Origin of the sequence: Spongorhabdus nitratireducens (assembly GCA_947387575.1) — a bacterium.
Lineage (GTDB): Bacteria > Pseudomonadota > Gammaproteobacteria > Pseudomonadales > Endozoicomonadaceae > CANDOC01.
The window spans coordinates 230,687-317,597 of sequence record CANDOC010000007.1 but is presented as its reverse complement, the minus strand read 5'-3'; the positions used below and the strand labels follow the sequence as shown (position 1 = coordinate 317,597).

The window sequence follows — 86,911 nt, the reverse complement described above, 5'->3', positions numbered from 1 at the left end:
ATTGAATTGATCGAGTGATTATCCAAAGACGAATCTTTAAACAACACTTGCTTCGATGAAAATCTTTTATTCATCCATTACAAGCAAGTGCCCACACGAATTACTTGATTATCTTGTTAAAGAACAGCTTCCGAAGAAGTTTTCGCTGATGCTTCAGAGTGCGTCACCCCGTTCAGCGAGGCCGCTATCTTACCGCGACCGTTTTTGTTGTCAAGCACTGTGTTTGGCAGCGCCTGAATCAACATCCGGTCACTCAATGATTCGTTTCGAATCAATCAACGTGGCCGGTCAATGGAGGGCGCATTCTACAGCGTTTCGATGCTCTGTCAACCGGAACTGAAATCAATTCAATTCGAAGTGGTTAACCACCGGGTCGCTGCGAAGCGGCCTCACAAAGAGCGGCGAATTATAGGGCGTTATGCTCAGGATGCAAGGGGTATTTATACAAATACCGGAACATTCTATTAAAAGTCGGTGACCGCCTATTAAGAGGGGTGCGGCCAGAAGGAAAGGTGCTGCTCACTAGCTACTTCTTCCTTTAAAGGGCCAATCACTTCCGGCCCCTTGTGGCTACGCTCAAACAGTTCACGACAATGCACTTCCATTCCGGGGCCAGCAATATCCTGCAGCGTTGCAGCTGGACAAGCATAGACAACCCGGGATATGCCCGCCCAATAGATAGCACCCGAGCACATGGGACAGGGTTCAGTACTGGTATACAGTGTTGACTGTTTTAGTTCTGTCAGCGAGAACCTGCTACTGGCATTACTCACCAGGTTCAGTTCTGCATGACGAGTCACATCTCTATCTGTATGGACGGTGTTTTCTGCTTCCAGAACGATCTGACCATCACGCACCAGTACAGCACCAAAAGGATGGTTTCCTTTTTCTACTGCCTGACCGGCCAATTCGATTGCCCGCATAATAAAAGGAGTATGCTCACTCACAATTCTGCTCCCCACTGAGAATTTCTCCACCAGTATATGAGAGCCCTATATAGACAGCTGCTTTTTTATATTAATGAAGCAACTGGTTTTCGCGACGCAATGCGGCTACATCACCAGCTTCATTGCTTTCATCACCATTAAACAGGTAATGCAGTTCCTTACATTCAGCAATAATTTGCTGCTTGGCGTATAAGGCAGATTCAAGGTAGTTGGCAAACTGGCTATAGGTAACACCCTGAGCTGTCAGTAACGACTGGGACATAACAAACAATGGTGTGCCGTCATCAACAACATCCAGAAACAGCTTCATTGTGGGGAAGGTCATATTCAAGCGACCCAGGTCAGCCGCAACGGCCAACACTGTTGAGTTGCGAATATCCAGTTCGGTAGAAAAGATAATGCCGAACGGTTCCAGAAACAGCCGGCTGTCGACCACGCCTTCCAGTTCCTGCAAGGCATCAATATGCAACCCGTTGCACTGGTCGCACTGCCAGGATCCATACCCTGCCTGCTTCACCCACGCTTCCAGTGAAGCCATATCCGGTACAACAAGCTCATTCATGGCTTTCACCCTGTGATACTGAAATTCCTGAAGGCGGCACGATACGCTATCTGAAACAAACTGGCGAGTGGCGTTAGCCAGCTTGCAGCACTCCTGTTCTGAACCATACTGCTTAGGGATCATTTATGCCCTGTCAGCGTCATTAAAGGTATATCACCATGCAAGCAGCTATAGATCGTTTTAATGCCAAGCTTATCCGCTGTATGAACACACGGGATACCGCAGGCATCAAAGCCCTGAATATGCAGGACGACATTACGGGCTGGGGGTTATATCCAAACGATATTCATGAGCATATCGATACCATCGATATGAAGTTCGACTCTTATAAAGCCCAGATAGAATCTACCAAGGCTGAGTCGACACCTGTTTTAGCTCTCTGGAATGACAAGGCTGTCTGCCTGGTATGTGACTACAGCATGACTCACACACTGCAGTCCGGCCAAACCCTGTCACAACCGGATTTACGCCTGAGCTGGTTTCTGTGTATAGAAGGTGGCGAGCTTAAGATTCGTCACGGTCATCTCAGTCAGGGTGTACCCCGTTCTTTTAATTGGACAGGAGAAGACATCCCGGCCCGGTTTACCCCTGATACAGGTTCTCCTGACCGGCTAAGCGGTAATGATCTGGTTCCGTTTCAGGAGCAACTCGATAAACGGACTCAGGGATTTGCGACTAAGGACATCGATCTGCTGTTATCTCTGAACAGTTATGACAGTGCACTGTACTGGGGACCGCTGGATCAGCCTGTAATTACATCAAAAGAGGAACACCTGAATCGAATTCAGGACGTTGTAAAACAGACTGATAGTGTCATTTTCTCCCAGCCTGTTGTTTTTCAGCGTGGTACTTTGGCTTGTATGACAGCTTACGCCACTATCACCTGTAAAGAAGCAGGCCCGGTATCGCCTGTGAGAACCACTTTCTTTTTACAGCAAGAACCGGGTGGCCAATGGCTGACACACCATGGACACTTGTCGGTTCCGATTCCTCAACCTGTTTAACCCTGAAGTTTGCACGACGGTTTGATTCGATTGCATGATAAGCACCAGGGTTACATATGAGTCTGCAACAATGACAACAACAGAGAGATGCCCCTGGTGCAGTAACGATGAACTGTACCAACGTTATCACGATAAAGAGTGGGGTGTTCCCACCACTGATGACGGCAAACTGTTTGAGTTCCTGATACTTGAAGGAGCCCAGGCCGGGCTGAACTGGCTTACTATTCTTAAAAGAAGAGAGGGTTATCGTCAGGCTTTTGCTCAATTTGATCCTGTACAGATAGCCAAATTTGATGAATCAAAACAGGCCGAGCTACTGCAAAACCCGGGGATTATTCGCAACCGGCTGAAAGTAGCCAGTGCAATAAATAATGCCAAAGCCTTTCTTGAGATCCAGCAAGAGCATGGCCGTTTTGCCCACTATCTATGGCAGTTTGTTGATGGACAGCCGATACAGAACCAGTGGAAGACGTTAAAAGAAGTACCTGCACATACTTCTATATCAGATGCACTAAGCAAGGATCTGAAAAAACGGGGTATGTCATTTGTTGGTAGCACCATTATGTATGCTTACATGCAGGCAATGGGGCTGGTCAATGATCATCTGGTCAGCTGCCCCCAGCACGACACTTGCCGTAAGCTTGGGGACAGCTTCAAGCTATAACTTTACTGTTGCTGGAACTGACAGACAGGCACACACATGGTGATGCAAGCCATGCCGGGCTGATGCCGGCACGGGGAGGCACAGCCGTTAAACTTGCCACCCAGTGCTTCACAGGTCTGGAGCGACATAAACTCACATTCCTTATAGTCCTCTCTCCAGACACCCTGAGAACTTTTGAGACACTGAATAACACGTTGCGGGCCAGTAACCCTATATAAAGGAGGATCAGTCTCCTTTATATCGACCTGACTCAAAACACCCTCAGCCCCCAGTCGCTCAAGCTGAACCCTGAGCTCATCAGGAGATACGGTTGAGCCAACCAGCTCCTCTGTGACCTGCTGGCTGATTGAGGGTTGTGTATTTGCACAACCGACCAGGCTCATAAACACACCAGCCAATAGGGCAGTACAGTAGAACTTCATTCGACTGCTTATACAGCTATTCATCGGTCCATTAGTCCTTAATTAGGAAAACTGCAGATACATTGGCCTGACAGGTTAAATCACCGGACTGGTATGAAGGGGCACCACCCGCATCAGCAGCCATGGCCAAACCTTCCATTCGGGAATAAGCAACAGGATACCCTCCGCCAAGGCTGGCAGAATAAATCCGGTCAATCTTGACCTCATAAGCTTTGGCCATTTGCTGTGCTTTCTGACGTGAATTCTGGATGGCAGCATCAAGTGCCTGCTGCTGACAAAGCGCACCACCATCGCTGAAGCCATAATTTACGTTGTTAATCGTAGTCGCTTTTTGTCTGGCTACGGCCTCGAGAATGTTGTCCATTACTTCAAGGTTGGATACTTCGAGCTCGACAATTCTTGTGGCGCGATAGCCTTCCTGATGGCGCTCATTGTTCTTATATTCATAATGGGGCTGCAGTTGCAGAGAGCCCGCATCAATACGGCTCAGTCCGGAGCGATGCGCTTCCAGTTCGGTTAACAGCATATCAACCGTCTGATCGACCTGACGCTTGGCATCAGCACCGGTCTCTTCAGTCCGGCGTACTTCAACATGAACCGTTGCCTGATCGGGTGGAAGGCTGGCTTCTCCCTTACCACTGACATTGAAATGAGCACCCGGCACGGCTTCCTGTGCCATAACACCTGTCGTCAGCGCTGACGCTAACAAAAACATTGTCGCCTTTTTCATTGCATACCTTCCGCATCATTTTCTTCGCATGATCTGCACCTGATTGTATCTCAGGCCAGGACCGGAAAACTTGACCAAGCGGTCTAAAAGTCGTGATTATGGGCCATAAATTTTATATCGATCTTGCAAGCTGGCTCAGGGAGTTCTTCATGCTGCATATCTGGGTAGATGCAGATGCCTGTCCGAATGTTATCAAAGACATTCTGTTTCGTGCGGCCGAGCGCACTCGTACTCCGTTAACGCTGGTTGCCAACCAGTATATTCGTACACCACCTTCCAAGCTTATTAAAGCAGTTCAGGTTGCCTCCGGGTTTGATGTTGCTGACAACCATATTGTTCAGCAGGCTCAAGAGGGTGATCTGGTTATTACTGCCGATATTCCGCTGGCTGCCGAGGTGATTGAGAAAAAAGCGCATGCCCTTAACCCGAGGGGGGAGTTTTACACTCCGGAGAATATTCGCCAACGGCTGAATATGCGGGACTTTATGGAACAGCTTCGCAGTTCCGGTGTGCAAACCGGAGGGCCTGCACCACTGGGTAAAAACGATCTTAAAGTCTTTGCAGATGCACTGGATCGTTTTCTGACCCGTCATAAAAAGAAATAACGCTCTCAGATCAGGAGAAAAACATTGTCATCTTAAAAGCTGTATTCAGTACCCCATAACAATAAAAACCTGAACCCAACAAGAAATACAAAAATCAGGACTTACAATGCGCTTAACTCAGGCAATTGAGCATAATGCTCAGGTTCGTGCCAATGAAACATCGACGCTGTGCAACGGCCGCAGCCACACATGGTCAGAAACCCGCAACAGAGTAGCCCGGCTGGCCAGCGGGCTACAGCAGGCAGGACTAGAGAAGGATGATCGTGTCGCTATCTTGTCTTTGAACTCTGATTATTATTACGAGTCATTTTTTGCTATCCCCTGGGCCGACGGCATTATTGTTCCGCTGAATATCCGCTGGTCTGTTCCTGAGAACATCTATGCATTGGAAGATTCGGGTAGTCGCTTTCTGATTATTGACGACACTTTTCTTTCAATAGCAGAACAGATTCTGGAGCGTACAGAGCAAGATATCACCCTGATTTATGCCGGAGAAAAAGAAACACCTGAGGGCATGTTATCGCTGAACCAATTAATTTCAGATAACGAGCCTGTTACCTGCTCCGGTCGGTCTGATGAAACACTCTGCGGAATTTTCTATACCGGTGGAACAACCGGCTTTCCCAAAGGCGTGATGCTGTCTCATCAGGCACTTTGGAGTAGCAGTGCAACCAGTATCACTAATTTTGATCTGGCCGGTGGCAACAACGAACTTTACCTGCATGCAGCCCCGATGTTTCATCTGGCCGATATCTGCATGTCTTACACCTCAACCCTGAGTGGTGTAGCTCAGGCTTTTATTCCTGCATTTACACCGGAAGGTACCATTCGGGCCATTGAAAAATATAAAGCGACCTACGCCCTGCTGGTACCCACCATGATATCCATGGTGATTGCTGAGCCGGCACTGGACAGTGCTGATCTGTCTTCTCTGAAAACGGTTATCTATGGTGCATCGCCGATTACAGAGTCAACGCTTAAAGTCGCCATGAGCAAGCTTCCCGGCGTTGGTTTTTATCAGGCCTACGGGCAAACAGAAATGGCTCCGATTGTTTCAGTACTACGGCCCGAGCATCACATACTGGAAGGAGAAGGCTCTAAATACCTGCGGTCTGCCGGTCGTCCATCATTCAGTGTGGATGTCAGAATTCTGGATGAAAATCATAATGAAGTGCCACAGGGCTCCGTAGGCCAGATCGTGGCCCGGGGGCCCAATAATATGCTCGGTTACTGGAACAAACCGAAGCAGACAGCCGAGGCCTTGGTTGATGGCTGGGTTCATACCGGTGATGCCGGCTATATGGATGAGGAAGGCTTCATCTATCTGGTTGATCGGGTCAAGGACATGATTGTGTCCGGTGGCGAGAATATTTTCTCGGTCGAGGTCGAAAATGCTGTTGCCAAGCATGATGCCGTACACGAAGTGGTGGTTGTCGGTATTCCTTCAGAGGAATGGGGCGAACAGGTTCATGCCATTGTACGACTGATGCCAGGTGAAACGGCTTCGGAAGATCAGCTAAAAGAACACTGCAAGGAGTGGATTGCAGGGTATAAATGTCCGCGCAGTATTGAGTTTCGCGATGAACCCTTCCCAATGACCGGGGCGGGTAAAATACGAAAAGTCGACCTCAGGGCTACTTACTGGAAGGATCAGGAGCGACAGGTTAATTAACTTCTGGTCAGCCACACACTATAAAAAAGCCGTGCATACGCACGGCTTTTTCAATCATCAGCAGTTTACTGCCGTTTTCTGTTGTCCCAGCACAGTGTCACGAATAACCAGATGCTGTTCGCACTTCAGGCGAGGACCATACCCGGATACCACCGCACCCGCAGCAGCACTGGCCAGATCACCCGCCTGTTGGAAGCTGTAGCCTGCAGTAATACCGTAAAGGAAAGCACCTGCGAACATATCGCCGGCACCATTAGTATCAATAGCTTTGACTTTAGCTGCTTCTACCTTCAGAACTTCAGTACCGTCATATACCAACGCACCTCTGGCACCCAGAGTAATAGTGAAGGTTTTGGCTATCTTTTTCAGTGACTCGATCGCTTCATTCAGGTCACGGGTTTCACCCCAGTGCAGCGCCTCTTCTTCATTGGCAAAAATCAGATCAACACCATCGCCAATCATTTCTTCCATTCCCGGGCGGAAGAATTTCACCATGGAGGGATCAGAAAGGCTCAACGCTGTTTTAACACCATGAGCTTCAGCATGCTTGCGAGCTTCTACTGCAGCAGCACGGCCACAGTCAGAAGTCACCTGATAGCCTTCGATATAAAGGTATTGGGAGTTTTGCAGTGCTTCTTTATCGAGGTCGACAACACTGACCGTTTCGCTGGCTCCAAGAAAGGTATTCATGGAACGTTCAGCATCAGGGGTGATCAGTACAAGACATTTGCCGGTTATCCCTTCGTCGCGCAGACCGCGGGTCTCAACACCGGCATTGTTCATATCTTCAAGGAAGAAGTCGCCATTATTATCTGTAGCGACACGGCAGGAATAAAAAACGTTACCACCAAAACAGCTGGCAGCAATGGCTGTATTTGCACCGGATCCACCACATGCTCTGTTATATGCAGAACAGTCGCCCCCAATTGCAGCTACCAGTTCATCGCGTCGGGACTGATCTACCAGTGTCATCAATCCTTTTTCGACATTGTTGGCTTGGAGAAAGGCGTCACTAACCTGTATCTCGGTATCCACCAACGCGGCGCCAAGTCCGTAGACGTGATATTTTTTCATGTATCCGGGAATATGTGCGTTTTTAAAAAGCAATTTTGCCCGAGATGGGGGTAGGATGCCAAGGTTAGCACCCACATTAATGGCAGTATAAAGGCGGATCCGAAATCGGTTTTTCAGGTGCCGGTAACATAGCCTTCTTCGGTGTCAGCCAGCTTTCATTATTTCGCAGAGAAGATAAATAGAGAATTTCGAAATTATCCACAACAGATTTTCGTACCGCCGGTAATGCGAGAACTCTGCTTTGCCACTTCTTTATCTGTTCAAAATTATCAATCAGATCAATACCTTGAGATCTTGAAATAATATCTACCCGCATAAGAAAGGGTGCCCATGCGGCATCAACCAGGGACATTTCGCCCTCGAAAGGCGGGAGCTGGCTCATTCTCGATTCTATCTTGTGCAACCAGTCACTGAGTTCATAAATTGATTCCCGTGCTTCGTCTCTTGAGCTGGCGCGGCTGATTCGGTAGAGGTAACTGTTTGCAGTTGAAGCCTTACCTGCCATAACCCGATACAGTGCTTTCAGGGAAGGGTCATCAGGATACATGGAAGGTTTTGGATACTGTTCATCCAGAAATTCATTAATAACCTGGGATTCTGTCAGTACCTGATCTCCTGCAATTAAAACCGGCACCTGGCCGTCAGGGTTGATATCCAGAAACCAGTCCGGTTTATTGCGCAGATCAATCCACTCCACTGTATGTGGAACATGCTTGTGATTCAGCACCACCATAACCCGCTGGGCAAAAGGGCACAGGTTATAACTGACAAAGCGAAGGCTCTGCTCTTCATTCTTGTTTTCTTCTGCCTGAGCTGCTGATAGAAACAGTCCTGATAACAATAAAGTCAGTGCAATCTGCAATAAGCGGTTGGGCTTCATCAATCCCTTCACCTCACCAAAGTGTTAACTTCAGCTTAGCAGCAGAGACTAAATACAACCTTTACACTGCTGAGTATGCATCTATAAATCGAAACAGCCTTATTTAAAGCTAACATCTCTCCCAGCCTGAGTGCAGCAGATATGAAAGTTATCTTTATTCACGGGAACGGTGGCTGTACCGCCGAAATGCACTGGTATCCCTCCGTTGCTCAGCAACTGGAAGCCGCCGGGCTTGATGTCGTTCTAACAACCTTTCCAGATAACAAAGTCGCTCATATGAGTGTCTGGATACCTTTTCTTCGGGATGAGCTGGAAGCAGGAGACGATAGTATTCTGGTGGGCCACTCATCAGGTGCCGTAGCCTCTATGCGCTTTGCCGAGCAATACCTAATTGTTGGCAGTGTACTGGTGGCAGCCTGTTATACCGATCTGGACGATGAAAATGAAAAAGCCGGTGGCTGGTATGACAAACCCTGGGACTGGCAGCAGATAAAACAGAACCAGCAGTGGATTCTTCAGTTTGCTTCAACCAACGACCACTGTATTCCAATCTCTGAAGCACGTTTTGTTGCCAAAGCATTGAGTACTGAATACTTCGAATTTAACGACAGAGGACACTTTTCAGGCAGGGAAGGACATAACTTTGAATTTCCGGAATTAACCCAGGCATTACTGGAAAAGATACAGCCATAAAAAAACCCGCCAATAAGACGGGTTTTTTACTGCAAAGCAATACAAAGACAGTAGCTGTCTTATCGCTTGCCAAGCTTCTTGCGAACAGCCTGCAAGGTTCTGAGCTGGGCAGCAGCTTCAGCCAGACGTGCAGCAGCACGGCTGTAGTCAAACTCGCCATTCTGGTTGGCCAGTTCCTGTTCAGCACGCTTCTTGGCTTCTTCGGCAGCCGCTTCACTCATGTCCTCTGCACGCAGAGCTGTATCAGCCAGTACCTTCACACTGTTAGGCTGTACTTCAAGGAAGCCACCAGAGAGATAGAAAATCTCGTCTTCCTTATCATTCTGACAGATCAGGCGAATCGGACCTGGCTTCAATTCGGTCAGCAGCGGTGCGTGGCCCGGGCAGATACCCAGATCACCTGAAGCACCGGTGGCGACAACCATCTCAACCAGCCCGGAGAAGATTTCCTCCTCGGCACTTACAATATCGCAACGGACTGTAATCGCCATATTTTACCCCTGTATATCAGGCGTCATGGCGGGTGAACGCTTCACCCGCCATCCGCAATTACATGTCTTTGGCCTTTTCTACAGCTTCGTCGATGCTGCCGACCATGTAGAACGCCTGTTCCGGCAGACTGTCGTACTCACCGCTCAGGATGCCCTGGAAACCACGGATGGTTTCTTTCAGGGAAACGTACTTACCTGGAGAACCGGTGAAGACTTCCGCTACGAAGAACGGCTGGGACAGGAAACGCTCGATCTTACGTGCACGGGATACGGTCTGCTTGTCTTCTTCAGACAGTTCGTCCATACCCAGAATCGCGATGATGTCTTTCAGTTCCTTGTAGCGCTGCAGTACAGTCTGTACGCCACGAGCAACATCATAGTGCTCCTGACCGATTACCAGCGGATCCAGCTGACGAGAGGTGGAGTCCAGCGGGTCGATCGCCGGGTAGATACCCTTGGAAGCGATGTCACGGCTCAGTACTACAGTCGCATCCAGGTGCGAGAAGGTAGTCGCAGGAGACGGGTCAGTCAGGTCGTCCGCAGGTACGTATACAGCCTGGATGGAAGTGATAGAGCCAACCTTGGTAGAGGTAATACGCTCCTGCAGAACACCCATCTCTTCCGCCAGAGTAGGCTGGTAACCTACCGCAGAAGGCATACGACCCAGCAGCGCGGATACTTCGGTACCGGCCAGAGTGTAACGGTAGATGTTGTCTACGAAGAACAGTACGTCACGACCTTCGTCACGGAACTTCTCAGCCATGGTCAGACCGGTCAGCGCTACACGCAGACGGTTTCCTGGCGGCTCGTTCATCTGACCGTAAACCAGGGCAACTTTGTCCAGTACGTCGGATTCCATCATCTCGTGATAGAAGTCGTTACCTTCACGAGTACGCTCACCCACACCGGCAAACACAGAGAAACCACTGTGCTCGATCGCGATGTTACGGATCAGCTCCATCATGTTTACGGTTTTACCTACACCGGCACCACCGAACAGACCAACCTTACCACCCTTGGCAAACGGGCAGACCAGGTCGATTACCTTGATACCGGTTTCCAGCAGGTCGTTGGACGCTGCCAGTTCGGAGTAGCTAGGCGGCTCACGGTGAATAGAAGCACGCTCTTCTTCACCAATCGGGCCTTTCTCATCAATCGGAGTACCCAGAACGTCCATGATACGTCCCAGGGTTTTAGTACCTACCGGCACCTGAATCGGGGAACCGGTGTTGGTTACGCTCACACCACGGGAAACACCTTCGGTACCACCCAGTGCGATAGAACGCACGACACCATCACCCAGCTGCTGCTGGACTTCCAGTGTCAGATCCTTGCCGTCTACTGTAAGTGCGTCATACACTTCAGGCACGGACTCGCGCGGAAATTCTACATCGACAACAGCGCCGATGATTTGAACGATACGACCGCTACTCATGCTGTTTCCTCACCCTTATCTGAATATTTTTAGACGGCCGCCGCGCCGCTTACGATCTCGGAGATTTCCTGGGTAATCGCCGCCTGACGCGCCTTGTTATACACCAGCTGCAAATCATCGATCAGGTTGCCGGCGTTGTCTGTGGCGCTCTTCATGGAGACCATTCGCGCAGCCTGCTCACAGGCATTGTTTTCAACTACCGCCTGATACACCTGGGATTCGATATAACGAACCAGCAGACCGTCCAGCAGATGCTTGGCGTCCGGCTCATACAGGTAATCCCAGCCTTTTTTCAGTGACTCATCTTCATCCGGTACCAGCGGTAACAGCTGCAGCACCTGGGGAGTCTGGGTCATGGTGTTAACGAATTCGTTGTGAACAACGAACAGACGGTCGATATTGCCTTGTTCATAGCTGTCCAGCATGACTTTTACACCGCCGATCAGGTCAGCAATATTAGGCTCATCGCCAATATGTGTCAGTGCTGCAACAACATTGCCGCCGTAACTGCGGAAGAAGGAAACGGCCTTGCTGCCGATCAGGCAAAGATCAATCTCTGCACCCTGATCACTCCATTCCTTCATATTCTCTACAGTCTGCTTGAACAGGTTGGTGTTCAGGCCACCACACAGACCGCGGTCACTGGATACGATGATATATCCGACCTTTTTAACTTCACGTTCTTCCATGAAGCTGTGCTTGTACTCAGCACGGGCATGAGCCACATGGCCCACAACCTGGCGGATACGTTCGGCATAGGGACGGCTGGTCTGCATCCGGTCCTGAGCCTTACGCATTTTGCTCGCCGCCACCATTTCCATGGCGCTGGTGATTTTCTGCGTACTTTTAATGGACGTTATCTGCGTCCGTATCTCTTTTGCGCCTGCCATTTCGTTATCCTCAGCTGCAAGCTGTAAGGTTCGTTGCAGGTTGTCGTTTTCTATATAGAAGACACTGAACCTGCAACGAATGACTTACGGCTTATTACCAGGTCTGGGTGGCTTTGAACGCTTCAATTGCTGCCTTGAGGCCTGCTTCAATTTCACCGTTGTAATCGCCGGCTTCATTGATACGAGCCATCAGTTCGCTGTGCTCGGAGTTGGCATAGCTCAGCAGTGAGGCTTCGAAGTCGCCAACTTTCTTCAGTTCAACGTCTTCCAGATAGCCTTTTTCAGCTGCAAAGATAACCAGACCCATTTCAGCAACAGACAGAGGCGCATACTGCTTCTGCTTCATCAGCTCGGTAACGCGCTGACCGTGCTCCAGCTGTTTACGGGTCGCTTCATCCAGGTCAGATGCAAACTGGGCAAATGCCTGCAGTTCACGATACTGAGCCAGAGCCAGACGAATACCACCGCCCAGCTTCTTGATGATCTTGGTCTGGGCTGCACCACCTACACGGGATACAGAGACACCGGCGTTCATAGCAGGACGGATACCCGCGTTGAACAGGTCGGTTTCCAGGAAGATCTGACCGTCGGTAATGGAGATTACGTTGGTCGGTACGAACGCAGATACGTCACCGGCCTGGGTTTCGATGATCGGCAGTGCGGTCAGGGAGCCGGTCTTGCCTTTCACTTCACCGTTGGTGAACTTCTCAACGTATTCAGCGTTTACACGCGCTGCACGCTCCAGCAGACGGGAGTGGAGGTAGAATACGTCACCCGGGTAAGCTTCACGGCCCGGCGGACGCTTCAGCAGCAGGGATACCTGACGGTATGCCCAAGCCTGCTTGGTCAGGTCATCATAGATGATCAGGGCGTCTTCACCGCGGTCACGGAAGTATTCACCCATGGAGCAACCGGCAAACGGAGCCAGGTACTGCATTGCAGCAGGGTCAGCAGCGCCGGCCGCTACGATGATGGTGTTTTCCAGTGCACCGTGCTCTTCCAGCTTGCGTACTACGTTGGCGATAGAAGACTGCTTCTGGCCAATCGCAACGTATACACAGGTAATGCCGGAATCTTTCTGGTTGATGATGGCGTCAACAGCCAGAGCGGTTTTACCGGTCTGACGGTCACCGATGATCAGCTCACGCTGGCCACGACCAACCGGTACCATGGAGTCAACCGCCTTGTAACCGGTTTGTACCGGCTCATCAACGGACTGACGGGCGATTACGCCCGGTGCTACTTTTTCAATCGGAGAGGTCAGTTTGGTTTCAACCGGACCTTTACCGTCAATCGGGTTACCCAGTGCGTCAATTACGCGGCCCTTCAGTTCAGGACCAACCGGTACTTCCAGAATTCGACCGGTACATTTAACGCTCTGGCCTTCCTGCAGGCCCTTGTAGGAACCCAGTACTACTGCACCAACGGAGTCTTGCTCCAGGTTCAGCGCCATACCAAAAACGCCGCCAGGGAATTCAATCATTTCCCCGTACATAACGTCGTTGAGGCCGTGGATACGTACGATACCGTCAGAAACGCTGACGATAGTGCCCTCGTTACGGGCTTCGGATGACACTTCAAGGCTCTCGATTCGGCTCTTGATGATGTCACTGATTTCAGAAGGATTCAGTTGCTGCATGGCGGTTCTCTATTTTTTGCCGTGGCAGAAACGTTCACGGCTCAGGGCAGTGAATGGTTTCTGCACATAGCTGTAAGCGCTCAAGACCTTTTGCCTGCCCCCGAGATTATGACTGTCTCGAGGTGGCGGTGTATTACACACGCTCTCAGCGGCTTGTATTCCAGGGATTAACAGTTATTTGGTCAGTGTCTTTTGGTGCACTGACAGCGACGCCTCAGGCGTCGACTGCTTCTGCCAGCTTATGCAGCTTGCCCCGGATACTGCCATCAATCACCAGATCTCCGGCCTTGATGACGAGGCCTCCGATCAGGTCGCGATCCTGCTCGAACTGCAGGTTCACTTTGCGTCCCAGGCGCTTGCCCAGTTTTTCCGCCAACTTGTCCTGACTGGCAGAGTCAACCGGATAGGCCGCTGTCACGTTTACGTCTACGCTCTGCTCATGCTTGGTTTTCAGCAGCTCGAACTGTTCTGAAATATAAGGCAGGAGCGGCAGACGGCCATTTTCAGACAGGGTATGAATAAAATTCTGTCCCTGCTGGTTCAGGCTATCGCCACAGATTTCGATAAAAGCGCCAGCACGCTGACTGCTGGTCAGTGCCGGATTACCCAACACCTGTTGCACGGTTTCGTTCCGCCCCACCGCTGCGCTGACCGACAGCATGTCGGCCCACTCAGCAAGGACACCGGCCTCAAGTGCATATTCAAACGCCGCCCGGGCATAAGGTCTGGCAACGGTGGTCTGTTCCATTGGTACGCCCCGTTACAGTTCTGCGGCAAGCTGGTCAATCAGCTTGCTGTTAGCGGCCTGGTCAATTTGCTGACCCAGAATTTTTTCTGCACCAGTGACTGCAAGTACTGCAACCTGGGCGCGAAGTGCTTCACGGGCACGGTTGGCTTCCAGCTCAATATCAGCCTGGGCAGCTGCCTTGAGTCGTTCGCCTTCTTCTCGAGCCTGGTTTTTTGCTTCTTCTACAATCTGAACAGAGCGACGGTTCGCTTGTTCGATGATTGCCTGAGCCTGCTCTTTGGCTTCGCGCAGTTCACCGGCAGCTTTTTGCTGTGCCAGTTCCAGATCAGTACTGGCGCGGTCAGCTGCGGCCAGACCGTCAGCAATTTTTTTCTGTCGATCGTTCAGCGCCTGCATCATTGGTGGCCATACATATTTCATGCAGAACCACACAAAGACGGCGAAGGCTATCGTCTGACCAATCAGGGTTGCATTGATGTTCACGCCAACACCTCGTGTTTCAGTTAATGTCGTTTACTCTCAAAGCAGAGTTCTGGCAGTGACTTGATCGATTATTTCTCTGTAAACAGGATTCACAGTTTTTAATGGACTTCACTGCCAGACATTAACGTCTACTTATTTCACCAGATCAATGAACGGGTTAGCGAAGGTGAAGAACAGAGCGATACCTACTGCGATCATCGGTACGGCGTCAAGCAGACCAGCAACGATGAACATTTTGGTTTGCAGCATTGGCGAGATTTCTGGCTGACGTGCAACGCCTTCCAGGAATTTTCCACCCAGCATGCCGAAGCCGATAGCTGTTGCCAGAGCAGCCAGACCAAGCATTACTGCTACGCCAATTACAGTCAGACCAACTACAAATTCCATATTTCCTCCCGACTTTTATATGTCGTGTGATGGTGTCAGATAAAAAAGTTTATTTACGGGTTATCAGAGACTTAATGATCTTCATGCGCCATGCTTAGATAAACAATGGTCAGTGTCATAAAGATATAAGCCTGCAGGGTAATGACCAGAATATGGAACACCGCCCAGCCAAAATGCAGGGGAAGCTGTAAATAACCGATCAGGGCAATCAGAATAAACAGCAGTTCACCAGCATACATGTTGCCAAACAGACGCAGTCCGAGAGAGATCGGCTTGGCAACCAGGGTTACAAATTCCAGCAGGAAGTTGAACGGCACCAGAATCGCCTGAACCACTTTGTTCGGGCTGTTAAACGGGTGCAGTGTCAGCTCGCCTACAAATCCACCAATTCCTTTGATCTTGATGGAATAGAAAATAACCAGTAAAAACACGCTCAACGACATCCCCAGAGTGATATTGGGGTCGGTTGAAGGTACGACCTTCATATAAGGAATGCCAAGCAGTGCCGACAGGCCAGGGATCCAGTCCACAGGAACCAGGTCCATCAGGTTCATCAGGAATACCCAGACGAAAATAGTCAGAGCCAGTGGTGCAATCAGCCCACTCTTGCCATGAAAGGTATCCTTAACACTGCCGTCTACCATTTCGATAACGGTTTCAATGGCATTCTGCAGTCCACCGGGAACGCCACTGGTAGCTTTCTTGGCAACACTGCGGAACAGGATGACAAAAATGGCACCCAGCAGAATAGACCAGAACATGCTGTCCAGATGAATTGCCCAGAACCCCATCGCTTTAGCTTCAGCTGCACCATGGGCAATGGTCCAGGTGGGCTCGGTTACGATCGAGCCGTCATACCGCTCAAAACCTTCAGGCAATTTGCCATACGTCAGGTTTTGCAAGTGGTGCACTATATATTCGGTTGCTGTCGGATTTTCACTTGCCATGCTTATTCCAGCTTCAGTTTTTTAATCGCTCATAACCGATCACGAAGACCGTTGCGTCGTTATCGGAGGGCTACCCGCTGCTGTGGTCGTCTTACCTTTAATAAAAAAGGCGCTACCCAGTAAACGGCCTGTCCAAGCATGAACATGCCAAACAACACCGGAGTATTGAGTGGTTTGACCTGAGTAAAAACCAGAATAAAAGCAGCGATTGTCAGCAGAAACTTGCCTGCTCCGCCTTTATAAAAAGAATTGATAATCTCTTTGGCAGCACGTGCACCAGTGTAGCGGAACGTTTGTCTCACCATCCATATGTTCGGAACAACACATATCATTCCACCTAGCAGGGCAGAGTATGCGGCAACATGGCCTGCGGGAAGCAGAATAGCCGCAATAATCACTGTCATCACCGCCTGCACGAATACCACTCTGTATACAGGTGGCTTCTGCAAATGAGGCATCTGCATAATTCCTGAGCTACCTCCCTGATTGCCACTCTCCTGGGGGCATATCAGTTGTGTGTTCTCTCTAAGCTTCTTATTGCTTTACTCTGCCATTCTTTATTTGACGGCGTTGCGGCCGGCATTATATGAGTATTACTGCTTATATTCAATACCGGCAATACTAAACCTGTCTGTATAAATGCAAATTTCTGCGCGATACAGTTACGAATCAAACAAAAACACAGCATGCTGCCACAGCTATGCTACCTTGTTTTACTGACTATCAAACAAACCCCAACCGGCGCCGGCCGCGGTATCCCCGACAATTAATCACCACAAACACAATTGAGGATGCTACTGCTGTGGATGTAGGCACTCGACTGAAAGCCCTGCGAATAAAGCACAATTTATCCCAAAGGGAACTGGCAAAACGTGCAGGTGTAACCAACAGCACCATTTCCATGATTGAAAAAAATAATGTCAGTCCATCGGTCAGTTCATTAAAAAAAGTGTTGGACGGTATTCCCATTTCAATGGTGGATTTCTTTTCCATGGAAGTAGAAGAGACCAGTCAGGTAATTTATTCCCGTGAAGATATGATTGATGTGGGTGCCAGTGGAATAACCATGAATCTTGTAGGGAAATCATTTCCCAATCGAGCCATGTCATTTCTTGAAGAAATCTATGAACCGGGTGCTGGTACCGGAGAAGAATTGTTAAAGCATGATGGAGAAGAAGCCGGGATTGTGCTGGAAGGGCAGATTGAAATAACCATTAATGGTGAGGTGTACCGGCTTTCTGCAGGGGAAAGCTATTATTTTGAAAGCACTAGGCCCCATCGTTTTCATAATGCATCATCTGAGTCTTGTCGTTTGATTAGTTGCACCACACCTGCTGGTTTTTAGACTAACCTGTCTATCTTTCACTTCTGTATTTCTTTTTTGTATTGGACTGGGCTGTCAGCTCAGTCTTTCTATCATTTTGAGTACAAAGCACTAACACGAGGTTACTAATGAGTAAGTCAAACGTGTTATCAGTTTTTTTCAGGAATTTTCTCCAGCCAGTTTCAATAACTCTTTCTCTTTTCCTGCTATTCCTTTCCAGCAATACTTTCGCAGTCATAACAGCAGCCAAAATAACAGAGCTGTCAGCTCCGTCTATGGATAAAGCCTCCTTGTCTCTTACAAAAACAGACGAGCCCGTATCAGGTATTGTTTCTCAGCAATATTCCTTTCTCTACAACCATTCAGTTCTTGCAGAATCCGGATTCCAAGCTTCAGGTACAGAAGGCACTTTAGAAAGTTTTTGTCGAGACGTAACACTTCTTAAGCACTCTCAATGGGCTGGAGATACGCTTATTCTTGTCCTGAATTCGTCGGATGGTTGTGCCGGACACCTGCAACCGGAAAAAGTGTACACAGCTTTACTCGAGCTTCTCGGCCATGAAGTGCTGGGAAAAACCTTCGCTTTAGCCACAATTTCCAATCTGCTACCGGAGGTAGCTATGTGCGGCTCCGAGGCTATCACAAAAGCTTTGGCTAAAATGCAAAACGCTTGGTCTCTCATTCAAAGAAGAGACGATGACGAAAACGCAAAAAAAATGCCTGAAATGCAAATAATTGCAGCCTTAAGAGCACTGATCGACCTGCTAGCTTCCCAACACAGTATTTCTCCCAAACATATCTGGATAGCGGGTTATCAGCCCTTTGGAAGAGTTGCACTGCTGGCCAGAGCAATTCCTAGTGTAGATAGAGTGATTCCCATAGCATACGAGCGAAGTGGTCTTACAAACGGACTTAAGCGTGTTATCGGCTCAGGTCAAGTGAAAGAAGGGCTAAGAGCAGTAGCAAAAGCAGTGATTAACAATACTCAAGAAGAAGGAAGTTCTTTCTGGGATAATATCCCTGGAGTCAAGCAAGTCAGAGCCGGAGCCAAGCGGCTTTTAAGTTCCAGTGAAAAGCCTGTACTGCTAGCCCTCCTTGAGCAACTAGAAGATGAGGAGAGAGCTCAGTTCATTCTTGAGGTCACACAACCTTATCACTGGCATGCTCCTGATGTTGTTGAGTTTTCAATGTTATGTACTCACTTCCTCGAGAATTTAGAAGAGCCAGCAGGAGTTGATGGAGAGCACCGTGCAGACTTTCGCATTTATGTACAAAAGCAGGAAGGTGATCTCGATGAACGGGATGTTATTGAAGCGCTCAGGTGCTCTATGTTGCAAAAGCTTACGGAATTAAAAGCACCTTATGATCTTAAGCAAACCTCATCATGGGGTTTTACAAGGACAGCAAGAGTTAAAATACCCAAACAAGACCCTACCTTCGCCAGAATTAGTTTGATGGGCAAAACTAAAGGGGCTACTCCTCTTCCCGATCCAGTAAATAATTCAATTTTCAAGGAAGAAAGCTCTGATGGCTCCTGTCGGGTTTATCAAAGTGAATTCGATAAAGGTATCTATCCCATATACGTGGATGGGCACTATGAATACGAAGGTGTTCAAGGCCGCTTGTCCAGCCAGCTCTTACCTATCGACTCATACTGAATCATGAGAGATGTGGTTTAATGCAGCTTTAACCTGGGTTGTGTCGAACGCTCAAGCAAATCCCTGAGCAACAAAAAAGCCGTACGACGCTTTCCATATAAAGTAAGCTGGTGCATGCGATAAAGAGAGATATAAAACATTCGCGCCAGCTTACCCTCAATATTGATATTTCCGGTCAGACTGCCCATCAGGTTACCCACTGCTGAACGGTTACTAAGAGAAACCAGTGAACCGTAATCCCGATAACAATAGGCTTTGGGTTCTTTTCCTTTTAATACCAGGTTTGCAAGCGATTTTGTCAATAGCGATGCCTGCTGGTGTGCAGCCTGAGCTCTGGGGGGCACGGTAAAGTCATTGCCTTTTTTGTCCTTTATCGTGCAAGAGGCGCAGTCACCAAAGGCATAAATATTATCATCCATCGTCGTTTGTAATGTTGGCTTCACCAGCAGCTGATTCAAACGATTAGTTTCCAACCCGCCAAAGCCAGCCAGGAAAGAAGGTGCCCTGATACCGGCAGCCCAGACTTTAAGGTCTGCTTCAATCACTTCTCCACCATGAGTTTCCAGCCCTTCAGCTGTTACCTGACTAACCAGAGTGTTCAGATGAAGACGGATATTCATCTTTTGCAGTTCCTGCTGAACCCCGTTACTGATGCGCTCAGATAACACCGGTAAAACCCGGTTGGCACCTTCAATCAGGTTAATTTCAACATTATCTGCGGTGATGGCATCCAGCCCCCACTCGGTTAACTCTTCCGAGGCATGACGCAGCTCTGCAGCCAGCTCTACACCGGTAGCACCGGCACCGATAATGGCAATTCTCAGTTTTTGTTGTTCTGCTGACTCACTTTGAGCCCGAAAATACCGGCTCAGCAATCTGGCATGAAACTGTTCGGCCTGCTCACGGCTATCCAGAAACTGACAGTGCTCAGCTGCACCTTTGGTTCCAAAGTCGTTGGTTTTGCTGCCTATCGAGATCACCAGCGTGTCGTAAGCTAGGTCACGGGCAGTACCGATTGGATTACCTTTCTTATCTTGAGAGGGCTCTATCTGGATAGTTTTGGTATCACGGTTAATACCAGCCAAACGGCCAGGAACAAAGGAGAAATTATTCCAGCGCGCCTGAGCCATATAGCTCAGCTCATCATCAAAGGAATTCAGAGCACCGGAAGCGACTTCATGCAGCAGCGGCTTCCAGATATGGGTCATATTGGCATCAACCAGCGTCACCCGGCATTTATTCCGGTGATGTTTCATTTTACGCCCCAGCCGGGTTACAAGTTCCAGGCCACCGGCTCCACCTCCAACAACAATAATATGATGTGGCCGGTTCTGTTCTTCACTGACGGTTTTGTCCTGCACCTCGAACTCCTTTAAAAGAAGCTGATCCTGATAATTGTATTTATTAGGTTGCCGCCGAAAGTCAGTCGGGCGGTTACAAAGCAAAAACTACAGTCCAAAAAGATAGACTAAAAAACAGATACAGAATGGTATTTAGCAGGGCAGGAGAGAAATATCACCAGCTTCTGCCCCTCACTTTTCAGCTTAGGGCAGAACGACTACTGATGTAAAAGGAAGGAAATCACCAGACGCTTAGTTGATATGCTCCAATACACCATCCAGCTCATCCAAGCTGTTGTAGCTGATGACCAGCTTGCCTTTGCCTTTAGCGGTATGCTGAATGGATACCTGAGCGCCGACCCGGTCTGACAGGTCATCCTGCAATTTGCGGATATTCGGATCAACACGCTGTTTGGTGCCTTTCTTTTTGTTTTCCTTTTCCTGCAACAGGCGTCTGACCAATGCTTCGGTCTGACGTACAGACAGCGCCTTGGCAACCACCATTCGGGCCGCTTCCAGCTGAGTGCCGGCATCCAGTGACAGCAGGGCACGGGCATGGCCCATTTCCAGATCACCATGTTCCAGCAGTTTCTGGACTTCCTGTTTCAGGTTGGTCAGGCGCATCAGGTTGGCAACCGTTGCCCGGGACTTGCCCACAGCTTCTGCTACCTGCTGCTGAGTCAGTTCAAACTCCTTTTGTAATCTGACCAGCGCCAGCGCTTCTTCCATCGGGTTAAGGTCTTCCCGCTGGATATTTTCAATCAGCGCCAGTGCAATTGCGGTTTCATCCGGCACATCACGAATGACCGCCGGAATAGAGTCCAGCCCGGCGAGCTGGGTTGCACGCCAGCGCCGTTCACCGGCAATAATTTCATAACGGTCTGCAGAAACTGGACGAACAACAATGGGCTGCATCACGCCCTGGCGACGGATCGAGTCAGCCAGCTCTTCCAGTGCTTCCGGTCGCATATCCCGACGCGGCTGATACTGGCCGCGTTGAATAAACTCTACCGGCAGGTGCTGCAGTTCATTATCTGAAACCGGTTTATCTGCCGTTGCAGACTTTTCTGCAACAACTTTCGCCTGCTCGGTCGAAACCAGTGCCACAGCTTCATCAACTGATGCTGCCAGTTTGGCACTTCCAACCAGAGATCCGAGTCCTTTGCCTAAGCGTTTTTTTACCATGATGTCAGTTATCAGCTTGCGTTCGCAGTTGCAGGCTTAGCCTGTTTTTTCTCTGCCTTTTCCTGTCGCCGGATCAATTCACCAGCCAGCGCCAGATAGGCGATCGCACCGCGGGAATGTCGGTCATGCTTCAAAACCGGCCGGCCAAAACTCGGGGCTTCTGCCAATCGTACATTACGGGGAATCACCGTGCGATAAACCTTGTCACCAAAGTGGTGAATCAGTTCACGGGATACTTCGGTGGTCAGGCTGTTACGTGGGTCGTACATCGTTCGCAGCAGACCTTCAATATGCAGCTTGGGGTTTACGGATGAAGCGATACCATTAATGGTTTCCATCAATGCTGTCAGACCTTCCAGTGCATAATATTCACACTGCATGGGAATAATTACGCCTTCGGCTGCAACCATGGCATTGACGGTCAGCATATTGAGTGAAGGCGGGCAGTCGATCAGCACATAATCATAGATGCGCCCGACCTTTTTTAAAGCCTTCTGCAGCTGATGTTCGCGATCATCGATTTCCATCAGCTCGACTTCAGCCGCCGTCAGGTCAGCATTTGATGGTAAGACATCAAATCCGGCTTCCGGGGTTGGATAAATAGCATCTTTGATGGTGCACTGGTTGGTCAGCACATCATAAACCGAGCGTTCCAGCGCATGCTTGTCGATGCCGCTCCCCATAGTGGCATTGCCCTGGGGATCCATATCAACCAGCAATACACGACGCTTGGTCGCGACCAGTGAAGCTGCCAGATTGACGCAGGTTGTTGTTTTACCCACGCCCCCTTTCTGGTTGGTTACTGCAAGGATTTTTGCCACGTTTGTTCTGTAACCTGATCAGAATGATGGATGTGCCATGAGCCTGCCTGTTGGATATTTCTCGACAGGTTTTTTTGTCCTCTCATGGCTGCTTACAGAGGCAACTCTGCGCTGCTCTCAATGATTAATCAGCGGCGAAGAATGACCAGATGGCGTTCTCCATCACAATCCGGAACCCTCAACTCATCACAGGTTTCCAGTTTGATGTCAGGCCAGCGCTGATGCACTTTGGCCAGCTCATCCTGTGGATAAACACCTTTCATCGCCAACCAGCATCCATTTTCGTCCAGCAGATGCTCGGTCCACTCAATCATATCCTCCAGTGCACTGAATGCGCGGGAGGTAATACAGTCGTAGCGCTCGGACGCAGGTCTTGCCTCAACCCGGTCATTTAACACGGTAACATTATCCAGCCCAAGGGTCAGCTTGACCTGAGTAAGAAAGCGGGTTTTCTTGCCATTACAGTCAAGCAGGGTGAAATTCAGATCGGGCCGCACAATCGCCAGAATCATTCCGGGCAGTCCCGGACCAGTACCTACATCCAGAACACGTCCTTCCTTTATATACCCGGTAATACTCAGGCTATCCAGCAGATGCTTGGTCACCATCTCTTCCGGATCACGAATGGCCGTCAGGTTATAAGCCTTGTTCCACTTCTGTAACAGCTCCAGATACTGCATCAGTCCGGCAATAGCCTGTTCTGATAAATCCAGTTTCATTGCTGCAATACCGGCACGCAGCCGCTGCTCCAGTACTGGCTGGCTCTGCAGATTATTCACGCAAGGTTACCCAAATATTGGTTTGAGGAAGGAAAAACTGGCCTCGAGTTTAAGGGATGCACAGTGAGTTATCTACTTTGTCGACTCAAACAAAAAGACCACGGCAAGACCAATAAAACCATAAATACAAATATGGTTTTATTGGTTTTAAAAATATTAAATTGTATAAATAATGATCAGGTGGTGATCAAAAAACGATCAGTAGAGCCTTAAAATAGAAAGCTTGGCAGTCATACGAAATACGATATTGGTACTTTTGTTTTATCGACTAAAACACCCCAAATTGGAGCAAAAAGCGAAAAATACCCGGAAAGACAAAAAACTCTGGAAATACACTGCAAAAAAGTCAGCAAAACACGCTCAGAAAGCCCAGTAAAAAAAGGACAGATAATTCAGTTTTCTCGAAAAGGGCTAACAGCAAAAATTAAATCACCACTTAAAATGTGTTTTTGTATTTATCTCTGAAAGTTCTGTGACTTGCTGTAGCTGCTTTTAAAATTATTTCTGGATCTGCTCTCTATAAATGCTATCTATAGATACTTTTTGTAGCAGTACGAGCAAACACAAATATCATTAAATGCAACGTTGGTTCTAAATATAAGAGTAGACAAAAATTCGCGATCTAAATTTTATTTTTGAAATTTTTCTAATAATAAAAAGATAACTTTATTGCTCTTTGCCTTAATAATTTTTCTTGTAAGGTAGAAAGCTATTTATACAGATTAAAAACAATACAGCTTTATTTTTTACATAAAAAAAGCGTGATAGTTAGAACTATCACGCTTTCACAATTTTATTTAAACGACTTACGCCCACTTTTTCAAATGAATCAAAAGCAGTGATATGGCAGCCGGTGTTACACCAGGAATACGGGATGCTCTACCCAGTGTTTCCGGTTGTGCTTCAATCAGCTTTTGTCTGACTTCATTAGACAGGCTGGTAATGGCAGCATAATCGAAGTTTGTCGGCAGTTTGGTTGCTTCATGACGGCGCAGTTTTTCAATTTCGTCCGCCTGACGGTCGATATAGCCCTGATATTTGGCCTTGATTTCAACCTGCTCTGCGACCTGACGGCCCACCAAAGTCGAGTTATCCAGAACTTCACCTGTTGCATCACAAATATCGGCATAACCCAGCTCGGGACGCTTCATCAGTTCCATCAGGCTGTATTCACGCTGCAACTTGTTATCCAGTTTTGGCTGCAGCTTGTCTGCCTGTTCAGTGCCCGGGTGCACAAAAGTAGTACTTAGACGTTTGACTTCCTGCTCGATACCTTCCTGTTTGGCACAGAAAACTGACCATCTTTCGTCGTCTACAAGGCCCAGTTCACGGCCCTTTTCAGTCAGGCGCAGGTCGGCATTATCTTCCCGCAGAATCAGGCGGTATTCTGCCCGGCTGGTGAACATTCGGTAGGGTTCCTGGGTACCGTTGGTGATCAGATCATCCGCCAGAACACCAATATAAGCTTCATCACGGCGAGGACACCATGCGTCCTTGTCCAGTGCTTGCAGAGCAGCGTTCATACCCGCCAGCAGACCCTGTGCACCAGCTTCTTCATAACCGGTGGTACCGTTGATCTGACCGGCAAAGAACAGGCCGTTAACAAAGCGGGTTTCCAGAGAATATTTCAGGTCGCGCGGGTCAAAGAAGTCATACTCAATAGCATAACCCGGTCGTGTGATATGCGCGTTTTCAAAGCCCTTGATAGAACGAACCAGCTCAATCTGCACATCAAACGGCAAGCTGGTAGAGATGCCGTTGGGATACAGTTCATGTGTCGTCAGACCTTCCGGCTCGACAAAAATCTGGTGTGAATTCTTGTCGGCGAAACGCATGATTTTGTCTTCGATGGAAGGACAGTAGCGGGGGCCCACACCTTCAATCACACCGGTGTACATCGGTGAACGGTCCAGTCCACCACGAATAATATCGTGGGTACGTTCGTTGGTATGAGTAATAAAACAGCTTACCTGCTGCGGATGTTCATCCTGACTGCCCAGATAGGACATCACCGGTGTCGGGGTATCACCCGGCTGCTGTTCCATCACGGAGAAATCGACACTGCGGGCATCAATACGTGCCGGAGTACCGGTTTTCAGGCGTTCAACCCGGAAAGGCATTTCGCGCAGTCGGTGTGCCAGAGCAATCGCAGGCTGGTCTCCGGCACGGCCGCCAGGATAGTTTTGCAGACCAATATGAATATGACCGCCAAGGAAGGTTCCTGCGGTCAAAACCACACTGTTGGCGTGGAACTTGAGCCCCATAGCAGTGACCACACCACGAACCTGCTCACCTTCGACGATCAGGTCATCCACAGCCTGTTGGAATATCCACAGGTTAGGCTGGTTTTCCAGTGTTTCACGCACATAGGCTTTATACAGCGCACGGTCAGTCTGGGCCCGGGTCGCTCGTACAGCAGGTCCCTTGCGGGCATTGAGAGTGCGAAACTGGATACCGGCATGATCGGTTGCCCGGGCCATAACACCACCCAGCGCATCAATCTCTTTTACCAGATGGCTTTTGCCAATCCCGCCAATGGCCGGATTGCATGACATTTGTCCCAGAGTATCAATATTGTGGGTCAGCAACAGGGTTTTGACGCCCATGCGGGCTGCGGCCAGTGCAGCCTCGGTACCGGCATGACCACCACCAATAACAATTACGTCAAATCGTCCAGGATAATCCACAGCGACTCTTTACCTCTGGCTTTCAATAGCTTATTCGAAGAATTCGGGCGCGTAGTATACCGGCAGTGGATTCGACTGGCTAAAAATTCACCACTCGGTTTTTCACACAGTTTCTTCCACAGTCCACAACTGACCTGCGTTTGCGCCCTGATTTTTCTGGTACTTGTTGACAGTTTGTGTGGGTAAGCACTTTTTTTTCTTATAAATCATATAGGTAGATATTGAATAACCCTGTCACTAAACCGTGAGGAAACGGTGCTTATCCTGTTGCCAGAAGTGGATAAGTTATTTCATCCACAAACCTATGCACAAATGCTTATCCCCCCGTTTTCCACCGCCTTACCCACACCCATTTTCTGTACACCGGCTTCACACAAGGGATCAACAAGGTTCACACAAGTTGATAACAACTTGGTGTGAATGTTCCATATAGTGTGAATGTCCTAGTGGATAACAGGTGAATAAGGCGTGAATAGTGTGTAATAACGTGGGTATGCTGTGTATAAGCTGTTCCAAACAGGTGAAAAAAAGCCCGCAGTCATGCTGCAGGCCTTGATGGTAAAGGCTATCCACAAGGGATAACTTTTTTCCTTAAGTTAGCGGTATTTAGACTTAATCCACATTCAATACTGGAAAAGCTGTGGATTACTTGCCAATACAGAATGAAGTGAAAATTCTGCCCAGCAAATCATCACTGCTGAACTCACCGGTAATTTCACCCAGAGACTGTTGTGCCAGTCGTAAATCTTCAGCTAACAGTTCTCCAGCACTGGAACCCAGCAACTGCTCCTGTCCGGTCAGAAGATACTTTCTGGCCTGTTCCAGTGCTTCGATATGACGTCTGCGGGCACTGAAGGAGCCCTCCACGGTACTGCTGAAACCCATGCAGGACTTGAGATGCTGGCGCAGCAAATCAACGCCGGCACCACTGTCAGCTGAAAGCCTGATCACAGCCAGATCATCGTTTTCAGCAATGGCTGCAGTTTCATCATTCAGGTCAATCTTGTTGCGAATAACAGTGATTTTTTCACCGGCTGGCAGTTTATCGACAAACTCCGGCCAGATGGTGTGAGGGTCTTCAGAATCCGTTGTAGTCGCATCGACCATAAGCAATACCCGGTCAGCCTGGCTTATTTCGTCAAATGCGCGGGAAACACCAATTTGCTCTACATAGTCATCACTGTCCCGCAGGCCTGCCGTATCGATGATATGCAGCGGCATGCCGTCAATGTGAATATGTTCGCGCAGTACATCCCGGGTGGTACCGGCAATATCAGTCACAATCGCAGTATCCCGTCCGGCCAGCGCATTAAGCAGGCTGGATTTGCCAGCATTGGGGCGGCCGGCAATTACCACGGTCATACCATCACGCATAATCGCGCCCTGATGTGCTTCCTGAAAAACCTGCTCCAGATTGTCGATAACCTGCTGCAGATCGCGCTCAACCTGCCCATCAGCCAGGAAATCAATTTCTTCCTCAGGGAAGTCGATAGCGGATTCAACGTAGATTCGCAGCCGGATCAGCGCTTCAGTCAATTCATGTACCCGCTTCGAGAATGCACCCTGCAGCGTCCGCACTGCATTGCGCGCAGCCTGTTCTGAAGTACTTTCGATAAGATCCGAAATAGCTTCCGCCTGAGCCAGATCGAGTTTGTCATTAAGAAAAGCCCGCTCACTGAATTCGCCCGGGCGCGCCAGACGTGCTCCAAGGCCCGTGACGCGTTTTAGCAGCCGATCCATGATAACCGGGCCACCATGTCCCTGAAGCTCCAGTACGTCTTCACCTGTGAACGAGTGAGGGCCTTTGAAGAACAACGCCAGCCCTTCATCGATTATTTCACCGTCCTCGCCCATAAACGGCCCGTGATGCGCATATCGGGGTTTGAGGGGTGTCGCAATAATGGCGTCCGCTATTTGCGCTACAGCAGGCCCTGAGACCCGCACAATACCGACTCCACCCCGGCCTGGCGGAGTAGCAACAGCAGTAATGGTGTCTTTGGAGAGGGCTGACAGCTCAGACATATGCAAGTACTTACTATCGTTAAATTTATTAAAAAACCTGATTCAAAAAATATCTGACAGTCAATCACACGACTTATCAGCATGATCAGGCTTCAGCAGAATCAAAAAGTGAGGGGAAGGATACCAGATACAGAAAAGGCGTGACTTTCGCCACGCCTTTTCTGTGATATTCGGGTTCAGGAACAAACCCTACAGGTCAGCTTCAAGCGTTCGGATCGGCTTCAATCTGACGGGTAATAATCCACTGCTGCAGAATGGACAGCAGATTGTTAACTACCCAGTACAGTACCAGACCAGCCGGGAACCACAGGAAGAATACAGTGAAGATAACCGGCATCAGTTTCATCACCTTGGCCTGGGTCGGATCCGGAGGTGTCGGGTTCAGCAGCTGCTGAACGAACATGGAAGCACCCATGATCAGCGGCAGGATGAAGTACGGGTCCATCTGGGACAGATCGGTAATCCAGCCCATCCACGGTGCCTGACGCAGTTCAACAGACTCCAGCAGTACCCAGTAAAGTGCGATGAATACCGGCATCTGTACCAGAATCGGCAGACAGCCACCCATCGGGTTCACTTTCTCTTTCTTGTACAGCTCCATCATCGCCTGAGACATCTTCTGGCGGTCGTCGCCGTACTGCTCTTTCAGGTTCTGAATCTTCGGAGTCAGCTTGCGCATCTTGGCCATGGAACGGTAGCTGGCAGCAGACAGCGGGAAGAAGGCACCCTTCACCAGTACGGTCAGCAGGATGATACTCCAGCCCCAGTTACCGATCAGCGCGTGGATGGTCTGCAGCAGCCAGAACAGCGGCTGGGAAATAAACCACAACCAGCCGTAGTCTACTGTCAGCTCCAGACCTTCGGCCAGTTGTCCCAGATCTTTCTGAGCCTTCGGACCAACGTACAATACAGCCCCGGTTTCAACAGACTGGTCAGGCTGAACCCGTACCGCGCTGTCGTAGAAGCCGACGATGTGGTTACCATCAGAGGCATTGCGGGTTGTATAGGTATGCTGTTCGTTCTGGGTCGGTACCCAGGCAGTCACGAAGTAGTGCTGCAGCACTGCAGCATAACCGCCTTCCACAGTGTCCTTGAACTGGGATTTGCTGAACTCGTCAAACGGCAGCTTCAGGTATGGCTTTTCGCTGCTGCGAACCGCAGCACCCAGGTAAGTGCTGACGCCACCCATGCTGGAACCCTGCTGCTTGCTTGGGTCTTCGCTGTTGTCGCGCTTCAGCTGGGCATAGAAGTTAGCCTGCCAGGTTTTGTCAGTGGTGTTGTTGATCACATAATCAACTCGCACTTCGTAGGAACCGCGCTGCAGAGTGTAGCGCTTGATAATATCAACGCCGTTATCGTTCAGCTTCAGGTCAACAACCAGCTGCTGCTGGCCTTCGGCCAGTTCAAAGCTGGTTTTGTCCACAGCGTATACCGGACGGCCACGGCTATCCGGGCCATTGGCTCCGGCCAGACCACTCTGGGCGATAAAGTTGCGCTGGGCATTATCCTGCAGAATCACGAAAGGTTCAGGGCTGCCCTTCACCTGTGGATACTTTGGCAGGGCTGCAAATACGATATCACCACCGCGGGTATCGATTTGCAGTTGCAGGGCATCGGTAGTGATGTTTACCAGCTGCTCCCGCACGGCGGCAGAACTGTCATCAATAATACCGGTGCTGCTTTGCACGGAGGGAGCATCGGTAGCATTACCGACTTCAATGACCGGATCAGCCTGACGAAGTGTCTGGGATACGGGTACAGGTTCACGCTGGTGATAGTCTTCCTGCCATTGCTGGAGCGTGAGAACTCCAACAAGCACCAGCGCGCCAATCAAGAGCGTTCTTTGCAAATCCATGATTAACGGGCCGTTGTACAATCTTTACTGAGTGAAGTTTTTTCCTGGCCGGCTACACACGCTGAAGGGTGCTTGTTATTGCTACCGGGAACAGGGTCGAAGCCACCGGGGTGCCAAGGGTGACAACGCATTATACGCAAAAACGCGAGCTTGCCACCTTTCAGAAGTCCATATTCTTCAAGGGCCTGGTGAGCATAAGAGGAACAGCTTGGGTAAAAACGGCAATTTTTGCCCAGCAGCGGGCTGATTGCGTAGCTGTAAAAGCGGATCAGAAGCAGGAGCAGCCTTTTCATGGCATGTCACCCGTTCGTTTGAGGTGAGTTAGGAAACTCAACGTTTTATTAGACGAAAACCGGGTGGCCACGAGGGGCTGAATACAGATTTTCGTTGAACTATTTTTCGTTGAGCGATGGCTGCTTTGTGGATTGTTTGATAATCCGGCGCCACTGCTTTTCCAGCAATTGCTGAATAGCTGTGTTATCCAGCTCGTCGAGTCCACGTCGGGCCAGTACCACAAAATCTATCGCCCCCAGTTCATGTTGCCTGTGACGAAAGCTTTCCCTGATCAAACGTTTGACCCGGTTGCGATCGACAGCCAGACGAATATTTTTCTTGGCGATTACCAGCCCCAGCCTGGGGTGATCCCCTACTGCCGGCCTGGCCAGCACCAGAATCTGGCGGTGAGAAGACTTATAAGTCGCCCGCTGAAAGACGCGCTGAAAATCAGCCGCTTTCAGTAGTCGCAGACGACGACCGAACCCATATCCGGACATTACAGCGAAACAGCCCTGAATCCACTACGCGCTACCCATATCAGGCCACATGGGCCTGCAGGTAACGACAACATTCCACAGTAACCGAACAGGTGCACTGTGAACGTAATACCTGAAAACATCGGCAAGCTATCGGGGAAGGTAGGGATTAGCTAAGCCTTCAGTTGCTTGCGTATCGAATTGCTGAACCCGGGTAATATCCGGACGGGTCGGCAGAACCTGACAGCTATTAAGCAGTCAGGCGCTTGCGACCCTTGGCACGACGACGCTTGATCAGGTCACGGCCACTCTTGGTTGCCATACGGGCACGGAAACCGTGGTCACGCTTACGCTTTAGTACGCTTGGTTGAAAAGTTCTTTTCATGTTTCAGATACCTGAAATTTCTAGCTTGCCAAAAAGGCGGTAATTCTAAGGAATTGTATTTCGAGCGTCAATTTGATTGGTGATTTTATAACCACTTTTCGCTCTCAGCCCTTATTATTCGGGGTTATCAGGGTAGCTCTGTTTGCACTTCCAGGCTGGCTTTGGGCGCTTTTTATGAGGGTCGCTTTCAAGTTGGACAGGCTTCTGGTGGGGGAGAGCAGCAATATCATAGCTGTTATTCACAGGTAAACAGGTATAAGCATTGCTTTGGAGTATCCGGTTGTTGATAACCGATAGCTGTGTATAGATACAGTTTGAGATCAATGTCTGACCAGATTAGGTGATTAGGCCAATGTGAATAACGGTCTGAATATTCTCTGTTGTCATCTGCCCATATTCCCTTTGTACAGTATTCACTTTTGATTCTGTCATCAGAGTGTGTCGAATGCTTGGCGCTGTTGATCAAAGTGTCAATATATCCACACCTGTCTGAATTCATTCTCTGGTGATTGCCTGAATTTTGATCCCTGCACTTCTTTCCTGCCTGTGTTTTATTTCAACAACCAGTACAAATGAGTTTGTTAATTCACAATTTCTTCATTTTCAGGTTTTAGATTTTTTGCTTTCCAATTATTCAAAACTTTCGTCCTGCTTTGTTGTTAATAAAGTAGAGAAAAAATATACACATATCTTTTTATATATCTTTTCTTATTGAAGTTATTTTTATTAGTAAGCCCCCTTTCTGTGGATAACAGCCTTCCAGCCGCTCTGCTATTCGTCTGCAGGATTGAATAACCTTGTCTATATTTACCTTATTAACTGTTGGAAAGTTGTTATTTCAGCAGTGGATAAGTGGGGATAAAAATAAGAATAAAAATTTTCTTGGATTTATTGACATTTCATACACTGCTACCCGAACAGTTTTTCCACGACGTTATCCACAGTGGCTATTCTTTTCCACTGGTTGTCTTCGGATATGTGTATAACACAATAAAAAACATAACTATCTGAAACATAAGTAATTATACCCAGAGAGTCTGCCTGTGGATTGTTTTTAAAGGTGTGGATAACTTCCGTCCGTACCGGTAGAATCTGCTGCATACCTCTCTTTTGATTACTTATCCACAGCGAACAGCGGAGTGCTCCTGTGCCACTGGATATCTGGCATAAATGTACGGAACTACTTCAGGATGAACTGCCTTCACAACAGTTCAACACCTGGGTACGTCCTCTCAAGGTTATGGGTGACGATCAGGACCTGTGCCTGCTTGCACCTAACCGTTTCGTTCTGGACTGGGTCAAGGAGAAGTACCTGCCTCGTATTGAAGAGTTGCTGGATGAGTTGTCCGGCGGTGAGCCTCCAGCACTGGCGCTGGCGGTCAGCTCCCGCCGTCCGAAATTTGGCCGCAAAAAGACCAGCCGTTCATCAACAACGAACCGTCGTCGTGAATCACGGTTTACCAAACCTGCTGCTGATCTGTTTGGCAGTAAACCGGATACTGGTGCAATCGCAGATACCAGTGAAGTTGCAGCCGCCGTAAAACCGGCAGCAACATTAACCAACCCCTTTAACCAGCCTAAAGTTGCTGAAGCGCCAAGAGAGCAGGTTGTTGCAGCTCATCAACCTGCAGCAGCGGCAGAACTGACCGCACCGGGTACAGCTACTGCGGCAAGAATGCAGTCCCGGTTTGAGTTTGACGATCAAACAGAAGCCGGTGGTGCTGCAGAAAGTGTTCATGGCAGTGGAATGCCTGTAATGGGTGGACCCGAACAGGCTGGATCTTCTGCGGGTGGTATTCGGTTACAAAATCCACTGGCTCAAACTGCGAGACAGGAGCCGAAACCGCAGACTCTGCAGCAACCTGAGGTATCACTGGCGGTACAGGGTAATACTGCGAGTCTGCTTTCTCCTGCAGAAACCCGCCCGGCAGAAAAGCAACAAGTGTCTGATAGGTTGCTGACTGATGATATGCTGAACCCTGCAGAGGCTCAGTTACCAGCATTGCATCAACCGAATCCGAAGACATCGGCTCATGATCTGATGCCGGAAGATATTTCCGCTGTAATTCAGGCCCATACTGCAGATCAGGGTGGGACCACTCAGGCTAAAGCGGCACCACTGAAAAATCCGTTCAAAAAGAACACTCCGGAAAGTAGTTCTCCCATTATCCAGCCAGCACGTCAGATTGATGTGGAAGGCGGGATCAAACACAACAGTGCACTGAATGATGGTTTTACCTTTGAATCATTTGTAGAAGGTAAGTCAAACCAGCTTGCTGTCGCAGCTGCACGACAGATTGCAGAGAACCCCGGGGCTGCTTATAACCCATTATTTTTATACGGCGGTGTTGGTCTAGGTAAGACGCACTTGATGCATGCAGTAGGCAACTATCTGGTGAAGCAGAATAAAAATGCACGTGTCGTGTATCTGCATTCGGAACGTTTTGTTGCAGATATGGTCAAGGCGCTGCAGTTGAATGCGATCAATGATTTCAAACGTTACTACCGTTCTGTTGATGCCCTGTTAATAGACGACATTCAGTTCTTTGCAGGCAAGGAACGCTCTCAGGAAGAGTTCTTTCATACTTTTAACGCCTTGCTTGAAGGTGGTCAGCAGATGATTTTGACCTGCGACCGCTATCCGAAAGAGATCAAGGGGCTGGAAGAGCGACTGAAATCCCGTTTCGGCTGGGGTCTGACGGTTGCGGTAGAACCGCCGGAGCTGGAAACCCGGGTGGCGATTCTGATGAAGAAAGCAGAGCAGGTAAAAATTGATCTGCCCCACGATGCAGCCTTCTTTATTGCCCAGCGTATTCGCTCCAATGTGCGTGAATTGGAAGGTGCCCTGAAACGAGTAATCGCCAGTGCCCGCTTTATGGGTCGACCGATTGATATCGGACTGATTCGTGAGTCGTTGAAAGACCTGTTGGCGCTGCAGGACAAGCAGGTCAGCATCGACAATATCCAGCGTACGGTAGCGGAATATTATAAGATCAAAATTTCTGATATTTTATCAAAACGCCGGAGTCGTTCTGTTGCACGTCCCCGGCAGGTTGCGATGGCCCTGTCAAAAGAACTGACCAGTCATAGCTTGCCGGAGATTGGCGATGCTTATGGGGGCCGGGACCATACCACCGTATTGCATGCCTGTCGGAAAGTTAAGGAATTGATTGAATCCGACAGTGAGATTCGTGAAGATTACAGTAATCTGCAAAGGTTGCTCACCAGCTGAGTCAGGCCGGGATCGACTGCCCTGATGTATGCCTATATAAAGGAAGCAGTATTCCAGGTAAGAAGTTGGGTGCTGGTTTTGACGACTTGAATTACATTTGGCGAGAGAAAGGAAAATCATGAAATTCACCATAAACCGCGAAGCCTTGCTGAAACCATTACAGCTGGTGGCAGGTGTTGTGGAACGTCGGCAAACCTTGCCAGTCCTGTCCAATGTTTTGATGGTGGTTGATGGTGATCAGCTGTCCATGACCGGTACCGATCTCGAGGTCGAGCTGGTAGGTACTGTTAAACTGGACGAGGTTCATGAAAGCGGCGAGATTACCGTTCCTGCTCGCAAGCTGATGGACATCTGTAAATCCCTGCCGGAAGAAGCCACACTGGAATTTACCGCTGAGGATCAGCGTGCGGTGCTGCGTTCCGGAAAATCCCGGTTTACCCTGTCTACCCTGCCCGCTTCCGAGTTTCCGAATATTGAAGAAGAAGCCGGTTCCATTACTTTCGCCGTGGAACAGTCTCGCCTGCGCCGCCTGATTGATCGTACCGGCTTTGCCATGGCTCAGCAGGACGTTCGATACTACCTGAACGGTATGCTGCTGGAAGTCTCCAGCAATGCTCTGCGCGCTGTAGCTACTGATGGCCACCGTCTGGCAATGTGTACCGTTGAAGCCGATATCAGCCAGCAGGAACGTCACCAGGTGATTGTTCCACGTAAAGGTATTCTTGAGCTGGCTCGTCTGCTGACCGAAGGTGGCGAGATGGCCAATATCACTCTTGGCGCGCACCATATCCGTGCCCGCACCGGTGATTTCCTGTTTACTTCCAAGCTGGTGGACGGCAAGTTCCCTGACTACGAGCGCGTATTCCCGCGTGGTGGTGACAAGATCCTGATCGGTGATCGTAACCTGCTGCGCCAGGCCTTCCAGCGTGCATCCATCCTGTCGAATGAAAAGTATCGCGGTATTCGCATGATGCTGACGGATGGCACTCTGCAGGTTATTGCCAATAACCCGGAGCAGGAAGAAGCAGAAGAAGAACTGAGCATTGATTACGCCGGTAGCAGTCTGGAGATTGGCTTTAACGTCAATTACCTGATGGATGTACTGTCTGTTCTGTCCGGTGATGCTATCAAGATGACCCTGTCTGATCCCAACAGCAGTGCGCTGGTTGAGGAAGCGGATGACAAGGGCGACTCTGTCTACGTCATTATGCCGATGCGTCTCTGATTGCAAGCATGTCCTGCTTAATACCTCTATATGCCTGTCCCTGCTGACAGGCATATTTTTTTCAGGGCTGAATGCACCACCATACCCGCTGGTCAGCCCCTGGCCAGGATTAAAAAGAAAACATGACCATCCAAACCCTTAAAATAACTTCGCTCAGAAATCTCGGGGCCGTTGAACTGCAGCCGGTTAAGGGGATCAATTTACTATTTGGTGAGAACGGCAGTGGCAAAAGCAGTGTGCTGGAAGCGATTCACCTGATGGGGTTGGCCCGCTCTTTTCGCAGTCACCGGATCAAGCCGGTGATCCAGCATGACCACTCTCAGTGCACAGTTTTTGCAAAGGTTGATAATCGTAGCGGTCTATACTCTGTGGGTGTTTCACGTGGAACAGAGGCTGAACTGCGGGTTCATATCAATGGTTCAACGCCCTCAGGGTTACATGAGCTGGCCGAGCTAGTGCCTTTGCAGTTGATTACACCTTCTACGTTTTCATTACTGGACGGTGCTCCGAAGCTGCGGCGACAGTTTCTCGACTGGGGTGTGTTCCACGTGGAACAAGGCTTTCATATTGCCTGGAAGCGCATGCAAAGGGCGCTGAAACAGCGGAATACGTTGCTGCGCCGTGGTAATATAGACAGATCGCAACTTTCTGTCTGGGACGCTGAATTTATTTCTGCCTCCCATCTTGTCGATAACTATCGCGCCGACTATATCGCACGCTTTATTCCCGTGTGGGAATCCGTTTTAGCCAAGATACTCGATGTACCTGATATCAGCCTGTCATATTACCGGGGCTGGGATAGATCCGCCGACTTCAGCGAAGTACTGGCTGCCAGCGTGGATCGCGATATAGCGCAGGGGTTCACCCAATATGGACCGCAAAGAGCCGATCTGCGGGTCAAAATAGGACGGGCTAATGCGGCAGACTATCTGTCGCGAGGGCAGCAGAAGCTTGTGGTATCGGCACTAAAAATTGCTCAGGGGGCTTTTTTCACTGAAGAAAGCAAACGCCCCTGTATTTACCTGATTGATGACTTGCCGTCAGAGTTGGATAAAACCCACCGTCGGCTGGTCTGTGAATTACTGAGAGATCTGGACTTCCAGGTTTTCATTACCTGTGTTGAGCGTGAATCACTGGCTGATTTTGTTGGCGCCGGTCCCGCCAAACTGTTTCACGTGGAACACGGGAATGTCATGGAATATGACGAAATCCAAACACTGGCTAACTGCCAGGTTTGATGTAACAGGATAATTACCGGGCATCAGACCCTGATGACAGCTAGCCGGTCTAACGGAGATTTAATGATGAGTGAGCAGAGTTACGACGCATCGAATATCAAGGTGCTTAAAGGTCTGGATGCCGTGCGCAAGCGCCCCGGCATGTATATAGGTGATACGGACGACGGCACCGGCCTGCATCACATGGTGTTTGAGATCGTTGATAACTCAATCGATGAGGCGCTGGCGGGATTCTGTTCCGAGATTCAGGTGATTATCCATCCGGATGAATCTGTTTCCGTACGTGATAACGGACGGGGTATTCCGGTTGATATTCATGAAGAAGAAGGCGTCTCTGCTGCTGAAGTTATCATGACCGTACTGCATGCAGGCGGTAAGTTCGATGATAACACCTACAAGGTATCCGGCGGTTTGCACGGTGTGGGTGTCTCTGTAGTAAACGCACTGTCCAGCGAACTGAAGCTGACTGTACGTCGTGCCGGTAAAGTACACCAACAGATTTACCTCCACGGTGTACCGAAAGAGCCGCTGAAAGTGATCGGTGAAACCGAATCCAGCGGTACAGAAATCCACTTCATCCCGTCTGAAGAAACCTTCAGCAATATCCAGTTCAGCTTTGATCTGCTGGCCAAGCGCCTGCGTGAACTGGCCTTCCTGAACTCCGGTGTCTGCATTGTGCTGAAAGATGAGCGCAGTGGCAAAGAGGAGCGTTTCGAGTATGAAGGTGGCTTGCAGGCTTTTATCGAGTACCTGAACCAGAACAAGAACCCTGTGAACAATGTGTTCCACTTCAATACCAATAGCCGTGAAGACGGCGTCGGTGTTGAGGTTTCCCTGCAGTGGAATGACAGTTTCCAGGAAAATATCTTCTGCTTTACCAACAATATTCCCCAGCGTGATGGTGGTACTCACCTGGCGGGCTTCCGTGCAGCACTGACCCGTGGTCTGAATGCTTATATCGAGCGCGAAGGTCTGGGTAAAAAGCAGAAGGTTTCCACTACCGGCGACGATGCCCGTGAAGGTCTGACGGCGATTATTTCGGTTAAGGTGCCGGATCCAAAATTCTCCTCCCAGACCAAGGACAAACTGGTTTCTTCCGAGGTAAAAACCGCGGTAGAACAGGAGATGGCCAAGTATCTGACTGACTACCTGCTGGAACGCCCACAGGAAGCCAAGGCGATTGTTGGCAAGATGCTGGATGCAGCACGGGCTCGTGAAGCAGCTCGTAAGGCACGGGAAATGACCCGTCGTAAAGGTGCTCTGGATATCGCTGGTCTGCCGGGCAAGCTGGCGGACTGTCAGGAAAAAGATCCTGCCCTGTCCGAACTGTATATTGTGGAGGGTGACTCTGCGGGTGGTTCTGCCAAGCAGGGACGTAACCGAAAGACTCAGGCCATTCTGCCACTGAAAGGTAAAATCCTGAACGTGGAAAAGGCACGCTTTGACAAGATGCTGTCCTCAGCAGAAGTCGGCACCCTGATTACGGCTCTGGGCTGTGGTATTGGCCGTGAAGAGTTTAATATTGAAAAGCTGCGTTACCACAACATCATCATCATGACTGATGCGGATGTGGACGGTTCCCATATTCGTACTCTGCTGTTGACGTTTTTCTTCCGTCAAATGCCTGAAATTATAGAGCGTGGCCATGTTTATATTGCTCAGCCGCCGTTGTATAAAATCAAAAAGGGCAAGCATGAGCAGTACCTCAAAGATGATCCTGCCCTGCAGGAATATCTGACCTCTGCGGCACTGGAAAATGCCAGTCTGCATACCGGCCCTGACGCACCGGGTATTTCCGGGGAAGGTCTGGAAAAACTGGTGAAGGGCTTCCGCAAGGTTGAATCCATTGTTGACCGGATGTCCCGTCTCTACTCTACCGAAGCCCTGAAGAGCATGGTTTATCTGCCCGCAGTCAATGCTGATATGCTGAAAGATGAAAGTGCCATGGCCGAGTGGGCAGGCAAGCTGCAGCAGGCAGTGATGTCCAAGCTACCGTCCGGTGCCAGAGCAGAAGTCGTTGCAAAGGAAGATCGTGAGCATCAGGTATGGGTTCCGAAAATGACTGTAGTCCAGCACGGTGTTCCGACTGACTACCTGATTGGTTCTGATTTCTTCGAGTCTTCTGACTATCAGCATATTGCTGCTCTGGGTGGACAGCTGCAGGGGCTGGTTGAAGAAGGTGCCTGGATTCAGAAAGGTGAGCGCCAGCAGTCGGTTGATTCATTTGAGCAGGGACTGGAATGGCTGATGCGCGAGTCCACCAAGCGTCATTACATCCAGCGCTATAAGGGACTGGGTGAGATGAACCCGGAGCAGCTCTGGGAAACGACTATGGATCCTGATGGTCGCCGCATGCTCAAGGTCCGGGTTGAAGATGCAATTGCTGCTGACCAGATCTTCAACACTCTGATGGGTGACCACGTTGAACCTCGTCGAGCCTTTATTGAAGATAATGCCCTGAACGTGGCGAATCTGGATGTATAATAAACGTCCGTGATCGCGTAATAAAAAGGCCAGCAATTTGCTGGCCTTTTTATTTTTACTTTGTCGTTTATATGTGGCGTTTACATCTGACTCAGGCGGTCAAGAATCCACTGACTACTTTCCTGCTGCACTTCACTGTGGCTTTTTCCCTCGGTAGAAATAGGCTTTCCGATCTCTACCCGAATGGTGCCGGGACGTTTCAGCCATTCACCATGTACCCAGCAAGTACCGGCATTATGAGCCACCGGAATCACATCAGCACCACTGTTACAGGCCATAACCGCCCCACTCCGGGAAAATTTACCAGGCTTGCCATGAGGACAGCGGGTACCTTCCGGAAAGATCAAAACCCATAACCCCTGTTTGATCCGGTCTCCGCCATCCTTGATGACCTGCTGCAGTGCAGCCCGCTTGTTGGAACGATCAATAGCAATGGGTTTGGTCAGTGCCAATGCCCAACCAAAGAAAGGAATGGAAAGCAGGGATTTTTTCAGCACCTGACTCTGTGGAGAAAACAGAGTCTGCAGGACAAAGGTTTCCCAAGTGCTCTGGTGATTGCTGACAATCACACAGGGTTTTTGCGGAATATTCTCTTTCCCGATCACTTCCCAGCGAATACCGCAGATGATTTTACACAGCCAGAGCGCCATCCGGTTCCAGGTTCTGACGGCAAAGCCATGACGCAGCCGCAACGGCAGAAAGCCAATTACCAGAGTGCTGAACCCGGCCCAGAGAATAGTCCACAAGATCAGCGTTAAATAAAAAGCTATCGTCCTGATAAAAGGTAATGCCGTTGCCATTTTAAACTCTTGGAAACCTTTACTCTGAAATTTCGGTTTGAAGTAGCTGGTCAACGAATTGGGCCAGATCATCAAATACCGGCGCGTTAAGAGATTCGCTGTTTTTTTCCAGCATTCGCAGCCCTTTTCCGGTTTTCACCAGAACGGGTTTACAGCCGGCTGCAATGCCGGCTTCCAAATCACGCAGGGAATCCCCGACAATCCATGCATTTTTGGCGGACAGGCCAAGGTGTTGCTCTATCTGGTAGATCAGTCCCGGGGCGGGCTTGCGACAGTCGCACTGGTCGTCCGGGGTATGGGGGCACCAGACCAGCGCATCGATTCTACCACCGGCCTTTGTAACAAGGGTTTTCATCTTGTTGTGCATTTCTGTCAGTGCTGTAGCCGGGAACAGTCCCCTGCCCAACCCGGACTGGTTGGTGGCAATAGCTACCTGATAACCTGCCCGGCTCAGGCGGGCCATGGCTTCAATGCTGCCGGGAAGAGGAATCCATTCGGCAGCAGACTTAACGTAATTATCAGAGTCCTGATTGATCACACCGTCACGATCGAGAATGACCAGCTTCATAAAGTCTCTTTGCATCTCTATTAATTCTGGTAAGCCCGGGCAGGTTTACCGCAAAAGTAAAACTACCGTACTTGTTTGGTTTTGGATAGGTTTCTGTGCCTGAAGGCTATCCACCTGCTTGATTCTGTACCTGTAAACTACGAACAGCATAAACAGCTTTGGTTCAATTGCTGTTATACAGGCAAAAAAAAGGAGAGCATGAGCTCTCCTTTTTACGATGCTACTCTACTACCTATCAGGCTTTCTGCAGCAGAGAGATATCCGCTACTTGCAGGAACAGGTTTCGCAGCTGTTGCAGCAATGCCAGACGGTTGGCACGAACGGCCAGGTCGTCAGCATTCACCATAACGTCGTCAAAGAAGGTATCCACAGGCTCTTTCAGCGCTGTCAGAGACTCAAGCACCTGACGGTAGTCATGAGTGGCTAGCAGAGGCTGAACTTCCGCTACGCGGACAGAAATGGCTTCTGCCAGTGCCTTCTCGGCAGCTTCCTGCAGCAAACCGGTGTTAACTTCAGCGTCAGCTGGCTTGTCGCTCTTCGCCAGAATATTGGCAACCCGCTTGTTGGCAGCAGCAAGAGCATCGGCTTCGGCCAGAGTGCGGAAGTTATCCACAGCATTAACCCGGGCGTCAAAATCCAGTGCGCTGGTCGGACGCAGAGCACGTACCGCCAGGAACACTTCAGCCGGAATACCCTGATCCTGATAACTGGCACGGAAACGGTCGAGCATGAAGTCTACAACCTGCTGTACCAGTTCTTCTTCTGCTGCCGGCAGCTCTACACCGCTGTCGATGTAGCCCTTGTAGGCGATGCGAACCAGCTGTTCCAGATCCAGGTTCAGCTTCTTTTCAACCAGAATACGCAGAATACCCAGAGTGGCACGACGCAGGGCAAACGGATCCTTGCTGCCACTTGGCGGCTGCTTGATACCGAAAATACCCACCAGGGTATCCAGCTTGTCGGCCAGAGCTACAGCGCAACCGGTCATGGTTGTCGGCAGCTGGTCACCGGCAAAACGCGGCATATACTGTTCGTTCTGAGCCTGGGCAACATCTTCTGCAGCGCCTTCGTGACGTGCATAGTACTGGCCCATAATGCCCTGCAGTTCCGGGAATTCCAGTACCATTTCGGAAACCAGATCCGCTTTACTCAGGGTTGCAGCACGGGCTGCCATTTCAGCGTCGCTGTTCAGCTGTTCAGCAATAGCGGCAGCCAGAGCAGCCATACGCTCGGTCTTGTCGTAAACTGTTCCCAGTTTGTTTTGGAATACGACAGATTTCAGGCGTTCGCGTTGAGCGTCCAGCGTCGTTTTCTTGTCAGTTTCAAAGAAGAAGCGAGCATCGGCCAGACGCGGGCTGATAACCTTTTCATTACCGGAAATCACCTGTTGCGGATCGGTACTTTCGATATTGGCAATGGTGATAAAGCGCGGTAGCAGTTTGCCTTCAGCATCCACAGCGTGGAAGTACTTCTGGTGTTCTTTCATGGAAGAGATCAGGGATTCAGCCGGAACTTCCAGGAAGGCTTCGTCAAACTTACCAGCCAGAGCTACCGGCCATTCAACCAGGGCAGATACTTCGTTCAGCAGGTCTTCATCAATAATGATGTTACCGCTGATTTCAGCTTCCATCGCTGCCAGCTGATCACGAATCACCTGCTTGCGCTGGCTCTGGTCGGCAATAACATAACCCTTCTCACGCAGCAGCTCGGCGTATTGTACCGGGCTGTCGATCGTCAGGTCTTCACTGCAGTGAATGCGGTGACCGCGGGTAGTACGGCCAGCTTCCAGACCCATGATATTGCATGGAATGACTTCAGAACCCTGCAGCATTACCAGCCATTTAACCGGACGCACGAATTCGTCACGACGGTTACCCCAGCGCATACGCTTGGGAATAGGCAGCTTGGCCAGAGACTGTTCAACCAGACCCGGCAGCAGTGCTGCCGTTTGCTGACCTTCACGTACGGAGCGGAATACCAGCCAGGCGCCCTTGCCGCTTTCCAGCTTTTCCAGCTGGTCAACGGTGACACCATTGGAGCGGGCAAAACCTTCAGCCGCACGGGTCGGTTTACCTTCGGCATCAAAAGCAGCCTGCAGCGCAGGACCTTTACGCTCGACAGACTGATCTTTCTGAGCGGTTTCCAGTTCACGAATCAGTACTGCCATACGACGGGGGCTGGCAAACATTTCACTGCCGGCAAAAGCCAGGCCGGACTCTTTCAGGCCGTTCAGAATGCCGTCAGCAAAGGCTTTGCTGAGGGAAGCCAGCGCCTTTGGTGGCAGTTCTTCGGTACCCAGCTCAATCAGAAAATCCTGCTTGGACATCACTTTTCCTCCTGAGCCAGCTGGGCCATTACCTGTTTACGAATATCGTCATCTGCCAGCGGGAAACCGGCTTCCTTACGGGAGTCGAAATAAGCTTGGGCAACACCACGGGCCAGGGTTCTTACCCGCAAAATAAAGCGCTGACGCTCGGTTACAGAGATTGCGTGACGGGCATCCAGCAGGTTGAAAGTATGCGACGCTTTTAGTGTGTATTCATAAGCCGGCAGCGGCAGTTTGTCTTCAACCAGACGCTGGGCTTCAGCTTCAAAGAAGTTAAACTGGCGGAACAGTTCTTCAGTATCAGCTTTTTCAAAGTTGAAAGTAGACATTTCAACTTCGTTCTGCAGGAATACATCGCCGTAAGTGACAGTGCCCTGCGGGCCTTTGGTCCAGATCAGGTCGTAAACGCTGTCTACGCCCTGAATGTACATCGCGAGACGCTCCAGACCGTAGGTGATCTCACCGGTCACCGGGAAGCATTCAATGCCGCCTGCCTGCTGGAAATAAGTGAACTGGGTCACTTCCATACCATTCAGCCAGACTTCCCAGCCAAGACCCCAGGCGCCCAGAGTCGGGGATTCCCAGTTGTCTTCAACAAAGCGGATATCGTGAACAGAAGTGTCAACACCCAGTTCGCTCAGGGAGCCGAGGTACAGTTCCTGAATGTTGTCCGGAGACGGCTTCATGACAACCTGATACTGATAGTAGTGCTGCAGGCGGTTGGGGTTTTCGCCATAGCGGCCGTCAGTAGGACGACGGCTGGGCTGAACATAGGCAGCACTCCACTTCTCCGGGCCGATAGCGCGCAGGAAAGTGGCAGGATGGAAGGTTCCCGCACCCACTTCCATATCAAGTGGTTGCAGAATTACGCAGCCCTGGCGGGCCCAGTACTGCTGCAGGGCAAGGATCATGCCCTGAAAGGTGCTGACATCAGGTTTTGTCTGGTGAGTCACTGTTTTACCTCGGGTGCTACAGCGTTGCAGCATAAAGCTAAGGGTAAATTGTTGGTCGGAAGGGATTATACCCGCATTTTCTGCGGTAGATCAGCCGCTATAGAACTTTAGTGAATTAAAAACTGGCGGGATGGAATAAACCAACTACGCTTGGTGCGAGTGTTTTGGGGTGGCACGGACGCTTGGTTTGTATCATTTATGATGTACGGTACTGATGAAATTCTTCTTTAAAAAAATATTCAAGACGGAAGTCATAGTTTTTTTTGTTTTATTTTTTTCTTCAGGAAATTCACTTGCAAAATTATTTAATACCGATGTAAAGCTGGAAACTCAAGTTGCTGTATTTTGTAATATGAATCAAGGTGCGGAATTACATTTTAAAAAAGAGGGCAGTTTTACTTTATTTACCGAAACACCAAGAATAATTTATGAACAAAAAAAAGGGGTAAATTCTTTTCATATTCCGCCCGATGAAACCTGTACCTTACTACGGATACGAACAATACCCGGACTGCCTCCTCTCGCTGACAGTAAGGAAAGAAATTCTTTTTTGGTGAAATATGGTGAGCTTCAGTTCGAATATGATGTCAGATCTAAGTCAGTAACACTAATAGTTGACGGGTTGAATGAGTCTGAAGACTGTATCCTGAGGTTAAAAGGAAAATACTTACCTGATGAAGAGTTTTTATTATTAGATGGAGATGATGAATTAACAGTTGAATCATCTAGTGATTCCTTTTATTGTGATTTGCCTTTGAGAAATGGAACACTTACTTTAACTATACAGGGTGGATGTTTTTGTCCTGATCGATGGTTAGTGAAATCAAGCCAAGAACCTTCTTTTCAACCTGTTTTCAGTCATGATGAAGAAACCTGTGCAAGCATTGATTTTTCGATCATGTCAGTTGTTCCTGCCAGCCTATGCTCTGCTGAAACAGGTCCACCCTTAATGTGCTCTACACCTTTGCAGGTAGTAATAAAAGGTATCAACTTTCGACATCAGAATGTACTTCAACTGAACACATGCCAGTTTGGAGTTAAGGAATTTTATAAGGATATTTATGAGTGGTGGAGCTGTACCATAGAGGAGCAAGGAGGGGCTCAATGCTTTGATCAGTACTTTTACCATTCTTGGGAAATGACTTTAGAAGCACATATTACCGGCGAAAATGGTTGCTTTGTTTTACTTATGCCTGAGGGAGAAAAAACCGTTTTCCCAAGAAGTGGCTTCTGCCCAGGTCCTTTACCTGTGGGAGTTTGTCCAAGTAGTGTAGAGAAAGTTGGCAGGGTATCAACAGTATCAACCAGTTCGGTCAAAAAGTTTGAACACCACAGTTCTCTAAGAAGAGCAGATAAAAAAGAACGTGGAGGAGTGGAAGTTGGTAAGGCATACTTTACCGTTGAGATGAACGGTGAGGAAATACAACTTCAACCAGAGCACTACATGTTGTTGAGGAGCAGCTTTCCTTCATTAAATAAAGTGATTCTTGAGCCTGAATATCCTATCAAACTATTGAATACTGGAAGTCAAAGGCAATTTTATATGGTTTGCCCTGATACCTGTGAAGTCAGGGATGTGAAGGCTATCAAGGAGTGTGATGAACTGTTTAAAACCGGTTGGGTTTATGTGGGTTATAACCTTTTTGGTGATGCTTGCAGAAATAATATGGTTCTTGATGGTGGTGAAGGATTAGTCCCTGTTTATTCTCAGGCAGTTGGTGACCGTTATAAAGATTTAGCAGAAAGAGACAGAAGTCTGGTAGAGCAACTGAAATCCCAAAACATGGAGCCTGTTTCGTGGTATTTGATCAGTCAGCTTGCACATCAGGAAAAGCTTGGAATTATTGCTCATAATCTTAAAAATGCCCTTTTTTACAAATACTATGAAGGCTTACCTTTTGCTGTATCTGATAACGTGAATGATAAAGGATCTCTAAGAGTTAAAGCTGTTTCTGATAGTCAGACTCCGATGTATGAAGTCAGTACATCCGTTGCTTTTAAATCTGTACAAGTTGAAAGAAAATGGGCAAAAGAACTTAGGATAGATGTAACAGGTAAAAATTCTGCCGGCGATTTCATCAAACTTCCTGCTTCATGTGTTTTGGATTCATGCTGCCTGGTTAAAAAATCCGGGCGTGGATATGCTGTGGTTGGTTTTAATATCGGGTTCAGAATAACATGTGACAAATTCAGAGACGCTCTGGAAATTAGTCGTGGAGGAAAAGTCTCGATACCAAAGCAAAAAGTCAAAAGGATTAGTAAGGAACTTATATCAACACCGACTGAAATGACCTGGGCTGTAAGAAGCCCTAGTGTTCGTAGAATATTTGCCCAGGATCCTGAGACAGCCGCTTCTTTGGTAACCAGCACTGCTCATATGGGTTTCAAAAAGGGGGGAGGAGGACCTGTAAAAGTAGAGGCTTCAAAATCAAAAAGCCGGTATCAATTTCGTGCAGATAACCCTTTTGTTAGATCAGGTTCATCTCCCGATTCTCTTCTGGTAGATTTTGAAACATGTAGAGCAGCGCTAAAATACGTACTTGCTTTAAGGTTAAGATCGGCCCTTATGGTTGATGAACATATCAGATTATCAAGAGTAGCACCTCAATTATTCGCGGTTCCTTTTGTTACTACATTTGGGTTTTCCTGTGACTGCTCTGGACATGCTACAGAAATATGTCGAAAGGTTGCAGGTGGATTTAAAAATGGATTAAATGATTATGAACAGTGCCTGAACTTTATGGATCAAGCATTAAATTATTCAGAACAGGTCCTTGTTCAAAGTGATGATTTGAATCAAACGTATCAACGATTTTTGACAGGAGTAGCTAATTACAGACCGACGACTGTGTGGCTGGATCATTCCCGTTCAGAGGTTGCAAGAGTCGTATCAGAATTATTAATTGAATGTAATGTAGGTCTGAGACCTATTCAATCTGTAATTGTAGCTGTTTTCATTTCAGGCTGTAACTCTATAGCCACTATTGAACCAGGGTTTAAAAAGCTAAAAAATAAATATTATAAAGATATACAGAAAAGTGTTTGGGAACTATGGAAGAAAAGCAGCACAGGTATTGAATATTTTGTTCTTGAAAACACCAATCGATTGTTTTCGCTAAATTCTAGTAAAAGTTTTGACAATGGAAGTGCTAAGAAAAGGTTAGCTGCAGTGCTTGAATGTGCTTTAACTGCTGTTAAAGAAGAAAAGCAATGTCTTGAAATTATGGAGGCTATGCTCTTTGATTTTTGCTGCCTAATTCCTTTCGAACATCCTGATAAATCCAGTACAGCTCACAGTAGTATGCAATCTGTTGACATATTAAATGAAGAAGATGTGGGGGCTTCTAGTCCAGTTTTAACCTTGGGACCTCCTGTGCTGTCTGTAACCAGTGAGGCAGGAAGCCATACGAGCGGATATCACAGTTACTCAGGATCAGAGCCTGCAGCTGTTTCCCGAGAAGTAAACTCACAACACCTGGCGACTGGTAGGCTATATACGCGTTCAATTTCAGCCACAACATCACCCAGTCAGCTACTTTCGTCTCATTGGTCGACCTCTGCGCCTTTGGGGCAAACTGGATTTGGCCTCCAGGGGGTATCAACAGAGCTTGATATCCGGAGAATGTCAGATACTCATTCAGGTAGCGAGTCAAATGGCTCGCGTACAGGCTTTATGGGAAGCCTTACAGACAATCGACTTGTTAGAGGGATTAAGGAGCTGAAGCAACGCTGGAAGAGTCGCAATCAGCTTTCATCAGGGTCATCCCCTGAGTCAGTATCAAAAGCCCGTAGGCTACATACGACATACTCTAGAAGTGCCTCAAATCTTACCCACTTGAGAATAGATACGGGAACTGGAGGTGCTATTGGAGAGGTGGAAAGCTCGGAGATCTGGGATGGAGATAGAACCAAGTCGTTGGAAGATATGCTTTCAGAACATCTAAAGCGGGGATATTCAGATCAGGATGAATCAAGCTCAGAAGAAGAAGAGGAAGAAAAAGGTATACAGGGAAGCCATCACCACAGTAGAGGGAGTCTCTCGAGCATAGGGGGGGGGTATACTACTTCCTCTAAATGGATATTTAGCGATACAAGTGAAGATAGGGCGATACGCAGGAGGCCGGGACGATCACACTCCTTAGGACAGGAACAGTTATTCACAACCCTTATTGGAGCTGGAGTTAGTGATTATGTGGGAGAACTTGAACCTGAAACAAAATCTGTAGTGGGAACCAAAGTAGTCGGTCAAATAGTGACGACTTCGATGGGTCCAAGATGGCCTCGACAGTCAGTAAGTACAGGGCATTCACGAGAATCATCATATAGCAGTGCTGGTAGTAGTGATGAACTTGGCAGATCCAAGTCAGGAGGATATGGAACTAACATAAAAAGGGGAGGAAACTATAGGCAGCATAACCATACGCACTCAAAGCTTCATCAACGAAGAGTAAAGTCCTCATCTGCTATGAGATTGGACTCTAGTACGACGAGTGGACCAATTCACCCACTGCCGATTAGGTTGGATATGATAAAAGGATCACCTCATACTGCAGTGGATGGTTCTTTTCCTTTTCCTGACTCCCAACAGGAAGACAGAGATGGAGGATTGGGTAAGCTCTATCGCCACCTTGAATGCATGATGTTGGGAAATGATTTTGAATCTTTTAAAACTATTATGGAAAATATAATCAGGAATCATTTTGCTGGAAATACAGCACAACTGGTATCCCATCTCAGCAGACTTGATCCAAGCCGCTATTCTTATATAGACGTATCCAAAAAAAATAATGTACTGATCAAGCTATCCAGAGATACCCTTTCAACATACCGAACTAGCATTCAAGAGCTGATTACTATTTTAAATAGTATTACCCATGGTAAGGCTATCTATTATTTCAATAGTGTATTGGGAGAAGAGCTATAGATCGTTTTGGAGGTCTGCTTTTTGAAGAAATAAGCAGACCTTTTTATCGAATTAATATCTCCAAAACGCCGGAGTAAACAACACCAGCAAGGTAAAGATCTCCAGCCGTCCCAGCAGCATACCAAAGCTGAGAATCCACTTGGCGCTGTCCGGCAGGGTAGCGTAGTTGGCTACTGCATCACCCAATGCCGGGCCGAGGTTGTTCATACAGGATGCTACGGTGGAAAATGCAGTCATCATTTCCACTCCCGTTGCCATTACTGCCACATAGAGCACCAGAAACACGCCCATATAGGCAGCAAAGAACCCCCAGACGGCGCCCCCTACCCTGTCATCCACCGGCTTGTTGCCGATTTTGATGGTGATGATGGCATTCGGATGCAGCATGCGTTGCAGCTCCCGAATTCCCTGCTTGTGGATAAGTAGCACTCGAATGATCTTCATGCCGCCACCGGTTGAACCGGCACAGCCGCCGGCAAAGGCGGTCATAAACAGCAGCATGGGCAAAAATACCGGCCAGCTGGAAAAATCATCGGTAGCAAAACCGGTGGTGGTGGCAATGGAAACAACCTGAAATACACCTTGTCGTAGCGCTACGCTCCAGTCCATATGGTCGGTAAAGCCCAGTGTTACAACTGTCAGCAAACTGACGCTGCCAAGCATCAGCAGATACACCCTGAGTTCAGGGTCTTTGAGATAATGCTTCAGGCTTTTCTGGCGCCAGGCAAAGAAATGCAGCGCGAAGTTCATGCCACTAATTGCCATAAACACAATGGCAATAATCTCTATCAGGCTACTGTTAAAAGCCCCGAGACTGCTGTCATAGGTTGAGAAGCCGCCAATCGCCACAGTACTGAAGCTGTGACTGATCGCATCAAACAGAGACATGCCGGCAACCCAATAAGCCACTGCACAGACCAGTGTCAGCACCATATAAATTATCCACAGGGCTTTGGCGGTTTCAGTGATACGGGGAGTAAGCTTGCTGTCCTTGATCGGACCGGGGGTTTCACTGCGATAAAGCTGCATGCCACCAATGCCGAGCAGTGGTAAGACAGCAACAGCCAGTACAATGATCCCCATCCCTCCAAACCACTGCAGCTGTTGCCGGTAGAACAGCACTGATTTGGGCAGGCTTTCAATATCAGTAAGGACGGTGGCACCGGTCGTAGTCAGCCCTGAAATAGCCTCGAACAGTGAGTCGGAAACACTCAAAGCCGGTGTTTCCATCAACAGGAAAGGCAAGGCACCGAAGCAGCCCAGTACCGTCCAGAACAGTACCGTGATCAGGAAGCCATCCCGAATACGCAGCTCCTGACGTGCATTTTTAAAAGGCGTCCAGAGCACGAAACCGGTTAACAGTGTGATAAGAAACGTGTAGCTGAAAATTGCAATTTCAGGCTCATCATAAATCCATGCGACCAGCATGGAGGGTAGACTCGACAGGCTGAACAACATCAGCAGTATGCCGAGCACCCTGAATATAAGCGACAGATGCATAGTGTCCCTGTGGGTGTTTTTCTGCTTATACGAAATAACCGCAGGACATAATAAATTATTTTTATTTATCCCTAAAATATATGCGGTTTTTCAGGACGACCGATCCAGAATGGATCGGTCTATACAGACAAGGTAACAGGTGAGGTTTTAGAAGAAACCCAGCCCGACCTGGAACAGTTTTTCCACTTCCTTGATTTTCTTTTTATTGGTCAGGAACATGATGACATGGTCTTCTGATTCAATCTTGATATGGTCGTGAGCGATAAGCACTTCATCGTTACGAACAATTGCACCGATTGTTGTGCCGGAAGGCAATTCGATATCGCCGATATTCTTACCCACAACCTTGGAGTTACGCTCATCACCATGAGCCACAGCTTCAATAGCTTCTGCTGCACCCCGGCGCAGGGAGTGAACATTGACCACATCTCCCTTTCGCACATGGCGCAGCAAGCTACTGATTGTGGATAACTGGGGAGAGATCGCGATATCGATTTCGCCACCTTGCACCAGATCCACATAAGCCGGGTTATTGATCAGTGCCATCACCTTGCGAGCACCCAGCCGCTTGGCCAGCATGGAAGCCATCACATTGGCTTCGTCATCATTGGTCAGGGCGCAGAAAACATCGGTTTCCTCGATATTTTCTGACAGTAGCAATTCCTTGTCAGAAGCATTGCCGTTGAAAACCATTGCCTTGTTCAACACCTGAGACAGATAGTGGCAGCGCTCAAGGTTATGGTCGATGACCTTGACCTTGTACTGGCCTTCCAGGGTTTCTGCCAGCCGCAGGCCGATATTACCGCCACCGGCGATAATGATGCGCTTATAGTCGCTGTCGAGACGTCGCATTTCACTCATTACCGCACGGATATCCTTGCGGTCAGCAATGAAAAATACTTCGTCGTCTACTTCGATAACGGTACTGCCTTCGGGAACAATCGCTTTACCGCGTCGGAAAATTGCCGCAACCCGGGTATCCACATTGGGCATATGTTCCCGGATTGTACGCAGTTCCTGATTAACCAGCGGACCACCATAGTAGGCTTTAACCGCAACCAGTTGCAGTTTGCGGCCAGCAAAGTCCATGACCTGCAACGCACCAGGGTGTTCGATCAGACGAACAATATGATTGGTAACTACCTGCTCCGGACTGATTAGTACATCTACCGGACAGGCTTCATCATTGAAGAGTTCGTCCTTTGTCATATACGCCGACTGACGTATGCGAGCGATTTTGGTTGGTGTCTGAAACAGGGTATAGGCAACCTGACAGGCGACCATGTTCACTTCGTCGCTGTTGGTTACTGCAACCAGCATTTCTGCATCGTCAGCACCGGCCTGCTTCAGAATGGAGGGAAATGAAGCTTTGCCCTGCAGGGTACGAATATCTATTCGGTCCTGCAGTTCGCGCAGGCGCTCGCCATCGGTATCGACAACGGTAATATCATTTTCTTCGCTGGCGAGGTTTTCAGCCAGAGTGCCGCCCACCTGACCGGCGCCGAGGATAATAATTTTCATCGTATTTGTGGCCTTATGTTACCGACTGGCAGCAGCCGGTACCCAAGCATATTTCCGTTTATTCTATGCCTGCTGCGGGGGAAGAGGAATGACTTTTCCCGACACAGTGCACTCCGGGCAATAAAAAGTGTGTTTTCTTATTGCCGGAGATAACGACTGTCAGGTTAAAAAAGGATTCTACTGCTCAGAACCTGTTCTCAACACTTCCGCTATCCGCGAAAGATTATGAACAGGCTCTTAAGCGTTTTTTCTTAACAGACAGTAAAAGAATCCGTCGTGCCCGTTTTCCTGTGGCAACAGCTGGCGACCGAAGCCGGTATCAATGCCCCAGTTACCGTCCAGAGGAATTAACTCTGCACCGGGTTCAGCTGCAAGAAATGACTGAATCTGCTGGCTGTTTTCATCCGGTAAAACGGAACAGGTGGCATACAACAGATGTCCGCCCTGCTTCAGCAGTTGCCACTGAGCTTTGAGAATCTCACCCTGCAGCTGTACCAAAGGTTTGATATCTCCCGGCTTGCGCAGCAGTTTGATATCGGGATGGCGACGTATAACGCCGGTTGCCGAACAGGGCGCATCCAGCAGAATGGCATCAAACTCTTGTTTATCCCACCATTCATCAGGTTTGGCGGCATCACCGGTAATCAGTTTGGCCTTAAGCCCGGTACGTTCCAGGTTCTGCTGTACCCGTTGCAGTCTGTCTGCATCTGCATCCAGTGCAGTCATGGAAAGGCCTGCGCAATGCTCCAGCATATGCAGGGTTTTTCCACCGGGTGCACAGCAGGCATCCAGTACATTCATACCGGATTCCAGCGGTAACAACGCTGCAGACAGTTGAGCGGCTTCATCCTGCACGCTGACATGCCCTGCTTCAAAGCCGGGAAGTTTATCCACAGCACAGGGCTTTTTCAGAGAAATACCGACATCCGAGAATGAACAGGGAGTTGCTTCAATATCTGCCAGCTGCAATCGCTGAAAGTACTCTTCCCTGTTCTGGTGCCGGGTATTTACCCGCAGGGTCATGGGAGCATGAGTATTGGCTGCGGTAGCAATTGATTGCCAGTGATCCGGCCAGGCTTTCTGCAGTTTTTCCAGCAGCCATTGTGGGTGGGAATACTTTGCTGCCGGTGTCGTAAGCTTTTCGTCCAGTGAATCCTGCTGTCGCTGCACATTGCGCAATACTGCGTTAACCAGCCCTCTGGCCCAGGCTTTACCCAACGTGCGGGTAACCTGCACCGTTTCCCCGATAGCCGCATGTGGTGGAATGCGGGTATACAACAGCTGGTAGATACCGGTCAGCAGTAGTGAGTCGATATCTTTGTCCTTGGCTCTGAGCGGCTTATCCATCAGGCTGTGGCTGATAGCCTGCAACCGGTGGAAGTGACGCATCACACCAAAGCAGATTTCCTGCAGCAAAGCCTGGTCACGCTGGGACAGGCCTTCCTGAGCAGCCGGCAGGGCTGTGGATAAGGATTCTCCGGAGCGAACAGCCATTACGGCCTGAACCGCAGCAATCCGGACAGAAATATGTTTTGCCATTATCTGGATATCACTCAGCCAAAACGCTTGCCGGATTCAAACTGCTCACGTCTGCTATTGAGCAGGTCAGCAGCATTCATGGCACGTTTGCCGGAAGGTTGCAGCTGGGTCAGTAACAGCGAACCCTCTGCAGTGGCAACTTCAATACCGCTTTTATCAGCACTGAGAATAGTACCGGGCTCGGCAGTCGCTGTGCTGCTACCCAGATCCACAGTCCAGACCCGGACACGTTCACCGTCGATTTCAGTCCAGGCAACCGGCCAGGGATTCAGTGCCTGTACTTGACGCTTCAGCTCAAGGGCCGGACGACTCCAGTCCAGCATGCCCTCTTCCTTGGTCAGTTTATGGGCGTATGTACACAGCTCATTGTTCTGGGATTCCGGCTGCAATGTGCCGGCAGCAATCTGTGCCAGCGCCTGTTCCAGTGCCGGCTTGCCTGTTTCAATCAGACGGTCATGCAGATCACTGCCAGTATCGGTGTCATGGATCGGACAGATGTTTTTGATCAACATATCGCCGGTATCGAGACCGGCATCCATTTGCATAATGGTCACGCCAGACTCGGCATCACCGGCAGCAATCGCACGCTGAATCGGTGCAGCACCACGCCAGCGGGGCAGAATGGAAGCGTGAACATTGATACAGCCGTAACGGGGGGTATCCAGAACTACCTGCGGCAGAATCAGACCATAGGCGACAACGACCATCAGATCAGCTTGGAGTGCAGCCAGTTCCTGTTGCTCCGGTTCGCCCTTAAGGGATTTGGGCTGCAGTACAGGAATATCATGTTTTACTGCGAGCTGTTTGACCGGAGACTGGGCCAGCTGACGACCACGGCCGGCAGGACGGTCTGGCTGGGTATAGACCGCGATGACTTCATGGCGACTGTCCAGCAGTGTCTGAAGGTGGGCGGCGGCGAAATCCGGGGTTCCGGCGAATACAATCCTCAGGGGCTGAGTACTGTCAGGCTGCGGCATGGTTGGTCTGGGCTCATAGCTTGGTAGAGGGCGGCAATAATAAATCTGATACAGATAATCTTCCAGCATGGTTCAGGCGACTTCGCTGCTCCTGCGTTTTTTCAGCTGCAAACAGGCAAACCGGGTACAGGCAGGCCAGATGCAGGTGACCCAGAGTGCTGCAATCAGGCCCTGAACAAGTATCCAGCCATCTTTAGCAGGTAGGGAAAGCTCCCGGGATCCTGCTTTCATGGCATTCCAGAACCAGATAACAGCAACGAGTCCTACTATAGCCTGCAAGATTTTGATACCGGTTCGGCGATGACCGTCAAACAACCCGAAGTGGAAAGCAACAAGTCCTCCAGCCGTCATTCCTGTCAGCAGACCGATGGAACGCCAGGACAAGGTAGTTGTCACTCCCACAGCAATATGAATCAGGCTCAATAAGAGCGATACGGCGGTAACAAAGATGAGTGCCTGTGATAGCGGCATACTCATAATTACTTTGGTAACGGGCTGTTCCAGCCACAGGAACAACAGCAGAATCACTACTCCTGACAGCAGGCCAGCGAAAATCTGGTCGGCAAAATGAACCCCGAGGTAGAGGCGGGAGACCGCTATTGTCGCTACCGCAGCAACAGCAAGCAGCCAGAAGATCGGGCGGCGCAGCTGCACGGCAAGATAACCAAAGAATACTGTTGCTGTCTGGGTATGGCCGGATGGCATCCCGTTATCGGACTCCAGCGGGCCTCTCAGTAGCGATGGGTCGGCATGGTAAGGGCGGGGGCCTTTCAGGCAAACCTTGATAAAGGCAAAGACCAGACAGTTTATCGAAATGATACAGCCGAGGCGTAATGCCTGACGGGGACATACAGTCCAGTAGATGATGGCAACAACCAGCAGGTAGCTTTGGGAATATCCGGCCCATGCCAGCCAGACCATAATCTGGTTCAGAGGCTCCAGCGCTGACTGAAGCAGGTTGATCAGCTCGTAATCGGATGGGCTGTAAGACACTGGCTGAACTCAAGTCACCAATAGATAGGACAATTGAGCATAGCGTACCGATAAAAGTTCATCTGAACTGCATAGCAAAAGGCCGCTTAACTTTTCAGTTAGGCGGCCCTGTGGAATCTTTGCTTACCCTGGCTGGTTATTATTGTTCCAATTGTTCTTATTATTATGTTTTCGGTCTGGAATATTGTTTTTATTATTTCCGTACCGGAATTTATTATTTTTATTGTGCCTGAAATAAGGCAGAGACCGTGCCAAAAAGCCAAAAATCCATATAAAACAGAAAGTTATCTTGTTTTGGTCTGGCACGAGAGAAAAATGAGTGGCTGTAAGTGTTACCCGAAGTCGGTTTCGGGTAACACCTGCGGGGGAAGAAGGTAACAGATCAGGCAGTAGCCAGACGGCGGTTCTTTTCCAGCTTCTTGCGAATACGGGTACGTTTGAGTGAGGACAGAGTGTCGATAAACAGCTTGCCATCCAGATGGTCACATTCGTGCTGAATGCAGACTGACAGCAGACCGTCACAGTCCATGCTGAACTCTTCACCGTCTCTGTCCAGAGCTGTTACCCGAACGTTTTCCGGACGTCCCAGTGGTTCGTAAAAGCCCGGCACAGACAGGCAACCTTCAGCCATTTCTGAAGTGGGGCCTTCCAGTGGAGTAATTTTCGGGTTGATGAAAACCAGCGGGTCGTCACCTTCCTCGGAGACATCAATCACCACAATTCGTTGGTCAATATCAACCTGGGTGGAGGCCAGGCCAACGCCCTGAGCCTTGTACATGGTTTCCAGCATGTTATCGACGTGCTGGCGAACAGTGTCATTAACTTCGGTAACCGGGGTAGCTTTGTTACGCAGACGGGGATCGGGGAACTGAAGAATTTCAAGCAGTGCCATGAAGCAGAAGACCTTCCTGAATTAAATAATGCGTTGTTATCTGTAATGCTGTATAAAAATTGTACAGATAGCGTCCTTGTTCTATGTATTCGTAATTCTAAGTATCCGGTGTGGTGATTACAATTTGACACAGGGAAGCCGATACTCAGGGCGATAGCGTGTAAAAAAGCATTACGAAATGACAAAGGGAACGGTCATGAGAAATGTGCTGCATGGATGTATAGCGGGATTAACCCTGATGCTGGTGGTCGGGCTGGTTCAGGCTGCGCAGGGCATACTGAAAGATGACCACCCGCAACAGTACCGGGTGCGGCAGGGTGATAACCTGTGGAGTATCGGGGGACTGTTTCTGGAAAACCCCTGGCAGTGGCCTCAGGTCTGGCATAACAACTCTGATATTGAAAACCCCCATCTGATTTTTCCCGGTGACACTGTCAGCCTGATTAATATTGATGGCCAGCAGCGATTAACGATTACTGCCCGCGGTGATGCATCCCGCACCATCAAACTTTCTCCCAAAGTGCGCTCTACTCCGCTGGATTCAGCCATTCCGGCCATTCCTCTGGAAAAGATCAACAGCTTCCTGCGCAATAACCGGATTCTGGAAGTGGGCAAAGAGCTGGAAACTGCGCCCTATGTAATAGCAACTCATCAGGATCAGGTTATCAGCGGTACCGGTGACCAGATTTATGCCCGTGGCGAATTTAAAAACGGCTATGAAGATGCCTACGGTATTTATCGCCGGGGTGATCCGGTATTCGACCCTGACAGTGGTGAAGTACTCGGTGTGATTGCTCAGGAAATTGGTGCCGTAAAAGTCAGAAAAATAACCGGTGATATTGCCACCCTGAAAGTGACTGGCAGCCGAGAAGAAATTCGTATTGGCGATCGGCTGCTGCCTTCAGAAGAACGCCGGCTGGCTCCGGTATTTTATCCCAAGGAACCGGAAGCTGTTGTCAGCGGCAGAATTCTCGGTGTTGATAGCGGTGTTACCAGTATTGGTAAATTTAACAACGTACTGATTAATCTGGGTGTGCGGGATGGAATGAAAGAAGGCGATGTCCTCGCCATTTACCGTCAGCTCAAGATTGTGGACAAGATCAGAAAAGAAGAGATTCGGCTACCGGCAGAACGGGTTGGTTTGCTGATGGTTTATCGCCCCTTTGACAAAATCTCCTATGCCATTGTGATGGAAGCGCATCAGCCATTGAAAATTGGTGACATGATTAAGAACCCGTGAGTAATCGAGCGGGGATATGCTCTTCCCTGCTCGACTGCGTTTTCCCTTTCCCTTGAACTTCCCCTGTCAGCGTTTACTTTGAATCCTCAGGATAAGTAGTACCGGAGTATTCCTTTTGTCTGAGTTGGCTGCAGAACAACACTGTTTTAGCTCCTGTATTGATACCGAGCAGAATCAGGAAGCATGGGTAAGATTGTCGCTGGTACCGGGTATTGGATTAAACCGACTCCGGTCATTACTGGCGGTATTTCCGTCACCCTTGGCTGTACTTGAAGCCAACGACTCTGAACTGAGGGAAAAACTATCTGGAAGTTTTGCTGCAAAGCTTATTCGGGGGCTGCAGGACAAAAAACTGGATCAGTGTACCGAGTCGATCTTACAGTGGAGGCAGAAACCTGACTATGAACTGCTGTTCCCCTTTTCTCCTGATTACCCTCAACGACTGCTGGAAATTCACAGCCCCCCTCCCCTGCTGTTTATCAAGGGCAACCCTTTACTGTTGAATACATCCCAAGTCGCCATGGTGGGTTCTCGCAAGCCAACGCCTCAGGGCATTGAAAATGCCCGTCAGTTTGCCCGTGCATTGCATGAGCAGGGTTTTACCGTTACCAGTGGTCTGGCTATTGGTATTGATGGCGCGGCTCATCAGGGGGCTTTGAGTGTAGGTGGTAATACTCTGGCTGTTCTAGGCTCGGGGCTGGAATATATCTATCCGCGGCGACACAAACAGCTGGCTGAAGAGATTATTCAGCATGGAGCTATCGTCTCCGAGTTCCCTCCGGATACTCCACCACATCCAACCCACTTTCCTCGTCGAAACCGGATTATCAGTGGTATGAGCCTTGGAACGCTGGTGGTCGAAGCTTCACAGAAAAGTGGCTCACTGATTACTGCCCGCTTTGCTCTGGAACAGGGGAGGGAAGTCTTTGCGGTGCCCGGGAGTATTCATAATGATCAGGCTATTGGCTGCCATCAGCTGATTCGTTCAGGTGCCATGCTGGTTCATCATCCTGAGCAGATTGTGGAGGAGCTGAAAGGGCCGCTGGGTATTATGACAACAACAAAGCCGGCTCAGAGTTTATCAAATCGGATCGATGCATTGGCCTGCACTCCCGAGCAGCGAAAAATTCTGCAGGCGTTGTCTGCTGTCAGCAGCTATCACCCGGATGAACTCTCTGATATCACCGGGCTTGAGACCCAGTCCCTGACTACGATGCTGTTTGAACTGGAGCTTGAAGGGTTGATAAAAACCGTACCGGGAGGCGTCGCGCTTCAGGCTTGAAACCTTTTTTCACTAGTTTGTAATTTTCGATAACTGGAACTTGTGTGCTTAACCGGGTTGGGGTAATTTCGCCCCCAATATTCGAATAACGATTTTCCGGCTTCAAGGTATCACTCGAATACCTGTCGGTTTGCCTGACGGAAATTCTTCCGGATGGATATTTTGAACCCACTTTGCACTGATTGTGCACACGGGTTGCTTAAGAGGGGAACTATCCTATGTCCAAGCCTTTTGTATCTATTCTGATGGGGTCCGATTCCGACCTGCCTAAAGTTCAGGCTGCGGTGGATGTACTGAAGAAACTGGAAGTTCCAGTGGAAGTAAGGGTTCACTCCGCTCACCGTACCCCGGACGCTACTCACAGCTTTGTGAAGGATGCTGACGCCCGTGGTTGTGCTGCGTTTATCTGCTGCGCAGGTATGGCGGCTCACCTGGCAGGTGTTGTTGCTTCCCTGACCGTCAAGCCGGTTATCGGTGTACCGATTGATGCGGGCCCACTGGACGGTCTGGACGCGCTGATGTCTACCGTACAGATGCCGGGTGGTATTCCGGTTGCTACCGTGGCTATCGGTAAAGCGGGTGCCAAGAATGCCGGTTACCTGGCTGCCCAGATGATTGCCCTGAACGATGCCTCTCTGGCTGAGCGTCTGGTACAGGAGCGCAAGACCAACGCTGCTGACATTCTGGCCAAGAACGAAGCGCTGCAGGCCCAGCTGGCAGTCTAAACCAAGAATGCCCCGGAAGGCTCTGCTATAGTCGCTTTCCGGGGCATTTTTTAATGACAATGGATTTATGACAAGCAACAGCAGTGCAAATAGCGACAAGGTAAAGAGTGACAAGGTCAAGAGCCACAAGGTAAAGGGCGACAGGATAAAGACCGACGTTCAGTCAGCGGCAGCAGAAGTCATCTCTGGTGGCGTTATCGCCTATCCGACAGAAGCGGTATGGGGACTGGGATGTGATCCCTGGAACCGGAAGGCGGTGGAGCGGATCCTTGAAATCAAGCGTCGCCCGATGGAGAAAGGCCTGATTCTTGTCGCTGCAGATGAACATGCCATCGCACCACTGTTACAGAATCTTGCACCGGAACAGGTTGAACAGATGCGTCAGACCTGGCCGGGACCGGTTACCTGGGTTATTCCCGATTCGAAAGGCTGGACTCCTGAGTGGGTTCGGGGTCGCCACTCTTCCATTGCGGTCAGAATCAGCAGCCATCCAGTGGTTCAGGCGCTATGTCAGAGCTGGGGTGGACCTTTGGTTTCCACATCGGCCAATCGTGCCGGCGATGAACCGTTGCGCACCGGTGAGGATGTTGCCAATCTGCTGGGTGCTGAAGTGGACTGTATTGTTGACGGTGAAGTCGGCAGCCTGAATTCAGAACCTTCCCGTATTTTTGATCTGGTGAGTGGCAAGCAGCTGCGTTAAGTAATTTTTGATATTGGCCTGAACAACCCATAACCCGCTATCTATACGAGATAGTTTCTATAACGAGAGTATCATGGCAGCACAACAAAACTTCAGGTTGTGGTCTGGATGGATTCTTTGTTTCTTTTCGGGATGGATTGCCCATCTTCAGGCCGAGCCTGCCAGCTGGGAGAATTTGCATTCTCCGGATTATATCCGAAGCCGGACTGATGCTGTGACGGCTCATTACGATCACCATCTGGATAACCTCAGAGCGTCTGGAAAAACGCCGGAAGTTGGTGTTCTGGTAACCATGTTCGGGATGGAAGATGCTGCAGCAGAGGCATGTGCTGCAGGAAAGCAAAGTAATGATCTGCAAAAGCTGACGGTCAATACATTCCCTTACTGGATTGAAGATGGCATTGTTCAGCTACTTTTTTTTACAACCAGTTTTGACTGGGATGAAAAAAATCTGCGCCATAAAACTGAGAAAGCGCTTTTGGCGGAGTTACCTGAAGTCGCTGATACCTCGCAGTGGGATATATTAATCAAAATAAATTCTGCCGTTGACAGAACAGTCAAGGGCTTTGCCCACTCACATATTTTTATACGGCATCGATCAGGTATGCCATTTCAAACATACCAGCTTATAAAAGACTTGCCTTTCAGTTTAAAAGGAGTGCCTCCTGCAGGCTGGCCGGGCTTAAAATACCTCTCTGTAAAAATAGAGTCTGACAATTGAATAGCACCCAATGACAAAATCTCCCCTTGATAACAGCAATATCGAAACCGTAAAAGCCTGGCTGATGGGTCTGCAGGACAGAATCTGTACTGCGCTTGAGCAGGAAGATGGCAAAGCTACTTTCCGTCAGGATGAATGGCAGCACACTTCCGGCGGCGGTGGTCGCGCCCGTGTAATCACCGAAGGGAATGTGTTTGAAAAAGGCGGGGTAAATTTCTCCCATGTCAAAGGCGATGCACTGCCGCCTGCAGCCACAGCCCGCCGCCCGGAACTGGCCGGACGCAGTTTTCAGGCCATGGGTGTTTCACTGGTGATTCATCCGGAAAACCCGTTTGTTCCCACATCCCATGCCAATGTCCGGATGCTGGTAGCGGAAAAAGAAGGTGCTGATCCCGTCTGGTGGTTCGGTGGTGGTTACGACCTGACACCTTATTACGGTTTCGAGGAAGACTGTGAATACTGGCACGGTGTCGCACGTAATGCCTGTGAGCCTTTCGGGGAAGAGGTCTACCCGCGTTACAAAAAATGGTGTGATGAATACTTTTTCCTCAAGCATCGGAATGAGCCTCGCGGTGTTGGCGGCCTGTTTTTCGATGACCTGAATGAATGGCCATTCGAACAATGCTTTGAATTTATGCAGGCGGTGGGTAATTCATATGTTGAAGCCTATCTGCCGATTGTGCAGAAGCGCCGCCAGTTGCCTTACACGGAACAACAGCGTGACTTCCAACTCTATCGCCGCGGACGCTATGTTGAATTCAATCTGGTACAGGATCGGGGAACTATTTTCGGACTTCAGTCCGGAGGCCGTACAGAATCAATTCTGATGTCTCTGCCGCCAATGGTTCGCTGGGAGTATGACTGGAAACCGGAACCGGGTTCGGAAGAAGCTCGCCTGTATACTGATTTCCTGAAAGTACGCGACTGGGTGTAATGCATTATGACTGCAACTGATTCTGATCGTTATGCCGTAATGGGTAACCCCATCGGCCATAGCAAATCACCAATGATTCACAGCCTGTTTGCCGAGCAGACCGGCCAGCATCTCGGCTATGAGGCCATTCTGGCTGAGGAAGACGGCTTTGATGAAGCAGCCAGCTGCTTCTTTATTGAAGGCGGTAAAGGTCTGAATATCACGGTCCCGTTCAAGCACCAGGCACTGGATTTGGCACATCAGCTGACCCCCAGAGCTGAAAAAGCCGGAGCTGTGAACACCCTCTGGTACAACGGAGAGGTGATGCATGGCGACAATACTGATGGTATTGGTCTACTGACCGACCTGAAGCAAAACAATCAGGTTACTATCAAGGATAAACGTGTACTGGTATTAGGTGCCGGTGGTGCTGTGCGGGGTGTGTTACAGCCGCTGCTTGAAGAAGAGCCCAGTGAGCTGGTTATTGCCAATCGCACTCAGGCTAGAGCAGAGCAACTGGTGGCAGAGTTTTGTGAATACAAAAACATTGTCGCGTTACAGTTTGAACTGTTACGCGGCCATTTTGATCTGATTATCAATGGTACTTCTGCCAGTCTGCAGGGAGCCGCAATTCCCCTGCCGGACTCTGTCGTGTCTGAAAACACTGTGTGTTACGACATGATGTACAGTGCTGTGGAAACCCCGTTCAATCGCTGGGCCCGTGAAAATGGTGCCGGTATGCAACTGGATGGTCTGGGTATGCTGGTGGAGCAGGCGGCAGAAGCCTTTTATATCTGGCGGGGTATTCGCCCGCAGACACAGCCTGTCATTGAAAAAGTAAGAACTGAACTGGGGTAAGATACTCAGTGATGAGACAGGCAAATTTCATTTTGCCTGTCGAAACTCCTTCCCTGCCGCTCTTGAAAGTTCGAAGCAAATATATCCTGTTTGGAAAAACCTCTTTATATTCGAAAATCCTAATGTCTGCTTCAGGCATGGGACAGGCGGCAATTCGTCAAAAAATAAGGTATGGTAAGAAAAGCTGGTTAAAAATTATTATGCAAAATAACTAGCAAAAGTATGCAATTATAAATCGAATCAATCCGGATTCATTGAGGGGTAACAACCATGGCTGTAAACGGTGAGCTGGGCTTTTTTGTGCTGGTTGATGCCGGTGAAGGCGACGTTCATAAAATCCGTGAGGAGCTGCTGAAAGTTGACCAGATCGAGCTGGTACACTGTCTGATCGGCCCTACCGATCTGATTTGCTACGGCAAGGCAGGCAGCTTTGAAGAGCTGCATGGCGTTATTCGCGACAAGCTGGCTACACTTCACTACGATCGCTTTAACCCGGTTGTAAAAACAGAGACGCTGGTCTCCATGGAAGCTTTCGGCAAGCCGCTGACAGCAGAAAACTTTGGTCATCCGGAAAGAACAGCGGCCTGGATTTTTGCTGATATCTCCATTGCCGGAGCCCACGCCGGTGAAAAGCTGATTGCCCATCACGATGAAATTCTGTCTGCCCACAGTGTGCTGGGACGTCACGACACCCTGCTCTATGTCGAGTCCGACAACCTTGAGCAGCTGATGGAAGTCATTGATGGCGGCGTGCGGGTACTGCGTGGCATCGGCAATGAAGGTCGTGCGGCCAAGGCGTTGTCCCACACTGATACCCGACTGGTATTGATGCCCTGATCGCAGTTTGCGGGAACGGCTGAATCGAATACGGGTCTGATGCTTTATGCCAAACACACCATTTACGATTCAGCCGGGAGATCTGGTTTTTCAGCAGCGCGCCAGAGGTGATGCCGGGCGTGCGATCAGTCAGGTCTACAAGGGTATTTATGGCTGGCATATTAATCATGTCGCCCTGTGTATCAATGACGACAGCACATTGCTTGAAGCGGTTGATCCCTGCGTGACGACAATTTCCCTGCAGGATTTTTGCCTTCAGTCCGAACCGGTTACCTCAAATATGCCCACTACATTTGTGGGCCGCCTTAAACCATCGTTACATCATCTGATACCGAAGGCGCTCGTTTTCGCGGAAGAGCAATCCGGGCTGCCGTATAACATCAGCTTTAGTCAGGAGCATGACAGCTGGTACTGCAGTGAGCTGATACTGGAGGCTTTTCGTTTTGCCAATGATGGCGAATATGTTTTTCAACCGTCACCCATGTCGTTTCATGATGCTGAAACCGGGCGCATGCTGAAGTGGTGGCAGGACTATTTTGACGAGTTAGGGAAGCCTGTACCGGAAGGCGCACCGGGCTCTCACCCGGCACTGCTCTCCCGTTCGGAGTTTCTGGATATTGTTTATCGCTTCGAGGCTACAGCAGATAAACCCGAAGCCCATCCAGCAGCATCTGTACCGCTATCATAATCAGCAGCATCCCCATCAGACGTTCCATGGCAAACAGACCGCGTTCACCAATCAGTTTGTAGAGCCTGTTGGAAAGCAGCAGGATCACCGCAACACCGCCCCAGGCCAGTAATACTGCGGCCATCAGGGCCGGGTATTCATTGGGGTGCTGGTTGGATAACAGGATCAAAGCAGCCAGTACTGATGGCCCCACAATCAGTGGCGTGGCCAGCGGTACAATCATTGGCTCGCCATCCGGCGTATCGCCCATCAGACTGCCACGCTCGGGCGGAAAGATCAGACGAATCGCAATCAGGAACAGAATAATACCGCCTGAAATACTGACGGTTTCCTGCCTCAGGTTCAGCGAATCCAGCAGCTGCTGGCCGGCAAACAGGAAGATAAACAGGATACCCAGCGCGATCAGCAATTCACGAATCAGTACCTTGCGCCGTCGTTCCGGTGGCACATTTTTCAGAATGGAAAGGAATATAGGGGTGTTGCCCAGCGGATCCATAATCAGGAACAGCATCAGGGCCGATGCAAAAATATCCATACAGCTATTATCTTGTTATTTATAAAAGAAAAGGCGTTATTGGCGCCGGACTGTATCGTTCCTGACCGGTTGCAGGCAACCTCCCTCTACTATCTGTTTTTGCTGGTTAGCGCTCTGAGATCATGACTCCGGGTTCAGATATTCATCTTTTAGCCGCACATAATTTTTCGGGCTATAGGATAAAAACTTGTGCTCACTCTCGGTCAGAGGGCGCGCCTGTTTCGCCGGGGAGCCTTTATAGACGTAACCGCTTTCCAGTGTCTTTCCCGGAGGCACCATTGCTCCTGCTGCCAGCAAAACATCGGATTCGATAATGGCGCCGTCCATAACAATTGCACCAATACCAATCAGTACCCGATCATGTACAGTGCAGCCGTGAAGTACGGCCTTGTGGCCAATGGTCACGTCACTGCCGATGGTCAGTGGAAAGCCATCCGGGTTATAACTGCTGGCATGAGTGATATGCAGAACGGCACCATCCTGAACACTGGTGCGCTCTCCGATACGGATACGGTGCATATCTCCGCGGACTACGGCTGCAGGCCAGACTGAACTGTCATCACCAATTTCGACATCCCCAATCACTACAGCGGATTCATCCACAAAAACCTTTTGCCCCAGTACAGGTGTGATACCTTTGTGGGGCCGTAAATTATTCGACATGTGCAGCGTCCTCATTTTTATTGCTGGCAGTTGAAATCCACCGGTGATATACCCATCTGAGAAATATAACAACTAACCGGATTCTGACCTATGAGTAACCCGCTAACGGTCTCCCATACCCTGCCGCCATTCTCTGCTATCAAGCCGGAGCATGTGGAGCCAGCTATTACCCAGCTGCTGCAGGAGGCCCGCGCCGCTACCGAGCGACTGCTGGCAGAAAATACTGTTTACACCTGGGATAACCTGCTGCAACCGCTGGAAGCGATTGATGACAAACTGAGTCAGGCCTGGTCGCCGGTAGGCCACCTGAACGCTGTGATGAACAGCGATGCACTTCGTGATGCATACAACAGCTGTCTTCCGAAACTGTCGGAATATTCCACCTGGGTGGGACAGCACAAGCCTCTGTTTGAAGCCTATCAGCAAATTGCTGACGGTCCTGAATTTGCGCAATTGGATAATGGCCGCCAGAAAGCGATCAAGGATGCCCTTAGGAACTTCCGTCTGGCCGGTGTTGCACTGCGGGAAGACAAGCAGAATCGTTACAAGGAAATCAGCAAAAAGCTGTCTGAACTGTGTAGCAAGTTTTCTGACAATGTACTGGATGCCACACAGGCCTGGAGCAAACTGATTGAGTCAGAATCCGAACTGGAAGGTCTGCCTCAAACCGCGCGGGATATTGCCCGTCAGCAGGCGCAGGCCAAAGACCATGACAGTGGCTGGTTGTTTAACCTTGAATTCCCCAGTTACTTCCCGGTGATGACTTACAGTGCCAACCGGGAGCTGCGTCGTGAAATGTATGAAGCCTACAACACCCGGGCTTCTGATCAGGGCCCGACTGCCGGTCAGTTTGATAATGGCCCGCTGATGGATGAGATTCTGGCGCTGCGCCACGAGAAGGCTCAGCTACTGGGCTTTGAAAACTATGCTGAACTGTCTCTGGCCAGCAAAATGGCTGAGAACCCGCAGCAGGTCGTCGACTTCCTGCGTGATCTGGCCGAGCGTAGCAAGCCTCAGGCCGAGCAGGAACTGGAATCGCTGCAGGCATTCGCCGCTGAAGAATATGGTGTGGATAAACTGGAAGCCTGGGATATTGGCTTCTATTCCGAAAAGCTGCGTGAGCATCGTTATGCTATTTCCCAGGAAGAGCTGCGTCCCTGGTTCCCGGCGGACAATGTGATCAAGGGTATGTTCACCGTCGTCAAGCGACTCTACGGTATCGATATTGTACAGGGCTCTGAGACTGTGGATATCTGGCACAAGGATGCACAGTATTACGAAGTTCAGCGTGACGGTATTACTATTGCCGGCTTCTTTGTGGATAACTATGCCCGTGAAAACAAGCGCGGCGGCGCCTGGATGGATGAATGCCGGGTGCGTCGTCTGACTGATGACAGTGTTCAGCTGCCTGTGGCCTACCTCACCTGTAACTTTACGCCGGCCGTTGGTGATCAGCCGGCACTGTTGACCCATGATGAAGTGGTCACTATGTTCCACGAGTTTGGTCATGGCCTGCATCATATGCTGACTAAAGTCGATTATGCTGCGGTATCCGGTATTAACGGGGTAGCCTGGGATGCGGTCGAGCTGCCGAGTCAGTTTATGGAGAACTGGTGCTGGGAAAAAGAAGGTCTGGCACTGATTTCCGGTCATGTTGAAACCGGCGAACCGCTGCCTGATGACAAGCTGGAACGCCTGCTGGCTGCCAAGAACTTCCAGAGCGCAATGATGATGGTGCGCCAGCTGGAGTTCTCCCTGTTTGATTTCCGTCTGCATCGTGAATATCAGCCGGGAATCAGTGTGCAGAAAGTACTCGATGAAGTGCGGGATGAAGTGGCTGTGATCAAACCGCCGGTATTTAACCGCTTCCAGAACGGCTTCAGCCATATCTTTGCCGGTGGCTATGCGGCCGGTTACTACAGCTACAAGTGGGCGGAAGTATTGTCTGCGGATGCGTTCTCACTGTTTGAAGAGAATGGCATTTTTGACCATGCAACCGGTGAGTCTTTCCTGAATAATATTCTGGAAAAGGGTGGCTCTGAAGAGCCGATGGAGCTGTTTGTCAGCTTCCGCGGACGTGAGCCGAAGATCGATGCCCTGCTGCGGCATTGTGGTATTGCCAGCGAGACAGAAGCTGCATGACAGTCAAGAAACGCTTTATAGCCGGGGCAGTTTGCCCCAAATGTGGCGAAATGGACCGTATCGTTATGTTTGATCAGGATGACCAGTCCGTCCGGGAATGTGTCTCCTGTGGCTTTACGGATGCCATGCGCTACGAAGTTGCCGTTAATCAGCCGGCCACCCGGCTCGACCAGACCGCCAAAGCAGGTCAGTCGGAACAGGCAACCGAGGTTGTGAAGCTGGTCGGGCTTGATAGTTAAGCCGATATAAATCAAGAGCAAAACAAAAAGGCCGGATTATCCGGCCTTTTTTATGCGTGATAAACAGTGCGGGTATCAGTAGAGACCGGGTGTGGTTCTCATTTCCAGACCATTCCGGTCTGCCAGGCTATGCACGGTAGCCAGTGGATTAAACGGGTTCGATTTAGCAAAGGAACCCATTCCTGGACGGGTGAATACCGGGCGTACACCATTCATTTTGGCAAGCAGGTCTTCGACAATGAAATCCAGTTGATTGGCAAAGTCTTCACCCAGCAGGGTGTGAATAATCAGGCTATCCCAAGTTGAATTCAGTTTAACAAGCGGCACGCCACTGGCGGCCATTGAGATGTCATTAATTTCCTCCGCAACCCGATGTATAAGATAAGCGTCGTCCAGTAAATCCTCCATAATAGGGTTACGCTTGTGGGAGCGAAGGTAACTACGTGCTACTTCCAGAAACGGGTAAACAAAATCTTCGGTACCGCTTTTACGGGCGGCTTCACTGAACTGCTCAAGTAAAACAACAGACTGCTCGATATAGTCACAGGCGAAACGATACAGCAATTCGGAATTACAGTCGGCAGGTATGCTGATCAGGCTGGAACAATCGTCCATAAGCTCGTCAATAAGGGACTTGAATTGCAGGGTTGTCTGCTCGTGACGCTTGGCCTCTTCAATCAACTCGCGAATTGGGTGTGTGTTCATCAGGGTCTCCATGACAGCCAGCACGTCCTTGGATTTATTTGTTTTCTGTGGGCTGGAGTTTTACTGCAACATAGCAAAAACCGGTTTAGAAATATCACTTTTTCATATGAAAAAATGCCCTTATAAATTCAAAGCAATTACTATTCCACCGGCTTGAAGCAGTTGAATATGATGCTGAAATGAGAATTGTGTTGAGAGAAATTTAAAACCACAAGATATGCTCCCTGATGGCAAAAAAATGACAGTGATGTTTTTAAAAAGTGTCAATTTTTTGCCTTTGTCATTTTTATGGCGCCAAAAAAATATCGCGCATCCGGGTAAATTTTTATCTCAAAAAGATAAAAAAGTCTCAAGATTTTTTTATTTATGACGGGTATTGCTGAAACAAAATTCTGGTGTTATATGCAAAATAAAATGCGTCAATTAAAACAGGCTTTTAATTGACGGCTGTCGTTTTTAAAAGCCGGTTTGAATCTTGAATAAAAGTACAAGTTTTAAAGGTCCAGGTTGAAAGGCTTATAACCAAAAGCTAAGGGTTTTGTTTGCTTTTCATGTCTTATGTTGTTTAATGAAAGCTCAGGACTATACTCAGTGACGTTGTTTGTTGTGTCAGACTGTGGAGTGTGTTCCGCCTGGCAGGAACGGGTTGTAATTCAATTTGACCTGCCTTCGGAAGTATAAAGCAGTAATCGCTTGAAATGCTGTCAGCGCCTGTGGTTCTGAATGACAATATTCAGAACAGCCGAAAGGCAAAAGGGAACCTTAATAAAGTTTTCCACAGGGGTCGGTGTTTTTTGAGCAGTTGGATAACAGGTAATGTCATCGCTGTACGTGATGCAGGTTGGGCAGGACAGGTTCAGACTGAACCTGGCAGTTGCAAGCCTTGCTCATTGCGCAGGATAGCACTGAGTTAACCGAGCTGACTGAGCTAACCGAGTTAACTGGAATAACAGTACACACCGCCCTTTCAGTCACCATGATGGTGCACTTCCCAGGCAAGTTGTACTTTATCAGTGCAGGCCAGCACAGTGGTAACAATAACAATGCGCGCTGTAGCCAGCCCATCCGCTGACCTGAGGGGCCTGCCGCATTTCTTTCCTGTCCCGCTGTCCGGGCGTTTTCCACACTCTTCATTCTGATTGGAACTGATGGGTTACCAATAACGACAACCTTGTACGTGTCTCATTGCAGACCAGAGGGTTTAAGGGAATGAAGCACAGCGTGCGTATTCTTGCGGGGCTTATGGGTCTGGGGTCGGCCATGTCCCAGGCTGATTGGGGTCTCAATATGACCCGGGGAGTCACCTCCGTCAGTGAGGATGTTTATGGACTCCATATGGCCATATTCTGGGTTTGCGTCATTATTGGCGTGATTGTGTTTGGTGTGATGTTCTGGTCAATCATAATGCACCGGAAATCACGAGGCGTTAAACCGGCAACTTTCCATGAAAGTACGCTGGTAGAAATACTCTGGACCACGATTCCTTTTTTGATTCTCGTCGGGATGGCAATTCCGGCAACCAAAACCCTGATCCATATGTATGACGCGGATGATTCCGATATTGATATCAAAGTCACCGGCCATCAATGGAAGTGGGAGTATGAATATCTTGGAGAAGGCGTTTCATTCTTCAGTAATCTATCGACACCACTTGAACAGATTTATAACGTTCGCCGCAAGAATCCCAATTACCTGCTTGAAGTTGATGAACCATTAGTTGTTCCAACGGGCAAAAAGATTCGATTCCTGATTACCGCAGGCGATGTTATTCACTCATGGTGGGTTCCTGCACTCGCAGTTAAAAAAGATGCCATCCCCGGCTTTATTAATGAAGCCTGGACGATCATTGATAAACCCGGAATCTACCGGGGACAGTGTGCGGAATTATGCGGCCGCAATCATGCTTTTATGCCGATCGTGCTTGATGTCCGTTCTGAAGAAGATTACGCCAGTTGGCTCGGTGAAAAACGTGAAGAAGCGAAAGCCATTCGCGCCCTGACTGCACGCGATTGGAGTTATGACGAACTCTATGATCGCGGCAAGGGTGTTTACAACAAAGTCTGTGCTCAGTGTCATCAGGCAAATGGTATGGGTATTCCCGGAGCCTTCCCGGCATTGAAGGGAACGCCGATGACAACCAAAAAAGATCAGCTGACGGCACATGTGGATATTGTGGTGAATGGCAAGAAGGGAACTGCCATGCAGGCGTTCGGACCACAGCTGAATGAAGCTGATCTTGCGGCTGTCATTACCTACGAGCGAAACGCGTGGGGTAACAATACCGGGCAGATGGTGAAGCCTGTGGATATCCTTCAGTACAAGAAAACCGGTCAGTTGCCACAGACCGGCGATCAAGCCAAATAAAGGGACGGAGGGTTAATCATGAGTGCTATGACTGATACCGGGCACGCTGATGCACACCACGGTCCGGCCAAAGGATTGATGCGCTGGGTGCTGACAACCAACCACAAGGACATCGGCAGTATGTACCTGTGGTTCAGCTTCTTCATGTTTCTGGCCGGTGGCTTTATGGCCATGGTAATCCGGGCAGAACTTTTTGAGCCGGGAATGCAGATTGTCGAACCGGAATTCTATAACCAGATGCTGACCATGCATGGTCTGATCATGGTATTCGGTGCGGTAATGCCAGCCTTTACCGGACTGGCTAACTGGATGATTCCGATGATGGTTGGAGCGCCGGATATGGCGCTACCGCGAATGAATAACTGGAGCTTCTGGATTCTGCCCTTTGCCTTTGCGTTGATGATGAGCACCCTGTTTATGGAAGGTGGTGGTCCCAACTTTGGTTGGACAGCTTACGCACCGTTATCCACAGATTACGGGCCGAAATCGACCACCTTCTTTATCTTCGCCATTCATATGATGGGTATCTCGTCCATCATGGGAGCGATTAACATTATTGCGACCATCCTGAACCTGCGGGCGCCGGGGATGACGTTAATGAAGATGCCGTTGTTTGTCTGGACCTGGCTAATAACGGCTTATCTACTGATTGCCGTAATGCCTGTATTGGCCGGTGCCGTCACCATGATGCTGATGGATATCCATTTTGGCACCAGCTTCTTTAATGCTGGCGGTGGTGGTGACCCGGTGCTTTACCAGCACGTGTTCTGGTTCTTCGGGCATCCTGAAGTATACATCATGATTCTGCCGGCCTTTGGTATTGTCTCTGCGATTATTCCGGCCTTTGCCCGTAAGCCGCTGTTTGGTTATACCTCGATGGTTTACGCCACTGCATCTATTGCATTTCTGTCGTTTATTGTCTGGGCACACCATATGTTTACGGTGGGAATTCCGGTTACCGGTGAGCTGTTCTTTATGTATGCCACCATGTTGATTGCGGTGCCAACCGGGGTGAAGGTCTTTAACTGGATTACTACCATGTTCCGTGGCGCCATGACGTTTGAAACGCCGATGCTGTTCTCACTGGCGTTTGTGGTGCTGTTTACCCTGGGTGGTTTCTCCGGTTTGATGTTGGCGATTGCGCCGGCAGACTTCCAGTATCACGACACTTATTTTGTAGTGGCTCACTTCCACTATGTGCTGGTGTCCGGTGCCGTGTTTGCGATTATTGCAGGGGTTTATTACTGGTTGCCCAAATGGACCGGCCATATGTATGACGAGACGCTGGCCAAAACCCATTTTTGGCTGTCATTTATCGGGATGAACCTGACCTTTTTCCCGATGCATTTCCTCGGGTTGGCCGGTATGCCTCGACGAATTCCGGACTATGCGTTGCAGTTTACTGATTTCAATATGATTGCGTCTGCCGGAGGCTTCCTGTTTGGAACGACCCAGTTACTGTTCCTGTTCGTTGTGATCAAGTGTGTCATTTGCGGCAAGAAAGCCGCAGCCAAGCCCTGGGAAGGTGCTGATGGTCTGGAGTGGAGCGTGCCCTCGCCTGCGCCTTACCATACTTTCTCTACTCCGCCTGATGTGAAGTAAGGCGGGGTTCGGACTATGGCATTTTCATTTCTGCGATCGAAGCTGCTGTCTGAAGACAGTATTTTTCGCCGGGAGGGAAAAACCGGATCGGCGGCTCGTATGGCGCTGGTTGCAGTGGCTATGTTCGGGTTTGGTTTTCTGCTGGTGCCGATCTACGACGTTATGTGTAAGGCGATCGGCATTAACGGCAAAACCGACCCAAATCCCTACAAGGTTGTAGAAGCCAAAGTCGATACCAGCCGCAAGATTAAGATCCAGTTTATAGCCACAAACAATGCGGCTATGAGCTGGGAGTTTGGTCCGACAGTTAAAGAAATAGAAGTGCATCCGGGCGAAGTGGGCTCTCTGAGTTTTTACGCCCGTAACCCCACCGGCAAGCGAATGACCGCTCAGGCTATTCCCAGTGTAACGCCATTCAAGGGAACGGATTTCCTGCATAAAACCGAGTGTTTCTGCTTTACCACTCAGACGCTGGATGCCGGTGAAGAAATTGATATGCCGCTGAAGATCATCATTGATCAGGATCTTCCCAAGTACATCAAGAAACTTACGCTTTCGTACACACTGTTTGATGTAACCGACATGTGACGGGCAACCCAAGGAGAAAAAACATGGCAGGTGAAAGCAGCTACTATGTGCCCGCCCAGAGCAAATGGCCGATTATTGCCTCAATCGGACTGTTTCTGACGGTGGTCGGCGCCGGCATCATGATGAATGATATGAGTGCCGGAGTGAAAGATTCTACCGGGCACTGGGTGTTGTTTGCCGGTGGCCTGATCATGGCTTATATGCTGTTTGGCTGGTTTGGCAATGTGATTCAGGAGAGTCGTTCCGGGCTCTACAGCGAGCAGATGGATCGCAGTTTCCGCTGGGGTATGTTCTGGTTCATCTTTTCCGAAGTGATGTTCTTTGCCGCCTTCTTTGGCACCCTGTTTTATGTGCGCCATTTTTCTGTGCCATGGATTGGGGGAGAAGGTGCCGGAGAAATGACCCATATGCTGCTGTGGCCGGAATTTATCAGCCACTGGCCGCTGATGAAAAACCCGGATAACACCTCTTTTCAGGGTGCCAGCGGGGTTATTGACCCGTTTCATCTTCCGCTGCTGAACACCTTGCTGCTGGTAGCTTCCAGTGTCACTGCAACCATTGCCCATCATGCCCTCAAGAATAATGAACGGACCAAGGTCAAATTATGGCTGGTAGCAACACTGATACTGGGTTTTGCATTTCTGTTCTTTCAGGCGGAAGAGTATATCGAAGCCTACGATAACCTTGGTCTGACGCTGGCTTCAGGAATCTATGGCTCAACCTTCTTTATTCTGACCGGCTTTCACGGTGCTCATGTAACGCTGGGTGCGATAATGCTGACTATCATGTTGGTTCGGGTTATGAAGGGTCACTTTACCCCGGAAAAGCATTTCGCATATGAAGCCGCATCCTGGTACTGGCACTTTGTGGATGTGGTCTGGATTGGTCTATTTGTCTTTGTTTACTTGGTTTGATGCTGTTCCGGCTGTCCCTTGTCTGGATGTAGCCAGGGTGCATGGCTGGTGATATCACCGTGTAGCCAGGCAAGGGTAATTAACAGCATCAGCAGTACGGAAAGTGTGATTCGCACCTTGAGAGAAGTCAGTAGTCGTTTTGATTGGCTTTTGTCGTTTAGAAGAAAGTAGAAGCCGGTTGCCAGGCTGACAATGATGGCAATCAGAAAAATAACAATAATAGTCTTTAACCACATGGCGTTTCCCTGACTGAATATTTGATGTGTCTACCATCATATACAGGGTGAAACAGACTCGCTATGAAGAGTGTTGCCAGGAAGTGAGTTGTCAGGAAGAGCATCAGCATAAAGATACGTGTTCTTCATTTCAGATTCAGTCTGGTATTCAGGTGGTAAAGCGTTTTCAAGTGGTAGCAGTATGGTGTGGAGTTTCAGGCGCAAGCTGACAATTCTGTTTATTCTGCTGTTTCCCCTGTTGCTGAGTCTGGGGTTCTGGCAATTCTCCCGTTATGCCGAAAAAAAAGCCCTGATGGAACAGTTTGAAAAACGTTTCACCGAGGCTCCGGTCAGTCTTGATATTGCTTTGCAGAATCAGAACCCCCGTTACCGTCGCATCAGCCTTTCCGGTTATTACGATAATCAGCATACCTTCTTACTGGATAACCGGATTAATAACGGCCAGCCCGGATATGAAGTTTTTACGCCTTTCACTACGCAAACGGGAGAAATAGTGCTGGTTAACAGGGGCTGGATCAGCCGTGGGCAAGATCGTTCGGTGTTACCGGAAATTCCGGTCTATGCTGAGCTGACCAGATTGCAGGGACAGTTGTACAAACCTCTGGGTAAAGCGTTTGTTCTGGGCCATGAAACCTGGTCACCGCAATGGCCTCAGCGTATGCAGGCGCTGGATATGGAACGGATTCAGGATCTGCTGGGAAAGCCACTTGTACCCTATTTTCTGGTACTGGATGAACAGCAGAGCGGCAGTTTGAACTATTTTTTCAAGCCGGTTGTGATGTCTCCGGCAAAACATATGGGTTATGCCGTGCAGTGGTTTTTGATGGCAGCCTGTCTGCTGATTCTGGTTGTTTACAGGATTTATAAAACCGGCAGAAAACAAGTACGGGAGTAATAACAATAATGAATAATGTACTGACCTCTCCAGCCAATGAGCCTGTAAAAAGAGCTCGAAAACGCCGAACCTGGATCATCCTGTTCTGCATTATGTTGTTGCCGGCTTTGGGTATGGGGCTTTCAACCTGGATGTATTTTTCCGGTTATGTGCCTGAAGGTCGCACCAATAATGGCAGTCTGATTCTGCCGCCACTGGAGTTTTCGAGGCTGAATCTCACCAGTACGGATATTGCGTTCGGAATGGAAGAGCTCGATGGTCGCTGGGCTTTGATGATAGTCCCCGATATGACACCAGATTCAACCTGCAGTGATGACTGTGAACAACTGCTGTATCTCAGCAGGCAGGCACATATTGCACTGGCACGTGAGTCTGACAGGGTGGTACGGCTGTTTGTGCAGGATAATGGTGTAGATAAAGACATGGCGCTGGAACAAGAGCATCCAGCCATGGAGTGGTTGAATACCGATTTGCTGAAAACCCGGGAGTATCTACTGCAGAAAGCGAAGAGCTCTGAGGGCAGTCACCTTTATATTGTCGACCCCCTCGGAAACATCATGATGCACTACACCGCGGAGCACAGTGGCAATGAAATTTTGCGAGATATTCAGAAACTGCTGAAGCTGTCACAGATAGGATAAGTTCATGCACATTATCCGGTTGCTATCAAAAACAGTTTATGACCTGAAAGCGCTGCATTTTGTGTTACCGCTATTGCTTATAGCAGGTTATGTTTCAGCCAGTCAGGAGTCGCCGGATAGCTATAAAAAAGAAAACCATAATCAAGCCAGCCATGAACAAAAAGTGCAGGCTTTATTTGCACTTATAAACCTGCCGGCGGTGTATCGCCGGGAAGTCGAGAAGATTGTTGCAAGTCAGAAAGACCAGATCGACCATTTTGAATACTTTGAAGATGTAATCCGTGAATGGGCAACACAGGTTACGGGTTGGGAGGTTTTGCAGCCAAAAATCGCGGAACTTTATAAATCGAGCTTTACTGAAGCTGAATTAAACGACATGTTAGTGTTTTACGGGAGTGAAACAGGACAGAAATTTCTACAATTACAGCCACTGATATCAACTCGAATACGGCAAATGGGAACCGAGGCGGCGCAACAAAATCGAGGCCGTCTTAAAACCATGCTGCAAAACCGTGCTGAAGAGTTGAAACGCATGGGGCTGATAAAAAGCAAACCTGCCAATACAGAAAACAATAATAACGAAGGGGTTGGCGGCGAATGAGTCCATATGAATCAATAGAACGAAAACCCGGGTACTGGCTATGTCTGCTGGCCACTTTGCTGGCAGTGGTTGTCGTAGTACTCGGTGCCTATACCCGTCTGGTGCATGCCGGACTGGGGTGTCCCGACTGGCCGGGCTGCTATGGCTTTCTGACCGTACCGGAAACCGCTGCAGAAATTCAGCTTGCTGAAAGCCTTTACCCGGATGCACCGGTTGAAGTGGAAAAGGGCTGGCCGGAAATGATCCACCGTTATGTTGCCGGATCACTGGTTTTACTGGTGCTGGGGCTGGTGATTAATGCCGTCAGAAACCGCCATAATCCCGGGCAACCACTGTTTCATCCGATATTTATTTTTGGTTTGATCCTGCTGCAGGCCGCATTTGGCATGTGGACTGTGACCCTGAAGCTTTGGCCTCAGGTGGTTACGGCTCATTTGCTGGGTGGTTTTGCTACCTTGTCTTTACTGTTCCTGTTAACGCTTCGTCTGTCCGGAAAACGCTGGAAACCTTTGACCCGTAGCCGCGGGTTGGGGCGGCTCAGGTTGCTGGCCGGTATGGCAGTTGTGGTAGTGGTAATGCAGATATCACTGGGTGGCTGGATCAGCTCCAACTATGCCGCCCTAGCCTGCCCTGATCTACCGCTATGTCAGGGTAAGGTCTGGCCTGAAATGGATTTTGATGAGGGATTTGATATCACCCAGGCTATTGGCCCGAACTATCTGGGGGGCCAACTTGATGGTGAAGCCCGTGTTGCTATTCATATGGCTCACCGGATAGGCGCAGTGATAACTACGTTGTTTTTGCTGTGGCTCATAATGGCGTCACTTAAATACGTCGATGGTTCCGTTTCTGGCAGAAACCCGATTAAGGGTGCTGCGCTTGCCGTACTGTTTATGTTGCTGGTTCAGCTGGCTCTCGGGCTGGCCAACGTTTATTTCTATCTTCCCCTGCAGGTTGCTGTCGCACACAACCTTGGCGGTGCTTTGTTACTGCTGAGTGTTATTGGCCTGAATTATCGTCTCGCATGGAGGACGTCATAATGTCACAGGAAAATACACTGACACTGCGTGCAGGATGGCGCGATTATCTCGAACTGTGCAAGCCCCGTGTTGTGGCACTGATGATCCTGACGGCGATCATAGGTATGTGTCTGGCGACAGCAACCTGGGTGCCGTTAAGTGCTCTTATCTTTGGCAACCTGGGAATTGCCTTATGCGCTGGCTCGGCTGCAGTTATCAACCATGTGGTGGATAGCCGGATAGATCAGATTATGGCGCGCACCCGCAACCGTCCGGTAGCTACCGGGCGGGTTGATTCCCGGAGTGCACTGCTGTTTTCGCTGGCACTCGGAGTATCCGGGATGGCTATCTTGCTGGTAATGGTTAATGCATTAACGGCTTGGCTGACACTGGCTTCGCTGGTTGGGTATGCGGTGATCTACACCGGTGTGCTGAAGCGAGCCACACCGCAGAATATTGTAATTGGCGGTCTGGCCGGTGCCGCCCCTCCCCTGCTGGGCTGGACTGCCGTTACCGGACATTTCGAACCGGATGCCCTGCTGCTGGTACTGATTATTTTTGCCTGGACGCCGCCTCATTTCTGGGCGCTGGCCATTCACCGTAAAGAAGAATATGCCAAGGCGGATATCCCCATGCTGCCTGTAACCCATGGTGAAAGTTATGCTGCGCTGCACAGTCTGCTTTATACCCTGGTGCTGCTGGCCGTCAGTGCCCTACCCTTTGTAACCGGAATGAGCGGGATTGTTTATCTGGTGGGCGCCATGATTCTGGGGGGGCGCTTTTTGTACTGGTCGATTGCTCTGCTAAGGAAATCCCGGCCACATGCTGCAATCAAGATGTTCAAGTTTTCTATCACTTACTTAATGCTGTTATTTGTCTTGCTGCTGGTAGATCACTACATGCTTTAATACGATGTCCCGGATAAACCGATATAAAGATTTATAAAATGAGGTAGGAAATGAAAAAGTCAGTCCAGCTAACGGTTTTTGCTCTGGTTGGCATAATTGCATTGGTAGTGGGGCTGACCTTTTACCGCACTATTTATAAGCCGCCCATGAGTACCGAGCAGTTAAGGCAGTCAGGTACTGTCGTATTTGATGCGGCGCGCTCTTTTGAAACCGGCAAGTTGCTGAAGCATACCGGCGAAGAGTTTGACCAGAATGACTTCAATGGCAAATGGTCTCTGCTGTATTTCGGTTATACCTTCTGCCCGGATATCTGCCCGGTATCCCTCACCAAAATGAATCAGTTCCACAAACTGCTGGCTGAGAAAGATCCCGAGCTGGCAGAGAAGATCAAAGTTTATATGGTGACGGTTGATCCGCAGCGGGATACTGTCGAGCAAATGGGCCAGTATATGCCTTACTTTAACCCGGAGTTTGTAGGTCTGACCGGGGAAATGAAGTATCTGTATAACTTTGCCCGCCAGCTGAATGTACCTTTCAGTCCGGTTGCGCAGCAGTCAGATGAGTTCTATCTGGTTGATCACAGTGCCAATATTTTTGTTGTGAACCCGAAGGGTGATTACCACGGCTTTATTCGTCCGCCTCTGGATGCGGCCAAAATGTTGAATGTGATGAAAACACTCGATAGAAACTTTGATTAATTTTTGATTCAGCTTTTCCCCATAAAAAAAGGACCGGCGAACCGGTCCTTTTTCACACACACGAAGAAACTAGTTTTCTTCGATTCTTTTATGGCTGCTGACGGGTAGCAGTCACAACAATCTCACGCACACACACGTTCTGTGGCTGGTTATAAGCGAAAGATACGCAGCTGGCGATATCCTGAGGAACGATTACACCACCCATGCTGTCTTTCCAACTTTCGTAGCCTGCCTTGATATCTTCAGAAGTAGTGTGACCCAGCAGTTCGGTCTGTACTGCACCCGGAGCGATAGTGATCACACGTACGCTGTCGTCAGCAACTTCTTCGCGCAGGGTTTCGGTCAGACCGTGAACGGCAAATTTGGTGCCACAGTAAGCCATGTGGTTCGGGAAGCCCTTGATACCGGCAACAGAACTCAGGTTGATGATGGTGCCGCCCTTGCGCTCTTTCATGGCGCCAACAACAGCGTGAACACCGTTCAGCACGCCCTTGATGTTAACGTCGATCATCTTGTCCCACTCGGACGGATCCTGGTCGTGAGCAAAGCCCAGCAGCATTACGCCGGCGTTGTTAACCAGGCAGTCGGTCGGGCCGTACTGGGCTTCAGCTTCCTTGATGGCTGCTGCAACAGCTTCACGGTCAGTCACGTCAACCTTGCGGCACATGGCATTCGGCAGATCCAGTGCTTCCAGACGCTCGATACGACGAGCCAGCAGCAACAGCGCGTGGCCCTGCTCGCTGAACTGACGAGCGATGGCTTCACCGATACCGGAACTTGCACCTGTTACAACTACCAGAGGTTTGGTCATGCTATTTCTCTCCTGTAAACTTGTGCGCCCCTGCTTTCAAGGGCGGTAGCTCCGGGTCGCGGGTTACGGCCGGGCACTTCGTTTTGATGCCGCATAATGTAGGGCTAACAAGGTTTTTAATGAAATACCTTTTAATTTGATCAGTCATAACCTCAGGTTATGTCCAGGAGCAGGCATTGGATATCAGGTTGCTGAAGCAGTTTGTGGCAGTCTATGAAGAGCAGAATATTTCCCGTGCAGCGGAGCGCTGCTGTGTATCCCAGCCTGCACTGTCAAATGCGATTCGTCAGCTTGAAGATGAACTCGACTGCTTGCTGTTTAACCGTAGCAAGCGGGGCGTGATCCCGACACCGGAAGCTGACCAGCTGTATCCGATGGCCAACCGGATGGTGGGGGAACTGGATAGTATTCCCAAATTGTTCAAACAGACCCAGCATACTGGCACTCTGACGATCGGTATGATGCCGGAGTTGCCTCACCGGCATGTGGCCGAATTGCTGGCTGAAATAAAAACCATCCTGCCCCATGAACATCTGAAAATTGTCCGTCATGAAGAAGCGTGTGATGTACGGCTGTTGCTGGATGTTATGAAAGACGATGATGAACTTTTTCTTCCTGTCTGGCGGGAGAAGTATGTGTTCTGTCTGCATCGGGATCACTTGCTGGCAGAGCAGGAAACGATTGTTCCCGCTGACCTGGATAACCAACCATTTATTATATGCCCGCCCTGTGAAGCGCATCAGCGTACATTGGGACTGGTCGGACAGCAGGGTTTCAAAACCAATGTTGTTGCCAGTGCTGCAACTAAAAATCAGGTAGCAATGCTGCTGCTGGCTCAGGTCGGAGTTTCGTTTTTACCTGAGGGTATGGCGGCAGAATGGCCTGAGCTGGTAACCCGGCCGTTTGATGGTCCGTCTGACTACCGTCAGGTGGGGTTGGCCTGGTCCAGCAATCGCACAGCCAATCCTTTACTGCAGCAGGTATTGAGCCAGTTGAACAATACTGAAACAGGAACAGAATAAAGCGATAAAAAAAGCCCGATATCAGCGAACCGATACCGGGCTTTGAGAGGGATTCAATAGTTTACAAACCGTCAGCCGTATTTGGCTGACGGGTATATCAGAAGAACAACAGGCGACGGATATCGCTCAGCAGGTGGCTTACCAGTCCGGTGAAGCGCGCTGCGTCAGCACCGTTGATTGCACGGTGGTCGTAAGACAGTGACAGCGGCAGCATCAGACGCGGATCAAAGTCCTGACCATTCCATACCGGCTTCATCTGCGCCTTGGAAATACCCAAAATGGCAACTTCCGGTGCATTCACGATCGGAGTGAATGCGGTACCACCGATGGAGCCCAGGCTGGAAATAGTGAAGCAGCCACCCTGCATTTCTGCCGGCTTCAGCTTTTTATCACGTGCCTTGGCGGCCAGTTCCAGAATCTCTTCGGACAGTTCCCACAGACCCTTCTTGTCAGCATCCTTGATGACCGGAACCAGCAGGCCGTCCGGCGTATCAACTGCCATACCGATATTGACGTAGTCCTTGTAGATCATGGACTCGCCATCAGCACTCAGAGACGCACAGAACTGTGGCATTTCCCGCAGGGCAACCGCACAGGCTTTAACCATGAACGGCATCGGAGTCAGCTTGGTGCCGCGCAGTTCAGCTTCTTTCTTGCTGGCCTTGCGGAAAGCTTCCATCTCGGAGATGTCGGCTTCATCAAACTGGGTTACGTGCGGTACGTTCAGCCAGCTGCGCTGGAAGTTGGTTGCAGCAACCTTGCGCAGACGGTTCAGCGGTTCTTCACGAACCGGACCGAACTTGCTGAAGTCGACTGCAGGCACAGCCGGAATACCGGTGCCGGCAACAGCAGCAGCTGCTGGAGCAGGCTCATTCAGCTTCTGCTTCACGAAGTTCTGAATGTCTTCTTTCACAACACGGCCGCGTGGACCGGTTGCCTTGACCAGTGCCAGATCAACACCGAATTCGCGAGCCAGGCGGCGTACAGCCGGGCCGGCATGCAGGCGACGGTTCTTGTCACGTGGCTGCTCATGGCTGGCCGCCGGTGCTGCTGCAGCCGGTTTTGCCGGAGCAGGTGCAGGCTTGGCCGGTGCCTGAGCTGCTGCTTTTGGCGCTTCGGCTTTCGGAGCTGCAGGTGCAGCCGGGGCGGCACCTTCAACGTCCATGCGCAGAACCAGATCACCCTGGTTCATCTGCTGGCCTTCGGACACGCAAATTTCGGTCACAACACCGGATTCCGGCGACGGAATTTCCATGGTCGCCTTGTCGGATTCCAGTACCACGATCGGCATTTCTTTCTCAACGCGATCGCCCGGCTTGACGCAGATTTCGATAACCGGAACATTCTCGGCACCGATATCAGGAACGGTAATTTCCTGATTCTGTACTGCGGCAGCAGCCTGGGGTGCCGGTGCTTCCGGTTCTGCAGGCGCCTCGACAGGCGCGGCAGCAGGCTCTTCCGCAGGTGCTTCTTCAGCTGCAGCGGAGGCGGCGCCTTCCACTGCTACTTTCACCATCGGCATGCCTTCGGAGACACTGTCTCCAACCTTTACCAGAATCTCGACAATGGTACCGGAAGCGGATACAGGCACTTCCATGGAAGCCTTGTCGGACTCCAGCACAATCAGGGAGTCTTCAGAGTCAACCTTGTCGCCGACATTGGCGCAAACTTCGATCACCTCGGCGCTGTCACTGCCAATATCCGGGATCTTGATGATTTCCTCGGTCATGAATATTCCTCGTCTATCAGCAGTAATTAGCAGTACATCGGGTCAGCTTTTTCAGGGTTGATGCCCTGAGCTTTCAGTGCTTCAGCAACAACCTTAGGCTCGATTTCGCCATCCTTAACCAGCGCGTTCAGGGCAGCGATAACGATGAAGTTGCGATCCACTTCGAAGAATTCACGCAGTGCAGCACGGGTGTCGGAGCGACCGAAACCGTCGGTACCCAGAGTCACGTAAGTACCCGGTACGAAGTCACGGATCTGGTCAGCGTACAGCTTCATGTAGTCGGTAGCTGCGACAACAGGGCCTTTGCGACCGGCCAGGCACTGTTCAACCCAGGAAGTCTGCTTGTCAGCTTCAGGATGCAGCATGTTGTGACGACGTGCGGCCAGACCGTCACGACGCAGTTCGTTCATGCTGGTGGCGCTCCAGATATCGGATTCAACGCCGTAGTCCTTGCGCAGGATTTCGGATGCAGCAATGACTTCCTGCAGGATGGTGCCGCCACCGATCAGCTGGACTTTCGGGCCCTTGTCGCGGGAGTTTTCATCCAGGCAGTACAGACCTCGGATGATGCCTTCCTTCACTTCATCACCTTCCGGCATGGCAGGCTGAACGTAGTTTTCGTTCATGGTGGTGATGTAGTAGAACACGCTTTCCTGGTCCTGAACCATGCGGCGCAGACCGTCCTGAATGATCACAGCCAGTTCATAGCCGTAAGCCGGATCGTAGCTGACGCAGTTCGGAATGGTGGAAGACAGTACGTGGCTGTGACCGTCCTGGTGCTGCAGACCTTCACCGTTCAGGGTGGTACGGCCGGCAGTTGCACCGATCATGAAACCGCGTGCCTGCAGGTCACCGGATGCCCAGGCCAGGTCGCCGGTACGCTGGAAACCGAACATGGAGTAGAAGGTGTAGAACGGAATCATCGGCATGTCGTGGTTGCTGTAGGAGCTTGCAGCAGCAACCCATGCAGCGTGTGCACCGGCTTCGTTGATACCTTCTTCCAGAATCTGGCCAGCCTTGGATTCCTTGTAGAACATGACCTGATCAGCATCCTGCGGCTCGTACTTCTGACCTTCGGCAGAGTAGATGCCCAGCTGACGGAACATGCCTTCCATACCAAAGGTACGGGCTTCGTCCGGTACGATCGGTACGATGTGCTTGCCCAGCTGCTTGTCGCGAACCAGCGCGTTCAGGACACGGACAAACGCCATGGTGGTGGAAATCTTGCGCTCGCCGCTGCCTTTGGTCACAGCGTCAAAAGCACTCAGTTCCGGAGTCTTCAGCTCAACAGAGGTCTGCGGACGACGCTGCGGGATGAAGCCACCCAGCTTTTCACGACGCTTGCGCATGTAAACCATTTCCGGGCTGTCGGAGTCCGGCTTGTAGTATGGCAGGTCTTCCAGGTCTTCATCTTTAACCGGAATGCTGAAGCGGTCACGGAAGGCTTTCAGGTCCTTCATGCTCAGCTTCTTGACCTGGTGGCTGACGTTGGCGGCTTCGGCACTTTCACCGAAAGAGTAGCCCTTAACGGTCTTGGCCAGAATAACAGTCGGCTTGCCGGTAGTATTCACGGCAGCGTGGTAGGCAGCGTATACCTTGTACGGGTCGTGACCACCACGGTTGAGGTGATAGATGTCTTCATCAGACATGTTCTCAACCATCTTCAGGGTTTCAGGGTCGCGACCGAAGAAGTTGTCACGGGTCCACTTGCCACCCTTGGCCTTGCAGTTCTGGTAATCGCCGTCGACGCACTCGTCCATCAGCTGCTGCAGGTTGCCTTTGTTGTCTTCAGCGAACAGCGGATCCCAGTGACGACCCCAGACTACCTTGATGACGTTCCAGCCAGCACCGCGGAATACGCCTTCCAGTTCCTGGATAATCTTGCCGTTACCACGTACCGGTCCGTCCAGACGTTGCAGGTTACAGTTAACAACGAAGATCAGGTTATCCAGCTTTTCACGACCGGCCAGGGAGATCGCACCTAGGGATTCCGGCTCATCCATCTCACCGTCACCCAGGAATGCCCAGACCTTACGGTTGTGATCCTCGATCATGTTGCGGTTTTCGAGGTAACGCATGAAGTGCGCCTGGTAGATAGCCTGCAGTGGGCCCAGACCCATGGATACGGTCGGGAACTGCCAGAAGTCAGGCATCAGCCATGGGTGCGGGTAGGAAGACAGACCTTCGCCGTTCGCTTCCTGACGGAATGTATCCATCTGTTCTTTGCTCAGACGGCCTTCCAGGAAAGCACGGGAGTAGATACCCGGAGCAGTGTGGCCCTGATAGTAAACCAGATCGCCTTCGTGACCGTTCTGAGGGCCACGGAAGAAGTAGTTGTAACCGATATCGTACAGGGTCGCGCTGGAAGAGAAGCTGGAGATGTGACCACCCAGCTCGGAGTCATTCTTGTTGGCGCGCATTACCATCATCAGTGCGTTCCAGCGCACGATGGAGCGGATACGGCGTTCCATGAACAGGTCGCCCGGCATCTTGGCTTCTTTGGCAGGCGGAATAGTGTTGCGGTACGGCGTCGTAATGGCGTACGGAAGCTGCGTACCCTTCTGGTTAGCAGTCTGGGCCAGACGGGTCAGCAGGTAGTGGGCGCGGTCTTCGCCTTCCTGCTCCAGCACTGAATTCAGTGCATCGAGCCACTCCTGAGTTTCGACAGGATCGATGTCGTGCTGCATATAAATGCTCCAGGCCTTGTGGGCCGTCCTTCTGGTCTGTATTTGTGAGGGTATCGACCTGAATCGCCGGACTGATGGCGACGGTGCTGATAACAGGCTTCAGTATAGGTCGTACCGCGTCGGCTCCGTGGTTTCAGGCATGCGACAGACCATGTGGTCGGCTAGGTAAGGCCTGAGTACAAGGAACACTGCGTTTCTGCTTTTACTGTGATGGCGAGATAAAAGCGAATCCCGCTTAGTGATTATTGCGGGGTTTGTCTACGCGCGTAGTAATACACCAGAAACTTTTTGTATTCAACTAAAGTTAAAGATTTTACTAATTGGTAAGCATGAAAATTCTACGCGTCATTGGCGCAGGTCAATGTTTGAGTGCGAAGTTGATCCTGATGTCACTTTGGATTGGCTAGACTTAAACAAATAAGCACAGAAACTGAAAGGATTCAGACAGATGCCCGTGGGTTTGCCCCCCTCAGCCCGGACGCTGACTGCTGCGATAACATCCCTTGGACGCAAGATTCAGGACACCGCTGCCCGGGTGGGCAAGTGGCTCAACCGGCTGGTGCGCCGTCAACCTGCAGAGCGATCTGAAATCCAGGCTGGTCAGCTCTCCATGGAGCGCAAGCGAGAGTTGCTCGAACACATCAAAATGGTGGAGCCGGATGATAAATGGATTCAAAGCCGGCAAGTCAGCAAGCTGAATGATCTAATGACCCATGATCAGTATGCGTTACTTGACCGTGCCATGGATAAGCAGAATCCTGACCTGGACGCGGCACAGAAACTTTATACCCAGATTCGCAGGGAAGCGCCCGGACTTGCTGCACTGTTGATCAATACCATTACGGCGAATGACAAAAGAACCAATGAGTGGGCTCAGCCTTTTCCGCAGCCAGGCATGATTAACTCATACAAGCTGGATGACAAAATGTTCCGCTGTGCCCAACCGGACAAAGCGGTTCTGGAGCGGCTTGAAAAAGAAGGGTACCACGTCATCAACCTGCGTCATTTTCACTCGGACTTTTCTGTTGTCGGGCGAGATGACTTTGCCGGGTCTCACTTCAAGGTTCCGACAAAAACGCCCAAGCCGTTTGTAGCTGATGTGATGAGAGAAATTCACAAACAGCAGAAGCTTGGCAAGAAAATTTATATCCATTGCCTGCACGGATCTGATCGTACCGGGTTTATGTGTGCGGCCTATCGCATGGTATTTCAGGGGTGGACGGCAAATCAGGCAATTGATGAATACACCAAGGGTAGCTTTGGCTATCACGAAAAAGTATTTCCGGAATTACCAGGGATGCTCAAAGAGTTAGAGGAAAATAAAGACATTGAGAAGATACAGAAAGAGCTTGGTCTGGTACCAAAGAGTGGAGTAGAAATGCCGGGCTTCAGGCAGCTGGCTATCGAACAGGCAAAGAAAAACCCGAATATTCCGGGGGGAGAATAATCGGGTTAAAAGCTTCGCCAGCAATATTTGCTACGAAGTAATTTGCCAACACAAAACACACAAGGAGTAGAATGAGCACCATCGCTATGATGACCACTCACCTACTTTGAGTGTCGGGTTACGAGTAAGTTCCTGTCTTATCCAAAAATAATTGTAAGGTTTTCTTTTGCATCTGCAGCTACTTTGTAAGTAATGCTGCCATGAGGGCGAAGTTGATGCCTTGCCTTTTATATCGTTGTCTTTTCACT

General features: G+C 49.8%; 78 protein-coding genes and 1 pseudogene (1 of these 79 only partly in view). 37 read left to right on the top strand and 42 right to left on the bottom strand.

Features of this window, described 5'->3' with window-relative positions; genetic code table 11:
• Positions 1-485: 485 nt before the first annotated feature.
• Together ACYZZ0_RS14825 and ACYZZ0_RS14820 are read right to left on the bottom strand one after the other, a co-directional pair.
• Positions 486-947, bottom strand: a complete 462-nt coding sequence (locus ACYZZ0_RS14825; protein ID WP_461537412.1) for a nucleoside deaminase — start codon at positions 945-947, stop codon at positions 486-488.
• Positions 948-1,017: 70 nt separating this feature from the next.
• On the bottom strand, positions 1,018-1,632 hold the full coding sequence (locus ACYZZ0_RS14820; RefSeq protein WP_461537411.1) for a YbjN domain-containing protein: 615 nt from the start codon (positions 1,630-1,632) through the stop codon (positions 1,018-1,020).
• Positions 1,633-1,667: 35 nt separating this feature from the next.
• Between ACYZZ0_RS14820 and ACYZZ0_RS14815 the strand changes: the two genes are divergently transcribed.
• On the top strand, positions 1,668-2,513 hold the full coding sequence (locus ACYZZ0_RS14815) for a nuclear transport factor 2 family protein (RefSeq protein WP_461537410.1): 846 nt from the start codon (positions 1,668-1,670) through the stop codon (positions 2,511-2,513).
• 70 nt (positions 2,514-2,583) lie between these two features.
• A complete protein-coding gene (locus tag ACYZZ0_RS14810; protein ID WP_461537409.1) occupies positions 2,584-3,177 on the top strand; it encodes a DNA-3-methyladenine glycosylase I in 594 nt (197 codons plus the stop codon).
• Between the two features lie 2 nt (positions 3,178-3,179).
• Here the strand turns inward: ACYZZ0_RS14810 and ACYZZ0_RS14805 are convergent, their stop codons facing one another.
• Together ACYZZ0_RS14805 and ACYZZ0_RS14800 are read right to left on the bottom strand one after the other, a co-directional pair.
• The gene (locus ACYZZ0_RS14805) at positions 3,180-3,623 is read right to left on the bottom strand and encodes a hypothetical protein (RefSeq protein WP_461537408.1); all 444 of its coding nucleotides are present in this window, start codon (positions 3,621-3,623) and stop codon (positions 3,180-3,182) included.
• Positions 3,624-3,630: 7 nt separating this feature from the next.
• Positions 3,631-4,329, bottom strand: coding sequence for an SIMPL domain-containing protein (locus ACYZZ0_RS14800; RefSeq protein ID WP_461537407.1), 699 nt, complete (start codon positions 4,327-4,329; stop codon positions 3,631-3,633).
• 152 nt (positions 4,330-4,481) lie between these two features.
• Here ACYZZ0_RS14800 and ACYZZ0_RS14795 point away from each other — a divergent pair, with 152 nt between their 5' ends.
• A complete protein-coding gene (locus ACYZZ0_RS14795; RefSeq protein ID WP_461537420.1) occupies positions 4,482-4,934 on the top strand; it encodes a YaiI/YqxD family protein in 453 nt (150 codons plus the stop codon).
• Between the two features lie 106 nt (positions 4,935-5,040).
• Positions 5,041-6,606 carry a long-chain-fatty-acid--CoA ligase gene (locus ACYZZ0_RS14790; protein WP_461537406.1) on the top strand — a complete coding sequence of 522 codons (1,566 nt, stop codon included), beginning with the start codon at positions 5,041-5,043 and terminating at the stop codon, positions 6,604-6,606.
• A 57-nt stretch (positions 6,607-6,663) separates the two neighbouring features.
• On the opposite strand, the gene ACYZZ0_RS14785 is transcribed toward ACYZZ0_RS14790, so the two are convergent.
• Positions 6,664-7,680 carry an adenosine kinase gene (locus ACYZZ0_RS14785; protein WP_461537405.1) on the bottom strand — a complete coding sequence of 339 codons (1,017 nt, stop codon included), beginning with the start codon at positions 7,678-7,680 and terminating at the stop codon, positions 6,664-6,666.
• Positions 7,681-7,756: 76 nt separating this feature from the next.
• Positions 7,757-8,560: a glutathione S-transferase family protein gene (locus ACYZZ0_RS14780; RefSeq protein ID WP_461537404.1), complete on the bottom strand. Its 804-nt coding sequence runs from the start codon at positions 8,558-8,560 to the stop codon at positions 7,757-7,759.
• A gap of 141 nt (positions 8,561-8,701) precedes the next feature.
• Between ACYZZ0_RS14780 and ACYZZ0_RS14775 the strand changes: the two genes are divergently transcribed.
• Positions 8,702-9,253, top strand: coding sequence for an RBBP9/YdeN family alpha/beta hydrolase (locus ACYZZ0_RS14775; RefSeq protein ID WP_461537403.1), 552 nt, complete (start codon positions 8,702-8,704; stop codon positions 9,251-9,253).
• A 59-nt stretch (positions 9,254-9,312) separates the two neighbouring features.
• Here ACYZZ0_RS14775 and ACYZZ0_RS14770 read toward each other — a convergent pair whose 3' ends face one another.
• The 9 genes from ACYZZ0_RS14770 to ACYZZ0_RS14730 form a co-directional block, all read right to left on the bottom strand.
• The gene (locus ACYZZ0_RS14770) at positions 9,313-9,744 is read right to left on the bottom strand and encodes a F0F1 ATP synthase subunit epsilon (protein ID WP_461537402.1); all 432 of its coding nucleotides are present in this window, start codon (positions 9,742-9,744) and stop codon (positions 9,313-9,315) included.
• A gap of 58 nt (positions 9,745-9,802) precedes the next feature.
• Entirely contained in the window at positions 9,803-11,179 is a 1,377-nt protein-coding gene (gene atpD, locus ACYZZ0_RS14765) for a F0F1 ATP synthase subunit beta (protein ID WP_461537401.1), read from the bottom strand.
• Positions 11,180-11,208: 29 nt separating this feature from the next.
• On the bottom strand, positions 11,209-12,069 hold the full coding sequence (gene atpG, locus ACYZZ0_RS14760) for a F0F1 ATP synthase subunit gamma (RefSeq protein WP_461537400.1): 861 nt from the start codon (positions 12,067-12,069) through the stop codon (positions 11,209-11,211).
• Between the two features lie 94 nt (positions 12,070-12,163).
• Entirely contained in the window at positions 12,164-13,708 is a 1,545-nt protein-coding gene (gene atpA, locus ACYZZ0_RS14755; RefSeq protein ID WP_461537399.1) for a F0F1 ATP synthase subunit alpha, read from the bottom strand.
• Positions 13,709-13,922: 214 nt separating this feature from the next.
• The gene (locus ACYZZ0_RS14750) at positions 13,923-14,456 is read right to left on the bottom strand and encodes a F0F1 ATP synthase subunit delta (protein WP_461537398.1); all 534 of its coding nucleotides are present in this window, start codon (positions 14,454-14,456) and stop codon (positions 13,923-13,925) included.
• Positions 14,457-14,468: 12 nt separating this feature from the next.
• Complete coding sequence (locus tag ACYZZ0_RS14745) at positions 14,469-14,939, bottom strand: F0F1 ATP synthase subunit B (RefSeq protein WP_461537397.1); 471 nt, start codon at positions 14,937-14,939, stop codon at positions 14,469-14,471.
• 132 nt (positions 14,940-15,071) lie between these two features.
• Complete coding sequence (gene atpE / locus ACYZZ0_RS14740; protein WP_461537396.1) at positions 15,072-15,326, bottom strand: F0F1 ATP synthase subunit C; 255 nt, start codon at positions 15,324-15,326, stop codon at positions 15,072-15,074.
• A 71-nt stretch (positions 15,327-15,397) separates the two neighbouring features.
• Positions 15,398-16,273 carry a F0F1 ATP synthase subunit A gene (atpB, locus tag ACYZZ0_RS14735; protein WP_461537395.1) on the bottom strand — a complete coding sequence of 292 codons (876 nt, stop codon included), beginning with the start codon at positions 16,271-16,273 and terminating at the stop codon, positions 15,398-15,400.
• A gap of 59 nt (positions 16,274-16,332) precedes the next feature.
• Complete coding sequence (locus ACYZZ0_RS14730) at positions 16,333-16,731, bottom strand: ATP synthase subunit I (protein WP_461537394.1); 399 nt, start codon at positions 16,729-16,731, stop codon at positions 16,333-16,335.
• 344 nt (positions 16,732-17,075) lie between these two features.
• Here ACYZZ0_RS14730 and ACYZZ0_RS14725 point away from each other — a divergent pair, with 344 nt between their 5' ends.
• Positions 17,076-17,618 carry a cupin domain-containing protein gene (locus ACYZZ0_RS14725; RefSeq protein ID WP_461537393.1) on the top strand — a complete coding sequence of 181 codons (543 nt, stop codon included), beginning with the start codon at positions 17,076-17,078 and terminating at the stop codon, positions 17,616-17,618.
• A gap of 107 nt (positions 17,619-17,725) precedes the next feature.
• The gene (locus tag ACYZZ0_RS14720; RefSeq protein ID WP_461537392.1) at positions 17,726-19,255 is read left to right on the top strand and encodes a hypothetical protein; all 1,530 of its coding nucleotides are present in this window, start codon (positions 17,726-17,728) and stop codon (positions 19,253-19,255) included.
• A 17-nt stretch (positions 19,256-19,272) separates the two neighbouring features.
• On the opposite strand, the gene ACYZZ0_RS14715 is transcribed toward ACYZZ0_RS14720, so the two are convergent.
• The 10 genes from ACYZZ0_RS14715 to rpmH form a co-directional block, all read right to left on the bottom strand.
• Complete coding sequence (locus ACYZZ0_RS14715; protein ID WP_461537391.1) at positions 19,273-20,616, bottom strand: NAD(P)/FAD-dependent oxidoreductase; 1,344 nt, start codon at positions 20,614-20,616, stop codon at positions 19,273-19,275.
• A gap of 231 nt (positions 20,617-20,847) precedes the next feature.
• Complete coding sequence (locus ACYZZ0_RS14710) at positions 20,848-21,780, bottom strand: ParB/RepB/Spo0J family partition protein (RefSeq protein WP_461537390.1); 933 nt, start codon at positions 21,778-21,780, stop codon at positions 20,848-20,850.
• Positions 21,781-21,791: 11 nt separating this feature from the next.
• Entirely contained in the window at positions 21,792-22,601 is an 810-nt protein-coding gene (locus ACYZZ0_RS14705) for a ParA family protein (protein WP_461537389.1), read from the bottom strand.
• Positions 22,602-22,729: 128 nt separating this feature from the next.
• Positions 22,730-23,380, bottom strand: a complete 651-nt coding sequence (rsmG, locus tag ACYZZ0_RS14700; RefSeq protein WP_461537388.1) for a 16S rRNA (guanine(527)-N(7))-methyltransferase RsmG — start codon at positions 23,378-23,380, stop codon at positions 22,730-22,732.
• Between the two features lie 806 nt (positions 23,381-24,186).
• Entirely contained in the window at positions 24,187-26,067 is a 1,881-nt protein-coding gene (gene mnmG, locus ACYZZ0_RS14695; protein ID WP_461537387.1) for a tRNA uridine-5-carboxymethylaminomethyl(34) synthesis enzyme MnmG, read from the bottom strand.
• Positions 26,068-26,712: 645 nt separating this feature from the next.
• A complete protein-coding gene (gene mnmE, locus ACYZZ0_RS14690; protein WP_461537386.1) occupies positions 26,713-28,089 on the bottom strand; it encodes a tRNA uridine-5-carboxymethylaminomethyl(34) synthesis GTPase MnmE in 1,377 nt (458 codons plus the stop codon).
• A 202-nt stretch (positions 28,090-28,291) separates the two neighbouring features.
• Complete coding sequence (yidC, locus tag ACYZZ0_RS14685; RefSeq protein ID WP_461537385.1) at positions 28,292-29,944, bottom strand: membrane protein insertase YidC; 1,653 nt, start codon at positions 29,942-29,944, stop codon at positions 28,292-28,294.
• Positions 29,945-29,946: 2 nt separating this feature from the next.
• Positions 29,947-30,237: a membrane protein insertion efficiency factor YidD gene (gene yidD / locus ACYZZ0_RS14680; protein WP_461537384.1), complete on the bottom strand. Its 291-nt coding sequence runs from the start codon at positions 30,235-30,237 to the stop codon at positions 29,947-29,949.
• Positions 30,238-30,336: 99 nt separating this feature from the next.
• Positions 30,337-30,717 (bottom strand): ribonuclease P protein component, encoded by a 381-nt coding sequence (gene rnpA / locus ACYZZ0_RS14675; protein WP_461537383.1) that lies wholly within the window; start codon positions 30,715-30,717, stop codon positions 30,337-30,339.
• Positions 30,718-30,946: 229 nt separating this feature from the next.
• On the bottom strand, positions 30,947-31,081 hold the full coding sequence (gene rpmH, locus ACYZZ0_RS14670; RefSeq protein WP_461537382.1) for a 50S ribosomal protein L34: 135 nt from the start codon (positions 31,079-31,081) through the stop codon (positions 30,947-30,949).
• A 1,147-nt stretch (positions 31,082-32,228) separates the two neighbouring features.
• On the opposite strand from rpmH, the pseudogene ACYZZ0_RS14665 reads away from it, so the two are divergent.
• The 5 genes and pseudogenes from ACYZZ0_RS14665 to gyrB all read left to right on the top strand — a co-directional run.
• Positions 32,229-32,360: pseudogene (locus ACYZZ0_RS14665) on the top strand (DnaA N-terminal domain-containing protein); the annotation flags it as partial.
• 468 nt (positions 32,361-32,828) lie between these two features.
• The gene (gene dnaA, locus ACYZZ0_RS14660) at positions 32,829-34,313 is read left to right on the top strand and encodes a chromosomal replication initiator protein DnaA (protein ID WP_461537419.1); all 1,485 of its coding nucleotides are present in this window, start codon (positions 32,829-32,831) and stop codon (positions 34,311-34,313) included.
• A gap of 118 nt (positions 34,314-34,431) precedes the next feature.
• The gene (gene dnaN, locus ACYZZ0_RS14655; RefSeq protein WP_461537381.1) at positions 34,432-35,538 is read left to right on the top strand and encodes a DNA polymerase III subunit beta; all 1,107 of its coding nucleotides are present in this window, start codon (positions 34,432-34,434) and stop codon (positions 35,536-35,538) included.
• A gap of 122 nt (positions 35,539-35,660) precedes the next feature.
• Complete coding sequence (gene recF / locus ACYZZ0_RS14650) at positions 35,661-36,776, top strand: DNA replication/repair protein RecF (RefSeq protein WP_461537380.1); 1,116 nt, start codon at positions 35,661-35,663, stop codon at positions 36,774-36,776.
• A gap of 66 nt (positions 36,777-36,842) precedes the next feature.
• Positions 36,843-39,260 (top strand): DNA topoisomerase (ATP-hydrolyzing) subunit B, encoded by a 2,418-nt coding sequence (gene gyrB / locus ACYZZ0_RS14645; RefSeq protein WP_461537418.1) that lies wholly within the window; start codon positions 36,843-36,845, stop codon positions 39,258-39,260.
• 80 nt (positions 39,261-39,340) lie between these two features.
• Here the strand turns inward: gyrB and ACYZZ0_RS14640 are convergent, their stop codons facing one another.
• The 4 genes from ACYZZ0_RS14640 to glyQ all read right to left on the bottom strand — a co-directional run bounded on the left by ACYZZ0_RS14640 (position 39,341) and on the right by glyQ (position 43,940).
• Positions 39,341-40,060, bottom strand: coding sequence for a lysophospholipid acyltransferase family protein (locus ACYZZ0_RS14640; RefSeq protein WP_461537379.1), 720 nt, complete (start codon positions 40,058-40,060; stop codon positions 39,341-39,343).
• Between the two features lie 19 nt (positions 40,061-40,079).
• Positions 40,080-40,628: a D-glycero-beta-D-manno-heptose 1,7-bisphosphate 7-phosphatase gene (gmhB, locus tag ACYZZ0_RS14635; RefSeq protein ID WP_461537378.1), complete on the bottom strand. Its 549-nt coding sequence runs from the start codon at positions 40,626-40,628 to the stop codon at positions 40,080-40,082.
• 235 nt (positions 40,629-40,863) lie between these two features.
• Complete coding sequence (glyS, locus tag ACYZZ0_RS14630; RefSeq protein ID WP_461537377.1) at positions 40,864-42,954, bottom strand: glycine--tRNA ligase subunit beta; 2,091 nt, start codon at positions 42,952-42,954, stop codon at positions 40,864-40,866.
• Positions 42,954-43,940 carry a glycine--tRNA ligase subunit alpha gene (gene glyQ / locus ACYZZ0_RS14625; RefSeq protein WP_461537376.1) on the bottom strand — a complete coding sequence of 329 codons (987 nt, stop codon included), beginning with the start codon at positions 43,938-43,940 and terminating at the stop codon, positions 42,954-42,956. The genes glyS and glyQ overlap by 1 nt, the downstream gene beginning before the upstream one ends.
• Before the next feature lie 181 nt (positions 43,941-44,121).
• On the opposite strand from glyQ, the gene ACYZZ0_RS14620 reads away from it, so the two are divergent.
• The gene (locus tag ACYZZ0_RS14620) at positions 44,122-48,831 is read left to right on the top strand and encodes a hypothetical protein (RefSeq protein ID WP_461537375.1); all 4,710 of its coding nucleotides are present in this window, start codon (positions 44,122-44,124) and stop codon (positions 48,829-48,831) included.
• Positions 48,832-48,882: 51 nt separating this feature from the next.
• Here the strand turns inward: ACYZZ0_RS14620 and ACYZZ0_RS14615 are convergent, their stop codons facing one another.
• From ACYZZ0_RS14615 to def, 6 genes are all read right to left on the bottom strand, one after another.
• Positions 48,883-50,331 (bottom strand): TrkH family potassium uptake protein, encoded by a 1,449-nt coding sequence (locus tag ACYZZ0_RS14615; RefSeq protein ID WP_461537374.1) that lies wholly within the window; start codon positions 50,329-50,331, stop codon positions 48,883-48,885.
• Between the two features lie 147 nt (positions 50,332-50,478).
• Positions 50,479-51,852 (bottom strand): Trk system potassium transporter TrkA, encoded by a 1,374-nt coding sequence (trkA, locus tag ACYZZ0_RS14610; protein WP_461537373.1) that lies wholly within the window; start codon positions 51,850-51,852, stop codon positions 50,479-50,481.
• Between the two features lie 237 nt (positions 51,853-52,089).
• Positions 52,090-53,391 carry a 16S rRNA (cytosine(967)-C(5))-methyltransferase RsmB gene (rsmB, locus tag ACYZZ0_RS14605; protein ID WP_461537372.1) on the bottom strand — a complete coding sequence of 434 codons (1,302 nt, stop codon included), beginning with the start codon at positions 53,389-53,391 and terminating at the stop codon, positions 52,090-52,092.
• 14 nt (positions 53,392-53,405) lie between these two features.
• Complete coding sequence (fmt, locus tag ACYZZ0_RS14600) at positions 53,406-54,437, bottom strand: methionyl-tRNA formyltransferase (RefSeq protein ID WP_461537371.1); 1,032 nt, start codon at positions 54,435-54,437, stop codon at positions 53,406-53,408.
• A gap of 3 nt (positions 54,438-54,440) precedes the next feature.
• On the bottom strand, positions 54,441-55,361 hold the full coding sequence (locus ACYZZ0_RS14595; RefSeq protein WP_461537370.1) for a phosphatase PAP2 family protein: 921 nt from the start codon (positions 55,359-55,361) through the stop codon (positions 54,441-54,443).
• Between the two features lie 382 nt (positions 55,362-55,743).
• Positions 55,744-56,253 (bottom strand): peptide deformylase, encoded by a 510-nt coding sequence (gene def, locus ACYZZ0_RS14590; RefSeq protein ID WP_461537369.1) that lies wholly within the window; start codon positions 56,251-56,253, stop codon positions 55,744-55,746.
• A gap of 178 nt (positions 56,254-56,431) precedes the next feature.
• Between def and ACYZZ0_RS14585 the strand changes: the two genes are divergently transcribed.
• The 9 genes from ACYZZ0_RS14585 to ACYZZ0_RS14545 all read left to right on the top strand — a co-directional run bounded on the left by ACYZZ0_RS14585 (position 56,432) and on the right by ACYZZ0_RS14545 (position 64,217).
• Positions 56,432-57,493 carry a LysM peptidoglycan-binding domain-containing protein gene (locus ACYZZ0_RS14585; RefSeq protein ID WP_461537368.1) on the top strand — a complete coding sequence of 354 codons (1,062 nt, stop codon included), beginning with the start codon at positions 56,432-56,434 and terminating at the stop codon, positions 57,491-57,493.
• Between the two features lie 115 nt (positions 57,494-57,608).
• On the top strand, positions 57,609-58,775 hold the full coding sequence (gene dprA / locus ACYZZ0_RS14580; protein WP_461537367.1) for a DNA-processing protein DprA: 1,167 nt from the start codon (positions 57,609-57,611) through the stop codon (positions 58,773-58,775).
• Between the two features lie 218 nt (positions 58,776-58,993).
• The gene (purE, locus tag ACYZZ0_RS14575; protein ID WP_461537366.1) at positions 58,994-59,500 is read left to right on the top strand and encodes a 5-(carboxyamino)imidazole ribonucleotide mutase; all 507 of its coding nucleotides are present in this window, start codon (positions 58,994-58,996) and stop codon (positions 59,498-59,500) included.
• A 67-nt stretch (positions 59,501-59,567) separates the two neighbouring features.
• Entirely contained in the window at positions 59,568-60,200 is a 633-nt protein-coding gene (locus tag ACYZZ0_RS14570; protein WP_461537365.1) for an L-threonylcarbamoyladenylate synthase, read from the top strand.
• Positions 60,201-60,273: 73 nt separating this feature from the next.
• The gene (locus ACYZZ0_RS14565; RefSeq protein ID WP_461537364.1) at positions 60,274-60,921 is read left to right on the top strand and encodes a hypothetical protein; all 648 of its coding nucleotides are present in this window, start codon (positions 60,274-60,276) and stop codon (positions 60,919-60,921) included.
• Positions 60,922-60,931: 10 nt separating this feature from the next.
• Positions 60,932-61,855, top strand: coding sequence for an oxygen-dependent coproporphyrinogen oxidase (gene hemF, locus ACYZZ0_RS14560; protein ID WP_461537363.1), 924 nt, complete (start codon positions 60,932-60,934; stop codon positions 61,853-61,855).
• Between the two features lie 6 nt (positions 61,856-61,861).
• Positions 61,862-62,692, top strand: a complete 831-nt coding sequence (aroE, locus tag ACYZZ0_RS14555; protein WP_461537362.1) for a shikimate dehydrogenase — start codon at positions 61,862-61,864, stop codon at positions 62,690-62,692.
• Positions 62,693-62,962: 270 nt separating this feature from the next.
• Positions 62,963-63,529, top strand: a complete 567-nt coding sequence (locus ACYZZ0_RS14550) for a hypothetical protein (RefSeq protein WP_461537361.1) — start codon at positions 62,963-62,965, stop codon at positions 63,527-63,529.
• A gap of 46 nt (positions 63,530-63,575) precedes the next feature.
• Positions 63,576-64,217 (top strand): YiiX/YebB-like N1pC/P60 family cysteine hydrolase, encoded by a 642-nt coding sequence (locus tag ACYZZ0_RS14545; RefSeq protein WP_461537360.1) that lies wholly within the window; start codon positions 63,576-63,578, stop codon positions 64,215-64,217.
• Here the strand turns inward: ACYZZ0_RS14545 and ACYZZ0_RS14540 are convergent.
• Together ACYZZ0_RS14540 and ACYZZ0_RS14535 are read right to left on the bottom strand one after the other, a co-directional pair.
• The gene (locus ACYZZ0_RS14540; protein ID WP_461537359.1) at positions 64,165-64,752 is read right to left on the bottom strand and encodes a YhgN family NAAT transporter; all 588 of its coding nucleotides are present in this window, start codon (positions 64,750-64,752) and stop codon (positions 64,165-64,167) included. The genes ACYZZ0_RS14545 and ACYZZ0_RS14540 overlap by 53 nt on opposite strands.
• 120 nt (positions 64,753-64,872) lie before the next feature.
• Positions 64,873-65,415: a gamma carbonic anhydrase family protein gene (locus ACYZZ0_RS14535; protein ID WP_461537358.1), complete on the bottom strand. Its 543-nt coding sequence runs from the start codon at positions 65,413-65,415 to the stop codon at positions 64,873-64,875.
• A 90-nt stretch (positions 65,416-65,505) separates the two neighbouring features.
• Between ACYZZ0_RS14535 and prlC the strand changes: the two genes are divergently transcribed.
• Positions 65,506-67,557: an oligopeptidase A gene (gene prlC / locus ACYZZ0_RS14530; RefSeq protein WP_461537357.1), complete on the top strand. Its 2,052-nt coding sequence runs from the start codon at positions 65,506-65,508 to the stop codon at positions 67,555-67,557.
• Positions 67,554-67,796 (top strand): YheV family putative zinc ribbon protein, encoded by a 243-nt coding sequence (locus ACYZZ0_RS14525; RefSeq protein ID WP_461537356.1) that lies wholly within the window; start codon positions 67,554-67,556, stop codon positions 67,794-67,796. The genes prlC and ACYZZ0_RS14525 overlap by 4 nt, the downstream gene beginning before the upstream one ends.
• A 75-nt stretch (positions 67,797-67,871) precedes the next feature.
• Here ACYZZ0_RS14525 and ACYZZ0_RS14520 read toward each other — a convergent pair whose 3' ends face one another.
• Positions 67,872-68,501, bottom strand: coding sequence for a hypothetical protein (locus tag ACYZZ0_RS14520; protein WP_461537355.1), 630 nt, complete (start codon positions 68,499-68,501; stop codon positions 67,872-67,874).
• 1,209 nt (positions 68,502-69,710) lie between these two features.
• On the opposite strand from ACYZZ0_RS14520, the gene coxB reads away from it, so the two are divergent.
• Genes coxB through ACYZZ0_RS14500 form a run of 4 tightly spaced genes read left to right on the top strand, consistent with a single transcriptional unit; the run spans position 69,711 to position 73,969 of the window.
• Positions 69,711-70,865 (top strand): cytochrome c oxidase subunit II, encoded by a 1,155-nt coding sequence (gene coxB, locus ACYZZ0_RS14515; RefSeq protein ID WP_461537354.1) that lies wholly within the window; start codon positions 69,711-69,713, stop codon positions 70,863-70,865.
• Between the two features lie 18 nt (positions 70,866-70,883).
• Positions 70,884-72,467 carry a cytochrome c oxidase subunit I gene (gene ctaD, locus ACYZZ0_RS14510; protein WP_461537353.1) on the top strand — a complete coding sequence of 528 codons (1,584 nt, stop codon included), beginning with the start codon at positions 70,884-70,886 and terminating at the stop codon, positions 72,465-72,467.
• Between the two features lie 15 nt (positions 72,468-72,482).
• Positions 72,483-73,055 (top strand): cytochrome c oxidase assembly protein, encoded by a 573-nt coding sequence (locus tag ACYZZ0_RS14505; RefSeq protein WP_461537352.1) that lies wholly within the window; start codon positions 72,483-72,485, stop codon positions 73,053-73,055.
• A 23-nt stretch (positions 73,056-73,078) separates the two neighbouring features.
• Entirely contained in the window at positions 73,079-73,969 is an 891-nt protein-coding gene (locus ACYZZ0_RS14500; RefSeq protein ID WP_461537351.1) for a cytochrome c oxidase subunit 3, read from the top strand.
• Here ACYZZ0_RS14500 and ACYZZ0_RS14495 read toward each other — a convergent pair.
• Entirely contained in the window at positions 73,957-74,205 is a 249-nt protein-coding gene (locus tag ACYZZ0_RS14495) for a DUF2909 domain-containing protein (RefSeq protein WP_461537350.1), read from the bottom strand. The two genes, ACYZZ0_RS14500 and ACYZZ0_RS14495, sit on opposite strands and share 13 nt — an antisense overlap.
• A 118-nt stretch (positions 74,206-74,323) precedes the next feature.
• On the opposite strand from ACYZZ0_RS14495, the gene ACYZZ0_RS14490 reads away from it, so the two are divergent.
• The 6 genes from ACYZZ0_RS14490 to ACYZZ0_RS14465 are packed head-to-tail and all read left to right on the top strand — an operon-like array spanning position 74,324 to position 78,967.
• On the top strand, positions 74,324-75,100 hold the full coding sequence (locus ACYZZ0_RS14490) for an SURF1 family protein (protein ID WP_461537349.1): 777 nt from the start codon (positions 74,324-74,326) through the stop codon (positions 75,098-75,100).
• A gap of 8 nt (positions 75,101-75,108) precedes the next feature.
• Positions 75,109-75,741, top strand: a complete 633-nt coding sequence (locus tag ACYZZ0_RS14485; RefSeq protein WP_461537348.1) for a hypothetical protein — start codon at positions 75,109-75,111, stop codon at positions 75,739-75,741.
• Between the two features lie 4 nt (positions 75,742-75,745).
• Entirely contained in the window at positions 75,746-76,342 is a 597-nt protein-coding gene (locus tag ACYZZ0_RS14480) for a DUF2059 domain-containing protein (RefSeq protein WP_461537347.1), read from the top strand.
• Positions 76,339-77,382 carry a COX15/CtaA family protein gene (locus ACYZZ0_RS14475; RefSeq protein WP_461537346.1) on the top strand — a complete coding sequence of 348 codons (1,044 nt, stop codon included), beginning with the start codon at positions 76,339-76,341 and terminating at the stop codon, positions 77,380-77,382. Before ACYZZ0_RS14480 ends, ACYZZ0_RS14475 begins: the two co-directional genes overlap by 4 nt.
• Positions 77,382-78,269, top strand: a complete 888-nt coding sequence (cyoE, locus tag ACYZZ0_RS14470) for a heme o synthase (RefSeq protein WP_461537345.1) — start codon at positions 77,382-77,384, stop codon at positions 78,267-78,269. The genes ACYZZ0_RS14475 and cyoE overlap by 1 nt, the downstream gene beginning before the upstream one ends.
• A 50-nt stretch (positions 78,270-78,319) precedes the next feature.
• Positions 78,320-78,967, top strand: coding sequence for an SCO family protein (locus ACYZZ0_RS14465; protein ID WP_461537344.1), 648 nt, complete (start codon positions 78,320-78,322; stop codon positions 78,965-78,967).
• A gap of 88 nt (positions 78,968-79,055) precedes the next feature.
• Here ACYZZ0_RS14465 and ACYZZ0_RS14460 read toward each other — a convergent pair whose 3' ends face one another.
• A complete protein-coding gene (locus ACYZZ0_RS14460) occupies positions 79,056-79,778 on the bottom strand; it encodes an SDR family oxidoreductase (RefSeq protein WP_461537343.1) in 723 nt (240 codons plus the stop codon).
• 176 nt (positions 79,779-79,954) lie between these two features.
• Between ACYZZ0_RS14460 and ACYZZ0_RS14455 the strand changes: the two genes are divergently transcribed.
• Positions 79,955-80,800, top strand: a complete 846-nt coding sequence (locus tag ACYZZ0_RS14455) for a LysR family transcriptional regulator (RefSeq protein ID WP_461537342.1) — start codon at positions 79,955-79,957, stop codon at positions 80,798-80,800.
• Positions 80,801-80,897: 97 nt separating this feature from the next.
• Here ACYZZ0_RS14455 and aceF read toward each other — a convergent pair whose 3' ends face one another.
• Both aceF and aceE read right to left on the bottom strand, forming a co-directional pair.
• Positions 80,898-82,529: a dihydrolipoyllysine-residue acetyltransferase gene (gene aceF / locus ACYZZ0_RS14450; protein WP_461537341.1), complete on the bottom strand. Its 1,632-nt coding sequence runs from the start codon at positions 82,527-82,529 to the stop codon at positions 80,898-80,900.
• A gap of 26 nt (positions 82,530-82,555) precedes the next feature.
• Entirely contained in the window at positions 82,556-85,216 is a 2,661-nt protein-coding gene (gene aceE / locus ACYZZ0_RS14445; protein WP_461537340.1) for a pyruvate dehydrogenase (acetyl-transferring), homodimeric type, read from the bottom strand.
• A 448-nt stretch (positions 85,217-85,664) separates the two neighbouring features.
• Between aceE and ACYZZ0_RS14440 the strand changes: the two genes are divergently transcribed.
• Together ACYZZ0_RS14440 and ACYZZ0_RS14435 are read left to right on the top strand one after the other, a co-directional pair.
• A complete protein-coding gene (locus ACYZZ0_RS14440; RefSeq protein ID WP_461537339.1) occupies positions 85,665-86,663 on the top strand; it encodes a protein-tyrosine phosphatase family protein in 999 nt (332 codons plus the stop codon).
• A gap of 215 nt (positions 86,664-86,878) precedes the next feature.
• Positions 86,879-86,911, top strand: partial view of a lipid-binding SYLF domain-containing protein gene (locus ACYZZ0_RS14435; protein WP_461537338.1) — the 5' end (the start) only. It continues 543 nt past the right edge of the window; the window shows 33 of its 576 coding nt (coding positions 1-33); it begins with the start codon at positions 86,879-86,881; the stop codon falls past the right edge of the window.

What these genes read in the sequence shown, in the direction of transcription:
- ACYZZ0_RS14820 (WP_461537411.1), bottom strand. Translation starts at nt 1,632, where the DNA reads ATGATCCCTAAGCAGTATGGTTCAGAACAGGAGTGCTGCAAGCTGGCT.
- ACYZZ0_RS14815 (WP_461537410.1), top strand. Translation starts at nt 1,668, where the DNA reads ATGCAAGCAGCTATAGATCGTTTTAATGCCAAGCTTATCCGCTGTATG.
- ACYZZ0_RS14810 (WP_461537409.1), top strand. Translation starts at nt 2,584, where the DNA reads ATGACAACAACAGAGAGATGCCCCTGGTGCAGTAACGATGAACTGTAC.
- ACYZZ0_RS14805 (WP_461537408.1), bottom strand. Translation starts at nt 3,623, where the DNA reads ATGAATAGCTGTATAAGCAGTCGAATGAAGTTCTACTGTACTGCCCTA.
- ACYZZ0_RS14800 (WP_461537407.1), bottom strand. Translation starts at nt 4,329, where the DNA reads ATGAAAAAGGCGACAATGTTTTTGTTAGCGTCAGCGCTGACGACAGGT.
- ACYZZ0_RS14790 (WP_461537406.1), top strand. Translation starts at nt 5,041, where the DNA reads ATGCGCTTAACTCAGGCAATTGAGCATAATGCTCAGGTTCGTGCCAAT.
- ACYZZ0_RS14785 (WP_461537405.1), bottom strand. Translation starts at nt 7,680, where the DNA reads ATGAAAAAATATCACGTCTACGGACTTGGCGCCGCGTTGGTGGATACC.
- ACYZZ0_RS14780 (WP_461537404.1), bottom strand. Translation starts at nt 8,560, where the DNA reads ATGAAGCCCAACCGCTTATTGCAGATTGCACTGACTTTATTGTTATCA.
- ACYZZ0_RS14775 (WP_461537403.1), top strand. Translation starts at nt 8,702, where the DNA reads ATGAAAGTTATCTTTATTCACGGGAACGGTGGCTGTACCGCCGAAATG.
- ACYZZ0_RS14770 (WP_461537402.1), bottom strand. Translation starts at nt 9,744, where the DNA reads ATGGCGATTACAGTCCGTTGCGATATTGTAAGTGCCGAGGAGGAAATC.
- atpD (WP_461537401.1), bottom strand. Translation starts at nt 11,179, where the DNA reads ATGAGTAGCGGTCGTATCGTTCAAATCATCGGCGCTGTTGTCGATGTA.
- atpG (WP_461537400.1), bottom strand. Translation starts at nt 12,069, where the DNA reads ATGGCAGGCGCAAAAGAGATACGGACGCAGATAACGTCCATTAAAAGT.
- atpA (WP_461537399.1), bottom strand. Translation starts at nt 13,708, where the DNA reads ATGCAGCAACTGAATCCTTCTGAAATCAGTGACATCATCAAGAGCCGA.
- ACYZZ0_RS14750 (WP_461537398.1), bottom strand. Translation starts at nt 14,456, where the DNA reads ATGGAACAGACCACCGTTGCCAGACCTTATGCCCGGGCGGCGTTTGAA.
- atpE (WP_461537396.1), bottom strand. Translation starts at nt 15,326, where the DNA reads ATGGAATTTGTAGTTGGTCTGACTGTAATTGGCGTAGCAGTAATGCTT.
- atpB (WP_461537395.1), bottom strand. Translation starts at nt 16,273, where the DNA reads ATGGCAAGTGAAAATCCGACAGCAACCGAATATATAGTGCACCACTTG.
- ACYZZ0_RS14730 (WP_461537394.1), bottom strand. Translation starts at nt 16,731, where the DNA reads ATGCCTCATTTGCAGAAGCCACCTGTATACAGAGTGGTATTCGTGCAG.
- ACYZZ0_RS14720 (WP_461537392.1), top strand. Translation starts at nt 17,726, where the DNA reads ATGAGTAAGTCAAACGTGTTATCAGTTTTTTTCAGGAATTTTCTCCAG.
- ACYZZ0_RS14710 (WP_461537390.1), bottom strand. Translation starts at nt 21,780, where the DNA reads ATGGTAAAAAAACGCTTAGGCAAAGGACTCGGATCTCTGGTTGGAAGT.
- mnmE (WP_461537386.1), bottom strand. Translation starts at nt 28,089, where the DNA reads ATGTCTGAGCTGTCAGCCCTCTCCAAAGACACCATTACTGCTGTTGCT.
- yidC (WP_461537385.1), bottom strand. Translation starts at nt 29,944, where the DNA reads ATGGATTTGCAAAGAACGCTCTTGATTGGCGCGCTGGTGCTTGTTGGA.
- yidD (WP_461537384.1), bottom strand. Translation starts at nt 30,237, where the DNA reads ATGAAAAGGCTGCTCCTGCTTCTGATCCGCTTTTACAGCTACGCAATC.
- rnpA (WP_461537383.1), bottom strand. Translation starts at nt 30,717, where the DNA reads ATGTCCGGATATGGGTTCGGTCGTCGTCTGCGACTACTGAAAGCGGCT.
- rpmH (WP_461537382.1), bottom strand. Translation starts at nt 31,081, where the DNA reads ATGAAAAGAACTTTTCAACCAAGCGTACTAAAGCGTAAGCGTGACCAC.
- dnaA (WP_461537419.1), top strand. Translation starts at nt 32,829, where the DNA reads ATGCCTGTAATGGGTGGACCCGAACAGGCTGGATCTTCTGCGGGTGGT.
- dnaN (WP_461537381.1), top strand. Translation starts at nt 34,432, where the DNA reads ATGAAATTCACCATAAACCGCGAAGCCTTGCTGAAACCATTACAGCTG.
- recF (WP_461537380.1), top strand. Translation starts at nt 35,661, where the DNA reads ATGACCATCCAAACCCTTAAAATAACTTCGCTCAGAAATCTCGGGGCC.
- gyrB (WP_461537418.1), top strand. Translation starts at nt 36,843, where the DNA reads ATGAGTGAGCAGAGTTACGACGCATCGAATATCAAGGTGCTTAAAGGT.
- ACYZZ0_RS14640 (WP_461537379.1), bottom strand. Translation starts at nt 40,060, where the DNA reads ATGGCAACGGCATTACCTTTTATCAGGACGATAGCTTTTTATTTAACG.
- gmhB (WP_461537378.1), bottom strand. Translation starts at nt 40,628, where the DNA reads ATGAAGCTGGTCATTCTCGATCGTGACGGTGTGATCAATCAGGACTCT.
- glyS (WP_461537377.1), bottom strand. Translation starts at nt 42,954, where the DNA reads ATGTCCAAGCAGGATTTTCTGATTGAGCTGGGTACCGAAGAACTGCCA.
- glyQ (WP_461537376.1), bottom strand. Translation starts at nt 43,940, where the DNA reads ATGCTGCAACGCTGTAGCACCCGAGGTAAAACAGTGACTCACCAGACA.
- ACYZZ0_RS14620 (WP_461537375.1), top strand. Translation starts at nt 44,122, where the DNA reads ATGAAATTCTTCTTTAAAAAAATATTCAAGACGGAAGTCATAGTTTTT.
- ACYZZ0_RS14615 (WP_461537374.1), bottom strand. Translation starts at nt 50,331, where the DNA reads ATGCATCTGTCGCTTATATTCAGGGTGCTCGGCATACTGCTGATGTTG.
- trkA (WP_461537373.1), bottom strand. Translation starts at nt 51,852, where the DNA reads ATGAAAATTATTATCCTCGGCGCCGGTCAGGTGGGCGGCACTCTGGCT.
- rsmB (WP_461537372.1), bottom strand. Translation starts at nt 53,391, where the DNA reads ATGGCAAAACATATTTCTGTCCGGATTGCTGCGGTTCAGGCCGTAATG.
- fmt (WP_461537371.1), bottom strand. Translation starts at nt 54,437, where the DNA reads ATGCTGGAAGATTATCTGTATCAGATTTATTATTGCCGCCCTCTACCA.
- def (WP_461537369.1), bottom strand. Translation starts at nt 56,253, where the DNA reads ATGGCACTGCTTGAAATTCTTCAGTTCCCCGATCCCCGTCTGCGTAAC.
- ACYZZ0_RS14585 (WP_461537368.1), top strand. Translation starts at nt 56,432, where the DNA reads ATGACAAAGGGAACGGTCATGAGAAATGTGCTGCATGGATGTATAGCG.
- purE (WP_461537366.1), top strand. Translation starts at nt 58,994, where the DNA reads ATGTCCAAGCCTTTTGTATCTATTCTGATGGGGTCCGATTCCGACCTG.
- ACYZZ0_RS14570 (WP_461537365.1), top strand. Translation starts at nt 59,568, where the DNA reads ATGACAAGCAACAGCAGTGCAAATAGCGACAAGGTAAAGAGTGACAAG.
- ACYZZ0_RS14565 (WP_461537364.1), top strand. Translation starts at nt 60,274, where the DNA reads ATGGCAGCACAACAAAACTTCAGGTTGTGGTCTGGATGGATTCTTTGT.
- hemF (WP_461537363.1), top strand. Translation starts at nt 60,932, where the DNA reads ATGACAAAATCTCCCCTTGATAACAGCAATATCGAAACCGTAAAAGCC.
- aroE (WP_461537362.1), top strand. Translation starts at nt 61,862, where the DNA reads ATGACTGCAACTGATTCTGATCGTTATGCCGTAATGGGTAACCCCATC.
- ACYZZ0_RS14550 (WP_461537361.1), top strand. Translation starts at nt 62,963, where the DNA reads ATGGCTGTAAACGGTGAGCTGGGCTTTTTTGTGCTGGTTGATGCCGGT.
- ACYZZ0_RS14545 (WP_461537360.1), top strand. Translation starts at nt 63,576, where the DNA reads ATGCCAAACACACCATTTACGATTCAGCCGGGAGATCTGGTTTTTCAG.
- ACYZZ0_RS14540 (WP_461537359.1), bottom strand. Translation starts at nt 64,752, where the DNA reads ATGGATATTTTTGCATCGGCCCTGATGCTGTTCCTGATTATGGATCCG.
- ACYZZ0_RS14535 (WP_461537358.1), bottom strand. Translation starts at nt 65,415, where the DNA reads ATGTCGAATAATTTACGGCCCCACAAAGGTATCACACCTGTACTGGGG.
- prlC (WP_461537357.1), top strand. Translation starts at nt 65,506, where the DNA reads ATGAGTAACCCGCTAACGGTCTCCCATACCCTGCCGCCATTCTCTGCT.
- ACYZZ0_RS14525 (WP_461537356.1), top strand. Translation starts at nt 67,554, where the DNA reads ATGACAGTCAAGAAACGCTTTATAGCCGGGGCAGTTTGCCCCAAATGT.
- ACYZZ0_RS14520 (WP_461537355.1), bottom strand. Translation starts at nt 68,501, where the DNA reads ATGAACACACACCCAATTCGCGAGTTGATTGAAGAGGCCAAGCGTCAC.
- coxB (WP_461537354.1), top strand. Translation starts at nt 69,711, where the DNA reads ATGAAGCACAGCGTGCGTATTCTTGCGGGGCTTATGGGTCTGGGGTCG.
- ctaD (WP_461537353.1), top strand. Translation starts at nt 70,884, where the DNA reads ATGAGTGCTATGACTGATACCGGGCACGCTGATGCACACCACGGTCCG.
- ACYZZ0_RS14505 (WP_461537352.1), top strand. Translation starts at nt 72,483, where the DNA reads ATGGCATTTTCATTTCTGCGATCGAAGCTGCTGTCTGAAGACAGTATT.
- ACYZZ0_RS14500 (WP_461537351.1), top strand. Translation starts at nt 73,079, where the DNA reads ATGGCAGGTGAAAGCAGCTACTATGTGCCCGCCCAGAGCAAATGGCCG.
- ACYZZ0_RS14495 (WP_461537350.1), bottom strand. Translation starts at nt 74,205, where the DNA reads ATGTGGTTAAAGACTATTATTGTTATTTTTCTGATTGCCATCATTGTC.
- ACYZZ0_RS14485 (WP_461537348.1), top strand. Translation starts at nt 75,109, where the DNA reads ATGAATAATGTACTGACCTCTCCAGCCAATGAGCCTGTAAAAAGAGCT.
- ACYZZ0_RS14480 (WP_461537347.1), top strand. Translation starts at nt 75,746, where the DNA reads ATGCACATTATCCGGTTGCTATCAAAAACAGTTTATGACCTGAAAGCG.
- ACYZZ0_RS14475 (WP_461537346.1), top strand. Translation starts at nt 76,339, where the DNA reads ATGAGTCCATATGAATCAATAGAACGAAAACCCGGGTACTGGCTATGT.
- cyoE (WP_461537345.1), top strand. Translation starts at nt 77,382, where the DNA reads ATGTCACAGGAAAATACACTGACACTGCGTGCAGGATGGCGCGATTAT.
- ACYZZ0_RS14465 (WP_461537344.1), top strand. Translation starts at nt 78,320, where the DNA reads ATGAAAAAGTCAGTCCAGCTAACGGTTTTTGCTCTGGTTGGCATAATT.
- ACYZZ0_RS14460 (WP_461537343.1), bottom strand. Translation starts at nt 79,778, where the DNA reads ATGACCAAACCTCTGGTAGTTGTAACAGGTGCAAGTTCCGGTATCGGT.
- aceF (WP_461537341.1), bottom strand. Translation starts at nt 82,529, where the DNA reads ATGACCGAGGAAATCATCAAGATCCCGGATATTGGCAGTGACAGCGCC.
- aceE (WP_461537340.1), bottom strand. Translation starts at nt 85,216, where the DNA reads ATGCAGCACGACATCGATCCTGTCGAAACTCAGGAGTGGCTCGATGCA.
- ACYZZ0_RS14440 (WP_461537339.1), top strand. Translation starts at nt 85,665, where the DNA reads ATGCCCGTGGGTTTGCCCCCCTCAGCCCGGACGCTGACTGCTGCGATA.